This window comes from Arthrobacter sp. KUASC02 (assembly GCF_059739395.1).
This window is the reverse complement of record NZ_AP046053.1, coordinates 3,409,862-3,525,204: the sequence shown is the minus strand read 5'-3', so window position 1 is coordinate 3,525,204 and position 115,343 is coordinate 3,409,862. Positions and strand designations below refer to the sequence as shown.

General features: G+C 66.3%; 93 protein-coding genes, 2 tRNA genes and 1 pseudogene (2 of these 96 running past the window's edge). 64 read left to right on the top strand and 32 right to left on the bottom strand.

Going from position 1 to position 115,343, the window contains the following annotated elements; genetic code table 11:
* The 19 genes from AC6JAC_RS16165 to AC6JAC_RS16075 all read left to right on the top strand — a co-directional run.
* Positions 1-430, top strand: the final stretch of a protein-coding gene (locus AC6JAC_RS16165; RefSeq protein WP_028270484.1) for a BMP family lipoprotein. 680 nt of this gene lie to the left of the window's left edge; the window shows 430 of its 1,110 coding nt (coding positions 681-1,110); its start codon lies beyond the left edge, outside the window; its stop codon occupies positions 428-430.
* A 185-nt stretch (positions 431-615) separates the two neighbouring features.
* Complete coding sequence (locus tag AC6JAC_RS16160) at positions 616-2,205, top strand: ABC transporter ATP-binding protein (protein WP_497965419.1); 1,590 nt, start codon at positions 616-618, stop codon at positions 2,203-2,205.
* The gene (locus tag AC6JAC_RS16155) at positions 2,198-3,631 is read left to right on the top strand and encodes an ABC transporter permease (protein WP_497965417.1); all 1,434 of its coding nucleotides are present in this window, start codon (positions 2,198-2,200) and stop codon (positions 3,629-3,631) included. Before AC6JAC_RS16160 ends, AC6JAC_RS16155 begins: the two co-directional genes overlap by 8 nt.
* A complete protein-coding gene (locus tag AC6JAC_RS16150; protein WP_497965415.1) occupies positions 3,628-4,971 on the top strand; it encodes an ABC transporter permease in 1,344 nt (447 codons plus the stop codon). Before AC6JAC_RS16155 ends, AC6JAC_RS16150 begins: the two co-directional genes overlap by 4 nt.
* A 5-nt stretch (positions 4,972-4,976) precedes the next feature.
* Positions 4,977-5,381, top strand: coding sequence for a cytidine deaminase (locus AC6JAC_RS16145; RefSeq protein ID WP_028270480.1), 405 nt, complete (start codon positions 4,977-4,979; stop codon positions 5,379-5,381).
* The gene (locus tag AC6JAC_RS16140) at positions 5,378-6,712 is read left to right on the top strand and encodes a thymidine phosphorylase (protein ID WP_454697938.1); all 1,335 of its coding nucleotides are present in this window, start codon (positions 5,378-5,380) and stop codon (positions 6,710-6,712) included. The genes AC6JAC_RS16145 and AC6JAC_RS16140 overlap by 4 nt, the downstream gene beginning before the upstream one ends.
* Positions 6,713-6,809: 97 nt before the next feature.
* Positions 6,810-7,442 carry a DedA family protein gene (locus AC6JAC_RS16135; protein ID WP_028270478.1) on the top strand — a complete coding sequence of 211 codons (633 nt, stop codon included), beginning with the start codon at positions 6,810-6,812 and terminating at the stop codon, positions 7,440-7,442.
* A gap of 141 nt (positions 7,443-7,583) precedes the next feature.
* Positions 7,584-8,327, top strand: a complete 744-nt coding sequence (locus AC6JAC_RS16130) for a DedA family protein (RefSeq protein ID WP_454697939.1) — start codon at positions 7,584-7,586, stop codon at positions 8,325-8,327.
* Positions 8,328-8,396: 69 nt separating this feature from the next.
* Positions 8,397-9,551, top strand: a complete 1,155-nt coding sequence (locus AC6JAC_RS16125) for an adenosine deaminase (protein WP_454697940.1) — start codon at positions 8,397-8,399, stop codon at positions 9,549-9,551.
* Between the two features lie 67 nt (positions 9,552-9,618).
* Complete coding sequence (locus tag AC6JAC_RS16120; RefSeq protein WP_497966844.1) at positions 9,619-10,239, top strand: MazG nucleotide pyrophosphohydrolase domain-containing protein; 621 nt, start codon at positions 9,619-9,621, stop codon at positions 10,237-10,239.
* 122 nt (positions 10,240-10,361) lie between these two features.
* The gene (gene eno / locus AC6JAC_RS16115; RefSeq protein WP_018774732.1) at positions 10,362-11,642 is read left to right on the top strand and encodes a phosphopyruvate hydratase; all 1,281 of its coding nucleotides are present in this window, start codon (positions 10,362-10,364) and stop codon (positions 11,640-11,642) included.
* 86 nt (positions 11,643-11,728) lie between these two features.
* Positions 11,729-12,460: an FtsB family cell division protein gene (locus tag AC6JAC_RS16110; protein ID WP_454697941.1), complete on the top strand. Its 732-nt coding sequence runs from the start codon at positions 11,729-11,731 to the stop codon at positions 12,458-12,460.
* Positions 12,461-12,590: 130 nt separating this feature from the next.
* Entirely contained in the window at positions 12,591-13,274 is a 684-nt protein-coding gene (locus AC6JAC_RS16105) for a DUF501 domain-containing protein (protein ID WP_028270473.1), read from the top strand.
* Positions 13,271-14,218, top strand: a complete 948-nt coding sequence (locus AC6JAC_RS16100) for a Ppx/GppA phosphatase family protein (RefSeq protein WP_497965411.1) — start codon at positions 13,271-13,273, stop codon at positions 14,216-14,218. The genes AC6JAC_RS16105 and AC6JAC_RS16100 overlap by 4 nt, the downstream gene beginning before the upstream one ends.
* A 78-nt stretch (positions 14,219-14,296) precedes the next feature.
* A complete protein-coding gene (locus tag AC6JAC_RS16095; RefSeq protein ID WP_347893844.1) occupies positions 14,297-15,640 on the top strand; it encodes a S8 family serine peptidase in 1,344 nt (447 codons plus the stop codon).
* Between the two features lie 52 nt (positions 15,641-15,692).
* A complete protein-coding gene (locus AC6JAC_RS16090) occupies positions 15,693-17,162 on the top strand; it encodes an NAD(P)/FAD-dependent oxidoreductase (RefSeq protein WP_497965409.1) in 1,470 nt (489 codons plus the stop codon).
* Between the two features lie 66 nt (positions 17,163-17,228).
* A complete protein-coding gene (locus AC6JAC_RS16085) occupies positions 17,229-18,179 on the top strand; it encodes an N-acetyltransferase (RefSeq protein WP_497965407.1) in 951 nt (316 codons plus the stop codon).
* A gap of 20 nt (positions 18,180-18,199) precedes the next feature.
* Positions 18,200-18,273, top strand: a tRNA-Leu gene (locus tag AC6JAC_RS16080).
* A 170-nt stretch (positions 18,274-18,443) separates the two neighbouring features.
* Complete coding sequence (locus AC6JAC_RS16075; RefSeq protein ID WP_028270468.1) at positions 18,444-19,793, top strand: ABC transporter substrate-binding protein; 1,350 nt, start codon at positions 18,444-18,446, stop codon at positions 19,791-19,793.
* A gap of 160 nt (positions 19,794-19,953) precedes the next feature.
* On the opposite strand, the gene AC6JAC_RS16070 is transcribed toward AC6JAC_RS16075, so the two are convergent.
* The 4 genes from AC6JAC_RS16070 to AC6JAC_RS16055 are packed head-to-tail and all read right to left on the bottom strand — an operon-like array spanning position 19,954 to position 24,037.
* Positions 19,954-20,724 (bottom strand): ABC transporter ATP-binding protein, encoded by a 771-nt coding sequence (locus tag AC6JAC_RS16070; protein WP_028270467.1) that lies wholly within the window; start codon positions 20,722-20,724, stop codon positions 19,954-19,956.
* Entirely contained in the window at positions 20,721-21,779 is a 1,059-nt protein-coding gene (locus AC6JAC_RS16065; protein ID WP_497965404.1) for an ABC transporter ATP-binding protein, read from the bottom strand. The genes AC6JAC_RS16070 and AC6JAC_RS16065 overlap by 4 nt, the downstream gene beginning before the upstream one ends.
* Positions 21,776-22,744 (bottom strand): branched-chain amino acid ABC transporter permease, encoded by a 969-nt coding sequence (locus tag AC6JAC_RS16060; protein ID WP_028270465.1) that lies wholly within the window; start codon positions 22,742-22,744, stop codon positions 21,776-21,778. The genes AC6JAC_RS16065 and AC6JAC_RS16060 overlap by 4 nt, the downstream gene beginning before the upstream one ends.
* Before the next feature lie 9 nt (positions 22,745-22,753).
* On the bottom strand, positions 22,754-24,037 hold the full coding sequence (locus AC6JAC_RS16055) for a branched-chain amino acid ABC transporter permease (RefSeq protein ID WP_028270464.1): 1,284 nt from the start codon (positions 24,035-24,037) through the stop codon (positions 22,754-22,756).
* Positions 24,038-24,543: 506 nt separating this feature from the next.
* Here AC6JAC_RS16055 and AC6JAC_RS16050 point away from each other — a divergent pair.
* Positions 24,544-25,470, top strand: coding sequence for a Bax inhibitor-1/YccA family protein (locus AC6JAC_RS16050; RefSeq protein WP_028270463.1), 927 nt, complete (start codon positions 24,544-24,546; stop codon positions 25,468-25,470).
* 111 nt (positions 25,471-25,581) lie between these two features.
* On the opposite strand, the gene AC6JAC_RS16045 is transcribed toward AC6JAC_RS16050, so the two are convergent.
* From AC6JAC_RS16045 to galT, 3 genes are read right to left on the bottom strand one after another with little or no spacing between them, the layout of a single operon-like run.
* Complete coding sequence (locus tag AC6JAC_RS16045) at positions 25,582-26,820, bottom strand: acetyl-CoA C-acetyltransferase (RefSeq protein WP_028270462.1); 1,239 nt, start codon at positions 26,818-26,820, stop codon at positions 25,582-25,584.
* A gap of 20 nt (positions 26,821-26,840) precedes the next feature.
* Positions 26,841-28,016, bottom strand: coding sequence for a galactokinase (gene galK / locus AC6JAC_RS16040; protein WP_028270461.1), 1,176 nt, complete (start codon positions 28,014-28,016; stop codon positions 26,841-26,843).
* The gene (gene galT / locus AC6JAC_RS16035) at positions 28,013-29,203 is read right to left on the bottom strand and encodes a galactose-1-phosphate uridylyltransferase (protein ID WP_028270460.1); all 1,191 of its coding nucleotides are present in this window, start codon (positions 29,201-29,203) and stop codon (positions 28,013-28,015) included. Before galT ends, galK begins: the two co-directional genes overlap by 4 nt.
* A 184-nt stretch (positions 29,204-29,387) precedes the next feature.
* Here galT and AC6JAC_RS16030 point away from each other — a divergent pair, with 184 nt between their 5' ends.
* Genes AC6JAC_RS16030 through AC6JAC_RS16015 form a run of 4 tightly spaced genes read left to right on the top strand, consistent with a single transcriptional unit; the run spans position 29,388 to position 33,683 of the window.
* Positions 29,388-30,413 (top strand): aldose 1-epimerase family protein, encoded by a 1,026-nt coding sequence (locus AC6JAC_RS16030; RefSeq protein WP_043438151.1) that lies wholly within the window; start codon positions 29,388-29,390, stop codon positions 30,411-30,413.
* A gap of 46 nt (positions 30,414-30,459) precedes the next feature.
* A complete protein-coding gene (locus AC6JAC_RS16025; protein ID WP_028270458.1) occupies positions 30,460-31,794 on the top strand; it encodes an AI-2E family transporter in 1,335 nt (444 codons plus the stop codon).
* A gap of 3 nt (positions 31,795-31,797) precedes the next feature.
* On the top strand, positions 31,798-33,036 hold the full coding sequence (ilvA, locus tag AC6JAC_RS16020; protein WP_028270457.1) for a threonine ammonia-lyase: 1,239 nt from the start codon (positions 31,798-31,800) through the stop codon (positions 33,034-33,036).
* 5 nt (positions 33,037-33,041) lie between these two features.
* Entirely contained in the window at positions 33,042-33,683 is a 642-nt protein-coding gene (locus tag AC6JAC_RS16015; RefSeq protein WP_043438148.1) for a rhomboid family intramembrane serine protease, read from the top strand.
* Between the two features lie 94 nt (positions 33,684-33,777).
* Here the strand turns inward: AC6JAC_RS16015 and greA are convergent, their stop codons facing one another.
* Complete coding sequence (greA, locus tag AC6JAC_RS16010; RefSeq protein ID WP_011691028.1) at positions 33,778-34,272, bottom strand: transcription elongation factor GreA; 495 nt, start codon at positions 34,270-34,272, stop codon at positions 33,778-33,780.
* Positions 34,273-34,475: 203 nt separating this feature from the next.
* Entirely contained in the window at positions 34,476-34,934 is a 459-nt protein-coding gene (locus AC6JAC_RS16005) for a DUF4307 domain-containing protein (protein ID WP_028270455.1), read from the bottom strand.
* Between the two features lie 92 nt (positions 34,935-35,026).
* On the opposite strand from AC6JAC_RS16005, the gene mca reads away from it, so the two are divergent.
* From mca to AC6JAC_RS15985, 4 genes are all read left to right on the top strand, one after another.
* Positions 35,027-35,932, top strand: coding sequence for a mycothiol conjugate amidase Mca (gene mca, locus AC6JAC_RS16000; RefSeq protein WP_454697948.1), 906 nt, complete (start codon positions 35,027-35,029; stop codon positions 35,930-35,932).
* A 66-nt stretch (positions 35,933-35,998) separates the two neighbouring features.
* The gene (locus AC6JAC_RS15995) at positions 35,999-36,379 is read left to right on the top strand and encodes a hypothetical protein (RefSeq protein WP_028270453.1); all 381 of its coding nucleotides are present in this window, start codon (positions 35,999-36,001) and stop codon (positions 36,377-36,379) included.
* Positions 36,357-38,576 carry a thioredoxin domain-containing protein gene (locus tag AC6JAC_RS15990; RefSeq protein ID WP_028270452.1) on the top strand — a complete coding sequence of 740 codons (2,220 nt, stop codon included), beginning with the start codon at positions 36,357-36,359 and terminating at the stop codon, positions 38,574-38,576. Before AC6JAC_RS15995 ends, AC6JAC_RS15990 begins: the two co-directional genes overlap by 23 nt.
* Positions 38,573-39,268, top strand: a complete 696-nt coding sequence (locus tag AC6JAC_RS15985) for an HAD family hydrolase (protein WP_051628799.1) — start codon at positions 38,573-38,575, stop codon at positions 39,266-39,268. Before AC6JAC_RS15990 ends, AC6JAC_RS15985 begins: the two co-directional genes overlap by 4 nt.
* Here AC6JAC_RS15985 and trhA read toward each other — a convergent pair.
* Positions 39,265-39,936 (bottom strand): PAQR family membrane homeostasis protein TrhA, encoded by a 672-nt coding sequence (trhA, locus tag AC6JAC_RS15980; RefSeq protein WP_197024919.1) that lies wholly within the window; start codon positions 39,934-39,936, stop codon positions 39,265-39,267. The two genes, AC6JAC_RS15985 and trhA, sit on opposite strands and share 4 nt — an antisense overlap.
* A gap of 213 nt (positions 39,937-40,149) precedes the next feature.
* Between trhA and AC6JAC_RS15975 the strand changes: the two genes are divergently transcribed.
* Positions 40,150-40,911 carry an isoprenyl transferase gene (locus AC6JAC_RS15975; RefSeq protein ID WP_043438146.1) on the top strand — a complete coding sequence of 254 codons (762 nt, stop codon included), beginning with the start codon at positions 40,150-40,152 and terminating at the stop codon, positions 40,909-40,911.
* Positions 40,912-41,198: 287 nt separating this feature from the next.
* Complete coding sequence (phoH2, locus tag AC6JAC_RS15970) at positions 41,199-42,641, top strand: RNA 5'-3' helicase PhoH2 (protein ID WP_028270448.1); 1,443 nt, start codon at positions 41,199-41,201, stop codon at positions 42,639-42,641.
* A gap of 171 nt (positions 42,642-42,812) precedes the next feature.
* Here the strand turns inward: phoH2 and AC6JAC_RS15965 are convergent, their stop codons facing one another.
* Positions 42,813-43,463, bottom strand: a complete 651-nt coding sequence (locus AC6JAC_RS15965) for a GNAT family N-acetyltransferase (RefSeq protein ID WP_497965397.1) — start codon at positions 43,461-43,463, stop codon at positions 42,813-42,815.
* Between the two features lie 36 nt (positions 43,464-43,499).
* A complete protein-coding gene (locus AC6JAC_RS15960) occupies positions 43,500-44,333 on the bottom strand; it encodes a hypothetical protein (protein WP_497965395.1) in 834 nt (277 codons plus the stop codon).
* Positions 44,334-44,391: 58 nt separating this feature from the next.
* On the opposite strand from AC6JAC_RS15960, the gene AC6JAC_RS15955 reads away from it, so the two are divergent.
* Together AC6JAC_RS15955 and AC6JAC_RS15950 are read left to right on the top strand one after the other, a co-directional pair.
* The gene (locus AC6JAC_RS15955; protein WP_028270445.1) at positions 44,392-44,952 is read left to right on the top strand and encodes a prepilin peptidase; all 561 of its coding nucleotides are present in this window, start codon (positions 44,392-44,394) and stop codon (positions 44,950-44,952) included.
* A gap of 37 nt (positions 44,953-44,989) precedes the next feature.
* Positions 44,990-45,460 (top strand): NUDIX hydrolase, encoded by a 471-nt coding sequence (locus tag AC6JAC_RS15950; protein WP_028270444.1) that lies wholly within the window; start codon positions 44,990-44,992, stop codon positions 45,458-45,460.
* 37 nt (positions 45,461-45,497) lie between these two features.
* On the opposite strand, the gene AC6JAC_RS15945 is transcribed toward AC6JAC_RS15950, so the two are convergent.
* The 5 genes from AC6JAC_RS15945 to AC6JAC_RS15925 all read right to left on the bottom strand — a co-directional run bounded on the left by AC6JAC_RS15945 (position 45,498) and on the right by AC6JAC_RS15925 (position 50,775).
* Positions 45,498-47,111: an MDR family MFS transporter gene (locus AC6JAC_RS15945; RefSeq protein WP_043438142.1), complete on the bottom strand. Its 1,614-nt coding sequence runs from the start codon at positions 47,109-47,111 to the stop codon at positions 45,498-45,500.
* Complete coding sequence (locus tag AC6JAC_RS15940; protein WP_028270443.1) at positions 47,108-47,773, bottom strand: TetR/AcrR family transcriptional regulator; 666 nt, start codon at positions 47,771-47,773, stop codon at positions 47,108-47,110. Before AC6JAC_RS15940 ends, AC6JAC_RS15945 begins: the two co-directional genes overlap by 4 nt.
* Positions 47,774-47,928: 155 nt before the next feature.
* Positions 47,929-49,356 (bottom strand): class II fumarate hydratase, encoded by a 1,428-nt coding sequence (locus AC6JAC_RS15935; protein WP_028270442.1) that lies wholly within the window; start codon positions 49,354-49,356, stop codon positions 47,929-47,931.
* A gap of 87 nt (positions 49,357-49,443) precedes the next feature.
* Entirely contained in the window at positions 49,444-50,058 is a 615-nt protein-coding gene (locus AC6JAC_RS15930; RefSeq protein ID WP_028270441.1) for a carbonic anhydrase, read from the bottom strand.
* 9 nt (positions 50,059-50,067) lie between these two features.
* On the bottom strand, positions 50,068-50,775 hold the full coding sequence (locus AC6JAC_RS15925; protein WP_043438140.1) for a DUF4245 domain-containing protein: 708 nt from the start codon (positions 50,773-50,775) through the stop codon (positions 50,068-50,070).
* A 192-nt stretch (positions 50,776-50,967) separates the two neighbouring features.
* Here AC6JAC_RS15925 and glpX point away from each other — a divergent pair, with 192 nt between their 5' ends.
* Positions 50,968-51,990 (top strand): class II fructose-bisphosphatase, encoded by a 1,023-nt coding sequence (glpX, locus tag AC6JAC_RS15920; protein ID WP_028270439.1) that lies wholly within the window; start codon positions 50,968-50,970, stop codon positions 51,988-51,990.
* A gap of 64 nt (positions 51,991-52,054) precedes the next feature.
* Here glpX and AC6JAC_RS15915 read toward each other — a convergent pair whose 3' ends face one another.
* From AC6JAC_RS15915 to AC6JAC_RS15890, 6 genes are all read right to left on the bottom strand, one after another.
* On the bottom strand, positions 52,055-53,005 hold the full coding sequence (locus AC6JAC_RS15915; RefSeq protein ID WP_051628798.1) for an endonuclease domain-containing protein: 951 nt from the start codon (positions 53,003-53,005) through the stop codon (positions 52,055-52,057).
* A gap of 161 nt (positions 53,006-53,166) precedes the next feature.
* The gene (locus AC6JAC_RS15910) at positions 53,167-54,114 is read right to left on the bottom strand and encodes a lipid II:glycine glycyltransferase FemX (RefSeq protein ID WP_497965391.1); all 948 of its coding nucleotides are present in this window, start codon (positions 54,112-54,114) and stop codon (positions 53,167-53,169) included.
* 4 nt (positions 54,115-54,118) lie between these two features.
* The gene (gene manA / locus AC6JAC_RS15905) at positions 54,119-55,369 is read right to left on the bottom strand and encodes a mannose-6-phosphate isomerase, class I (protein WP_497965389.1); all 1,251 of its coding nucleotides are present in this window, start codon (positions 55,367-55,369) and stop codon (positions 54,119-54,121) included.
* Between the two features lie 54 nt (positions 55,370-55,423).
* Positions 55,424-57,067 carry an LCP family protein gene (locus tag AC6JAC_RS15900; RefSeq protein WP_497965387.1) on the bottom strand — a complete coding sequence of 548 codons (1,644 nt, stop codon included), beginning with the start codon at positions 57,065-57,067 and terminating at the stop codon, positions 55,424-55,426.
* 7 nt (positions 57,068-57,074) lie between these two features.
* Complete coding sequence (gene purE, locus AC6JAC_RS15895) at positions 57,075-57,668, bottom strand: 5-(carboxyamino)imidazole ribonucleotide mutase (protein ID WP_051628797.1); 594 nt, start codon at positions 57,666-57,668, stop codon at positions 57,075-57,077.
* Positions 57,665-58,813 (bottom strand): 5-(carboxyamino)imidazole ribonucleotide synthase, encoded by a 1,149-nt coding sequence (locus AC6JAC_RS15890; RefSeq protein WP_497966841.1) that lies wholly within the window; start codon positions 58,811-58,813, stop codon positions 57,665-57,667. Before AC6JAC_RS15890 ends, purE begins: the two co-directional genes overlap by 4 nt.
* Positions 58,814-59,043: 230 nt before the next feature.
* Between AC6JAC_RS15890 and AC6JAC_RS15885 the strand changes: the two genes are divergently transcribed.
* Positions 59,044-59,625, top strand: coding sequence for a GtrA family protein (locus tag AC6JAC_RS15885; protein ID WP_028270433.1), 582 nt, complete (start codon positions 59,044-59,046; stop codon positions 59,623-59,625).
* Between the two features lie 36 nt (positions 59,626-59,661).
* On the opposite strand, the gene AC6JAC_RS15880 is transcribed toward AC6JAC_RS15885, so the two are convergent.
* Entirely contained in the window at positions 59,662-60,363 is a 702-nt protein-coding gene (locus AC6JAC_RS15880; RefSeq protein WP_497965384.1) for a TIGR03089 family protein, read from the bottom strand.
* A gap of 418 nt (positions 60,364-60,781) precedes the next feature.
* Between AC6JAC_RS15880 and AC6JAC_RS15875 the strand changes: the two genes are divergently transcribed.
* From AC6JAC_RS15875 to AC6JAC_RS15865, 3 genes are read left to right on the top strand one after another with little or no spacing between them, the layout of a single operon-like run.
* Positions 60,782-61,327 carry a WhiB family transcriptional regulator gene (locus AC6JAC_RS15875; RefSeq protein ID WP_081818858.1) on the top strand — a complete coding sequence of 182 codons (546 nt, stop codon included), beginning with the start codon at positions 60,782-60,784 and terminating at the stop codon, positions 61,325-61,327.
* Between the two features lie 29 nt (positions 61,328-61,356).
* Complete coding sequence (locus tag AC6JAC_RS15870) at positions 61,357-64,746, top strand: glycosyltransferase family 2 protein (protein ID WP_497965382.1); 3,390 nt, start codon at positions 61,357-61,359, stop codon at positions 64,744-64,746.
* The gene (locus AC6JAC_RS15865) at positions 64,739-66,424 is read left to right on the top strand and encodes a DUF5719 family protein (protein ID WP_497965380.1); all 1,686 of its coding nucleotides are present in this window, start codon (positions 64,739-64,741) and stop codon (positions 66,422-66,424) included. Before AC6JAC_RS15870 ends, AC6JAC_RS15865 begins: the two co-directional genes overlap by 8 nt.
* Positions 66,425-66,443: 19 nt before the next feature.
* Here AC6JAC_RS15865 and AC6JAC_RS15860 read toward each other — a convergent pair whose 3' ends face one another.
* Positions 66,444-66,971 (bottom strand): metallopeptidase family protein, encoded by a 528-nt coding sequence (locus tag AC6JAC_RS15860; protein ID WP_347893509.1) that lies wholly within the window; start codon positions 66,969-66,971, stop codon positions 66,444-66,446.
* 154 nt (positions 66,972-67,125) lie between these two features.
* Between AC6JAC_RS15860 and AC6JAC_RS15855 the strand changes: the two genes are divergently transcribed.
* The 5 genes from AC6JAC_RS15855 (at position 67,126) to AC6JAC_RS15835 (ending at position 72,259) form a co-directional block, all read left to right on the top strand.
* Positions 67,126-67,515 (top strand): DUF3499 domain-containing protein, encoded by a 390-nt coding sequence (locus AC6JAC_RS15855; protein ID WP_028270428.1) that lies wholly within the window; start codon positions 67,126-67,128, stop codon positions 67,513-67,515.
* A 90-nt stretch (positions 67,516-67,605) separates the two neighbouring features.
* The gene (locus tag AC6JAC_RS15850; protein ID WP_347893511.1) at positions 67,606-67,887 is read left to right on the top strand and encodes a Trm112 family protein; all 282 of its coding nucleotides are present in this window, start codon (positions 67,606-67,608) and stop codon (positions 67,885-67,887) included.
* A gap of 133 nt (positions 67,888-68,020) precedes the next feature.
* A complete protein-coding gene (ahcY, locus tag AC6JAC_RS15845) occupies positions 68,021-69,499 on the top strand; it encodes an adenosylhomocysteinase (RefSeq protein ID WP_497965377.1) in 1,479 nt (492 codons plus the stop codon).
* A 158-nt stretch (positions 69,500-69,657) separates the two neighbouring features.
* Complete coding sequence (locus tag AC6JAC_RS15840; protein ID WP_497965375.1) at positions 69,658-70,887, top strand: L,D-transpeptidase; 1,230 nt, start codon at positions 69,658-69,660, stop codon at positions 70,885-70,887.
* A 139-nt stretch (positions 70,888-71,026) separates the two neighbouring features.
* Entirely contained in the window at positions 71,027-72,259 is a 1,233-nt protein-coding gene (locus AC6JAC_RS15835) for a L,D-transpeptidase (RefSeq protein ID WP_497965373.1), read from the top strand.
* A 10-nt stretch (positions 72,260-72,269) separates the two neighbouring features.
* Here the strand turns inward: AC6JAC_RS15835 and AC6JAC_RS15830 are convergent, their stop codons facing one another.
* Positions 72,270-73,079: an RDD family protein gene (locus AC6JAC_RS15830; protein WP_028270423.1), complete on the bottom strand. Its 810-nt coding sequence runs from the start codon at positions 73,077-73,079 to the stop codon at positions 72,270-72,272.
* Between the two features lie 71 nt (positions 73,080-73,150).
* On the opposite strand from AC6JAC_RS15830, the gene AC6JAC_RS15825 reads away from it, so the two are divergent.
* Complete coding sequence (locus AC6JAC_RS15825) at positions 73,151-74,143, top strand: stage II sporulation protein M (RefSeq protein WP_347893518.1); 993 nt, start codon at positions 73,151-73,153, stop codon at positions 74,141-74,143.
* 122 nt (positions 74,144-74,265) lie between these two features.
* A complete protein-coding gene (locus tag AC6JAC_RS15820) occupies positions 74,266-75,498 on the top strand; it encodes a TIGR01906 family membrane protein (RefSeq protein WP_497965370.1) in 1,233 nt (410 codons plus the stop codon).
* Between the two features lie 118 nt (positions 75,499-75,616).
* On the opposite strand, the gene AC6JAC_RS15815 is transcribed toward AC6JAC_RS15820, so the two are convergent.
* Both AC6JAC_RS15815 and AC6JAC_RS15810 read right to left on the bottom strand, forming a co-directional pair.
* Positions 75,617-77,446: an AMP-dependent synthetase/ligase gene (locus AC6JAC_RS15815; protein WP_497965368.1), complete on the bottom strand. Its 1,830-nt coding sequence runs from the start codon at positions 77,444-77,446 to the stop codon at positions 75,617-75,619.
* A 57-nt stretch (positions 77,447-77,503) separates the two neighbouring features.
* Entirely contained in the window at positions 77,504-79,219 is a 1,716-nt protein-coding gene (locus AC6JAC_RS15810; protein ID WP_497965366.1) for a dolichyl-phosphate-mannose--protein mannosyltransferase, read from the bottom strand.
* A gap of 54 nt (positions 79,220-79,273) precedes the next feature.
* Between AC6JAC_RS15810 and rsmI the strand changes: the two genes are divergently transcribed.
* Positions 79,274-80,215 (top strand): 16S rRNA (cytidine(1402)-2'-O)-methyltransferase, encoded by a 942-nt coding sequence (rsmI, locus tag AC6JAC_RS15805; RefSeq protein ID WP_028270418.1) that lies wholly within the window; start codon positions 79,274-79,276, stop codon positions 80,213-80,215.
* A gap of 155 nt (positions 80,216-80,370) precedes the next feature.
* The gene (locus AC6JAC_RS15800) at positions 80,371-81,870 is read left to right on the top strand and encodes an NAD-dependent succinate-semialdehyde dehydrogenase (protein ID WP_028270417.1); all 1,500 of its coding nucleotides are present in this window, start codon (positions 80,371-80,373) and stop codon (positions 81,868-81,870) included.
* 24 nt (positions 81,871-81,894) lie between these two features.
* On the opposite strand, the gene AC6JAC_RS15795 is transcribed toward AC6JAC_RS15800, so the two are convergent.
* From AC6JAC_RS15795 to AC6JAC_RS15785, 3 genes and pseudogenes are all read right to left on the bottom strand, one after another.
* Positions 81,895-84,429, bottom strand: a complete 2,535-nt coding sequence (locus AC6JAC_RS15795; RefSeq protein WP_028270416.1) for a transglutaminase TgpA family protein — start codon at positions 84,427-84,429, stop codon at positions 81,895-81,897.
* Positions 84,426-85,826, bottom strand: a complete 1,401-nt coding sequence (locus tag AC6JAC_RS15790) for a DUF58 domain-containing protein (protein ID WP_454697972.1) — start codon at positions 85,824-85,826, stop codon at positions 84,426-84,428. The genes AC6JAC_RS15795 and AC6JAC_RS15790 overlap by 4 nt, the downstream gene beginning before the upstream one ends.
* Positions 85,827-85,840: 14 nt before the next feature.
* A pseudogene (locus AC6JAC_RS15785) lies at positions 85,841-86,960 on the bottom strand (AAA family ATPase).
* A 173-nt stretch (positions 86,961-87,133) separates the two neighbouring features.
* Between AC6JAC_RS15785 and AC6JAC_RS15780 the strand changes: the two are divergent.
* The 5 genes from AC6JAC_RS15780 to AC6JAC_RS15760 all read left to right on the top strand — a co-directional run bounded on the left by AC6JAC_RS15780 (position 87,134) and on the right by AC6JAC_RS15760 (position 93,482).
* Positions 87,134-88,021: a TatD family hydrolase gene (locus AC6JAC_RS15780; RefSeq protein ID WP_028270414.1), complete on the top strand. Its 888-nt coding sequence runs from the start codon at positions 87,134-87,136 to the stop codon at positions 88,019-88,021.
* Positions 88,022-88,315: 294 nt separating this feature from the next.
* Positions 88,316-89,467 (top strand): resuscitation-promoting factor, encoded by a 1,152-nt coding sequence (locus AC6JAC_RS15775; protein ID WP_028270413.1) that lies wholly within the window; start codon positions 88,316-88,318, stop codon positions 89,465-89,467.
* A 184-nt stretch (positions 89,468-89,651) separates the two neighbouring features.
* Positions 89,652-90,539 carry a 16S rRNA (adenine(1518)-N(6)/adenine(1519)-N(6))-dimethyltransferase RsmA gene (gene rsmA, locus AC6JAC_RS15770; protein WP_028270412.1) on the top strand — a complete coding sequence of 296 codons (888 nt, stop codon included), beginning with the start codon at positions 89,652-89,654 and terminating at the stop codon, positions 90,537-90,539.
* A gap of 82 nt (positions 90,540-90,621) precedes the next feature.
* Positions 90,622-91,584 carry a 4-(cytidine 5'-diphospho)-2-C-methyl-D-erythritol kinase gene (locus tag AC6JAC_RS15765; protein WP_028270411.1) on the top strand — a complete coding sequence of 321 codons (963 nt, stop codon included), beginning with the start codon at positions 90,622-90,624 and terminating at the stop codon, positions 91,582-91,584.
* A gap of 62 nt (positions 91,585-91,646) precedes the next feature.
* Positions 91,647-93,482: an ABC-F family ATP-binding cassette domain-containing protein gene (locus tag AC6JAC_RS15760; protein WP_028270410.1), complete on the top strand. Its 1,836-nt coding sequence runs from the start codon at positions 91,647-91,649 to the stop codon at positions 93,480-93,482.
* Positions 93,483-93,588: 106 nt separating this feature from the next.
* On the opposite strand, the gene AC6JAC_RS15755 is transcribed toward AC6JAC_RS15760, so the two are convergent.
* Positions 93,589-94,191 carry a TetR/AcrR family transcriptional regulator gene (locus AC6JAC_RS15755; protein WP_028270409.1) on the bottom strand — a complete coding sequence of 201 codons (603 nt, stop codon included), beginning with the start codon at positions 94,189-94,191 and terminating at the stop codon, positions 93,589-93,591.
* A gap of 191 nt (positions 94,192-94,382) precedes the next feature.
* Here AC6JAC_RS15755 and AC6JAC_RS15750 point away from each other — a divergent pair.
* The 13 genes from AC6JAC_RS15750 to AC6JAC_RS15690 all read left to right on the top strand — a co-directional run.
* Positions 94,383-94,454: transfer RNA gene (locus tag AC6JAC_RS15750), tRNA-Gln, on the top strand.
* 93 nt (positions 94,455-94,547) lie between these two features.
* Positions 94,548-96,074 carry a bifunctional UDP-N-acetylglucosamine diphosphorylase/glucosamine-1-phosphate N-acetyltransferase GlmU gene (gene glmU, locus AC6JAC_RS15745; protein WP_028270408.1) on the top strand — a complete coding sequence of 509 codons (1,527 nt, stop codon included), beginning with the start codon at positions 94,548-94,550 and terminating at the stop codon, positions 96,072-96,074.
* Complete coding sequence (locus AC6JAC_RS15740) at positions 96,071-97,051, top strand: ribose-phosphate diphosphokinase (RefSeq protein WP_028270407.1); 981 nt, start codon at positions 96,071-96,073, stop codon at positions 97,049-97,051. Before glmU ends, AC6JAC_RS15740 begins: the two co-directional genes overlap by 4 nt.
* 275 nt (positions 97,052-97,326) lie before the next feature.
* Positions 97,327-97,917: a 50S ribosomal protein L25/general stress protein Ctc gene (locus tag AC6JAC_RS15735; RefSeq protein ID WP_028270406.1), complete on the top strand. Its 591-nt coding sequence runs from the start codon at positions 97,327-97,329 to the stop codon at positions 97,915-97,917.
* Between the two features lie 91 nt (positions 97,918-98,008).
* The gene (pth, locus tag AC6JAC_RS15730; protein WP_028270405.1) at positions 98,009-98,590 is read left to right on the top strand and encodes an aminoacyl-tRNA hydrolase; all 582 of its coding nucleotides are present in this window, start codon (positions 98,009-98,011) and stop codon (positions 98,588-98,590) included.
* Positions 98,591-98,828: 238 nt separating this feature from the next.
* On the top strand, positions 98,829-101,561 hold the full coding sequence (locus tag AC6JAC_RS15725; RefSeq protein WP_156037094.1) for a helix-turn-helix transcriptional regulator: 2,733 nt from the start codon (positions 98,829-98,831) through the stop codon (positions 101,559-101,561).
* The gene (locus tag AC6JAC_RS15720) at positions 101,539-104,319 is read left to right on the top strand and encodes a helix-turn-helix transcriptional regulator (RefSeq protein WP_497965360.1); all 2,781 of its coding nucleotides are present in this window, start codon (positions 101,539-101,541) and stop codon (positions 104,317-104,319) included. The genes AC6JAC_RS15725 and AC6JAC_RS15720 overlap by 23 nt, the downstream gene beginning before the upstream one ends.
* Before the next feature lie 279 nt (positions 104,320-104,598).
* Positions 104,599-107,328 carry a helix-turn-helix transcriptional regulator gene (locus AC6JAC_RS15715; protein ID WP_081818855.1) on the top strand — a complete coding sequence of 910 codons (2,730 nt, stop codon included), beginning with the start codon at positions 104,599-104,601 and terminating at the stop codon, positions 107,326-107,328.
* The gene (locus tag AC6JAC_RS15710) at positions 107,325-110,024 is read left to right on the top strand and encodes a helix-turn-helix transcriptional regulator (RefSeq protein ID WP_028270402.1); all 2,700 of its coding nucleotides are present in this window, start codon (positions 107,325-107,327) and stop codon (positions 110,022-110,024) included. Before AC6JAC_RS15715 ends, AC6JAC_RS15710 begins: the two co-directional genes overlap by 4 nt.
* 565 nt (positions 110,025-110,589) lie before the next feature.
* On the top strand, positions 110,590-112,023 hold the full coding sequence (locus AC6JAC_RS15705) for a nucleotide sugar dehydrogenase (RefSeq protein ID WP_028270401.1): 1,434 nt from the start codon (positions 110,590-110,592) through the stop codon (positions 112,021-112,023).
* A 53-nt stretch (positions 112,024-112,076) separates the two neighbouring features.
* Complete coding sequence (locus tag AC6JAC_RS15700; protein ID WP_043438127.1) at positions 112,077-113,084, top strand: dTDP-glucose 4,6-dehydratase; 1,008 nt, start codon at positions 112,077-112,079, stop codon at positions 113,082-113,084.
* An 80-nt stretch (positions 113,085-113,164) separates the two neighbouring features.
* Positions 113,165-115,138: an S-layer homology domain-containing protein gene (locus AC6JAC_RS15695; RefSeq protein ID WP_231511153.1), complete on the top strand. Its 1,974-nt coding sequence runs from the start codon at positions 113,165-113,167 to the stop codon at positions 115,136-115,138.
* 140 nt (positions 115,139-115,278) lie between these two features.
* On the top strand, positions 115,279-115,343 hold the start of the coding sequence (locus AC6JAC_RS15690; RefSeq protein ID WP_497965356.1) for a hypothetical protein. It continues 706 nt past the right edge of the window; only the first 65 of its 771 coding nucleotides appear in the window; its start codon is at positions 115,279-115,281; its stop codon lies beyond the right edge, outside the window.

Here is a 115,343-nt window from a genome sequence, read left to right as displayed (position 1 = left end):
CAAGGGCAAGCAGCTGACCCAAAACTTCCTGGACCAGGGCGCCGACATCGTGATGCCCGTTGCCGGCCCCGTTGGCAAGGGCGCAGGCGCAGCGCTCAAGGAAGCAAAAGCCGCAGGCAAGGACGTCAAGCTCATCTGGGTTGACTCCGACGGCTTCCTGACCGCTCCGGATTACAAGGACCTCATGCTCTCCTCCGTCATGAAGCAGATGGGCGAAGCCGTTGAGACCGTTGTCAAGGAAGACAAGGACGGCAAGTTCAGCAACACGCCGTACGTCGGCACCCTCGCCAACGACGGCGTTCAGCTGGCTCCGTTCCACGCTCTGGAGTCCCAGGTTCCCGCGGAGCTGAAGACCGAACTGGATCAGATCAAGAAGGACATCGTTGACGGCAAGCTGAAGGTCGAGTCGGCAGCGAGCCCGAAGGCCTAACTTCCTCCGCAAAGCGCCACCACCCGGTTGGTCATTGACTTCCGGGCGGTGGCGCTTTTCGTTGGGCGTGAGCTTTTCCGAGGAGCGCTGCCCGCTCCGCCAAGGGCTGCAGGCACTAGGCTGGTGCTGCAGCCACATATCCCGTCCGGGCACATCTTCCGGACGCTTCGAGATTGGTCAGAGTTTTGAAACTTGAACTCAGAGGGATCACCAAACGCTTCGGTTCCCTTATTGCCAACGATCACATCGATGTGGTTGTTGAACCCGGGCAAATTCATTGCCTGCTTGGTGAAAACGGCGCTGGCAAGTCCACGCTGATGAATGTCCTGTACGGACTCTACGAGCCCAGTGAGGGCGAAATCCTGGTGGATGGCAAGGCCGTCACCTTCCGCGGACCGGGCGACGCCATGGCTGCGGGCATCGGCATGGTGCACCAGCACTTCATGCTGGTTCCCGTGTTCACCGTCGCGGAGAACGTGGCGCTCGGCGCAGAAACCACCAAAGCCGGCGGCTTCCTCAACCTGGATGATACCCGCCGCAAAATCAAGGAAATCTCCGACAAATACGGTTTCGACGTCGACCCCGACGCCCTGATCGAGGACCTCCCCGTGGGCGTCCAGCAGCGTGTGGAAATCATCAAGGCACTGGTCCGCGACGCAAAGGTGCTCATCCTCGATGAACCCACTGCCGTGCTGACACCGCAGGACACCGACGAGCTCCTGGACATCATGCGCCAGCTGAAAAGCAACGGCACCTCGATCGTTTTCATCTCGCACAAACTTCGCGAAGTGAAGGCTGTTTCCGACACCATCACGGTCATCCGCCGCGGCAAAGTGGTGGGCACGGCGGATCCCGGCGCGTCCACCACCGAGCTGGCCTCCATGATGGTGGGCCGCGCAGTGAACCTGACCCTGGACAAGGCCCCGGCGAAGCCGCAGGAAACCACGTTCCAGGTCAAGGACCTCACCGTGATCGCGCCCACCGGCCAGCATGTGGTGGACGGCATCAGCTTCGACATCGCCCGCGGCGAAATCCTCGCCGTGGCTGGTGTGCAGGGCAACGGCCAGACAGAACTCACCGAAGCCATCCTTGGCCTGCAGGAACGCTGCCACGGATCGATCCTGCTGGACGGCGAGGAGCTCCTGGGCCATAGCGTCAAGGAAGTACTCCGGGCCGGCGTCGGCTTCGTTCCGGAAGACCGGACCGTTGACGGGCTCATCGGCACCTTCTCCATCGCGGAGAACCTGGTCCTGGACCTCTACGACCAGGCGCCCTACGCCAAGGGCATCAGCATGAGCCCGGCCAGGATCCTGGAGAACGCCAAGTCCAGGATCGACGAGTTCGACGTCAGGACACCGTCCGGGGCGCTGGCCGCGGGAACCCTTTCCGGCGGAAACCAGCAGAAAGTCGTCATGGCCCGGGAGCTGTCCCGGCCGCTGCGACTGTTCATCGCCTCCCAGCCCACCCGCGGCGTGGATGTGGGATCCATCGAGTTCCTGCACAAACGCATCGTGGCTGAACGGGACCAGGGCACTCCGGTGATGATCGTGTCCACCGAACTCGACGAAGTCATCGAACTCGCGGACCGGATCGCAGTGCTTTACAAAGGCAAGCTGGTGGGCATCGTGCCCGCAGGCACCGGCCGCGATGTCCTGGGCCTGATGATGGCGGGACTTTCCCCCGAAAGCGCCCACGCGGACACGGCCCACCCCGGCAGCGCCCACACGCCCGTACAGACTTCCACCTCCGGTGCCGAAGGAGGCGACCATGAGTGAACAGGACCAGCCCAAACACGTGGCTGACGAAAACAAAACGGAAACCCCGGCTACCCGCTCACCGGAGAACGCAGCACCGGAGAACCCAGCACCGGAAACCGCAGCGCCCGGCCCCAAGACGCCGGGCGAAGACGCAGCCGCCGCCACCGCGCTGGACACAGCCGGCGGTGCGATGCAGCCCTCGGCCGTTCCCGTCTCGGCCCAGAGCGGCATTGTTCCGGGCGGTGCGGACACGCTGGTCCGGCGGATCTTCACCGGCAGCGGCATAGTGTCGGTGCTCGCCGTCCTGCTTGCCCTGATCCTGGGCGGACTTCTCATCGCCAGCACTGACAAACAGGTGGGTGCCACCGCGAGCTACCTCTTTGCCCGGCCCTCGGACTTCTTCTCGGCTGTCTGGAACGCTGCGACCCGTTCGTATGTCGCGCTGTTCCAGGGCTCGGTGTTCAATCCCCGCGGCTCCAGTGTCGCGGTGCAGTTTGCTCCGCTGATGGAAACCCTCACCATCGCAACCCCGCTGATCACGGCCGGCCTCGGCGTCGCACTGGCATTCCGCGCAGGCCTGTTCAACATCGGTGCGCAGGGGCAGATCATCATGGCCGGCATCCTCGCCGCCTGGGTCGGCTTTGCCCTGCACCTGCCGCTGGGACTGCACCTGCTGCTGGTCCTCATTGCCGGCATCGTGGGCGGTGCCCTCTGGGGCGGACTCGTGGGCCTGCTGAAGGCCCGCACCGGCGCCCATGAGGTCATCCTGACCATCATGTTCAACTACATCGCCCTGTACTTCCTGCGCTACCTGCTGAACACCCCGGCGTTCCAGCGGCCGGGGGAGTCCAACCCCATCTCGCCGATCCTGGATCCGAGCGCCGTGTATCCGCAGATCCTTGGTACGCAGTACAGGCTCCACCTGGGCTTCCTCCTGGCCATCGCCGCCACCGTTTTTGTCTGGTGGCTGCTCAACCGCTCCACGGTCGGCTTTGAATTCCGCGCCGTCGGGGCCAACCCCAAAGCGGCACTGACCGCGGGCATCAACGTTCCCCGGGCCACGGTCCTGGTCATGGCGATCGCCGGTGCCCTCGCGGGCATGTCAGGCGTGGCGCAGGTCGCGGGAACCGAAAAGGTCCTGACCGACGGCGTTGCGGCAACCTACGGTTTCGATGCCATCACCGTTGCGCTCCTGGGGCGTTCGACGCCGTGGGGCACCTTCGCCGCCGGTCTGCTGTTCGGCGCCTTCCGCGCCGGGGCTGTGCAGATGCAGATCCAGACAGGAACCCCCATCGACATTGTGCTCGTGGTCCAGTCACTGATCGTCCTGTTCATCGCGGCGCCGCCGCTGGTGCGCGCCCTCTTCGGGCTCAATCCCCGCAAGAAGAAGGCCGCAACGGCCGGTAAGTCCAAGAAGGCAGCCACCACCGGAGGTGCAGCATGAGCACAACAGCAACATCGCCCGTTCCGGGAAAGCCGCAGCAAGGCAAACCGCAGCCGGGAACACCGGAGTCGGCCAGGGAGAAAGCCCCCGCGGTTTCGGCAAAGCCCGTGACCTGGAAGGTGCCGGTCCTGCTTGCCGTGCTCGGCGTCGTCGCCTTCATCTTCTTCGGCATCATGGGACCCAACCAGACGGCCAAGTTCGGGATCTCCTCGAGCGGCGATTTCTTCCAGCTTCCAGCCATCGAAGTGCCCGCCTTCCTGGGCGGAATCGTCCTGTCGGTCCTGATGCTGGGCCTGGCCGGCTATGCCGTGTACCTCAAGACGAGGAACGAAGCCTCTCCCGGCTGGCTGCCGATCGTCTTTATCGTGCTGTTCGTGGCAGCGTTCCTGATCTGGGTGGTGGGCGGCGCCCGCACGCCGAGCATTTCGCTTGCCGGGCTCATCGCCGGTTCCGTGACCCTGGCAGTCCCTCTGGTGTTCGGTTCCCTTTCCGGTGTTCTCTGCGAACGCGTCGGCGTTGTCAATATCGCCATTGAGGGCCAGCTGCTCGGCGGTGCATTCACCGCTGCGATGGTGGCCACCCTGACCAAGAGCCCCTTTATCGGGCTGCTGGCAGCGGCCGTGGCCGGCGCCATTGTCTCCATGGTGCTGGCAGTCTTCAGCATCAAATACCTGGTCAACCAGATCATCGTGGGCGTGGTGCTCAACGTCCTGGTCTCCGGCCTGACGGGCTTCCTGTTCAGCACGGTGATGCAGGCCAACAAGGCCCAGTTCAACTCACCGGGCCGGCTGCCCATCATCGACATCCCTGTGCTCTCGAGCATCCCTGTGATCGGCCCCATCCTCTTTAAGCAGTCCGTGGTGGGATACCTGATGTACATTGCCGTCATCGTGGTGTGGATCGGCCTCTTCAAGACCAAATGGGGCCTGCGTGTCCGTGCCGTCGGGGAACACCCCCAGGCCGCGGACACCATGGGCATCAAGGTTAACGCCACCCGCTTCTGGAACGTCACCCTCGGCGGCGCCGTTGCAGGCATCGGCGGTTCCTTCTTCACCCTGGTGGCCATCGACAGTTTCACCAAGGAGATTTCAGGCGGACGCGGCTTCATCGCCCTGGCCGCGCTGATCTTCGGCCGCTGGAACCCGATCGGTGCCTTCTTCGCCGCGCTGCTGTTCGGCTTCGCGGACAACCTGCAGAGCATCGTGACCATTATCGGCACACCCGTTCCGAGCCAGTTCATGGCCATGCTTCCGTACCTGGTGACGGTGCTTGCCGTGGCCGGCCTCGTGGGCCGCTCCAGGCCGCCGGCCGCCAGCGGCATACCGTACGTCAAGGGTTGACGCCGGTGGAACTCAACACGGTGGACTGGGCGGCGCTCGAAGCGGCCGCCGTTTCCGCCATGAAGAACGCGTACGCGCCGTATTCGAAGTTTGCGGTGGGGGCGGCCGCCCTCACCGCGGACGGCCGGATCGTCAGCGGCTGCAACGTGGAAAACGCAAGCTACGGCCTGACCCTTTGTGCCGAATGCGCCCTGGTGGGCAACCTGCACATGACCGGAGGCGGCCAGCTGCGCGCCTTCTACTGCGTGGACGCCGGCGGCAACATCCTGATGCCGTGCGGGCGCTGCCGCCAGCTGCTGTACGAATTCCGGGCGCCCGACATGGAACTCATGACCACGCAGGGAATCAAGACAATGGACCAGGTGCTACCCGATGCCTTTGGTCCCCAACACCTGGAGGAACCCCGGTGACACAGAGTACTAAGACCAACAACAGCAACACTGAAGCGTTCGACGCCGTCGACATCATCCGCATCAAGCGGGACAAGGGCGTCCTGAGCCCGGCCCAGATCGACTGGACCATCGACGCCTACACCCGGGGCGCCATTGCCGACGAGCAGATGGCTGCCTTGAACATGGCCATCCTGCTCAACGGCATGGACCGCGCGGAAATCTCGCGGTGGACCGCTGCGATGATCGCCTCCGGCGAACGGATGGACTTCTCCGCCCTGCGGCGTCCCGACGGCGGCGTGAAGCCGACGTCGGACAAGCATTCCACCGGGGGAGTGGGGGATAAGATCACGCTCCCGCTCGCACCGCTGGTAGCCGTCTTCGGCGTGGCCGTTCCGCAGCTCTCCGGCCGCGGACTCGGCCACACGGGCGGCACCCTGGACAAGCTGGAATCGATCCCGGGTTGGCGTGCGGCACTGAGCAACGACGAAATGATGGCCCAGCTGCAGGACGTCGGAGCCGTGATCTGCGCCGCCGGTGCGGGTCTGGCACCCGCGGACAAGAAGCTCTATGCCCTGCGTGACGTCACGGGAACGGTGGAAGCCATCCCGCTGATTGCGTCGTCCATCATGAGCAAGAAAATCGCCGAAGGCACCGGCTCGCTGGTCCTCGACGTCAAGGTGGGAAGCGGTGCCTTCATGAAGGACGAGGCCCGCGCCCGGGAACTGGCCGAGACCATGGTGGCCCTGGGCAAGGACGCCGGCGTCAACACGGTGGCGCTGCTGACGAACATGAACACGCCTCTGGGCCTCACCGCCGGCAACGCCATCGAGGTGGAGGAATCAGTGGAGGTGCTGGCCGGCGGCGGCCCGGAAGACGTCGTCGAACTGACGGTCCGGCTGGCCGAGGAAATGCTGGCCTGCGCCGGAGTCCACGATGCAGATCCACGCGCCGCGCTCAAGGACGGCCGGGCCATGGATGTGTGGAACCGCATGATCGAGGCGCAGGGCGGGGATCCCCGCGCCAAGCTGCCCGTTGCCAGGGAATCCGAGGTCATCTACGCTCCGGCCGACGGTGTCCTCGTGGAGCTGGATGCCCTGGCGGTGGGCGTTGCCGCCTGGCGGCTGGGTGCAGGCCGCGCCCGCAAGGAGGACCAGGTCCAGGCCGGTGCAGGCGTCAGGCTGCACGCCAAGCCCGGTGCCATGGTCCGTGCCGGAGAACCCCTGATGACGCTGCTGACCGACACACCGGAGAAATTCGGCCGCGCCAAGGAGGCCCTGGAAGGGGCTGTTGTAGTTGCGCCGGAGGGCTCCCGGCCGGCGCAGAAGCTCATCATCGACCGCATCGCCTGATCCCGTGACCCTCCCCGGCCGGCTCCCTTCGGGAGCGCCACGGCCCGCCCGCAGACCGGCCGGGGAGAAAACGGGCGGCCCCGGCCGTTAGGAAACTGTGCAGGCTATCAACGACTTCATTCTCGCGGCGGCGGGGCAGCCCTGGGTACTGTTCCTGGTGCTGGCTTGCTGCGTGATCGACGGGTTCTTCCCGCCGATCCCCAGCGAGTCCGTGGTCGTTGGCCTGGCGGCCGTGGCAGCGACCGCAGACGTCCCCAATCCGTGGCTGCTGATGCTCGTGGCCGCGCTGGGTGCGTTCGGCGGCGACAACATCGCCTACCTGATCGGCCGCAAGGTGGGTACGCGCCGGTGGCGGTGGATGCGCGGGCCGCGAATGCAGACCGCCTTCCACTGGGCCGGGAATGAACTGAGGAAACGGCCGGCGTCCCTGGTGCTCGTGGCCCGCTTTGTTCCGATCGGACGGGTTGCCGTCAACCTGACGGCCGGTGCCACCCATTTCGCGCACCTGCGTTTCGTGGGCCTGACGGTATTGTCCGCAGCCCTGTGGTCCTCGTATTCAGTATCCATCGGGCTGTTTTTCGGGCAGTGGTTCGAAGACAACCACCTGCTGGGCGCCACCATCGCCATCGTCTGCGCGATTCTGCTCGGCATCATCGTGGACATCCTGATCAGCCGCCTCCGCGGCCGGTTGCCGGAGGAACCCGCAGAGGGGACAGCGGCGGGCCCCTGATCCGCTGCGCGGGCCGCCCTGGGCGCCGCCGGGAGACACATGACGGCGGGTGAGCTTTCGCGGCTTTAGCGTAGCGGATTATGCCGCCGCCATGGGACACTAAATAGCGATTTCCGTCACTTTATAGGAGCAGGGCCCCGCGTGGAATTTATCAATGAGGCAGTGCTCCATGCCGCAGGCCAATGGTGGATTTATCCCATCCTGCTGGTGTTCTTTTTTGTGGACGGTTTTGCGATGGTCGTCCCCAGCGAAACACTCATCGTGGCACTGTCGGCGTTTTCACGCCAAAGCGGTGAACCCAACCTCTGGATCCTCGGCGCCACCGCCCTGGTGGGTGCCATCGCCGGAGACAACATGGCCTACATGCTCGGCCGTAAGATCGGGCTTGAACGCTGGCGCTGGATGCGGAAGCCCAAGGTTCAAAAGGTCTTTGCCTGGGCCCACTACGAGCTGGAGAAGCGCGGCGCCGTCCTGATCTTCACAGCCCGATACATCCCCTGGGGCCGTGTGGCGGTCAACTACGTTGCCGGCACCACCGCGTTCCCGCACCGCAGGTTCTTCGTCCTCGATGCCTTTGCCTGCGTCACGTGGGTCGGTTACTCGATCGGGATCGGCCTGCTGGCCAGCTCCTTCCCGCTGCTGCATGACAACCCGCTGCTCGGGGCCGGCATTGCCGTGGTGTTCGCCATCATCCTCGGCGTCATCATCGACCACCTGCTTCGCTGGTGGCACAAGCGTCTGGGCCGCCACGATCATGTGGCATCCGGCCAGGAATCCAGCAAGGAATCAGCGGCAGAACAGGATGCGCGTGCCGAGCGGGAGGCGGTGGTGGAGATCGCGCCGTTGGCCGTTCCCGCCGTCGTCGATGTGGAAACGCGCCGCTGAACCGGCGCCGCCGCCAAAGCTGCCGCTTTCCGGGTGGCGCCGGACGCCGTCCGACCCTAAGGTTGGTACGTGACTGAGCCTATTCTTGACGCTGCCCCTGCCATCGACTTCGACCTCAAGAGCCTCCCCAAGGTATCCCTGCACGACCACCTGGACGGCGGCCTGCGCCCGGCCACCATCATCGAACTTGCCGAAGCCGTGGGGCACACCCTGCCTTCCACCGATCCGGTGGCGCTGGGGGAGTGGTTCCGCGAATCCGCAGACTCCGGCTCCCTGGTCCGCTACCTCGAAACCTTCGACCACACCATCGCCGTGATGCAGACCAAAGAGGGCCTCTTCCGGGTGGCCAAGGAATTCGTGGAAGACCTTGCCGACGACGGCGTCGTGTACGGCGAAGTCCGCTGGGCACCGGAGCAGCACCTGCAGAAGGGCCTGACGCTGGATGAAGTGGTCGAGGCCATCCAGGAAGGGCTCGACGCCGGCGTGGACGCCGTCGCCGAAACCGGCCGGGACATCCAGGTGGGTCAGCTCATCACCGCCATGCGCCACGCCGACCGCGGCCAGGAAATTGCCGAACTGGCCGTCCGCCACCGCAACAACGGGGCCGTGGGCTTCGACATCGCCGGCGCCGAGGACGGGTTCCTGCCGTCCCGCTTCCGTGATGCATTCACATACCTCGCCCAGCACAATTTCCCCGCCACGGTCCACGCCGGCGAGGCAGCAGGCCTGGAAAGCATCCAGTCCGCCCTCGTTGACGGCCGCGCCCTGCGCCTCGGCCACGGCGTGCGCATCGCCGAGGACATCACCGTTGAGTTCGACGACGAGGACGCTGACGCAGAGAGCGATGAAGCCGACGCCAACATCGGGATGGTCACCCTCGGCGAGCTCTCCAGCTGGATCCGCGACCGCGGCATCGCCCTGGAAATCTGCCCGTCCTCCAACCTGCAGACCGGTGCCATCGCCGGGTTCGGCGAAGGCATCGAAAGCCACCCGCTGGACATGCTGTACCAGCTCGGCTTCAACGTCACCATCAACACCGACAACCGACTGATGAGCGGCGTGACCCTCACCGATGAGTTCGAACTGCTGGTGGAGACGTTCGACTACGACCTCGACGACATCCTTGAGCTGACCCTCAACGCCGCCGAGGCCGCTTTCCTGCCGCTGGAGGAAAAGGAAGCACTCGTTGAGTACATCAACGACGCCTACGCCAATCTTGCCTAAGGACGATTCCGTCCCGGTGGCCTCCCTGGTTGCCGTGATCGCCGCCCTCCGGGAGCACTGCCCCTGGATGGGGGCGCTGACCCACGAATCACTGGTGGAGTACCTCCTCGAGGAGGCCTTTGAAGTAGCCGAAACAATCGAAACCGGCGCCGACGAGGCAGAGCTCCGGGGGGAGCTGGGCGACGTCCTGCTCCAGGTGGTCCTCCACGCCCGCCTTGCCGAGGAACGCGGCACTTTCGGTTTCGACGACGTCGTCCGTGGCCTCAGCGCCAAGATGATCCGCCGGAACCCGCACGTGTTCCGGCCCGACGGCTCGCTCCAGGACACTTTCCCGGCCAGTGTGGAGGAAATTGTCCGCACGTGGGACTCCATCAAGCGGGCCGAGAAGCCGGAACGCGGTGATCCTTTCGAGGGAATTCCGCAGGGCCTTCCGGCCCTGGCCCGGGCCCAGAAGTCACTGGACCGGGCGGCGAGGGCGGGCGTCACGACGGCCCCGCCTCTCACCGCGGCAGCTGACTTTGTCAGGAACCTGGACTCCGAGGAGCAGCTCGGCGAGCTGCTGCTCGCCGTCGTGTCCGCTGCCCGGACCAGGGGTTTCGACGCCGAACGCGCCCTCCGCGGGGCAGTTCGGCGGTATCAGGACAGCCACCGCCCCCTTCACCCTTCCACGCCCCGGACGGGATCATGACGTCCGGGTGCTGGATAGGTTTCCGTAACCTGCAACACTCTCGACTACGCTAGTCCCTGACGAGGACGTCGAGTTTTTCCGCTAGTTTCCCAGTAAATCGCTTCACCATAAGGAGCATATTCATGGCGCTTATCGATGCCATTCACGCCCGCGAGATCCTCGATTCCCGTGGCAACCCGACCGTAGAAGTTGAAGTCCTGCTTTCCGATGGCCAGATCGGCCGCGCAGCAGTGCCCTCCGGCGCCTCCACCGGCGAACACGAGGCCGTGGAACTCCGCGATGGAGACAAGGGCCGCTACCTTGGCAAGGGCGTCCAGAAGGCCGTCGACGCCGTCATCGACCAGATCGCACCGGCACTGACCGGTTTCGACGCCACGGACCAGCGCAGCATCGACCAGGCCATGATTGACCTGGACGGCACCCCCAACAAGGGCAAGCTCGGCGCCAACGCCATCCTGGGTGTTTCCCTGGCCGTGGCCAACGCCGCCGCAGCATCCGCTGACCTGCCGCTGTACAAGTACCTGGGCGGCCCCAACGCGCACGTCCTGCCCGTTCCGCTGATGAACATCCTCAACGGCGGCTCGCACGCCGACTCCGACGTGGACATCCAGGAATTCATGATCGTCCCGATCGGCGCCGAAACCTTCTCCGAGGGCCTGCGCTGGGGCGTCGAGGTCTACCACAACCTCAAGTCCGTCCTGCAGGCCAAGGGCCTCTCCACCGGACTGGGCGACGAGGGCGGCTTCGCGCCGAACCTGCCGTCCAACCGTGCCGCACTGGACCTGATCCAGGAAGCCATCAAGAACGCCGGCTACACTCCGGGCAAGGACATCGCCCTGGCCCTGGACGTCGCCTCCTCCGAGTTCTTCAAGGACGGCGCCTACCAGTTCGAGGGCAAGGCACTTTCCGCCACCGAGATGAGCGCCTACTACGCCGAGCTCGTGGCCGACTACCCGCTGGTTTCCATCGAGGACCCGCTGGACGAGAACGACTGGGAAGGCTGGAAGACCCTCACCGACACCATCGGCGACAAGGTCCAGCTCGTGGGCGATGACCTCTTCGTCACCAACCCGGCCATCCTGCAGCGCGGCATCGACACCAAGACCGCGAACTCACTGCTCGTCAAGGTCAACCAGATCGGTTCCCTGACCGAGACCCTGGACGCCGTGTCACTGGCCCAGCGTGCCGGTTACACCACCATCACCTCGCACCGCTCCGGCGAAACCGAGGACACCACCATTGCTGACATCTCCGTTGCCACCAACGCGGGACAGATCAAGACCGGTGCCCCGGCCCGCTCCGAGCGCGTCGCGAAGTACAACCAGCTGCTGCGCATCGAAGAGGAACTCGACGACGCCGCACGCTACGCCGGACGCAGCGCTTTCCCGCGTTTCAAGGGCTAGCATCCAAAAAAACAGCTGACCGGTGGCTATGGTTGAAAGACCATGGCCACCGGTTTTTGTTTGTGGTCCGCTTTTGAAGGAGTGTCATGGCCACCCGCCGTCCCAAGGTTCCCCGGGCTACGCCCGCGGCGCGTCAGTCAAAGGACGCCGACGACGGCGCTGACGTCATCCGCGCCGATTTCGGCGCGACGCGGCACCTGCCCGCGGCCGGGGAAGCGAAAACGCCCGCCGCGGATACACCCGCTGGGCGGGCACCCGCTGCGCAAGGAAAGTCCACCACCGCCGGACGGCTGGGGGCGTCGGTCAAGGCCGGGGTTGCCGCCGGCAAACAGGCGGCCCGCCGGCCTGCCGGCAGCCCGGACGGCAACAAGCAGCCCGGCCAATCCTCGGGGAGTGACGCCAGGCACGGGGCGGATAACCAGGATCCGGTGCCCGCCAAGGCCTTTTCCGGCCGGATGCTGGCGCTGGCCGTCGTCATGATTGCCATCACCATCATGCTGGCCCCCACCGTCAAGATCTTCATCGACAAAAGGGCCGAGATCGCGGCGCTGGAGGCGGATATCGCCGCCCGTCAGGCGGAGCAGGAGGGGCTGAAACTCCAGGTATCCAGGTGGCAGGACCCGAACTACGTGAAACAGCAGGCCCGCGACCGCATTAACATGGTTATGCCGGGAGAGACCGGCTACTGGGTGTTTGGCAGCGATCTGCCGGCCGGGACCGCCAGTGGCCAGGGCGGCACAGGATCAGCCCAGGACCCGGCCAACCTGCCATGGGTGGACTCGCTTTGGGAGTCCATCAGGCGCTCGGCAACAGACTAGAGGCGGTGCCCTCCGCCGGCTTTCCCACGGGTCAGCCTCCAAGGGCAGGAAGGCGGCCGCGCCAGTGGACCAGCATGCAGTAGGCGACAACGCCCCGGGCGGACACCCCGCAAAAAACGAGGCCCCGACCGTGCCCGGGTACAGCCACCCCTCCGCCCGCGACCTCGACGTCCTGAGCCGCCAGTTGGGGCGTCCAGTGCGCGACGTCGTCGAAATCCCCGCCCGCTGTGTCTGCGGCAACCCCCTCGTCGCGGCGACGTCCCCCCGGCTCAGCAACGGAACCCCGTTCCCCACCACGTTCTACCTGACCCACCCGGTCATCACCTCCGCCGTGTCGCGCCTTGAGGCCGCCGGCCTGATGAACCGGATGAACGAACGCCTGGCCGAAGACTCCGGACTCGCAGCGAGCTACCGCGCCGCCCACGATGCGTATCTGGTTTCGCGGGCGGAGATCGGGGAGCGGTCCGGCATTGGCGCCGTGCCCGAGATTGACGGGATCTCTGCCGGCGGCATGCCCACCCGCGTCAAGTGCCTTCACGTCCTGGTGGGCCATTCCCTTGCTGCCGGTCCCGGTGTCAATCCGCTGGGCGATGAAGCCCTCGAAGCCATCAGTGAATGGTGGACGGCGGACCGTTGCTACTGCGACGGTGCGTGGGACACCGGCGGAGAAGCGCCCTCGCAGGACCTCAGCCGGCACGGGCCGCAGGGCCTGCCCGAGATCGTGGGCCGTCCGGCACCCGTGCGCAATACGCAGAAGCACGCTGAAGAGAATCACGCTGACGAGAAAACCGACTCCACGGAGGCCGCCCAGTGACCCGAGTTGCCGCCATCGACTGCGGAACCAATTCCATCCGGCTCCTGATCGCCGACGTGGCCGGGAACGGGAGCAGCCCGAAGCTGACGGACGTCGTCCGCGAAATGCGCGTGGTCCGGCTGGGCCAGGGCGTGGACGCAACCGGAGAACTGGCCCAGGAAGCCCTGGACCGGACCTTCGCCGCCACGACCGACTACGCCGCGCTGATCCGCGAGCATGGGGCTGGAAAGGTCCGTTTCGTTGCTACGTCGGCCACGCGCGACGCCAGCAACCGGAAGGTATTCGTGGACGGCATCCGCGAAATCCTCGGCGTGGAACCTGAAGTGATTACCGGCGACGAAGAAGCCGCCCTGTCCTTCGCCGGTGCCAGCAGCGTTCTTCCGTCCCGCGGCACCGATCCCGTGCTCGTGGTGGATCTCGGCGGGGGAAGCACCGAATTCGTTCTCGGCGACGCCAACGGCGTCATCGCCGCCAAGTCCGTTGACGTCGGCTGCGTCCGGATGACCGAACGCCATCTCCGCAACGACCCGCCGTCTCCGGAGCAGGTTACTGCCGCGGAGGCCGACGTCGACGCCGCCATCAGCGAGGCGGGACTGGCCGTTCCGCTGGACCGCACCACCGTCGTCGTCGGCGTGGCGGGGTCCGTCACCACGATCACGGCCCACGCGCTCCGGCTGCCGGAATACTCGCCTGCGGCGATCCACGGCGCGGAGCTTCCGCTGAAGACCTTTGGCGAGGCGTGCACGGATCTGCTCGGGATGACCAAAGCCGAACGGGCCGGACTTCCTTACATGCATCCGGGCCGGGTAGACGTCATCGGTGCCGGCGGACTGGTCTGGCGGCGCGTTTTGGAACGCCTCGCCAGGGTAACGGAGGGAAGGATCACTTCGGCTGTCGCCAGCGAACACGATATTCTCGACGGAATTGCCCTGAGCATCAGCTAGGACGTGGCATCAGCTCATGACTTCGCACGTACAGCCGATTGGACCCGAATGACCAGAGCAACAACCCGCTGGGGCCGGATGGCCTCCGCCGTGACGGCAATTGCCCTGGCCACAGGCGGCCTGGCGACGTCGCTGGTCGCTGCACCGGAAGCCCGTGCCGATTCATGGCGGGACAAGCAGTACTGGCTGGCCGAGTCCGGCATCACCAAGGCGTGGGAAGTGTCCAAGGGCGCCAACGTCAAAGTGGCCGTCATCGACAGCGGCGTGGATGCCAAGCACCCCGACCTCAAGGGTGCCGTCGTCGGCGGCAGCGATGCTTCCGGGGCGGGCAGCGCGGACGGGCAGAAAAGCATCGGCTCGAAGCCCGAGCACGGCACCCTGGTGGCTACGATGCTGGCCGGCCGCGGACACCAGCCGCCGAAGTCCACGGCGAGTCCCGGCGCCACTCCGGCCCCGGGCCCCGACGGAATCGTGGGCGTGGCTCCCGAAGCGCAGATCCTGTCAGTGTCCACCTGGCTTGGTTCCCAGAACCCCGGGGGGAAGACGGACCAGGAACAGATTCCGGCGGCCGTCCGCTGGGCCGTGGACAACGGCGCGCGCGTGATCAACATTTCGCTGGGCAGCACCTCACCCGAATGGCCGCAGAGCTGGGATGCAGCGTTCCTCTACGCCGAGCAAAAGGATGTGGTCATTGTGGCCGCAGCGGGCAACCGGGTGGGCGGCAACGTCCAGGTCGGAGCGCCGGCAACCATCCCGGGCGTCCTGACTGTGGCGGGCCTGAACCGGGAGGGTGCCGCCAGCATCGATTCCTCCTCCCAGGGCATCAGCATTGGCGTGGCGGCACCGGCCGAAAACCTGATCGGCGGGATGCCCGGGGACGGCTATGCGGAATGGGCCGGCACGTCCGGCGCCACACCGATTGTGTCCGGCGTGGCGGCGCTGATCCGGTCTAAATGGCCGGAGATGACGGCCAGCCAGGTCATCAACAGGATTGTCACCACGGCCAAGGATGCCGGGGCGCCGGGGAAGGATCCCATCTACGGGTACGGCGTGCTGAACGCGGAAGCTGCGCTAAAGGCGGACGTGCCCGAAACGAAGGTGAATCCGCTGGGCACCGTCGCCGACTGGATCAGGATCCACCGCCGGGGCGAGGCAGCCGCAACCGCCCCCGCCGCTGAGCCCAGCGACAGCCCCACCAGTGCGCCGCCCACACTGCCGGTGGCCACGGTGCCGGTGGCTGAGGCGCCGTCCCAGCTGGACAGTGCCGTGCCGGCCGTGGTGGTCATCGGCTTCGGGCTGCTGTTCGTGGGCATCATCGGGGGCGCCGCCTTCCAGCTGCGGCGGGCCACCAGGAACCCCGGAAATGTGCCCGAGGAGCCCGAGACCGGAGTCCTTGACAAGGTGGACTCGAACGGAACGTAACGGCAACGATTTAGTTAGTGAAGATTTTCACAAACTACTGTATTCTTGAGTCATGGCAACAACCCCACAGCTCCAGGACCGTCCCAGGGTACTCGTCGTCGGCGGCGGGTACGTCGGCCTGTACGTAGCCCTCAAACTGCAGAACAAGATCGCGAATGCCGGTGGCATCGTCACCGTCGTTGATCCGCTGCCCTATATGACTTACCAGCCCTTCCTGCCGGAAGTTGCCGGCGGAAACATTGAGGCGCGCCACGCTGTCGTCTCACACCGTCAGCACCTGAAGCAGACGGAACTTATCCAGGGCCGCGTCACCTCGATCGACCATGCCAACCGGACCGCCGTGGTTGCCCCGTCCGACGGCGGACCGAACTTTGAGGTTCCTTACTTCGACGTCGTCCTGGCCGCAGGCGCCATCACCCGCACGTTCCCCATCAAGGGCCTGGCGGATAAGGGCATCGGCCTGAAGACCATCGAGGAAGCCGTTGCGCTGCGCAACAAGGTCCTCGAGCGGATTGAAGCCGGTTCCACCATCACCGATCCCGCGGAGCGCGCACGTGCCCTCACCTTCGTGGTGGTTGGCGGCGGCTTCGCCGGCATCGAGTGCATCACCGAGATGGAAGACCTCGCCCGTGCGGCGGTCAAAAACAACCCCCGCGTCAAGCAGGAGGAAGTCCGCTTCGTCCTGGTTGAAGCCATGGGCCGCATCATGCCCGAGGTCACGGCCAAGCAGGCCGACTGGGTTGTGGAGCACCTGCGCAGCCGCGGCATCGAAGTCCTGCTGAACACCTCGCTGGACAACGCCGAGGGCTCCCTGAAGCTCATCAACCTTCCGGACAAGACCCCCGCCCAGGAATTCGAAGCGGACACCCTTGTCTGGACTGCCGGTGTGCAGGCGAACCCGATGGTCCGCTCCACCGACTTCCCGCTGGAGCCGCGCGGACGCGTCCGCGTTCTTCCGGACCTGCGCATCGCAGGCGACGAAGGCATTGTTGAGAACGCCTGGGCCGCCGGCGATGTCGCCGCCGTTCCGGACCTCACCGGCAGCGGCCTGCCCGACGGCACCTGCGTGCCCAACGCGCAGCACGCCCGTCGCCAGGCCAAGCGCCTCGCGAAGAACCTGTGGGCCTCCCGCTGGGACAAGGAACTCAAGGACTACAAGCACAAGAACCTGGGCGCCGTTGCCGGCTTCGGCGAATGGAAGGGCGTTGCCAACATCAACCTCCTGGGCCGCATCGGGCTCAAGGGTCCGCTGGCCTGGCTGGCGCACCGCGGGTACCACGGCATGGCCATGCCTACGTTCGAGCGCAAGTTCCGCGTTATTTTCAACTGGATCCTGAGCTTCTTTGTTGGCCGCGACACCACACAGCTGATCGACCTGGAGAACCCGCGCGGAGCCTTCGTCTCCGCCGCCACTCCTGCTCCCAAGCCGGCTGCGGCTCCGGCCGCACCGGCGGCTGAGAAGCCGGCCGAATCCGGCAGCACCAGCGGTCAGAAGCAGACCGTATCGGCTGACACCAAGTAGCTGCGCAACTCCGTCAGCGGCGGCCGTTCCCCCGGGGAACGGCCGCCGCTGTTGTTTAATGGCTCAATGACTGGTGAAAAGGACATCCGGACCCTGCTGGCATCCATCCATCCCGTGCTGCGCGAGGGGGAATACGTCTATGTCCTGTGGCCGTACGGCCGGCCGCTCGTGCCGGGCATCGAAGCCGCCGTCCGGGAAGCTGAAGGGCTCACGGTGGTGCTGCCCCGGGCTGAAGCGGACAGGCTGGAGCTTCGCTACGACTTCGTTGCCGCCTGGATCACGCTTCAGGTGCATTCGTCGCTTGAAGCCGTCGGACTGACAGCCGCCGTCAGTGCGGCGCTTACCGAGGCCCGCATCAGCTGCAACGTCCTCGCCGGGTTCCATCACGACCATCTCCTGGTCCCGGTGGCCGACGCCGACCGCGCCCTGGAAATACTGCATGAACTGGCCGCCCGGAGCTCCGACCAGACGGCGCCCGCTCCCGCGCTCGTCCTGCGTACCGAACAGCCGGCGGACCGGCCGGCGATCCTGGAGCTGACGGCGGCGGCTTTCTCGGTCTCGCCCGCAACCGGGCTGCCCGTGGACGGCGAACCGGTGGAAGTGGGGCTGCTGAAGCAGCTGTTCGACTGTGACGAGTACCTGCCCGATTTCAGCATCGTTGCGGAACAGGACGGCGAAGTGGTGGGCCACGTGATCAGCACCAGGGGCTGGGTGGGGGACCTGGAGCTGCTGGGACTTGGCCCCATCGGCGTGGTGCCGCGGTTGCAGCGGCACGGCATCGGTTCGGCCCTCATCCAGGAAACCGTGGCCCGCGCCAACGCCGCGGGGGAGCGGGGCATCGCCCTGCTGGGCGGCCCCGAGTACTACTCCCGTTTCGGATTTGTGCCGTCGGTCTCGCTAGGCATCGACCCTCCGACTGCCGAGTGGGGAGACTCGTTCCAGGTGCTCCCGCTCGCCGTCTGGCCAGGTGGCATCCACGGGACGTTCCGGTACGCCGCACCCTTTGAGCGGCTCTGACGGGATACCATTGACCGGGCGCCCCAGTAGCCCAATTGGCAGAGGCAGCGGACTTAAAATCCGCGTGTTGTGGGTTCGAGTCCCACCTGGGGTACTACTTTTCTCCTCCATGCCCCGTGATTTCCCATATGCAACGACTGTTATAAGGATGTGACCATAGTCACTTATGTTCGCGGGGAAATTGCACTAGCTTGAATCTAAATCAGGTACACCTGGTAATTCGCATCAAAGGCCGTTCGCACCTTTCGATCGAGGAGACTCTCTATGATTTCACTCCCCCAGGCGGCGCCGCGTGTCGCTAAGCTGACAGCGCTTAGCATCGGCGTCGCCCTTCTGGCTACGGCTTGTGGCGGCTCGTCCACCCCGAGTTCGACAGGCTCAACCACTCCCGCAGCGTCAGGTATTGCCTGCCCGGCGCCGAGCGCTACCGGCAGTGCCACTACCGGAGCAGGCGCAGGCGGGTCGGTTCCGGCCTCAACCACCACAACCGACACACCGCTCAAGATTGGATCGCTCCTGCCGACAACGGGGTCGCTGGCGTTCCTCGGCCCGCCCGAAATTGCGGGTGTCAACCTTGGCATCAAGGAAGTCAATGACGCAGGCGGCGTACTGGGCAAGCCCGTCGAGGTGATCCACCGCGACTCCGGTGACACCAAGACGGACATCGCCACGCAGTCCACCACCGCGCTGCTCGGCAGCGGCGTCAGCGCCATTATCGGCGCTGCTTCCTCGGGCGTTTCCAAAACCGTTATCAACCAGATCACGGGCGCCGGCGTCATCCAGTTCTCGCCTGCGAACACGTCTCCTGACTTCACCACCTGGGATGACAAGGGCCTCTACTGGCGCACGGCACCTTCGGATGTGCTGCAGGGCAAGGTGCTCGGCAACTACATGGCTACCTGTGGTGCCCAGACCGTCGGCATGATCGTCCTGAACGACGCCTACGGCACCGGCCTGGCAAAGAACGTCAAGTCTGCGTTCGAAGCCGCCGGCGGCAAGGTCGTTGCCGAGGAGCTCTTCAACGAAGGCGACTCGCAGTTCAGCAGCCAGGTGGACAAGGTCATTGCAGCCAAGCCTGACGCGATTGCCCTGATCACCTTCGACCAGGCCAAGAGCATCGTCCCCCTGATGACCGGTAAGGGCATCAAGGCAACCCAGATGTTCCTGGTGGACGGCAACACGTCGGACTACAGCAAGGACTTCCAGGCGGGCACCCTGAAGGGCGCCCAGGGCACCATCCCGGGCACGTTCGCCAAGGACGACTTCAAGAAGAAGCTGCTGGCCATTGACCCGGCCCTGAAGGACTACAGCTACGCTGGCGAGTCCTACGATGCCGTCAACCTGATTGCACTGGCAGCCGAGGCCGCGAAGAGCACAAAGGGCACCGACATCGCCAAGCAGCTCAAGGCTGTCTCTGAGGCCGGCGAGAAGTGCAACGACTTCGCATCCTGCGTGACGCTGCTCCGCAACGGCAAGGACATCGACTACGACGGCCAGTCCGGTCCGGTGACCTTCTCCGATGCTGGCGACCCCACGGAAGCCTACATCGGCATCTACGAGTACCAGGATGACAACACCTACAAGCCGTCCAAGGAAGAATTCGGCAAGCTGTAAAGCCGACCCACCCTGGATAGCAGGAAAGCCCCCGTCCGGCCGGACGGGGGCTTTCTGTTGCCCGGGGGCGGGGGACGCGCCGCGGGGCGCGCAGAAGGGCCGCCACCGGACGGTGACGGCCCTTGCGCGGTTCCTGGAATGGCGCCCGGAGGGGCGGGGCTTAGACCTCGTCCGCCAGGGTGCCGAGGTATAGCTGGATCACCTTGGGGTCCTTCATGAGTTCCCGTCCGGTGCCCGTGTACGCGTCCTTGCCCTGGTCCAGCACATAGGCGCGGTCGCAGATCTGCAGGCAGCGGCGGGCGTTCTGCTCCACCATGATGACTGACACACCGGCCCGGTTGATCTCGTGGACCCGCAGGAAGGTTTCATCCTGCTTGACGGGGGAGAGGCCGGCCGACGGCTCATCGAGCAGCAGGACGGCGGGTTCCATCATCAGGGCTCGTCCCATGGCCACCATCTGGCGTTCACCGCCGGAGAGCGAGCCGGCCCGTTGGGCGCGGCGCTTGCCGAGTTCGGGGAAGAGGCTGGTGACGAAGTCGAACCGTTCGGCGAAATCCTTGGGCCGCTGGAACATGCCCATCTGCATGTTCTCCTCGATGGTCAGCGTGGCAAACACGTTGTTGTTCTGCGGGACGAAGCCCACGCCCTTGGACACGAGTTTGTTGGCTTTGAGCCCGGTGATGTCCTGGCCCCGGACCACCACTGACCCCGAGTGCACTTTCACCAGGCCAAACATGGCCTTCAGGAGCGTGGACTTGCCGGCGCCGTTGGGTCCGATGATGCCGATCAGTTCACCCTTGCGGGCCTCGATGCTGCAGCCGTTGAGGATGTTCACGCCGGGGATGTAGCCCGCCACCAGGTTGGTGACCTTGACGACGGATTCATCCGCTGCGGCTGGTGTGGCGGCCGCAGCCGCACTGGTGGCGCTCATTCGGTGTCCTTCTTCCTGGTGTCGGGCGTCACCGTGTCAGCGTCCGTTTCGGGGGCAATGACGTCGACGGCGATGATGCCGGCGTTCTCGGTGCCCACGATGGACTCTTCGTCGGCCACGAGCTCGGCGGCCAGTTCCTTGATGCCTTCGGCGTCGCCCAGGTCCACGTCGTGGTGGGCGCCCAGGTAGGCATCGATCACGGCCGGGTTTTTCATGACCTCAACAGGCGGGCCTTCGGCGACGATCTTGCCCTCGGCCATCACCACAACCCAGTCGGCAATGTGGCGCACCATGTTCATGTCGTGCTCGACGAAGAGCACGGTCATGCCTTCGGCCTTGAGGTTCTTGATGTGGTCCAGGAGGGACTGGGTCAGCGCCGGGTTGACGCCGGCCATGGGCTCGTCCAGCATCACAAGCTTGGGTCTGACCATGAGCGACCGCGCCATCTCGAGCAGCTTGCGCTGGCCGCCGGACAACGATGCCGCGTAGTCGTCCTTCTTCGCGTCCAGTTTGAACTTCTCCAGCAGGACGTTGGCCTGTGCCGTGATTTCCTTTTCCCGTCCGCCCCACATGCCCTTGAACAGTGCCTTGGAGAGCCGTTCACCGGGTTGTTCCGAACCGCCCAGCCGCATGTTCTCCATGACGGTCAGCTTGCCCATCACCTTGGTCAGCTGGAACGTGCGGACCATGCCCATCCGGGCCACCTTGTAGGGGGAGACACCCGCGAGGCTGTTGCCTTCGAACTGCCACTTGCCGGAGTTCGGCGTGTCAAAGCCGGTCAGCAGGTTGAACAGGGTGGTCTTGCCGGCACCGTTGGGCCCGATCAGCGCCGTGATTTTGTGCCGGGGGATCTCCAGGTATTCAACGTCGACGGCGTTGATGCCGCCGAAGCTGCGGGTGACGTTTTCTGCGACGACGATCGGGTCCCGCTTCTTGCAGCCGGGAGCTGTCTCGCCGGCCGCGATCGGCCGGGTGTCCGTCATGTAGTCAATCTTGTCGGTGTTTCCGGTGCTTCCCGTGCCGTTTGCTGTTGGCACATTGCGTTGCTCACTCATGCGAACGCCAACTCCTTCTTGTTGCCGAAGACGCCCTGGGGCCGGAAGATCATTAGCAGCATCAGGGCCACACCCACCAGGATGTACCGCAGCTGCCCGGCCTGGACCGTGTTCAGCCATGTCACGGCGCCGGATTCAATCAGGCCGTAGAGAATGCCCTGGGTGAGCGAAAGCACCACCCAGAAGATCATGGCGCCGACCACGGGGCCGAGTACCGTTCCGAGGCCGCCCAGCAGCAGGCACGTGTACAGGAAGAACGTCAGTTCAGTGCCGTAGTTGGCCGGCTGGACTGCGCCGCGGGGAAGGGTGAAGATCATGCCGGCGAGGGCGCCGAGCACGCCGCCGATGACCAGGGCCTGCATCTTGTAGGCGTAGACGTTCTTGCCCAGCGAGCGGACGGCGTTCTCGTCTTCGCGGATGCCCTTGAGGACGCGTCCCCACGGGCTCCGCATCAGGAGCCACACCAGGGTGCAGCAGATGATCACAAGCCCCCAGCCCACAACGCGGATAAAGAAGTCCCTGTTGTTCATACCGAAATAGGAACCTTCCGGGAACGGGTTCATGGCATAGAACCCGCCTTCGAAGGCGGCGAGGCCGTTGGCCGATCCCGTGACGGACGTCAGCTGGTTGGTGGTGACGATGTACCGGACGATTTCCGCCGCCGCGATGGTCACGATGGCAAGGTAGTCGGCACGCAGGCGCAGGGTCGGAATACCCAGGAGCAGGGCGAAGATCGCCGAGCAGATCACGGCGATCAGCAGGCCGACGAAGAACGGCACGCCGAACGTCAGGGTGGAGATGGCGAAGCCGTAGGCGCCGACGGCCATGAAGCCGGCCTGCCCGAAGTTCAGCAGGCCCGAGTAGCCGAAGTGAACGGCGAGGCCGAGGGCGGCAAGCGCGTACGCCGCCGTCGTCGGGCTGAACAGTTCACCGGCAGCGCTGGAAAATATGAATCCCAAGTCCATGGCTGTCTCCTAACCCACGCGCTCGCGACGGCCAAGGATGCCCTGCGGCCGGAACAAGAGGACAACAATCATGATGAACAGTGCTCCCACATATTTGAGGTCGGCGGCTAGGCCGAACACGGTGGTCAGCTCCACGAAGATGCCGACGATGATGGATCCGATCAGTGCACCGAAAACGGTGCCGAGGCCGCCCAGGGTCACACCCGCGAAGATAAGCAGCAGGATCTGTGAGCCCATGTCGAACGTGACGCCGGGCCGGTAGTAGGCCCAGAGGATGCCGCCGAGGGAGGCGAGCATGCCGCCGGCCACCCAGACAATCCGGATCACGTTGTCCACGTCGATGCCGGACGCTGCCGCGAGGGCGGGGTTGTCGGCTACTGCACGGGTGGCCTTGCCCAGGCGGGTCTTGAGCAGGATGAAGCCGATCAGCGCGATCACGACGGCACTGATGACCAGGGACCACAGGTTGTTGGGCGAGATGGACACCGGCCCGATCTGGATTTCGGAGCTCTGGGCGTACGGCAGCTGCTGGGTGGATCCGCCGAAGTAGAACTGAATGACGTAGCGGACTGCCAGCGCGAGGCCGATGCTGACGATCATCATGGGGACCAGGCCGGTCCCGCGGCGGCGCAGCGGCTTCCACAGCCCGGCATCCTGGACGTAGCCGAACAGGCCGCCGCCCAGCAGGGCAAGGACCACAGCCAGCCAGAACGGCAGGCTCATGGCATTGAAGGCGAAGACCAGCACGGCCCCGAACGTCACCATTTCGCCATGGGCAAAGTTGGTAAGGCCGGTGGTTCCGAAGATCAGCGAGAGTCCGACCGAGGCCAGTGCCAGCAGCAGGCCGAAGCTAAGCCCTGCTACGAGCCGGTTGAGCAGGTTCTGGCCGAAGTCCTGTTGCTGGACCACGATGCCTTTTCCGAAGGCGAAGATCACTGACAGGTTGGACGTCTGGCTGAACGTGACTTTTCGTGGATTTTCCTGGCCGTCGGCGAGCTTGATGCCTTCGGGGAGGGTGGATTCGTCGAGTTCCACTTCGTAGGTGCCCTGGACCGGAACTCCGATGGTCCACGAGCCGTTGGCGCCTGATTTTGCGGTCCCGGTGAAATCGCCGCTCTTGGCGGTGATCGTCACGTCAGCGATAGGTGCACGTGCATCGTCCCGAAGGAAGCCGCTGATGCTGTTCTGGAACTGCTGGTTCGACGGGGATGGTGTCGGTGAGGGTGTGGTGGCCTGCGATGCCGGGGCAACGACGAGGAGAATTGCCACGACGGCGGCAAATACAGCCCCCATCGTCTTCAGCAATCCGCCGCGCCGTCTGTGCGACAGGCCTCTCGGTGTGCTTCTCAAAATGAAAACCTCCACATGGGGGTGGACTGGGTTGCGCCTTTACAACCACTGCGAACGGTGCGGGGGACGTAGTCGTGGCGCCAAATATGCGGTAGTTAAACCGAATACCTTGTGATGTCAGTCACCCTGCTTGGGCTTATGTTACAGCCAGCGGGCATCAATGGAGCCTCGTGCAGGGGCGCCTAAGATAGCGATCGGATAACGACCGTGAAGCCAAACCTTCGAATCAATACAGTTCTGCTAAAGAAAACTTTTGTTGATTCTGAGTATTCCTAAACAGTCACTTCGACTTCGTGCCCGTGGGATCCGTCACAGCCTGGAGTAGCGCATGTCACGGTTGCGTTTCGGCTGGCGGGACGGGGGAACTATCCCTGCCTCTTGGGCGTGGGAATTGATACCTTGAACTATAAGGATCACCACCCACCCCCTTTATTTGGAGGACACCCGCAATGGCACTTGGCGGAAACCCGATCTTCAACGGAAAGAATTTCCGTGGAGCCACCCAGGCACCGCCTGTTCCGCAGGCTCAGTACGGCCAGAACCCCTACGGCCAGGCCCCGTACGGGCAGAACCCGTACGGCCAGGCTCCGGGACGCGCCCCCGGCCAGGTCATGGATGCGCAGGGCGGCTGGATGGCCCAGCAGCAGAACATGACCCATGACCAGCTGCAGCAGATGTACAACCAGCCGGCAGCCGGTCCGGCTGAAACCGGACGGATGACGTTCGACGACGTCATCATCAAGACCGCCGCCTGCCTCGGTGTGCTGGTTGCCGGCGCGGCGGTGACGCTCTTCGTGGGCATGTCGCTGGCCTCGCTGCTGATGATCGTCGGCGCACTGGGCGGCTTTGTGCTGGCCATGGTCAACACGTTCAAGAAGCAGCCTTCGCCGGCTCTGATCCTGGCGTACGCCGGGCTGGAAGGACTCTTCCTTGGCGGCCTGACCCGCGTGCTGGACACCATGTACCCGGGCGTGGGCCTGCAGGCCGTCATCGGCACGCTGTCCGTGTTCGCGGTGACCCTGCTGCTGTTCAAGAGCGGCAAGGTCCGCGCAACGCCCAAGGCCATGAAGTTCTTTATGATCGCCCTGGTCGGGTACGCCCTGTTCTCCGTGGTGAACCTCGTGATGATGGTGACCGGCCTGACGACGGAACCGTTCGGCCTGCGCAGCGGAATCATTGGCGTCGTTATCGGCGTCCTGGCCATCGGCCTGGCTGCGTTCTCCCTGGTGATGGACTTCACCAGCATCGAAGAAGGCGTCCGCAACGGCGCACCCGAGCGGTTCTCCTGGACCGCCGCCTTCGGCCTGACCGTGACCCTGGTCTGGCTCTACGTGGAGATCATCCGCCTTCTGGCGATCCTCCGCGGCGACGACTAGGGCGCTAGCCGGGCACGCGCCGTCGTGCCTTCAGCCGTCGTGCATTGATTCGTGCAGTAACTGGAATGAGCCCCGCCACACGGCGGGGCTCATTCCAGTTAACGGTCCTGCTTAGCTGAGCCGCTCGTAAACAACCGCCATGCCCTGGCCGCCGCCGACGCACAGGGTGGCGAGACCGAGCGTTGCATCGCGCTCCCGGAGACCGTTGAGGAGCGTTGTGGTCATGCGCGCGCCGGTCATGCCGAACGGATGCCCCAGGGCGATCGCCCCGCCGTGGACGTTGAGCCGCCCGTAGTCGATGCCGAGTTCGCGGGCGCTGGCCACCACCTGCACGGCGAACGCCTCGTTGAGTTCCACAAGGTCGATGTCGCCGATGCCCAGGCCTGCCCTCGCCAACGCCCGGCGGGTTGCCTCCACCGGCCCCATGCCCATGAGTTCGGGGGAGAGCGCGCTGACGCCCGTGGACACAATCCGAGCCAGCGGCTCCAGCCCGAGTTCCCGGGCGCGGTCATGGCTCATCACCACCACCGCGGCGGCGCCGTCGTTCAGCGGGCACGCGTTCCCGGCGGTTACCGTCCCCCCGCTGCGGAAGACAGGCTGCAGCGCGGCCACTCCTTCCAGCGTGACTCCGGCGCGCGGCGAGTCGTCCCGGTCCACCACCGTGCCGTCGCGGCGCGTGTACGGCGTGATTTCGCGCGAATAGAATCCCGAGGCCATGGCCGCCTCTGCCCGGTTCTGGCTGAGGACCGCCCATTCATCCTGCTCGGCCCGGCTGATGCCGTAGGTGGTGGCCACGTTCTCGGCGGTCTGTCCCATCGCAATGTAGATGTCGGGCATCCGGCCGCCGAGCCGCGGGTCCGTCCAAGGCGTGTTGGACGCGGCCCGCGCCTCTGTCCGGCGGCGGGCTGCGTCGAAGAGCGGATTGTGCGTGCCCGCATCAGTTTCCCCGGCCCCGGTCCAGTGGGGGTACCGGGAGACAGCTTCGACGCCGGCCGCCACAAAAGCGTCCCCCTCGCCCGCCTTGATGGCGTGGAACGCCATGCGGATGGTCTGCAGGCTGGAGGCGCAGAACCTGTTGATGGTTGCACCTGGGACGTTGTCCAGTCCGGCCAGGATGGTGACCACCCTGGCCATGTTGGAACCCGCTTCGCCGCTGGGTTCGGCGCAGCCAAGATAGAGATCGTCCAGGCCGGCGCCGGTCTCTCCACGGGGGTCGAAGGACGGGATCTTGTCCAGGGCCGCCGTCACCATCGCGGCGGCAAGGTCATCCGGCCGTTCATCCTTCAACGACCCCTTGAAGGCGCGTCCGATGGGGCTGCGGGCAGTGGAAACAATGACTGCTTCTGACATGCGCCCAGCCTACGCCCGGGCTACACCAGCCGCATCGCCCCGGCCGCCGGGGTAACGGTGAAGATCTCCGGCTTCCGGTACCCGGCGCGGGAAAAGGCCTGCTCGACGGCGGTGCGCACCTGCTGCTCCGCGGCCACCGGCGTCAGGGCAATCGCCGCTCCGCCAAAACCGCCGCCCGTCATGCGTGCCCCGATCGCGCCGCTGGCGCGGGAGGTGTCGACCGCCAGGTCCAGTTCCGGGCAGGAAATCTCGAAGTCGTCCCGCATCGAACGGTGGCTGGCATCGAGGAGGGGACCGATGGCGCCCGGTCCGGCCGAACCGAGGAGTTCCACGGTCTGCAGGACCCGGTCGTTTTCAGTGACCACGTGGCGGACCCGGCGGAACGTGACCTCATCCAGGAGGCCGCTGGCTTCGTCCAAATCCTCGACGCCAACATCGCGGAGGGCCTTGACGCCGAGCACTTCAGCTCCGAGCTCGCACGAATCCCGGCGCGACGCATAGCCGCCGTCGGCGTGTGAATGGGAAACCTTGGTGTCGATCACCAGCAGGACAAGGCCGGCCGGTTCGGTCTCGAACGGGACGAGGCGGACGCTCTGGTCCCGGCAGTCGAGGAAGACGGCGTGGCCCTTGGCGCCGCGCAGTGAGGCGGACTGGTCCATGATGCCCGTGGGGGCTCCCACGAAGTCGTTCTCGGCACGCTGGGTGGCCAGCACCATTTCCTCTGCCTTCAGCCCGGCGCCGGTCAGCTCGTTGAGGGCTGAGATGACGGCGCACTCAATGGCGTGGGACGAGGAGAGCCCTGCGCCGAGGGGAACGTTGGAGTCCAGCAGCAGGTCCAGGCCGGGCACGTTGATGCCGCGCTCCTGGAGCGCCCAGATGACGCCGAGGGGGTACTTGGTCCAGCCCTTGGCCTGCGGGCCCGCCAGGGATGAGGTGTCCGCCGTCGTCATGCCCTGGTCGCCGTAGGTGGACAGCAGCCTGAGTGTCGAGTCCGGGCGGACCCGGACAGCCACCCGTGCCGTCCGGTCGATGGCGAAGGGGAGCACGAAGCCGTCGTTGTAGTCGGTGTGCTCGCCGATCAGGTTGACGCGCCCGGGTGCCTGCCAGATGCCGTCCGGGTCGGTGCCGAAGGCATCCCGGAACCGTGCTTCGAGGTCGTTGCTGCTCAGGTCGCCGTTGCTGAGTGGGGCGGTCATGCGTGTGCGCCTTCCGGGAGTGGCTTGAGGGCTGATGCGGGAACTGTGACGGTGCGCAGCCGCTCCGCCACGAGTTCCGGGGTGGTGTCGTTAATGAAAGCACCCATGGCCGCTTCGGAACCGGCCAGGTACTTGAGCTTATCCGCAGCCCTCCGCGGGGACGTCAGCTGGAGATGGAGGTAGCCTGCCGGCCGCAGCACGTCATCGAGCGGTGCCTGGTGCCAGGCCGAGATGTAGGGGGTGGGCGTCGGATACAGCGCATCGAACCGCTTGAGCAGGTCCAGGTACACGTGCGCCAGTTCGTCCTTCTCTTCGCCGCTGAGCGCCGCGAGGTCCGGCACCTGGCGGTGGGGGACCAGGTGGACCTCCAACGGCCAGCGCGCTGCGAACGGAACGTAGGCGCTGAAGTTCTCGCCTTCCAGGACCATACGGCTGCCGTCTTCGCGTTCGGACCGCAGCAGTGAGCCGGTCAGCGTCTGCCGGCCGTCGGCGTCGTCGAAGAACTTCCGGGCTGCCGCCCCCATCACGGCTGCGCGGGGCGTGACGTACGGGTATGCGTAGATCTGCCCGTGCGGGTGGTGGAGCGTCACGCCGATGTCCGCGCCGCGGTTCTCGAACGGGAAGACCTGCTTGATGCCGGGCAGCTCGTTCAATGCGCCCGTGCGGTGCGCCCAGGCCTCGACGACGGTGCGGGCCCGGACTTCGCTGAGCCCGCTGAACGACCCGGTGTGCTCGGGGGTGAAGGACACCACTTCGCAGCGGCCGAATGCCGTGCCGGTGGTTCCCCAGCCGGCGTTGCCGGGAACCGGTCCGAGCGCGGGCCCGAGAGACGGGAAACGGTTCTCGAACACCACGACGTCGTAATCGGGCGCCGGGATCTCGGAAGGGTTGCCGGACGTGGTGGGGCAGATGGGGCACTGGTCCGCCGGGGGAAGGTGGGTGCGGCCCTGGCGGTGCGCAGCCACCGCAACCCATTCTCCGGTGAGGGCGTCAAACCTGACTTCGCCCGGCTCGCTCCTTGCCGGCAGTTCGCGGAGGTCGGGGTGTTCCTCCGGCCGGCGCGTGTTCTTTCCTGCCGAAGCACTATCCAACGCGGCATCGTCAGCCGAGGCAGCATCCGCCGTGGCGTCGTCGAAGTAGAGCAGCTCCCGGCCGTCGGCAAGGTTGGTGCTGGAGATGTGTGTCATGCGTCTAATCCTTTACGAGCGGGCGGCCATCGGAGCCCCGCCGTGGGTAAGGCGTGGCAGCAGGCACTTCAATTCTCCCACAAAACGATCAAAAAGAAATAGTTTCGAACAAAAGATAACAAGGGCGGGTGGGGATGCCCCAGGGCAGGTGAGGCGGCGCGGCCGAACAGGTACGGTTGTGCGCATGACTCCGAGCGCACCTCATTCCGGCCAGGGCGGCACCGCAGCCGCCGGCACCACCTCTGCCGCCGGCACCACCTCTGCCTCCGACACCACCTCTGCCTCCGGCGCTGGCGAGGGCGCGCCGCGCCGCTACGCCTCCGGCCGGCAGTACGAGCTCCGCCGCGGCGATGCCCTGGCCGTTGTCACCGAGCTGGCCGCTGGCCTGCGGCTGTATTCCCGCGACGGCGTCCAGCTGACGGAAACGTACGGGGACGGGGACATCCCGCCGGGAGCCACCGGAATCACGCTGGCTCCCTGGGCCAACCGGGTCGAGGACGGCGTCTGGTACCTGGACGGCAAGAAGCAGCAGCTGGACATCACCGAGGTTTCGCGCAACAACGCCAGCCACGGCCTGCTCCGGAACGCCTCCTACGAACTGGTGGATGAATCCGAGTTTTCGGTGACCCTGGAGGCGCCGATCTTCCCGCAGCACGGCTACCCGTTCCTGGTGCGGCACCGCGTCCAATACGCCCTGGCCGAGGACCTTGGGCTTGTTGTCCGCCAGACCCTGCTCAACGATTCCCAGGCATCCGCACCCTTCGTCCTGGGATCCCACCCCTACCTCAGGCTGGGGGATGTCCCTGCCGGGGACCTGGTCCTGACGGTGGGCGCCGGGCGCCGGCTCGTGGCGGATGACAGGCTCATACCCCGCAGCTCGGAGCCGGTCAGCGGTGACACGGATTTGCGGGGCGGACTAACCGTGGCCGAACTGGATATCGACGTCGCCTACACAGACCTGGAGTTCGACGGCGGCGTGGCCCGCCAAACGCTGCAGGCATCCGACGGCCGCAGCGTGAGCCTCTGGCAGGACGAGAGCTGCGCCTACGTCCACGTCTTCGTCACGGACCAGTTCCCCGGGAGGGCAAAAGCCGTTGCCATCGAACCCATGACCGGCCCGGCCAATGCGTTCAACAGCGGTGACGGCCTGCGCTGGCTGCCGGCAGGGGAGCAGTTCACCATGACCTGGGGCATCAGCGCCGCGCTGTAGCCCTCAGCAGTTTCCCATCGGAGCGCTGCTGGGGAAGTATTAGGCTATGACGCCAGCTGAGGACGCCGCACCGACCAGTAGCACCGACGCCGCGACCGGTCCCGCCGCCACCGCGGCCCCGTTGCGAGTGGTCACTGACCGCGAACTGGACCAGGACATTCCCTACGGTGTGCGGATCGCCGCCTCCTGGGCCTGGCGGCTGGGGTTGATCCTGCTTGTTGTTGCGGCGCTGATCTGGCTGCTGAGCAAGATCAGCTTCCTGATCATCCCCGTGATGGTGGCCGCCTTGCTGGCCGGCCTGCTGAGTCCCATTACACGCTGGCTCAAGGCCCGGCGAGTGCCCAACGGCGGTGCGGTGGCCCTCACCGTGCTGGGCTTCATCGGCCTGATCGGCGGTTCCCTTGCGCTCGTGGGCCGGCAGCTGGTCAACGGCTTCAGCGAACTATGGAGCGAGGCTCTGACCGGAATCCAGCAGATCCAGGGCTGGCTGGCGGACGGGCCGCTTCACCTGACGGCGGCCCAGATCGACCAGTATCTGAAGGAAGCCACGGATGCGCTGCAGAACAACAGCAGCAGCATCCTGAGCGGTGCCCTCTCCTTCGGAAGCACCGCAGGCCATTTTGCCGCGGGACTCATCCTTGCGTTGTTTGTCCTGATTTTCTTCCTCCTCGAGGGTGACCGGATCTGGGCCTTCCTGGTCCGGCTGCTTCCGAGGAAAGCCCGCGCCGCCACGTTCGGTGCAGGCCGGAAGGGCTGGGCGTCCATGGTCAGCTACGCCCGCATCCAGATGTTCGTGGCTTTTGTGGACGCTGTGGGAATTGGCGTGGGCGCCGCCATCATCGGTGTTCCGCTGGCGCTTCCGCTGGGTGTCCTGGTCTTTATGGGTTCCTTCATTCCCATTGTTGGCGCCCTGGTGACCGGCGCCGTAGCCGTGCTCCTTGCCCTGGTGGCCAACGGCTGGGTCAACGCGCTGATCATGCTGGGAATCGTGTTGCTGGTCCAGCAGCTGGAAAGCCACATCCTGCAGCCGCTGGTGATGGGCAAGGCGGTGGCCCTGCACCCGGTGGCCGTGATCCTGTCCGTGGCGGCCGGTTCCTACCTTGCCGGCATCCCCGGCGCGCTCTTCTCGGTGCCCATCCTTGCCGTAGCAAACTCGGCGATTCGATATATTGCTGCCAGAACGTGGGAACATGAAGGTGTGCTGGTGGCGGATGGCCCGGGTGTAACCGGGGACTCCGGAACCAGCGAAGACAACACCTTCAAGGATGTCTACCTTCCCGGTGCGAATCCGGGCCGCGGCAAGGGCGCCGCACAGTCAACGGGAACTCCCGCCGGACATTCCGGCCCGGACGCCCCAGCCGAATTTCCCAAAGGAGACTAGTTCGTGAAAACCCTCAATAGCCTGCCCGTCACGTTGGACAATGTCCTGGAGGCGCAGAAGCTGCTTGAGGGGATTATTACGAAGACCCCGGTGGAAACGTCCCGGGCATTGGGCAGCATGGTGGGCGGCGAGGTCTTCTTCAAGTGCGAAAACCTCCAGCGTGCCGGCTCCTTCAAGGTCCGCGGCGCCTACGTCCGCATGGCCAAGCTGTCCGCCGAAGAGAAGAAACGCGGCGTGGTGGCTGCTTCGGCAGGGAACCACGCCCAGGGCGTGGCGGTCGCAGCAAAGAGCCTGGGCATCAAGGCGCGCATCTACATGCCGCTGGGCGTGGCACTTCCCAAGCTGGCAGCCACCCGCAGCCACGGCGCCGAAGTGGTCCTGCACGGGCACAACGTGGACGAAGCACTCGCCGAGGCCCAGCGCTACGCCGATGAGACCGGCGCCGTGTTTGTCCACCCCTTCGACAATGTGGACGTGGTGGCCGGACAGGGCACGGTGGGGCTGGAAATCCTGGAACAGATCCCCAACGTGGACACCATCCTGATGGGCGTGGGCGGCGGAGGGTTGCTCGCCGGCGTGGCCGTGGCCGTGAAGGCGAGGGCCCGGGAGCTGGGCCGGGACATCCGGATCATCGGCGTCCAGGCCGAAAACGCCGCTGCCTACCCGCCGTCTCTCGCCGCCGATGCCCTGGTGCCGTTGAAAAAGGTCTCCACCATGGCGGACGGCATTGCCGTGGGCCGTCCGGGACAGCTGCCGTTCAGTATCATCCGGGAGCTCGTGGACGACGTCGTGACGGTCAGCGAGGATTCCCTCGCCCGGGCGCTGATCTTCCTGCTGGAACGCGCCAAGATGGTGGTGGAGCCGGCCGGCGCCGTGGGCGTTGCCGCCCTGATGGACGGCAAGATCGAAAACCCCGGCACCACTGCCGTGATCCTCTCCGGCGGCAACATCGACCCCATGCTGATGCTCAAGGTGATCCAGCGCGGTCTTTCCGCCGCCGGCCGCTACATGACCGTCCGGATGATGCTGGACGACCGCCCGGGTTCGCTGGCCACCATCGCCCGGATCATCGCCGAGAACGACGCCAACGTCACGGGCCTGGACCACACCCGGGTCGGCGGTTCGATCTCCATGGGAGACGTCTCGATCACCGTGAACCTGGAAACCAAGGGGCATGAGCACTGCGAGCAGGTCCTGGGTGCGCTCCGTGCCGAGGGTTTCCAGCCGATCGTGGTCCACTAGGGGCCATGATGCTGGACGCACAGGGGGGACGGCCGCAGACTGCAAGGCACAGCCCTGCCGCACGTGCGCAGGGCGGGCTGCTGGTCACGGGGCTGTTCGTCGTGCTCCTGTTTGCGATCGAGTTCGTCAACGCTGCCACGTTCCATGCACTGAACAGGACGTTCGGCCTCCGCCCGCGCAGCGCCGACGGACTCCTGGACATCCTTACCTTTCCGCTGTTCCACGCCAACCTCGGCCACGTGGTCTCCAACGCGCTGCCGCTCATCATCTTCGGCTTCCTCGTCTTTATGTCCGGACTCAGGGTCTTCGTCACCGCGGTGGCGTTCAGCTGGCTCGGTTCGGGCATGATGGTGTGGCTGATTGGCGGCTGGGGGATCACGGTGGGTGCTTCAGGCCTGGTGTTTGGCCTGTTTGCCTTCCTCCTGGTCCGCGGCTTCTTCAACCGCAGCTGGTGGCAGATCGCCCTGTCAGTGCTTTTGTTCCTCAGCTACGGCGGCATCCTGTTCGGGGTCCTTCCGGGCGTGGCAGGATTCGTTTCCTGGCAGGCCCACCTGGGCGGCGCGCTGGGCGGTGTTGCCGCCGCTGTGCTGCTGAAACCCCGCCGGCTGACGCGGGGACGCCTGGTGGCGGAGAACCAAAGCACATAGAACTCAGCGTTAACGCACGACGCCGGCCATCCCCGCGGAGGGGAGGGCCGGCGTCGTGCGTTAAGGCTTTGCCGTGGTTGGGGAGCTGCGGCTCCTAGCCTGCGTACGGCTTGGCGGAGAGGATCTCCACCGTGATGTCCTTGCCGTTCGGGGCGGTGTAGCTGAGCTTGTCGCCCTCCTTGTGGCCCACAATGGCGGAGCCCAGGGGTGACTTTTCGCTGAAGACGTCGAGGTCCGAGTCGCCCGCGATCTCGCGGGAGCCGAGCAGGAACGTCTCCTCGTCGCCGGCGATCCGGGCGACGACGATCATGCCGGGCTCGACGATTCCGTCGTCCGCCGGGGACTCGCCCACGTGGGCGTCACGGAGCAAAACGGTGAGCTGGCGGATGCGGGCCTCGATCTTGCCCTGCTCCTCTTTGGCGGCGTGGTATCCGCCGTTTTCCTTGAGGTCGCCTTCCTGGCGTGCAGCTTCGATCTTCTGGACGATTTCCGCCCGGCCGGCGCCGGAGAGGTGGTCCAGCTCTGCCTTCAGGCGGTCAAAAGCTTCCTGGGTAAGCCAAGCTGCAGTTGCGCTGTTGGTGGTAGACACGGACTTCTCCTTTTTCGTGGTCAAACAAGTTTGCGGTCAAACAAGTAAAGACCCCGCCACGGTGGCCACTTGTGGGACTCAGTAACCAGCTCAGCGGGGTAAAGGTATTTGATCCATTGTAGTCAATGCGGTGGACAAACCAAAGAACGCCTGCGGCGTGGGTCACACGACCCGGCCGGGAGTGTGCCTGGGGCCGCGGGCGGCTACTTCTCCGAGCCGGGAATCCAGCAGCTGTCCACAACGCCGGAAACAGACAGCGACTCCGTGCGCACCACGGCACGGTGGACCGTCGTTCGTCCGCCGTCGGGGGTGGCTTCGGCCGGGTTCGGCCCGATGTCGACCACTTTCCAGCCGACCACGGCAAATTTTGCGTCCAGCGCCTTGACGGCGCATTTGGCACTGGTTCCGGGATCCTTGGTGACCTGGAAATCGATCTCCGCCTGGGTGGCGTCCGTCGTGCTGTAGCCGATGTCCTTGAATGACACGGTTTCCGTGTTCAGGGAAGTGGAGATCCACGCCATGAAGCCAATGCCGGCAGCAAGAGCAGCGATTCCGATGTTGCGCTTGGCCTTGCGGGACAGGGCACGCTTTTGGCCCCCGTAACGATTGGCTAGGGTGGTAGTTGCCGGCGTCGAAATGGCCGGCCGATCCTCGGAAGTCACCGTTCCAGTTTAGTGTGGATCCGAACGGGATATTTCCGCGTCCCTCAGCCATAACCCGCAAGCCCAAATTCGAAGAAAGTGAGCCGTTTCAGATGACAGCGTCCGCAAGCCAGTCCAAGCCGCTCCGCCTGCTGGCCGTCCACGCTCACCCTGACGACGAATCGAGCAAGGGCGCAGCCACCATGGCCATGTACGCAGCGGCCGGTGTTGACGTCATGGTGGCCACCTGCACCGACGGATCCCGGGGCGACATCCAGAACCCGGCCATGGAGCACGAGCCGCACCCCAAACGCGACATGGCAGGCGCCCGCCGCCTCGAAATGGACAATGCCGCCCGCGTGCTGGGAGTCCGCCAGCGCTGGCTCGGCTTTGTGGACTCAGGGCTCCCGGAAGGCGACCCGCTTCCGCCGCTTCCGCCCGGCTGCTTCGCCCTCCAGCCGCTGGACGTCGCGGCGGCCCCGCTGGTCAGGCTGGTGCGCGACTTCAAGCCGCACGTGATCCTGAGCTACGACGAAAACGGCGGCTATCCGCATCCGGACCACATCATGGCCCACCGCGTGGCTGTCGAGGCCTTCGAAGCAGCCGGCGATCCGGAACGGTACCAGGGTATCGGCGAACCGTGGTCAGCCAGCAAGCTGTACTACGACCGTGCCTTCAGCCCGGACCGGTTCCGGGCCCTCCACTTTGCGCTCGAAGAGGCGGGACTGCAGTCCCCCTATGCCGAGCGGCTGGCGGCCTGGCTCGAGGCTGATGCCGAAGGCCACACGCCACCGGCACCGACGCACCCCACCACCACCCAGGTTGACTGCGGGGACTATTTCGAAGCCCGGGACGATGCGCTCCGTGCCCACCGCACCCAGGTTGATCCGCTGGGATTCTTTTTCGCCGTATCCCCGGACATGCAGCGCCGCGCGTGGCCCTGGGAGGATTACAGCCTGATCCAGTCGCGGGTGCCGGTGGAGCTGCCGGAAAAGGATCTCTTCGCCGGACTAAGATAGAACCACGCCATGTTCTATGCCCTGTAGAAGTCAGGGCCCTCAAGACGCTCCACAGAAGGTCTAACCGTGCATCACTTGCTCCTCGCCCTCGCGACAACTCCGGCGCCCAGCCCCACGCCGTCCCTGCGCCCGGGCCTCTCCGAAGACCAGGTGACGCCGGGCATGTGGGGCTTCATCATGACCGCGTTCTTCGTCCTGGCCACCACGCTGCTGATCGTGGACATGGTGCGGCGCATCCGCCGGGTCCGCTACCGGGCCCAGGTGGAGGAGGAGCGCCTGGCTGCACTGGCCGCCGGAGAGCAGGACACGCCTGAGGCTCCTGGAACGGACGCACCGCGAAGCGACGCCGCCGGCACGGGCGATGCTGCCGGCACGCGCGGGGGGCCGCTGGACGGCGCCGATCTCCGGACGGAACACAACGGTGATGAAGGCCGCGGACAACGCTGACGGCGCGGCCGGCGACGCCCGGCCCGGTGCCGCCAATGCGCTGGCCGGCGAACCTTCCGCCTACCTGAGGCAACACGCCGGCAATCCTGTTCACTGGCGGCCCTTCGGCGATGAAGCGTTCGGCTTTGCCGCCCAACGAGACGTTCCCGTGTTCCTGTCCATCGGCTACGCCGCGTGCCACTGGTGCCACGTGATGGCCCATGAGTCCTTCGAAGACCAGGAAACAGCGGACTTCCTCAACGCCAACTTCGTGGCCATCAAGGTGGACAGGGAAGAACGCCCGGACGTGGACGCCGTCTACATGGCCGCAACCCAGGCAATCAGCGGTGAAGGCGGCTGGCCGATGTCCGTCTTCCTGACCCCGGACGGACGCGCGTTCCACGCCGGAACGTATTTCCCGCCCCGGCCCATGCCCGGCCGGCCTTCTTTCCGCCAGGTCCTCGAGGCGGTCCGCGAAGCCTGGCTGGAGCGTCGCGAGGCCGTCGAACAGAACGCCGAGACGCTGGCCCGGGGAATGGCGGAAACGCAGCTTGCCGCCGCCGTCCAACTGACCGGAGCGCCGGACCCTGTGGACGCCGGGCTGCTCTCCGAGGCGGTCCGCGTCCTGGCCCGCTCTGAAGACACGCACGACGGCGGATTCGGCACCGCCCCGAAATTCCCGCCGTCGCCCGTGCTGGAATTCCTGGTCCGGCACGCCGCGGTGGCGTCCGACACCGCCGATGCCGCGAGGGACATGGCGGGCCGGACGCTGGCAGCGATGTCCCGGTCCGCCCTGTTCGACCAGCTGGACGGCGGCTTTGCCCGCTACTCCGTGACGCGCGACTGGTCCGTGCCGCACTTCGAAAAAATGCTCTACGACAACGCCCAGCTGTTGCGTGCCTACGTTCACTGGGTCCGGCTCGGAGGCGACGCGGTGTACACGGCGGAGGAGGCCGCGGACGCCGCAGCGCGCACCGCGGACTGGATGATCGCGTCGCTGGGCCTCGCCGGTACTGGAGACGGCCCTGGAGGGGGTTCAGGGCAGGCTGAGGCGTTTGCTTCATCGCTGGATGCGGACACCGTGGTGGACGGCCAACACCTCGAAGGCGCCAGCTACCTCTGGACCCCGGCGGAACTGCTGGAGATCCTGGGACCGGACGACGGTCCCGTTGTGGCGCGGCTGATGAACGTCGCACCCGAGGGCACCGTGACGAAGGCAGCTTCGCCGCTGCATCCCGGCCGCAGGCTCGACGGCGCGGAGCACCTCGTGTGGGCCCGTGCCCGGCCGCGGCTGCTGGCTGCCCGATCGGGCCGCCCCCAGCCCGCCAGGGACGACAAAGTGGTGGCCGGCTGGAACGGCCTGGCCGTCGCCGCGCTCGCTGAAGCGGGGGCAGTCCTCGGCCGGCCCGACTTCACGGCTGCTGCAACGCGAACGGCCGCCTACCTCGAACGGATCCACTGGACGGACGGCACCCTGGTGCGGGTGTCGCACGCCGAAGAGGCCCGCGGGATCGGCGGCCTGCTCGAAGACTATGCCTTCTGCGTGGACGGATTCCTGACCCTCTACGGCGTCACGGGAGATGCCCGGTGGTACCTGCTGGCCCAGGACATCCTGTTGGCTGCCTGCCTGCGGTTCGCCGCGGACGGAACCCTGGTGGACACTGCCAGTGAATCGTCCCAGGTGTTCAACGCGCAGGGGCAGCGCGCCGGCCTGGAGCCCTTCGACAACGCCACGCCGAGCGGTGCGGCAGCGTTCGCAGGCGCCCTGCTGAGCTATGCAGCGCTGTCCGGTTCCAGTGACCACCGGATCATGGCCGGCAATATCCTGTCGCTGCTGCCCCCGCTGGCAACCCGGGCGCCCCGGGCGGCAGGCTGGCTGCTGGCCACGGCGCAGGCTGCGCTGGCCGGACCAGTGGAGGCCGCCGTCGTCGGGCCTGACGGTCCGGCTCGTGCGGAACTCCACCACGCGCTGCTGCTGTCGCCCAGTCCGGGGCTGGTGGTAGCGCTGGCGTCCGACGCCGGGATCCCGGCTGCTGTTGGTGGCGCGGGCGCTGGAGGCGCGGGTAGTAGTGGCGCGCCCGCCGTGCCGCTGCTGGAAGGCCGGACAGCGGCGCCTGACGGCTCAGCGCAGGCGTTCCTCTGCCGCGGGATGGTGTGCGAACGACCGGTGGGTTCCGTGGCCGAACTGCTGGAGCGACTGGCGACGATGACCCGATGACTTCTTCGCCGCCCCCGGAGTCCGGGGCTCCCGGGAGCCGGCGCCCCTTTGACCTGGTCATTTTCGATTGTGACGGTGTCCTGGTGGACTCCGAGTCCATCGCCATCAGGGTGGACCAGCGCGTCCTCGCGGATCTCGGCTGGGAGCTTGGCCTCGAGGAGATCGTGGAGCGCTTCGTGGGCAGGTCCGAGGCACACTTCGTGGCGGAGACGGAGCGGCACCTGGGCATCAGGCTGGACGCTGACTGGGAGCAGAAGTACCAGCACTGGTACCGGACGGCCTTCGAACGGGACCTGGCGGCCGTTGACGGCATCGAGGACGCCCTGGCACAGCTGCGGCTCCCGCACTGCGTCGCCTCCAGCGGCACGCACGCCAAGATGCAGCGGACGCTCGGACAGACGGGGCTGCTGCCGGCGTTTGAAGGACGGATCTTCAGCGCCTCGGAGGTTGAACGGGGCAAGCCGGCCCCGGATCTGTTCCTTCATGCTGCCCGGATGCTCGGTGCGGAACCGGCCGGATGCGCCGTGGTGGAGGACAGCCTCTACGGAGTCCAGGCTGCCCGGGCCGCCGGAATGCACGTCTTCGCCTTTGGCGGGGGAGTGACGCCGGCGGCCCGGCTGGCGGGCCCGGGCACCACGGTGTTCCGGCACATGAGGGAGCTTCCGGACCTCATCTCCGCGGGCAGGCCCTAGGCAGGCCTGCCGAGCACCGCGATGGCGATGGCGATGAAGTGCGCGGCAAAAGCGAACACGGTGAAAGCATGGAACAGCTCATGGAAGCCAAAGTGCTGGTAGCTGAAGTTCGGCTTCTTGAGGGCGTAGAAGACGGCTCCGGCGATGTACAGGGCGCCACCAACGCAGATCAGGACTGCCGAGGCGATACTGGCTGCGAAAAAGTCCGGCAGGTAGAACAGGGAGCCGCAGCCCAGGGCGATGTAGATGGGCACGTAGAGCCATCGCGGAGCATCGGTCCAGAGCAGCCGGAAGAGCACCCCCAGGATCGCGCCGGACCAGATGACCCACAGCAGCAGCACAGCCTTGGGCCGTTCCAGCAGCGCCCATGCCAGCGGCGTGTAACTGCCGGCGATGACCAGCATGATGTTGGTGTGGTCGAGGCGCTTCAGGACGATCTTGACTCCCGGTGACCAGTTCCCGCGGTGGTACACGGCGCTGATGCCGAAGAGCAGCACACCGGTCACTGCGTAGACGGCGGAAGCAATCTTCAGGTCGGTGGTGGGGGCCAGCAGGATTAGGACCAGCCCGGCGGCAAAGGCCAGCGGAGCAGTGACGGTATGGATCCAGCCGCGCCATTTGGGCTTGATCGTCAGGAGCTCCGCGATGCGGACTGCAGCCTCGTCCATCGGCCCCGATTTCCGGCCGCGGCCTGCTCCCGCATCCGGTTGGGGAGTTTTGCTTTCCATGGCTCAAGAATAAACTACGTTCCAGTAAGTTACTTGTGAGTAACTATTGGGTCTGCTGGATTGGAAAGCCCTCGTGCACCGCGCTGCTGTTGCGGGCGGGTAGCCTAGGAATGCACTGCCGTCGTACATCAAGGAAGTCAGGTGAGTCTCCGGATGGAGTTGCCCGGGATCCTCTATGGCTTCTACGAGCGCAAGCTCCTGCGCTCGCTGGACAAGGACCGCATCCCCAAACACATCGGCGTGATGGTGGACGGCAACCGCCGGTGGGCCAAACAGTTCAACGCGCCCACCAGCCAGGGGCACCAGGCGGGCGCGGACAAAATTCATGAGTTCCTCGGCTGGTGCCAGGAACTCGGCGTCAAAGTGGTCACGCTGTACATGCTCTCCACCGACAACATGAGCCGCTCCGGCGAGGAGCTGGACCTGCTGATGGGCATCATCGCCAACACCCTGGACCGGCTGGACGAGGACGAGGACATCTCCGTGCACGCCATGGGTGCTCCGGAGCTGCTTCCCGATTACCTGGCCGAACGGCTCAACAATCTCACGGCGCGCACGCCGGCTCATGAAAAGCTCCACGTCAACGTGGCTGTGGGCTACGGCGGACGCCGTGAGATCGTGGACGCGGTCCGGGAGCTCCTCCACGATGCCGTGGCCCGGGGCAAGGACATCGGCAAGCTGGCGGACGACCTCACGGTCGATGACATTTCGCGCTTCCTGTATACCCGCGGGCAGCCCGACCCGGACCTGGTGATCCGTACGTCGGGGGAGCAGCGGCTGTCCGGTTTCCTCATGTGGCAGAGCGCCTACAGCGAGTTCTACTTCTGCGAGGCGCTCTGGCCCGCCTTCCGCAAGGTGGACTTCCTCCGGGCCTTGCGCGACTACGCCGGCCGGCAGCGGCGCTTCGGCTCCTGAAGCCGGCTCCTGAAGCCTGGCGGCCGGCAGCCCGGTACGGCGCCCGCTCATGGCCGGTTCACGCGGAATTCACGTGATCGCAACAAGAATCGCCGCGAAATAGTTTGGGAAACAAAGCGGCGGGGAATTACGTTGAATCCATTAGCAGGCACACTGCCCGCTAATCGGGGAGGCCAGTACATGGAGCGAACTTTCGCACCGGATGTATGGGAGGCCGGAACCGGCCTCGTGGCCGCTCCGCCTCACCTATAAATTATCCGGGCGTGCGCCCCGGGGCTGGAGTCGATGTGGCTATTTCTGAACAACTGCCCGACGTCATTTCCGACCAGGGAGAGAAAGCTACCTCTCGCACCGCGCGAGCCACCTCACAGACCGGAGCAGCGAGCTATGACGCTGCGGCCGGTCTTGCTGTATCCGGCAGCAGTGCTGCGGCGGATGACACCTTGTGGAGCTTTGTCATCGACACCTCGGTGTTGCTCTCGGACCCCCGCGCCCTGCTGCGGTTCGCGGAGCACGAAGTCATTGTGCCGATCGTGGTCATCACGGAGCTTGAGGGCAAGAGGCACGACCCCGAACTGGGCTACTTCGCCCGCAAGGCCCTCCGGCTCCTCGACGACCTCCGGGTCCAGCACGGCGGACTTGACCGGCCCATCCCGCTGGGCGAAGACGGCGGCACGCTGATGGTGGAAATGAACCATATCTCCACGGAGGTGCTCCCTGCCGGATTCCGTGGCGGGGACAACGACAGCCGCATCCTCGCCGTCGCCAAGAACCTCGCCAACGAAGGCCGGAACGTCACGGTGGTGTCCAAGGACCTGCCGATGCGCGTCAAGGCATCCGCCATGGGGCTCCTCGCCGACGAGTACCGCAACGAACTCGTGAAGGACTCCGGCTGGACCGGCGTGGCGGAAGTCGAGGCCAGCGAGGAGGACGTCTCCACCCTCTATGGCCACGAGCCCGTCTTTATCCCGGCCGCGGCAGAGATGCCCGTCAACACCGGACTGGTGCTGCTCTCAAACCGGGGCTCAGCCCTGGGACGTGTGGGCGCAGACAAGCAGGTCCGGCTGGTCAAGGGGGACCGCGACGTCTTCGGACTCCACGGACGTTCCGCGGAGCAGCGGCTGGCCATCGACATGCTGATGGATCCGTCCGTAGGCATCGTGTCGATCGGCGGCCGGGCCGGTACCGGCAAGTCGGCGCTGGCTCTCTGCGCCGGCCTCGAAGCCGTCCTGGAACGCCGCGAACACCGCAAGGTGATCGTCTTCCGGCCGCTCTACGCGGTGGGCGGGCAGGAGCTCGGCTACCTGCCGGGATCCGAAGCGGAGAAAATGAACCCCTGGGCGCAGGCCGTCTTTGACACCCTCGGAGCCCTGGTCAGCCAGGAGGTCGTCGAGGAAGTCATGGACCGCGGGATGCTCGAAGTCATGCCGCTGACCCATATCCGCGGCCGCTCGCTCCACGATGCGTTCGTGATCGTCGATGAGGCGCAGTCCCTGGAAAAGAACGTCCTCCTGACGGTGATGAGCCGGATCGGCCAGAACTCGAAGATCGTCCTGACCCACGATGTCGCCCAGCGCGACAACCTCCGGGTGGGCCGTCACGACGGAGTTGCGGCCGTCGTCGAAACCCTCAAGGGGCACCCGCTCTTCGGGCACATCACCCTCACCCGCTCGGAGCGCTCGCCGATCGCGGCACTCGTCACGGAACTGCTGGAAGGGGCGGAAATCTAGGCTCCCAGTTGGTTGCGCCGTGGCCGGGTTCGCCCGGCCACGGCCCTTCGCCGTCGCTTAGACACGTCGCATAGGGACCCGCTGCGGTCGCTGGGCGACCTTCGGGTCCGATGCGCCGCGATGCGCTCCTACGCGAAGGACCGCGACCGGGCTAGTGCGTCGGTCGCCCCACTAGCCCTGAATACCCAGGAACCGGGCCGTGGGTTCGTGGCCTTCTACCTTCAGGGTCCAGTCGGGGCGTTTGAAGGTGGCCGGGGTAACCCGGACCTTCTGGACGTCCTCCACCTTGCCGCCCCAGGAGGCCCGGGTGACGCCGTTCAGTTCGTAGCCGAGGGACCGGGACACGCCGAGGGATTTTTCGTTCCAGGCGGCCGCCTCGGATTCCGCGACGTCCGCTTTCAGGTAGTCGAAGGCATAGCTGACGACCGCGGCCCGCATCTCCTTGCCAAAGCCCTTGCCCTGTGCCGATTTCGTGAGCCAGGAACCGGTGGTGACGGTCTTCAGCGCCGCGAAATCCTTGGCCTCGACGTCCTGGCAGCCAATGAACTCGCCGTCGTGCCAGATGCCGAGCAGGAGCGTCCACTCCTGTGGCGACATGTTCCCCCGGCAGCGCCAGTACCATTGCGCCATGTTGGGGCCCAGCTCCTCTGCAGGGGACTCCGCCCAAGGCCGGCTGAATGGGCTGTGGCCGGGTTCGTGGACGCCATTCAGCGCAGCCTGCACCGCGGCCGGGATGTCCTCGTCACGGATGGGCCGGAGGGCCAGTCGGGGCGTGGTCAGGGTGAGGGCGGACGGGGGCCAGAAGGTGGCGGGCTCAGTCATCAGGGAAGCTTAGCCGGGGGACCCGCGGGCAGCCAGTCACACGCCCCGCGAGATATCCCAGCTGATGTGGCGGCGGACGTCGGTGAGGTTCATGGATTCGGCGAGGAACAGGTCATCAAGCATGTACTCGTCCACGCCGAGGATCCTGAGCCAGTGGCCGGGGGCCGCCGATTCGTTCTCCAGCGAGCGGCTCAACACGCAGACACCGGTGCCGATATCGATCCGGATCAGGTTCCGTCCCGGTCCGCACAGCGGCGCCAACGGGTCCGCCGGCCGGTAGGCGGCATTGGGAGTCACGACGGCTTCCAGGGCGGGGCGGCCCTGGTGGTCCACGGCGGTGATGGGGCCGAGCTCCACGGCGTTGGTGTTCGGGAATTCGATGGGTACGGGGGCATTGCCGGCGAGTTCCACCGGGTCCAAGGCCGCGGCAAAGCGGCCGTTTCCAAAGCACGGTTCGCCGTAGGCGGCCTCCGGGCGGCGCCGGACCAGTCCGCCGTCGTCATACACGGGGGTGACCAGCTGCGGAGGCAGGAGCCACGACTTCCTGGTGGAGCTGACGTAGAAGCCGTCTTTGGAGTCGTTGATGCCCGTGGTGCTGTGCAGCACCACGCCGGCTGCGGATTCAAGGCGGAGGGCGCCGGGCCGCCGCAGCCACGCACGCACGGTGTTGTCCGGGTCCGGGTTTTCGGCGCCCGAATCTGCGGTGTGGGGGGTTGCGGGGGCCGGCGCGGGGCGGTCCACATATTCGAAACGGAGGCTCTGCCACTTCCAGGGAGAGGAACGGCACAGGTTCCGGAACTTTGCGGCCATGTCCGGCGGCCTGGACTGCTGACCGGCTTCCCCCTGGCGCCTCGCGTCCCATGTCGACATATCCACAGTTTACGCGCGGGCTCAGCGGCGGGACGCGAAAATCCAGTAGCATCCGAGGGTGATCCAACGACTGGGCGAACTTTGGGAATCCACCCCGCTGGGGTTCTGGCTGGTCCTGGCGGCCTGTGCCTACTACGGCGTGATGGCGGTGCGGCTGACCGTCATCGACGTCAGGCACCACCTGCTGCCGAACAGGATTGTCTTCCCGTCCTACGCCGTAGGCGGCGTGCTCCTGTTGGCGGCGGTTGTCGCCGTCCTCGCTGCCGGTGCGGACGCCGCGGCAGTACCCGACGGCGCCGCCCCGCTTTTCGGGCTTCCGGGCGGACGCATCCTTGCCGGAGGAGCCGTGCTGTGGCTGTTCTACTTCATCCTGCGGATGGTTTATCCGCCCGGGATGGGATTCGGAGACGTAAAACTCGCAGGCGTGCTGGGCCTGTACCTTGGCTACCTCGGCTGGGGACATGTTTTTGCCGGGACCTTCGCCGCCTTCCTCCTGGGCGGGCTCTGGAGCCTGGGCCTGCTGGCTGCCCGCCGCGGAACCCTCAAATCGGACATCCCTTTCGGCCCGTTCATGCTCGCAGGCACTGCCGCGGCCATGCTGCTGCTGCCTGCGGCCTGAGGGGCTGCGCCAGCGGTGCTGCCGCTAGGCTGAAGGTATGCCAGCACCTGAATTCGTCCTCAAGCTTCGCGAAAAAATCGGCCATGATCCGTTGTGGATTCCTGCGGTTCGCGGGGTGGTCTTCAACGACGACGGCCACGTCCTGCTGGGCCAGCGCTCTGACAACGGACGGTGGGCGCTGATCTCGGGCATGCTGGAACCGGGCGAGCACCCTGCTCCCGGACTCGTGCGGGAGATCTTCGAGGAGACGGCCGTCGTGGCCGAAACGGAGCGCATGGTCTCGGTCGGCGTCGTGGGTCCGGTCACCTTCCCCAACGGCGACGTGTGCGACTTCCTGGATATTGTGTTCCGCTGCCGCCATGTGTCCGGTGAAGCACGCGTGAACGACGACGAGTCCCTGGCCGTCGGCTGGTTTCCGTTGGAGGAACTTCCGGACATCAGGCCCGGTGACCGCGAGTGCATCCGGCGGGCGCTGCTGCCCGAGGACGCCGTCCACTACGAACCCTGAGGGGCTCCCTGCTGCGGGAGCCCCTCAGGGCGGCTTCCTAGACTGAGGCGGACTGGCGTTCGGCCTCGAGGCGTTCTGCTTCCTCGCCACCCACAGCCTCGCCCCGGGCCACCATTCCGGCGGTGTCGGAGAGCGGGATCTGCTTCAGTGTCAGCGCGAGGATCAGCGCAATCCCGAGGAACGGCAGCAGGTACCAGAACACCGGTGCCAGCGAATCAGCGTAGGCGTTCACGATGGCGTCCCGGAGCTGTTCCGGGAGCTGGCTCAGGGCCTGCGGGTCCAGCGTCTGGGTGGACTGCGCTGCCTGGTCGGCGGAGGCGCCTGCCCCGGTGAACGCCTTGGTGAGGGATTCTGCCAGCCGGGACGTGAAGATGGAGCCGAACACGGCCACGCCGAGGGACGCACCCACCTCGCGGAAGTAGTTGTTGGTGCTGGTGGCCGTGCCGATCTGCTCGGCGGGCACCGAGTTCTGCACCACCAGGACGATCACCTGCATGATGGAGCCCAGCCCGGCGCCGAAGACGAACAGCTGGACGCAGATGACCCAGATGGGCGTGTCCGCTGTGAGCGTGGTCAGCCACAGCATGGCGCCCATGGTGAGGGCGGCGCCCAGAATGGGGAACATTTTGTACTTGCCGGTCTTGGAGATCCGGATGCCGGAGTAGATGGCCATGCCCATCAGGCCCGCCATCATGGGCAGCATCAGCAGGCCGGATTCCGCGGCGGAGGTCCCGGAGGACATCTGCAGGAACGTGGGGACGAATGCGATGGCCGCGAACATGCCCAGGCCAAGGGTGAAGCCGATGGCCGTCGAGTTCACGAAGATCCGGTTCTTGAACAGGCCCAGCGGGATGATGGGATCCTCGGCGCGGCGTTCAACCATCACAAAGGCGGCAGCGGCGAGTACCAGCCCGGCGCCGAAGGCCCAGGTCAGCGGCGAATCCCAGCCCTCGTCCTTCTTGCCGCCGAAGTCCGTGAAGAAGATCAGGCAGGTGGTGGCGGCGGAGAGCAGCAGCACGCCCAGGATGTCGATCCGCTTTTCGGCTTTCTTGTTCGGCAGTGTCAGGGTGAACCAGGCAATGGTGAAGGCCGCAACGCCGATGGGGATGTTGATGTAGAAAGCCCATTCCCAGGTGAGGTGGTCCACAAAGTAGCCGCCCAGCAGCGGTCCGGCGACCGCGGAGAGGCCGAAGATGGCGCCCAGCGGGCCCATGTACTTGCCGCGGTCCTTGGCCGGCACGATGTCCGCGATGATGGCCTGCGAGAGGATCATGAGTCCGCCGCCGCCCAGGCCCTGAATGGCGCGGAAGACCACGAAGCCCCAGAAGTCGGTCGCGAAGGCGCAGCCGACGGAAGCGAGGGTGAACAGGGCAATGGCCACGAGGAACAGGTTGCGGCGGCCCAGCACGTCACCGAACTTGCCGTAGATGGGCATGACGATGGTGGTGGCCAGCAGGTAGGCGGTGGTGATCCAGGCCTGGTGTTCCACTCCGCCGAGCTTCCCCACGATGGTGGGCATGGCGGTGGAGACGATGGTCTGGTCAAGGCTGGAAAGCAGCATGCCGGCGATGAGGGCGGAAAAAATGATCCAGATGCGTTTCTGGGTCAGCAGCAGCGGCTCGGCTGCCTTGGGACTGACGGCGGTGCTCATGGGCGTCCTTCTGCGGGTACGGGTTCTTCAAAGGGAAGGGAAAAGAGCTGGCGGGCGGCTGAGACGTTCATCAGCAACAGTTCCTGGTAAGTGCGGGTGTTGCCGTCGGAGAAATAGGCCATGCTGCTCTTGCGGGCGATGTTGCCTAACAGGACGACGGCCATCTGGACCACCGGGTGGCCGGGCTCCACACCTTCGCGGATGGCCAGGACCCGGGCGAACTCCGCCTCACGTTCCTCGGTGGCACCGATGATCCTCAGCATGAGCTGGGGTTCCTTCTTGATGACCCCGATCAGCTGCCGGGTCTCCTCTTCGGAGGCGGCCATGTTTTCGGACAGCTTCAACGAAAGTGCGATGAGGTCCTGGAAGAGCGTGGGGGAGATTTCGCCGGGCGCGGAGGACTCGCCGCCGCGGATGAAGCCCTCGATGACGTCGCCGGGAATTTCGTCGTCCACGTGGCCGAGGATGGCGTCTTCCTTCGTGGGGAAGTAATTGAAGAAGGTGCGGCGGGAAATGTCCGTCTGCTCGCAGACTTCTTCGACGGTGTAGCCGTTGAGCCCGCGTTCGGCGGTCAGCTTGCGCGCGACGGCGGTGATCGCCGCACGCGTTGCCGCGCGCTTGCGTTCGCGGAGCCCGCCGTCGCTTATTGCACTATTATTCACAAAGTAAAGTTTTGCACCAATCAAGAATTAGTGCAATTTTTGCGCGAGCGGACAGTTGGATCCCACCCGGCAGGGGCTGCCTTAAACGCCAGCGGCCGCCCACCTTCGCGATGAAGGTGAGCGGCCGCCGTCGTACTTCAGGAGGCGGTGGGGACTTATGCCTTGTGGGCCGGAGCCGTCATGGTGGTGACGTCCAGCGCCTTGTCGAGATCGGCTTCGGTGACCTTGCCTTCGCCCTCGCCGACGAAGCCAAGCTTCACGGTGGCCTGGCGGACGGTGAGGCCCTCGGCTACCGCGGTCTTGGCGATCTTGGCGGCGTTCTCGTAACCGATGTACTTGTTCAGCGGGGTGACGATGGACGGCGAGGCCTCGGCCAGGAAGCGCGCGCGCTCGACGTTGGCGGTGATGCCGTCGATCATCTTGTCGGCCATGACGCGGCTGGTGTTGGCCAGCAGGCGGACGGATTCGAGCAGGTTGGCAGCCATCACGGGGATGCCGACGTTCAGTTCGAAGGCGCCGTTGGTGCCGGACCAGGCGATGGCGGTGTCGTTGCCGATGACCTGGGCGCAGACCATGATGGACGCCTCGCAGATGACCGGGTTAACCTTGCCCGGCATGATCGAGGAACCCGGCTGCAGGTCCGGGATGGCGATTTCGCCGAGGCCGGTGTTGGGGCCGGAACCCATCCAGCGGAGGTCGTTGTTGATCTTCATGAAGGAGATCGCGATGTTGCGCAGCTGGCTGGAGGCTTCGATGAGGCCGTCGCGGTTGGCCTGGGCCTCGAAGTGGTCACGGGCCTCGGTCAGGGGCAGGCCGGTGTCGGTTGCCAGCAGTTCGATGACGCGCTCCGGGAAACCGGCCGGGGTGTTGATGCCGGTGCCCACAGCGGTTCCGCCGAGGGGAACTTCGGCCACGCGGGGGAGCGAGGCGTTGATGCGTTCGATGCCGTAGCGGACCTGTGCGGCGTAGCCGCCGAACTCCTGGCCCAGGGTCACCGGGGTGGCGTCCATGAGGTGCGTGCGGCCGGACTTGACGACGTCCTTGAACTCCACGGCCTTGCGCTCCAGCGATTCGGCGAGGTAGCCGAGGGCCGGGATGAGGTCGTTGATCAGGGCCGAGGTGGCTGCAACGTGGACCGAGGTGGGGAACACGTCGTTGGAGGACTGCGAGGCGTTGACGTGGTCGTTCGGGTGGACCACCTTGTCGCTGCCGGCGGCCTTCAGGGCGCGGGTGGCAAGTTCGGCGAGGACCTCGTTGGTGTTCATGTTGGAGGACGTGCCGGAACCGGTCTGGAAGACGTCGATGGGGAAGTCGCCGTCGTACTTCCCGGCAGCAACCTCATCGGCGGCGTCCGCGATCGCCTTGGCCAGCTCGCCGTCGAGCACTCCAAGTTCTGCGTTGGCCTGGGCGGCAGCCTTCTTGACCCGTGCGAGGGCTTCGATGTGTGCGCGTTCCAGGGTTTTGCCGGAGATGGGGAAGTTTTCAACTGCACGCTGCGTCTGGGCACGGTACAGGGCGTTCACGGGGACGCGGACTTCGCCCATCGTGTCATGTTCAATGCGGAATTCTTCAGTGGAAGTCATGGGGCTAGCTTAGGGCGATTGGCGGCGTTGGCTGAAACCGTGAAGCGCTTGAGTCGGGCGGCGGGCGGCCGCCCGCGCACCGGCGACCTAGAGTTCGCCGATGCCCGAAACGAGGTCCGCCCGGCCCTCTTTGAGGCTGTAGGAGAGGCCGATCACCGCCGCGCGTCCGGTCTCAATTGCGCTGGAAATCACACGGGAGCTGTCCACGAGGCGGTGTGACGTCTGCTTGACGTGCTCCACCACCATGTCGTTGACCTCGGTTTCGTTGTTGCGCAACGAGGTCAGTACGGACGGCGTGATCCGCTCCACGAGGTCGCGGATGAATCCCACCGGCATTTTGCCTGTCTCAACGGCGTCCTTGGTGGCACTCACGGCGCCACAGCTGTCATGGCCAAGGATCACGATCAGCGGCACACCCAGCACGCCGATGCTGTATTCGAGGGAACCCAGCACGGCGTCGTCGATGACCTGGCCGGCCGTGCGGACAACGAACGCGTCGCCCAGGCCGAGGTCGAAGATGATCTCAGCGGCGAGGCGCGAATCCGAGCAGCCGAAGATCACCGCGAACGGGTGCTGGTTCTCTACCAGCGAGGAACGGCGTGATGCGTCCTGGTTGGGGTGGGAGGATTCTCCGGCGACAAAGCGTTCGTTTCCTTCGCGCAGTCGCCGCCAAGCCAGCGCGGGAGTCAAGTAAGTAGCCACGGGGCCACTTTACGGTGAAGGTGCGGCCGAGGGTGAAACTGTGGCGGCAGCGTTACTCTCCATGGACTTCACGACGGCGTCTGCCAGGACGGCGAACTCGTCGAGTTGCGCGGTGCCGGTCAGGATGACGGTGGTGCCCTTGTGGACCAGGACCATGCTTCGCTCGCCCTTGCCGGTGTCGCGGAGTTCCCAGTCCAGGCCGCCGGCGTTGCGGCTTCCGGTGACCGGGGCATTGTTCGTCTGCTGAAGCAGCCAGGTCGGATTTGCCTGGGCAGTCTGGACCAGTCCGATGAAGGATTCCTTCGGTGTGAGGTATCCGACCTCCCACGTGGGCACGCCGCTGCCGGTGCCGGACTCCCAGCGGGCGTAATTCGGGCTGAATGTGTCGCCGGTCTCGGGGGCCACGGGTGTGAATCCCGCCACACCTGCGGCGTTCTGGGCCACGGCGCTGACATTGACGTTCGGGCGGTAGCCGTCGCTCTTGGGTGACGGGTTCATGAGGACGATGGGGAGGAACGCGGCGACACTCACCACCAGGGCGATGATCATGCCGATGACTGAGGCATTGGCCCTTTTCGCCGCCGCCGCGCGGATAACGGGCTTCACGACGGGTGCATCGGGGGTGCCGTTGGTGGCCGCGGGGAAGCCCGTGCTGGCCGTTTGGTTGTCGGGGGTGGACTTGTCCTGCGTTTCGCTCACGCTTCTATAGTCGCCCATGGGAATGCCGTTCTCACATTCCTGCAATTCAGGGGTGAGGAAACGCCGGGTATCACGGGCCGGTCATCCCATGACCTTCGGATGCTCTCGCGACTATGATCAGTGACAGAGGAATCACCGTGACGGACTGTACCGGCCGCACGGGTTCAATGATCGCCACTCGAAGAAGAGGTTCACGTGTCACCAGCGCCTATGACCCAGCAGTACTCCACGATTTCGCCGTCGCTTGCCGTAGGCATTGACGAACCGGACCGCAACCTTGCCCTTGAACTTGTGCGCGTCACCGAAGCTGCGGCAATTGCCGGCGGCCACTGGGTTGGCTTCGGCGACAAGAACAAGGCTGACGGCGCAGCAGTCGACGCCATGCGCTCCTTCCTGCAGACCGTCCACTTCAACGGCGTTGTGGTTATCGGTGAAGGCGAGAAGGACGAAGCTCCCATGCTTTTCAATGGCGAGCACGTCGGTGACGGCACCGGCCCCGAGTGCGACGTCGCCGTCGACCCCATTGACGGAACCCGACTGACCGCCCTGGGCATCAACAACGCCCTCGCCGTCCTCGCCGTGGCCGAGCGCGGCTCCATGTTCGACCCCTCCGCCGTGTTCTACATGGAGAAGCTCGTCACGGGCCCGGAAGCTGCCGACATGGTCGACCTGCGCCTCCCGGTCAAGCAGAACCTGCACTTAATCGCCAAGGCGAAGGGCGTGAAGGTCAACCAGCTGAACGTCATGATCCTGGACCGGGACCGCCACCGCCCGCTTGTGGAGGAAATCCGCGAAGCCGGTGCACGGACCAAGTTCATCATGGACGGCGACGTCGCCGGCGCCATTGCCGCAGCCCGCTCCGGTACCGGCGTGGACGCGCTCATGGGCATCGGCGGAACGCCGGAAGGCATCGTCGCCGCGTGCGCGATCAAGTCCCTCGGCGGCGTCATCCAGGGCCGCCTCTGGCCCACCAGCGATGACGAGAAGCAGAAGGCCATCGACGCCGGGCACGACCTCGATCGCGTCCTGTCCACGAACGACCTCGTCTCGAGCGACAACTGCTACTTCGCGGCCACGGGCATCACCGACGGCGACCTGCTCAGGGGCGTGCGCTACTCCAAGGACAAGGTCCTGACCCAGTCGATCGTCATGCGGTCCAAGTCCGGCACCATCCGCTTCGTGGACGGCGAGCACCAGGCCAGCAAGTGGGAAGGCTACGCCCGCAAGAGCTAGCCCTTCTGCGTCGCCCGCTTCATTCAGCGCGAACGTACACTTGAGGCCCCCGCCTAGCGGGGCCTCAAGTGTACGTTCGCGCTGTTGTTTGCCGTTCGGCGCTGGGCATCGCGGCCGCCCGGACCTTGTCGAGCAGGAACGGTTTGTCGCCGTCGAGATCCTCTTTGTAGACCCTGATTTCACGCCAGCCAAGCCGTTGAGTCAGGGCCTGACGGCGGACGTCGCTGCTGATCTGGAGCGGTTCGGCGTGGTGGCCCCCGTCGTACTGAAACGCGATCCGTTGCTCCGGGTAGGCCGCATCCGGCCACACCGCCGGCTGTCCCCAAGTGTTCCTGATGACGTAGTTGAGAACAGGTTCGCCGTAGCCGGAGCGGGCCAGGACCAGCCGCATCCGGGTCTCCTGAGGGGAGTCGGCGCCCACTCGTATTTCAGTGAGAGCCAGTCTTGCGGTCTTCATCCCGCGCATTCCCGGATGGGCGCCGACCATCCGACGCAGTTCGGCCACCGTACAGAGGCCATCCTTCGGCCGGGGAAAGTCAGGGCCATGGGCACAGACCAGCGAATCGCCAGCTGCGATGAGGTCATCGACGGTTATTAGCGACGCGAGGTCAAGCCACGTCCTCGCCGGCGAGGTGACCCGGACGCCGTCGTGCATCACAACCTCCCCTGCCTTGAACGTCAGACGGTGACCCACGACGTTGCGTCGCCGCGGCTTGCTGCCGTTCCGTTCCCTGGCAATATGGATCCGCCAGTCCTCCTGCATCCAGGCCGGCAAGGCGCACTCCCAGATGCGGCCTCCGGAATGGTGGGTCAGGACTGATTTGCTGTCCAGTTCCGTATAGGCACGGAGGCTTGCAGCCGGCCCGCCAGCGCCGCCAAATGGGACACGGATGCCCCGTGAAGGTATGGCGACGTCGGGTTGCCTCTGCCGCTTTCGGGTGACACCAAGGTCCCGGGCAGCAAGGTCAGTGAAGGAACCGGTGAGTAATTCCTGGGGCAGGCGCGTGACGGGCATGCTTCAGTCTGCACCGGCCAGTAACGCACGAAGACGTTATCCACAGGCCGGATTCCGGGCGATGCGCGAACGGACAGTTGGATCCCCAAACGGTGGGCCTCAAGTGTCCGTTCGCGCTCAGGGGGTGGGCCTTAAGTGTCCGTTCGCGCTCAGGGGGTGGGTCAGCTGCGGAGGGCGCGGAGCTTCTCCCGGGCCTTTCGGGCGAGCTGGTAGGCCCCGTAGCGGAGTTTCTTCACGGGCAGGTCCCAGGTGCCGGGGTAGGCGATTTCGCGCCCGCCGAAGGACTTCTTGAACGCCGTGAACCCGGCCCACTTGTGGTTCGGCTCGTCCTCCGGTGCCACGCCCCACAGGTCCACGTACTTCAGGCCCTTCTCCTTGGCATCCGCCATGAGCGTCACCAGCAGCGGAATACCCGCGCTGAGCTTCCGGTGCGCGTCATCCAGGGCTGCGTGCGCATACGTGCGGGTGTCGGCGGAGTCGTAGGCCAGGGCCGCGGCGATGGGACCGCCATGGCGCTCGGCGATGAACAGCGTGGCCGCGCCCGCAGGCATCAGGGAACGGGCCACCTGGCTAAGGTACTCATCGCTTTGCGGCTTGAATCCGCTCCGCTTGGCCGTCATGTGCAGGAAATTCAACAGCACGCGGATCTCGTCGGGATCCTGCGACGTCCGGAAGGTCACGTCCTTCTTGTGGATGTTCCGGTAGAGGTTCCGGTTCACGGGTTTCATACCGGCCAGGACCTCCTTGAAGTCCCGGTCCAGGTCCACTATCCAGCTCAGTTCAGGCTGCTGGTTGACGGGAGCCGGCCGCAGGCCGCGGCTGCGCAGCACTGTTTCGGATGCCGCGTTGTCGACCCCGGCGCTGACCGGCTCGATCCGGACGAACGCCGCACCGCACTTGCGGGCTAGTCCCACCAGGGCGGCCAACGCGGCGTCGAACGCTTCGAGTGATTCAGCAATAGGGCCGTACGGGGCGTAAAGGACCTTGCCGGCCGGATTTTTTTCCTCCACGGCGAGGAAACTCCAGCCGGGACCCGACTGTTCGTGCACCGTGCGCCCGAGGGAACGCTGGACGTCGGCCCACTGCGGGGTCTGCAGGAAATATTCCACCGGATCAAGCCCCTACGGCAGTGGTCACGGCGAAGGCCACGGCGGTCCCCGCGGAGCCCGCTGCGGGGTGGACGTTGACCGGTGCCTCGGCGGCCGGGAGGAAGGCACTCGCGCCGCGGTCCAGATGGAGATCGCCCTTGGGGGAGTCGAGCAGCACCGAGCCGGAGACCACGATGATCACTGCCGCGCCGGACTGTGCCAGCGGGACGGGGCCGCCGTCCGGTTCCAGTTCGATCCTTTGCAGCTGGAATTCACGGAACGGGGGCCGGTAGAGTTCCTGGCCCAGCTCAGACCTCTCTGCGGCAAGCATCGGCACGCCCACGGACTCGAACTCCACGGTTGCCAGGAGTTCGGGAACGTCCACGAACTTAGGCGTCAGGCCTCCGCGGAGCACGTTGTCCGACGACGCCATGACCTCGATGCCGAGCCCGTGCAGGTAGGCGTGGACATTGCCGGCCGGCAGGTACACGGCCTCGCCGGGCGCCAGCGAGATGCGGTTCAGGAGCAGCGAGATCAGCACGCCGGGGTCGCCGGGGTAGTGGCCGTGCAGGCTGACCACGGTGGACAGTTCGGTCTGGTACGGGGACATCGGCAGCCCGGCCTTGAGTGCCGCCACGAGTTCGCGCACGGCGTGCGAGACGGCGTGGCCGCCGCCGATGAGCCGGGTGAAGGCGGCTTTCAGGGCATCGTGTTCCACGGGGCCGGCGAGGTCCTCCGCGACGTCGAGGAACACGTGCGGAACCTCCAGCGACATCGCGCGCATGGACGCCGCCAGGTGCTCGAAGAGGGCACGCGTGGACGCAGCCGGGCGGAAGCCGCACAGCGCCTCGAACGGCGTCAGGGCGAAGATCATCTCCGGCTTGTGGTTGTCATCCTTGTAGTTCCGTTCGGCCGCGGAACGGTCGACGCCGGCTGCCTCCTCGCGGGCAAAGCCCGCCCGTGCCTGCTCCAGCGTCGGGTGGACCTGCAGCGACAGCGGGCTCTCGGCGGCCAGGACCTTGAGGAGGAACGGCAGGCGCGGGCCGAACTCCGCCACGCTGGCGCTTCCCAGATGGTGGTCCGGATCGGAGCTGATCAGCGCATCCAAAGCCAGCGGACCGCCGTCGGCCGCAACTGCCACGGACGGCGAGTCCGGGTGGGCGCCCACCCACAGTTCCGCTTCCGGACCGCCGGAGGCCTGCCTGCCCAGCAGGCCGGCAATTGCCGTGGTGGAGCCCCAGGCATAGGGCCGGAGGACATTCTCGATTTCGTACAAAGCCTGGTGTCCTTTATCTCAGTACAGCAGTTACGGCGGAAGGGGCGTGGGCGCTCAGAGCGGGCGGCACTGGCCGTTCGTGGCCACAAGGTCCCGGATCGCTTGCTCGTTGCCCTCACGCTTGAACTGGTTGAGCATCTCTTCGGTGATCGGCTCGCCGTCGGGAGTGGTGGTTACCGGTGTGAAATCCGACGACGACGGCGAGGGGGCCGGCTGTGTCAGGGGCGCCGCCGGTGCGGCTGCCATCAGATGGCCCGCCGCCGTTCCGGCCTGCACGATGCTGTCCCCGCCAGCGGGATCCCCGGCCGCCCCGGCCGACTTCCCGGACTGTGCGGCCAGCAGCTGGTCCACCTTCTGGTGGATCTGGTCGAAGTCCGGCACGGTGGAGAAGGATGCGTCGAAATCAGGCGGTCCGATGGTCAGCCGGCTGACTTCCTTGCCCTTGGCCTTCATGGCCAGGTCCACAAAGCTGCCGAGCTGGCTCGCGGAAATGTTGGAGTCCACCACCTTGGTGCCCGCGTTGGCGATGTCCTCGAACTTGGCGAGCAGCGTTGCCGGGTCCAGCTGCTTCAGCATGGCCTGCTGGACACACTGCTGACGCTGGATGCGGGCGTAATCGTCCACGAATTCGCGGGAGCGTCCGTACCAGAGTGCGTGGTAGCCGTTCAGGTGCTGCTCGCCGGCCGGGATCCAGCCGAGGGGCATGCCGTGGATGCCGTTGGCCTCGTCAACCATGTCCCCGCTCAGCGGCACCCAGCCGCCGGCCTTGATCCTGATGCCGCCCATGGCATCGATGAGCTTGGCGAAGCCGTCCATATCCACCAGGACGTAGGCCTGGACGGTGATGCCGAGCGTGCCCGAGACAGCCTCGAGGGTTGCCTGGGCGCCGGGATCGGCGACGCCGGGATAGAGGTCCGCGTGCTCGTTGGTCACCTCGGTGTTGATGGCGTTGATCAGGCACTCGTTGCCGCAGTCGTAGCCGTCCGGGTAGATCTGCCGCATCGGCGAGCCTTCGCTGAACTGTGCGTTCTGCAGGTTGCGCGGCACCGAGATGATGGCGGTCTGGCCGGTCTTGGCGTCGACACTGAGGACGGAGAGGCTGTCCGGACGGCGGCCCGTGCGGTCGTCTCCGGCGTCGCCGCCCATCATCAGGAAGTTGTAGCGGCCGTCCACGGGATCAATGGCGGGTCCGGCGGAGAAGATGCTGCCGATGGCGTTCCGGCTCACATTCAGCACATAGGCCGCGTAGCCCAGGGTGCCGCTGCTGAGCACCATGGCCAGGACCAGGGCGACGCCGACGATGGGCCGCATCCCGGGAGCCAGCAGGACCGGCCGGATGAGCCTGAGCGTATTGACGAACAGCGCGGCCCAGCCTATTGCGAGGGCGATGAGGAGGGCGATGATCAGGAGCGAAGCCACCGTGTTGGTGAGGATGCCGATCAGGAGCGTGCGGTTCACCAGCAGCAGCACCAGTCCCGCGATCGCCAGTGCCCAGGCGGCGAACGTCACCCGGAGGGCGATCCTTCCCAATTTGCGGTCGCCGGCCACGATCTGGGCGCTGCCGGGGACGAGCAGGGTCAGCAGCAGGAGGACGAACGCGCGTTTGGTCCTCACCGGAGCCGGGGCATTCGCCGGATGGCGGACGGGGTCCGTCAGTGCCGGTTGCGGTGCCTTGGGACGGGAGTGGCTAGTGGTCATCTGATTCCTAACGGCTGCCCCGGAGAACGACGTTGCCGTCGGAGAACACTTCGCTGACTTTGTGCCGCAGCGCCGCGCCCTTGCGGGTGGCGACGTCGTTGAGTTCCTGGGCGAACTCCACCAGGTCCTCGCGCAGGCGGACGGCCAGGTCGTCCGTGCCCGAGGCCAGCATCCGGACGGCCAGCAGGCCGGCGTTCCGTGCGCCCGCGATCGAGACAGTGGCCACCGGAACACCGGCGGGCATCTGGACGATGGACAGCAGCGAGTCCATGCCGTCGAGCGTCTTCAGCGGGACGGGGACACCGATGACAGGCAGCGGGGTGACGGATGCCAGCATGCCGGGCAGGTGGGCCGCGCCGCCGGCTCCGGCGATGATGACGCGCAGCCCCCGTTCGTGGGCCGTCTGGCCGTAGCGGATCATTTCGGTGGGCATCCTGTGGGCCGAGACCACATCGGCTTCAAACGGGATGCCGAACTCGGCCAGGGCCTCGGCGGCGGCTTCCATGACGGGCCAGTCCGAGTCGGAGCCCATCACGAGGCCAACGATCGGCGCCGCGGCGTCGGTTTCAGCCGGGTGGATTGCTGCTGCAGGCGTGCTCATGCGGTTTCCTCGGAATTCCCTGGTGCTGTTCGGGCCGGAGCACGGCCGTCCCTGATGATGTTGGCGACGGTGGTGGCACGCTGCCGGACGGAATCGACGTCGGAAGCGGCTGCGCCCACCAGATTGACGTGGCCGATCTTCCGTCCGGGCCGGACGGCTTTGCCGTAGCAGTGGATTTTCGCGGCCGGCTCGCTGGCCATGGCCAGCGGGTAGGCCGAGAACAGTTCCTGGTTGTCTCCGCCGAGGAAGTTCTTCATCACAACAACCGGCCCCAGGGCGTCGGTGGCGCCGAGCGGGAGGTTCAGTACCGCGCGCAGGTGCTGTTCGAACTGGCTCGTGACGGATCCGTCCTGGGTCCAGTGGCCGGTGTTGTGCGGACGCATCGCGAGTTCGTTGATCAGGAAGCCGGACCCGACGCCGGGGGTCTCGAAGAGCTCCACGGCCATGACGCCGGTGACGCCCAGTTCGTTGGCGATCCGGATTGCGGCGTCTTCGGCGGCCGCCGCCACCTCGAGGGGGATGTCCTGGGCGGGGGCGATCACTTCGTCGCAGACGCCGTCCACCTGGATGGTGTGGACCACCGGCCAGGCGCGGGATTCGCCGTCCGGTGTCCTCGCGACGAGTGCGGACAGTTCGCGGCTGAATTCCACCCTGGCCTCGGCCAGCAGGGGAGACATGGCCGCGAACCAGTCGTCGGTATCGGCGGCTTCCTCAGCCGAGCCGACAATGCGGACGCCTTTGCCGTCGTAACCGCCGCGGGGCGTTTTCAGCACCACCGGCCAGCCGGTCTGCTCGCCAAAGGCAACCAGGGCATCGACGTCGGCGACAGAGGCCCATGCCGGGTTCGGCAGCTCCAGCCTGTCGATGGCGGCGCGCATCACGAGTTTGTCCTGTGCGTGCACCAGCGCGTCGGGGCCGGGCTGCACGTTGACCCCCGCCTCCTGCAGCGCGCGCAGGTGGTCGTTCGGGACGTGTTCGTGATCAAACGTCATGACGTCGAGGCCCTGGGAAAACTCCAGCAGGGCGTCGAGGTCCTTGTAATCACCTACCGGCGACGTCGGCACGGCGGAGACCGCGGACACGTCTTCGCCCTCGGCCAGGACACGTAGTTCAAAGCCCAGGGCCGTTGCGGCGGGGGCCATCATGCGGGCAAGCTGGCCGCCGCCAACTACGCCTATTACTGGAAAAGTCACAAGAACCAGCCTACAGAAGTGCAGGGGAGTTCCGGGCTTCACCACCGTTTCGGCCCGGAATTTACGTTATTTAGAGCCGGCGGGAGGCTGGGCTGCCCGGCCCGTTCAGACTGTTTCCAGCTAACGGGCTAAAATGGGTACCCGGCCCTGTGGCCCGAAATCTCAGACGGCCATGGAGGGTCATGATTTACACACTTGCAGAACGTTTGCGCGGACTCGCCTCGCTTTTTTGGCGCGAGGTGGCCAAGTTCGGCGCCGTCGGCGGTGTCGCCTTCGTGATCGACAACGGCCTGACGTACTACCTGATGCACGGCCCGATGACTGACAGCGAGGCCAAGGCACGGTTCGTGGGCGCCTCGGTGGCCACGGTCTTTTCCTGGATCGCGAACCGGTTCTGGACGTTCCGCCACCGCCGCCAGGACAACGTGATCCGCGAATTCTTCATGTTCATCCTGATCAACGGCATCGGTATCGGCATCTCCACCGGCTTCACCGCCCTGGCCAAGTATTCATTCGGCATCACGGACAAGAACATGCTGTTCCTGGCCGGCGTGGCGGGTATCCTCGTGGCCACCGTGGTGCGTTTCTTCGCCTACCGGTTCCTCGTCTTCAACAAGGAACTGGACGAAGAGCCGTCGTTCTCGCATGACCACGAGATCATCGAACTGCACCACCACCAGGACAAGCACGCGGTCCGCGTTCCCGCGAACGACGAGCTGGCCAAGGTGCAGGATCCGGACCTCCCCGGCCCGCCCCGCAGCTAGGACGGCCGGAGCTGCGACGGCCGGAGCGGCTGGGGCCTAGCCTCCCTGCACGCGCTCGTCGTTGAGGAGCTTCTCGGTCACCGAAACGTCAGGGTGGACCAGGACGACCGAACCGCCGTTCTGCCACGCGCCCAGCGACTGGACCAAGGCCTGCTCCAGTCCGTCGCCGGCCCGGACCAGCAACCGCACACCGGTATCGTGCGTGGCGGCGAAGCCTTCCAGCAGTTCTGCGTGCGGATGCGATGTGCCGGCAGCCGACACGATGGCCCGCTGTGACCCTTCCGGATCCTGATGGGCCATAAAGACGTCGCCGTGCGAACGCACTTCGGCAGCGAAATCGACGACGCCGGGCGGCAGTTCGCCGGGCCAGCGCATGGCCAGCGCCGGAAGCGGAACTGCAATGACGGCGTCGAACCCGCCCTGGGGGTCCGCCTCCGGCGAGCCGGTGGCAAGGAGCTCTGCGTCAGCGGAGTCGAGGACCACTTCCATCCCGAGCTGCCAGGCGGCAAGGGCCAGGACCATCGACTTCCAGTGCGCCGGCAGGTCCAGCCGGAGCCGCATCCCGGGCTCGGCATCGAGTTCGTCCTGTAGCAGGTTGCTGGTTTTCGCGACCCAGTTGTCGAGGACCCGGCCGGACAATTCCACCCGTTCGGCGTCCGGTCCGTACCAGGTCAGCCGGGGAGAAGTGGAATGGCCGGACCGCAGTGCAGTCATCAAGTCGATCGCGGGGATGCTCATGCGAACATCTTGCCACGGTGCCTGCCTGGGCGGGAGGCCTGGACGGGAGGGTGGTATGCGGGGCTACGGGGAAGTGGCACCCGCCGAAGTGTGTGTGATTTGCGACACGTCGTTTTTGATCACTTTGATTGCCTAAATCACGATGGACGGAGGATTTCCCGGGATTCCCGGTAAATTCCCAGAAAACTAGTCAGTATGCTGTTGAAAGTCCTGTGTTGGCGGCGAGTCGTCCGAAAATTCATGGGCGTGGCGCGGCGGCGGATTGAGCACGAAGTTGATTATTATCCCGGCAGCCGCTTGACTCCCAACGACTTACACACGTGTAATTAGTTATCGAACGCCATTGCGCAGATACGGGCCACACAACCGAGTGTCCAGGTATTCAGTCAGGGGCAGCAACATCAGGAGGGACGCCATAATGGGGCAAGTTGAGCGTATCCATGAAGATGCAGTCGTCGCGGGTCAGGCGTCGGCAAAATACCGTTCGCGCGGTGTGCCAAGTGATTGGTATGTAGATCCGGCCGATCCGGATGCCGCCGAGCGGTATAACCAGAGCACCAACGATCTGCTGCAGGACCAGGCTACGGCCTTCCTGGCAGCACATGAAGCACTCCTGGCGGGCAACCCCGACCAGGACAACGATCTCCACGATCCTCCGATGGAACTGCAGACACTGCACTCGGAAACCACCGCGCAACCGGTCTGGATCGGGCTACCCTTCGAGCAGGACTTCGACGACGAAGGCGAGCTCGGCTGGCAGACGGACGCCTTGTGCGCCCAGACCGATCCGGAGGCATTCTTTCCCGAAAAGGGAGGGTCCACCCGCGACGCCAAGAAAGTATGCGGCGCCTGCAACGTACGCTCGCAGTGCCTCGAATACGCACTGTCGAACGACGAACGCTTTGGCATTTGGGGAGGCCTCTCCGAGCGCGAGCGCCGTCGGCTGAGGAAGCGAGCGGTCTAATTCTTCAAGTAGTACATGTCACCGCCGTTGTGGTCGCCCACAACGGCGGTGACTATCTCCCCAGAACCCTGGCGGCTTTGTCGGAGCAGACCCGACCCGTTGATGCTTTCATCGGCGTCGATACCGGCTCACGGGATAATTCCCTGGCCTTGCTGGACCAGGCGTTCGGCGAGGCAAACGTCACCACCTTCCAGCAGGGACGGGCCGGGATGGGGGATGCGGTCAAGGCCGGCCTGGCCGCCCTGGCCCCCCGAAACGGAGATCCCGGGGACAGCGTTCCCCAGGACAGTGTTCCCCGGGACAGCGACCGGCCGGCGGCCGACGCCGAATGGATCTGGCTGCTGCACGATGATGCCGCGCCCGCGCCGGAAGCGCTCGCCGAACTGCTCCATGCCGTGGAGCGGGCACCGTCGGTGACGGTGGCCGGCTGCAAGCAGCTGGACTGGCATGCCAGGCGCCGGCTGATCGACGTCGGACTTTCCACCAGCCGCTGGGCTGAACGGCTGACCCTCATCGAAGCGGATGAACTCGACCAGGGGCAGTACGACGGCCGCAGCGACACCTTCGCGGTCAACTCCGCCGGCATGCTGGTACGACGGGACGTCTGGGAGGAACTGGGCGGTTTTGACGCCGCCCTGCCCGGAACCGGGGACGATGTGGATTTCTGCTGGCGCAACCGCCTTGCCGGACACCGCGTGGTGGTGGTTCCCACAGCGCGGATGTTCCATGTGTCGCACCGGCCGCATGCGCTGGGGAGCGCCAGCGCAGCCCGCAAGGCCCAGGTCTACCTCCGCCTCAAGCACACCGTGTGGTGGAAGGTGCCGCTGCACGCGGCGGGGGCACTGCTGGGGAGCCTGTTCAAGCTCGTCCTGAGCATTGCCGTCAAGGATCCCGGCCACGGATTCTCCCAGCTCATGGCGACGTTTGTGGCGCTGGGCCGTCCCGCGGCGGTGATCCGCGGGCGCCGCGACGCAGCACGGACGCGGCGGATCCGCCGCTCGGTGATCAAAGGACTCCAGACCCCGCGGCGCGAGGTCTGGGCGCATCGGCGCTCCCTCATTGAAGCGTTGGGCTCCGACGACCAGGGCCCCGACTCGGCCAGAACCGATCCGCTGGCCGAACAGCCCAGCGGTGACTCCACGGACGACTTCGCCGCGCTGACCACCTCGGACCGCGGCTGGGTGGGCAACGGCGCCCTGCTGGCCGTGATCCTGACAGCGGCCGCCTCGCTGATCGGGCTTTCGGGGTTGTTCCGCGCCGAAGCAGTCTCCGGCGGTGGCCTGATTCCCGTTTCGTCGAAGGTCTCGGACATCTGGCACCACGCCACCAGCTGGTGGATCGGGCTGGGCGCCGGACTCCCCGGCCACGGCGACCCCTTCGCCCTCTTCCTTTGGGTTCTTGGCATTGCGGGCGGCGGGGATGCCAACAGCGCCCTGGCCTGGCTGCTGCTCCTGGCCATGCCGCTCTCCGGCCTCGCCGCCTGGTTTGCAGCCGGCGGCCTGACCACGCGGCGGCGGTTCCGCCTCGTGGCTGCACTCGTGTGGGGCGGGGCGCCCGCCCTGCAGGTCGCTTTGAACCAGGGGCGCCTGGGTGCGCTGGTAGCCCACATCATGATTCCGCTACTGGTGGTGGCCCTGCTGCGTGCCACCGGCACTGCCCGTGGCCAGGGCCGCTTTGCCGTGCCCGAACCGGGGGACCGCCGCTTCCTCGAAAAGCCTCCCGCCAAGCCCGGCGTCAACGGGATGCCATCGTGGACCGCCGCAGCTGCCGCCGGCCTGGCGCTGGCTGTGGTGGCAGCCGCGGCACCGTCGCTGCTGCTTCCGTCCGCCGCCGTGGTTGTCCTTGCCGGGATCCTGCTGGGCCGGCGCGGACGCACTGTCTGGTGGGCGTTGCTTCCGAGCGCAGCGCTTTTTGTTCCCTTCGGGTTCTCCGTCCTCGACCGCCCGCGGGCACTGCTGGCCGACCCCGGCGTGCCGCTCGGTTTTGATGGCGCGCCGTTGTGGCAGCAGCTGCTGGGACAGCCGTTGTACTTTGATGCCGACGGCGGTTTGGCCGGCCTTACGGTTTTCGACGGAACTGCCGTCCCGTGGGCGCTGCTCCTTGCCCTCCTGGTCGGTTTCCCGGTCGTCGCCCTGGCGACGGCGGCACTCTTTGTCCCCGGCAAGCGCACCCGCGTTGCCCGTGCCCTGTGGGTGGCCGCCCTGATCATCCTCGCGGGCGGCTGGCTCGCCGGCCACGTCGCCACGGGCGCCAGCGCCGACACGCTGGTCACGCCCTTTACGGGACCTGCCGTGTCTGCGTCCGGATTCCTGCTGCTGGGTGCCGCCCTGATCGGCGCCGACGGTCTGCTCGGCTTCGCGGAGCGGACAGCTGCCGCACCGGCCGCCCGCCGGATCGCTCTTAAGTGCATGTCTGTCCTTGCCATGGTGTTGCTCGTCGCGGGGCCCGTGGCCGGACTGAGCGCCTGGGCAGCCCAGAACCTGCTGCAGTCCGCCTCCGCGGCCGCAGCTGCCGGTGCTGCCCCTGAGACTGCGGGAACGGCCCCTTGGGGCACCCCTCGGCAGATTGCTTCCACCTCTGCCCGCACACTGCCCGCAACGGCCATCGACCGCGGCCAGGGACCGGAGCAGACCCGGACGCTGGTGATCGACACGGCTGAGGACGGCAGCTTCAACGCCTCGATCGTGAGGGGTGCAGGCACCACCCTGGACGGACTGTCCGCCATTGCTGCCGCCCGCAACATCATGGGCGACCCGGGCAAAGAGACCGTCAGGGATGACGACGCCGTTACCGCAGCCCTGCGCAGCGTCGTGGCCACCGTGGTCGCCGGCCAGGGCGTTGACCCGCGCCCTGAACTGGAACGCCTGGGGGCAGGCTTCGTTGTCCTCCGGTCCTCGGACACCGCCGCGCAGCTGACTGCGAGCCGGATGGATGCCGTGCCCGGACTGGTCGCCGTGGGGCAGACCAACGTCGGCTGGCTCTGGCGGATCAGCCCGCTCAACCAGCCTGTCATCGACGCCGCGGATGTCGCCCACCGGGTGCGCATCGTGGACGGTGCCGGAGCAGCGATAGGGCTCCTGCCCTCCGGACTGGAATCGGTTGATGCCGCAGTTCCGGAAGGGCCGGAAGGCCGGCTGGTGGTTCTCGCCGAACGTTCCGATCCGGGGTGGTCGGCATGGCTGGACGGCAGGCGGCTGACGTCCACAACGTCCGGCTGGTCCCAGGCGTTCACCCTTCCCGCCCAGGCCGGACAGCTCACCATCCGCTACGAAAACCCGTGGGCGGGGTGGACCGCCGTCGTCCAGGCCACGGTCATTGGACTGACCGTGCTGCTAGCCATTCCCATGCCCGCCCGCCGGCCGAACACCGGCCTCTCCCGCGATGAAGGCTCCCTGCGTAAGGAACATCAGCATGCATAAGGACGGGAACGACGGCGTGCCGCAGGCAGCGACCGCGGACCACGAGGCTGACCACGCAGGGGAAGCCGCGCCCGCGGCAGCACGCCTGAAGGGACTCACCGGCCGCGGGAGAGCTGTGCGCGGAACGGTGGCGGGGCTGGCCTCGGCAGTGGTCATCGTGGCTGCGGCCGGAAGCCTGGTGGCGGCGGCGTCTATGGGCCCGCAAAGCGCCGGCAGCCGCACGCTCGAAGCACCGCTGGCAGCAGTACCTGCGGGAAGCAACGTGGGGATCTGCCCCGGCCCCGCCCGCCTGTTGGAGGGCACCCCCGTGGGCACCGACCCGCAGTTCAGCCCGGAATCGGCCACCGCCAGGACCCTGGTCAACGGCGCAGTGCTGAGTACCAACGCAGGAGTGCTGCCCGGAAGCAGGCTTGCCGAGCTCAACGGAAATCCGCTGGCCGAAATCGCCAAGGATCCCGGAAGCCCCACCGCTGCCACCGCCCCTCCTGCGCTGCTGGCAGGGGTCGTGTCCGAACGCTCGGTGGATTCCGTCAGCGTCCTGAGCGCGGATGCGGCAGGCAACCAGCAGGCCACGGCCGGTGGAGTGATGAGTTACACCGCCACCGACGGTGACCTGCAGGGCCTGGCCGCGGCCGGCTGCCAGGCGCCGTCGAACGACCTGTGGCTTGTAGGTGCGAACACTTCACTGGGGCGGACCGCAGTACTCAACCTCAGCAACGCCTCCAGCACCCCGGCGACCGTCAGCCTGGACCTGTACGGCGCCGAAGGCCAGATCCAGGCCCCCGGCAGCCGCGGACTCCTGGTTGCGCCGGGAACCACCCGCTCCATCGTCCTGGCCGGACTGGCGCCCGGCCAGGCAAAGCTCAGCATCCACGCCCGGAGCGCCGGAGGTCCGGTCACCGCCGTGGTCCAGCAGAGCGTCCTGAGAGGGCTAACTCCCGGCGGCGTAGACTTTATTGTGCCCGGCGCGGCACCGGCGACGCGGCAGGTCATGTCCGGACTGGACATCCAGGACCCGGCCTCCGCCAAGGCACTCACGGCCAAACAAGGCTTTGCTGACGCCGCGGCGGCGCTGCAGATCGCCGTCCCCGGCCCTGCAGACGCCGTGGTGGAAATCAAGCTGTACGGCCGCGATGGTCAAAAGGCCCTGCCGGGCGGCGGCGTGGTGACGGCCAAGGGCGGATCCGTGACGGAGGTTTCATTGGCGGGTGTTCCGGCCGGCCAATACACCGTTGCGGCCAGTTCCGACGTGTCGTTCGCCGCTGCGGCGCGGGTAACCCGCGGCCTCAAGTCGGACGGCGCCACGGACTTTGCCTGGTCGCCGTCATCCGCCAGGCTCGGGAGCCAGCACGTGGTGGCGGTGCCGCGAGGTGGAGAACGCTACCTGGTCTTCGGTGCACCCGAGGACCGGGCCAAGATCACCTACACACCCATCCCTGCTGACGGCAAGGTCCGCAGTGCGGCCGCCGCGGACATCGCCGGCGGCACCACCGCAGTCATCAAGGTGCCCGCGGAGGTGGCTGATTCGGCGGTGCTGGGGTACGTCGTGTCAGCGTCCGGAGATGCTGCGTACGGCACAGTGCTGCTGGAGCAGGACGGGCGCGCGGATATCGGCGCAGTGGCGGTGGCGCCGGGCGCCGCGGGACAGGAACAGGTCGCGGTGAAGCTCGGCTACTAGCACCAGCCGGTGCCGGTGCTTAGTACCGGCGCCGGTAGACGGGGTCCAGTGTTTCCGGTGCCACCCCGAGCATTTCAGCGGTGCGTTCCACCACGACGTCGTGCACCAGGTCCTGGAGTTCCTCGCGGCTGGAGCAGGCGTTCTCGATGACCCGGCGGTAGAGCGTGATCACCGGACCTTCGCCGGCGGCGGCGGGCTCATAAAGACCCATCGGCGCGGGGGAGCGGTCCGCAACCAGCTGCTCCAGGCCCTGCGGGATCTCATCAACAGCAAACCTGACACCGTCCAGGGGCTTGCCCCAGATGTCGTGGAGACGCTGGGCGGAGTCCATGACCATCTCGTCGAAGCGGTCCGAACGGGTGCGGTAGCCCGGAAGCGTAGGCAGCATCAGTTCGCCGCGCAGGCCACGCCCATGGCGGTTCCTGCGGCGCTCCCGGAAGCTCTTCCCGCGGACTGTTGACGCGGGCGCGGCGGTGTCCGCCGGCTGGCCGGCTCCCGGGTCAGCCAACCGGACCGTAAAACCCGGAACGTGGTGCGATTGCTGCATACATTGACTCTAAACCCGCCGCCTGAAATACGCGACATAACTAGAAACGCCACACGGACCATCCCGGCAACTTGCGGCAGCACGGACGACACCACAGGACACTGCGGGCAGGAATGTACGGCACAACGGCCAACGGGGAGTAGTCTGTGATGTCGTGGGTGCTATTCGTCAATGTTCAAGGTCAGCCTGCCGTAACTCTGCGGTGGCCACTTTGACGTACGTCTACGCGGACTCCACGGCCGTCCTGGGGCCACTGGCCACGTACGCCGAGCCCCATTGTTACGATTTGTGCGAACAGCATGCCGGGTCACTGACAGTGCCGCGGGGCTGGGAAGTTTTGCGCCTGGCCATGCCGGCAACGCCGCCGCAGCCGGGGCCCGATGACCTGCTGGCCCTCGCTAACGCCGTCCGCGAGGCGGCCCTGCGACCGTCCGCCGCGGACCCTGCCCCGGGCCAGCGTTCCGCCCACGCGGCGCTTGAGGCCCCGCCGGCTTCGGAAGGCGCCCGGCGGGGACACCTGCGGGTCCTCCGCGAACCGTCCTGAGCCCGGCCGCGCCGCGAAGCTTGTACGCTGGAAGCTGCAAATCCATCGGCCACCGGCGCCTGCTGCGGCGCCCATCAGGGAGCATTCACCATGCCAAAGATCAGTCCTGACCTGTTGTCCGTCCTGCGTTGTCCCGTAACCGGCTCAACACTGGTGCAGGAAGGCGAAGAACTCGTCTCGACTGCCGCCGGTGCCTCCGGGGAGAAGCTGCGCTACGCCATCGAGGACGGCATCCCGCTGCTGCTGCCGCCGGAACTCGTCGCCGCCGCGAACGCCGCGGCGTCGGACCAGCATGACGGCGGGCACGGCACCGCGGCAACAAGCCCCGCGGCATCAAACCCTGCGGCCTCAGGGCCCGCCAACGCCGTATAGCTTCACCGCCGGCCCGAATAACCGCCCGGCCGGCCCATCGCCCGTCCGCTTGGCGTCGAACTTCCCATGGTTCGCCGAACGGACACGGACTTCCGCCGTTCCAGAATTTTCCGGATACAACACAAGGACTCACATGACTTTCGATTACAAGGTTGCCGACATTTCACTGGCTGAGGCCGGCCGCCACCAGATCCGCCTCGCGGAGCACGAGATGCCCGGACTCATGTCCCTGCGCGAAGAGTTCGGCGCCAGCCAGCCGCTCAAGGGCGCCCGGATTGCCGGTTCGCTCCACATGACCGTCCAGACCGCCGTGCTGATCGAAACACTCACTGCTCTGGGCGCCGAGGTCCGCTGGGCCTCCTGCAACATCTTCTCCACCCAGGACGAAGCCGCGGCGGCCGTTGTGGTGGGCAACGGCACGGTCGAAGACCCGCAGGGCGTCCCCGTCTTTGCCTGGAAGGGCGAGACCCTCGAGGAATACTGGTGGACCGCCGAGCAGATCCTCACCTGGCCCGGCGCGGACAGCAACCCGGACCTCGGTCCGAACATGATCCTCGACGACGGCGGCGACGCCACCATGCTGGTCCACAAGGGCGTCGAATTCGAAGCCCTCGGGTCCGTTCCGGCGGCAGCCGTGGACGAGTCCGATGAGGGGCGTGTCTTCCTCGATGTCCTGCGTGCCTCGCTCGCAGCGGATGCCCGGAAATGGACCCGCATCGGCTCCCGCCTGCTGGGTGTCACGGAAGAAACCACCACGGGCGTGCACCGTCTGTACCAGCTGGCGGAGCAGGGCAAGCTGCTCTTCCCGGCCATCAACGTCAACGACTCCGTGACCAAGAGCAAGTTCGACAACAAGTACGGCATCCGGCACTCGCTGCCGGACGGCATCAACCGTGCCACCGACGTCCTCATGGGCGGCAAAATCGCCGTCGTTTGCGGTTACGGCGACGTCGGCAAGGGTGCGGCGGAGGCCTTCCGCGGCCAGGGCTCGCGCGTCATCGTCACCGAAATCGACCCGATCTGTGCACTGCAGGCAGCCATGGACGGCTACCAGGTGGCGAAGCTGGAATCGGTCCTCAGTGAAGGCCACATCTTCATCACCACCACCGGCAACAAGGACGTCATCATGGCCGAGCACATGGCCGGCATGCGTGACAAGGCCATCGTCGGCAACATCGGCCACTTCGACAACGAGATCGACATGGCCGGCCTGGCCCGGATTCCGGGTATCAAGAAGGTGGAAATCAAGCCGCAGGTCCACGAATGGGTTTTTGACCAGGGCACCCCGGACGAACGCTCCATCATCGTCCTCTCCGAAGGCCGCCTCCTGAACCTGGGCAACGCCACCGGACACCCGTCCTTCGTGATGAGCAACTCGTTCGCAAACCAGACGATCGCGCAGATCGAACTCTTCACCAAGCGTGACCAGCCCGAAGGCGAACGGGAGTATGAAAAGCAGGTCTACGTGCTGCCGAAGATCCTTGACGAGAAGGTTGCCCGGCTTCACCTGGACGCCCTGGGCGTCGAGTTGACGGAACTGTCCAAGGAGCAGGCCGCGTACCTGGACCTGGACGTTGCCGGCCCGTACAAGCCGGACCACTACCGCTACTAAGCGCGCAGCCGCCCAGGCGGCCGTAAAAGCAGCATCGCGAGGGCCCCGGAATGACTTCCGGGGCCCTTCGCCGTGGCCTTCGGGTTGCCGGATACCCCGTCAACTCCAAGGAGCGTGCCCTATGCTGTGCCCATGATGACTGCAAAGGTCCCCGCGTCGTGACGGCAAGGGAACGCTGGACCACCGGCCGGAAGGCCTTTTTGCTTGGGGCGCTGTGCCTGCTGGCCGCCGGCGGCGGCGTTTTCGCCGCCGTGGCACCAGGGGCCGCCCACGCCGCCTTCGAATCCGAAGCGGGTTCCGCGGAGCGAACGACGCCGGGACTCGCGGCGCCGGTGGTGGCGCCGGTGCAACTGGCAGCGTCGCCGGCGGACGGCGCGCAGCAGGTAAATCCGGCAGCCCCGGTATCGCTGAAAGTCACCAACGGAACCATTGAACGCGTGGCCCTCACGGGCGGCGACGGCGCAGCAGTCGAGGGCAGCCTGAGCTCGGACGGTACGGGCTGGTCAGCCGCCGGGCCCTTGCAGTTCAACAGCAGCTACACCTACAGCTTTGTGGTGGCCGACGCTGCGGGCCGCAAGACCAACAGCACCCGCACGTTCACCACGGTGTCCACCGCCAACGAGGCGGATGCCGCGGTCTACCCGCTGGACGGAATGAAGGTCGGCGTCGCGCAGCCGCTGCAGATCACCTTCAGCGAACCTGTGCTGAACAAGGACGCGGTGGAGAAAGCCATCAAGGTCTCCTCGACGTCCGGCCAGGTGGGCGACTTTCACTGGTTCAGCGACAGCATGGTCCGGTACCGGGCCGAGAATTTCTGGGCGGCCAACAGCACTGTCACCATGGACCTGCAGCTTTTCGGGGTTGATTTCGGCAACGGCCAGATCGGAAACTTTAACAAGTTGGTCACGGTCCACATCGGCGACAAGAAGGTCGCCGTGGCCGACGCTACCGCGCACACCTTTTCGGTGAGCGTTAATGACAAGCCGGCCGGCACATGGCCGGCCACCATGGGGGACACCCGGTTCCCTTCGGCCAGGGGCTACCTCGTCTTCATGGAGAAGTACCGGGTGGAGCATATGTCTGCCGCCAGCATCGGGCTCAAGCCGGGCGACCCGGCCTACTACGGCGAGCTGGACGTCAACTTCGCCACCCGCCTGACACCCAGCGGGGAATTCATCCACCAGGCCACGGACTCCGCAATGCCGTACATCGGTGTCAGCAACCTCTCGCACGGTTGCATCGGCCTGGGCCCGGACGGCGCCCAGTGGGTCTTCGAGAACATGACCACGGGCGACGTTGTCCAGGTAGTCAACACCGAGGGTGAAAACGCCAACTTCGACGACGGATTCGGCGACTGGAACATCCCCTGGGCGCAGTACGCCAATTGATCCGTTCGGCATACGGTAAAATCGTCTGGTCACCGGTGAGTGCTGAACACCTCACTATCGCGCTGACGAAGGTATCAACTGAAGATTCAAGACGGTATTTGGGCTGATCACGGGCCTGTCGGGGGACATGGAGAAGGTCATGACTAAAGTCCACAATCGGAAGACCATGAAAATCCTGGGGATTGCCGCCATCTGCGTTGCGGTCGCGGCCGGCGGGATCGGCGTGGCCACGGCTCCCAGCTGGGCCGAACCCGTATTCCAGTCGGAGTCTTCCAGCCCGGTCCGCAACGAACCGGGGCTCGCGGCTCCTGTCGTCAAGGCAGTCGAACTCGGCGTAACCCCCACGGACGGCGCCGCGGGAGTCAATCCCGCCGTCGCGCCGTCCGTCAAAGCCGTCAACGGCACCGTGAAGGACGTCGTCCTGGCGACTGCCGACGGCGGTGCGCCCGTCAAGGGCACCCTCAGCGCCGACGGTTCCACCTGGACCGCTTTGGACCCGCTGGAATTCGACGCCGCCTACGATTACGCCTTCACGATTGTGGACCAGGCGGGCCGCGAAACGAAAAAGACCCAGACTTTCACCACGGTGGCAACGGCCAACGAGGCGGACGCCGCCGTGTACCCGCAAAACGGTTCCACCGTGGGCTCGGGCCAGCCGATTGAAATTGTCTTCTCCGAGCCGGTCCTGAACAAGGAGGCCATGGAGAAGGCCGTCACCGTCATCTCATCCTCCGGCCAGGCGGTCGCCTGGCGCTGGTACTCAGACCAGCGCGTGCGCATCCGTCCCGAAGCGTTCTGGGCCTCGGGCAGCCAGGTCACGGTGGACCTCAAGCTGTTCGGCGTCGACTTCGGGAACAAGATGGTGGGCAACGTGGACACTAAGGTCAGCTTCAAGGTCGGCCCGCAGCGGGTGGCCATCGTGGACGATGTCACCAAGACCATGAACGTCTACTTTGACGGCCAGCTGGTCCGGACGGCTCCCGTCACCCTCGGCGACGCCGAATGGCTCTCGCCCACCGGCTACGCCGTGATCATGGAGCAGGAGCGGCACTCCAAGTTCAATGCCGGAAGCATCGGCCTCAAGCCCGGGGACAAGGGTTACTACCCGCCGCTGACCGTCGAATACGCCAACAGGCTGACGTCGTCCGGCGTTTACGTCCACCAGGCCCTTGAATCCGCCTGGAGCTACGTCGGAAAATCCAACGTCTCGCATGGCTGCGTGGGGCTCCTGCCTGCGGATGCAGCGTGGTTCTTCAACAACATGAAGACCGGCGACGTGGTCCAGACCCTCAACACGGGCGCTCCGCCGGTGGAGCCGCTGGAGGGCTACGGCGACTGGAACATTCCCTGGGCGCAGTACGCCAAGCGGTAGTGCCCGCGGCCTACCGGCCATCCCGGCTGTAGGGGAGCCGGTCCAGCCGTTCCCCCACACCGGTGCTCCGCGCCCGCGCCCGGGTCAGCCGGGCCAGTTCCCGCTCGCGGCGTTCCACCAGGACGGCTGCCAGATACTCCTCCGGACCCGTACCGGCCGGCGGCGGCGGGGCAACACAGGCTGAAACCTCGGTGGCGAGGGACACCGCCATGGAGGCGCGCGACGCCGGCGACATCCGTCCCGCCTGGCGGATGAACTGCGCCGAGCGGCGGGCCACCGCGTCCGGTATCCGGCCGATATCGGCCAGCGCCGCCCAGGACCTCAGGTGCGGAGGCACGAACGGGACGAACGGCGGTTCGGTAGGCACCCGGCGGCGCAGGGAATAGGTTCCCGCCACCACGTCACCGAGCCGCTTGGATTTGTCATTGAACAGCGCGACGGCGATGGCCAGTCCGCCGAACGTCAGGTAGATCTCCAGGAATCCGATCAGCCCGCGGATCAGCGCGTGGCGGAAGCGGATGGCGCCGCCGTCGTCCCGGACGATCCGGAGCCCGGCCGCCAGCTTCCCCAGCGAGAGGCCGCGGGTGAGGGTTTCCACCGCCACCGGGAGGATCACGAAACAGAACACCACACTGACCAGGACCAGGGCACGTGCGGCCGCCCCGTCGAGGTCACTGTAGGCCGAGGAGATCACCGTCATCATCACGATGAGGAGGACGACGTTCGCAACAACGTCCAGGATCAGGCCCAGCGCCCGCGCAGCGAACGACGCCGGCCGGAGCTCCAAGACAACTGCTTCACCTGTGATGATCGAGCTCAAACCGGGTCCCCGTCCCCTACACGCCGCCTACGGACGCTCACAGTCTAATCCGGGGGCGCTAGGGTAGTGCCGTGGACATCGATGCGTTCTCCGCGGTCAACGGGGACAAGTGGGCGCGGCTCTACGTGCTGGCGTACAAGCGGCGCCTGGACGGAAGCGAGGCCGATGAACTGCTGCGCCTCTACCAGACCACCTCCGCCCACCTTTCCCTGCTGCGGTCGGTTGCCCCCGAAAGTGGTCTCTCGGCCTCCCTGTCGGCCACACTGGCCCAAGCCCGCACACGCTTCACCGGGGCCCGCTCCAACTTCATGGATGACCTCGCACGGTTCTTCGTCATCGCACTTCCGGCGGCGCTGTACCGGATCCGCTGGCTTACCGTCTGGTGCGGCCTGGCGTTCTGCCTAGTCGCGGGGGCGTACGCGTTGTGGATCGCCACGTCGCCCGATGCGCTCCGGGCCCTCGGTTCGGACGCAACCGTCAAGCAGTACGTCGAGCGGGACTTCGTCGACTACTACTCCGAGAATCCCGCAGCGTCGTTCGCCGGTGCCGTCTGGACCAACAACGCCTGGATCGCTGCCCAGGCGGTGGCGCTGGGCATTACCGGTTTCTGGGTTCCGATGATCCTCTTCAGCAACGCCCAGGGGCTGGGAATCGCGGCCGGGGTCTTCGCCGCCGTCGGCAAGTCCGATGTCTTCTTCAGCTACATCCTTCCCCACGGCCTGATGGAACTCACCGCGGTGTTCATTGCCTGCGCTGCGGGCCTGAAGATCTTCTGGGCCATGGTTTCCCCCGGACCCCGGACCAGGGGCCAGGCAGTGGCCGCGGAAGGGCGCTCGCTGATCACCGTGGCGCTGGGACTTGTGGTGGTGCTGTTTGTTTCCGGCCTCGTGGAAGGCTTCGTCACCCCCAGCAGCCTTCCGGTGTGGGCCAAGATCACGATCGGCGCGGCGGTCCTGGCTGCGTACTGGACGTATGTCCTGGTGTGGGGCAGGCGTGCCTATCGTTCCGGGGCCAGCGGCGACCTCGATAGCGCTGATGCAGGCTACACGGCGTTGGCTGCGTGAATACGTGGCGGAACGGGGTGGCACCTGCCGCCACGGAGTGCCTGACGGTAGGCTCATCTGGAGATAAGTAGCGTTGCCTGGCGGTGTCCGGCAACGCGGACGCCTACGGAAGTGAAACTGCAGTGACTGAAAAGACGCCCACCCCGCCGAATCGGCAGGATCCGCATCTGGATCCGGCCGACGACACTGCCGAGCCCGCCTTCGACTGGATGAAGCCTGCCGGCACTGGGGCAGGAACGGCGGCAAAAGCACAGGGAACAACCCCGGCCGGACACACGTCCCCTGTTCCGGGCACTGACGCAGGCAAGGGCCAGCCGGCAGCGTCCGCCGGCATCCCTGCCTCCCGGGCCGGGAGCCCTGCCTCCCAGGCCGGCACCCCTGTCTCCCAGGCCGGGAGCCGCGCCGACCGCAAGGCGGCGGAGTCCGCCGTCGAACCGGCCGCAGAGCCGCAGGGGAGGGGCACGCATTTCCGCGAACCCCTGCCCACTTCGGCCCTCCAGGTGCGCCCGCCGCAGGACGAGGTGGAACGCCGGAACGCCGAACGGGAGCTGGCGAACAACACCAAGCCCGTCCTGCCGCGCGTGATGCAGGTGCTGCTGGCTGTCTTCTACCCGCTGGTCCTCCTGGTCCTGGCCGTCCGGGCCGTCGCAAGTCCCCTGTTCCTCTGGGTTGAATACAACCGCCCGGGATTCCCCGGCGACGGCTACGGCTTCAGCGCCGATGACCGCATGACCTACGGGTCCTACGCCGTGGACTACCTCAGCAACTGGTCCGGCCCGCGGTATCTCGGCGAACTGGTGAACCGCAGCGGCGATGCGCTGTTCCAGGAAGGCGAAGTCAGCCACATGGCGGACGTCAAGCTCGTCATCCTGTCAACGTTCGGCGGCGGGGCGCTGCTGATCCTGCTGGGCATCATCGCGATCATCTACCTGCGCCGGCGCAGCACCGGGGGAGTCCGCCGCGGCCTCTTCGCCGGCTCCGTCGCCACCCTGGTGATCATCCTGGGGCTGGGCACTCTGGCCGCCCTGGGCTGGCAGCAGTTCTTCACCGAGTTCCACCGGATTTTCTTCGCCAACGGGACGTGGACATTCGCCCTGGACGACACCCTGATCCGGCTCTTCCCGGGACAGTTCTGGGTTGATTCCGGGATCGTTATCGGCGCACTGGTCCTGCTCGCCTCCGTTGCCACCCTGATCCTCACCTGGCCCACGCGGAAGCGCCGCGGCCTTGCCAGGAAAACGAACGACAAAGACACAGACGCCCAGGACGCCTCAGCCACGGACAGCGACGCCGGGACGACTGACCTCCCCGACGCCGCGCAGCGGCGCACCCGGGGAAACTCCGCGACGGTGTAGCGGACTCCGCAGAGGCATGAACACGATGAAGGCGACCGGCGCAGGCCGGTCGCCTTCATCGTTGTGTGGGCACATGCCGGGGTGTTGTGTGGGCGCATGCCGGGGGACCGGCCCGGGTCTAGCGGTACAGGCCGTTGATGTGGGCTTCGAAGTCGCGGACGACGGCGGCCCGCTTGAGTTTCAGTGACGGCGTCAGGTGACCTGACTCCACCGTGAAATCGGCAGCCAGCAGGACGAAGCTGCGGATCGATTCCGCCTTCGAGACCAGCAGGTTTGCCTGGTCGATAGCGCCCTGCACGGCTTCCCGGACCCGGATATCCGACGTTGCTTCGGCCACACCCATAACCGGAATCCGCTGGGCGGCGCACCAGTTCTCCAAGCCCTCCGGATCGAGGTTGACCAGGGCGGAGACGTACGGCCGGCCGTCGCCCACCACCACGGCCTGGGCCACGAGCTGGTGCTCCCGGATCTTTTCCTCGAGCGGCCCGGGTGCCACGTTCTTCCCGCCAGCCGTGACGAGGAGGTCCTTCTTGCGGCCGGTGATGGTGAGGAAGCCGTCTTCATCCAGCGAGCCGAGATCCCCGGTGCGGAAGAACCCGTCCACGAAAGCCTCCGCGTTGGCTGCCTCGTTGGCGTGGTAACCCTTGAAGACGCCGATGCCTTTGACCAGGATCTCGCCGTCGTCTGCGACCCGCACAGTGGTGCCTGGCACGGGGATGCCGACCGTGCCCACCTTGGTCCGCGACGGGGTGTTGGCGGTGCAGGGGGCGGTGGTTTCGGTGAGGCCGTAGCCCTCCAGTACGGGAATGCCGGCACCGCGGAAGAAGTGCGCGTCGTTGGAGCTGAGCGGGCTGGCACCGGAGACCGTGTACTTGACCTGTCCGCCGAAGGCCTGCCGGAGCTTGGGGTAGAGCAGCCGGTCAAAGACGGCGTGCTTGGCGCGGAGCATGAAGCCGGGTCCGCTGCCTTTTCCCCGGACCCGGGCATCGAGCGCCCTGGAGTAGTCGATAGCCACTGCGGAAGCGGCCGCGAAGAGCCGCTCCTTGCCGGCCAGGGCAGCCTTGTGGCCGGCACCCGCATAGACCTTCTCAAAGATCCTGGGCACCACCAGCAGGAAGGTGGGCTTGTACGAGGCGAGGTCCTCCAGCAGTTGGGCGGCGCTGGAGGTGTGGCCCAGGGTCACTCCGGCGCTGAGGCACACCACCTGGACAGCGCGGGCCAGGACGTGGGCGAGAGGGAGGAACATCAGTGTCCGGGCGCCCTCCTGCCGCAGGATTTCGGGCAGGAAGTCCACGATGTTGGTGGCCACCAGGGCGAAGTTGCCGTGCGTGATCTCGCAGCCCTTGGGCTTACCCGTGGTGCCGGACGTGTACACCAGGGAGGCGACGTCGGCCAGGCCTGCCGTGCTGCGGTGCCGCTCCAGCTCGGCATCAGTGACGCCGGCGCCGGCGGCGGCGAGGCTCGCCAGGTTCGGTGCGCCGCCCTCGTCGTCCATACGCACGACCGTCACCACAGCGTCGCCGAGCAGTTCGGAATGGGCCAGGACGCCGGCTACGAGCCCGGCCTTGGCAGGGTCCTCAACGAACACCCTGCGGGCGCCGGAGTCATGCAGGATCCACTCGACCTGGCTTGCCGAGGAAGTTTCATACACCGGAACGGTCACACCGCCGGCGAACCAGATGGCGAAGTCCACCAGGGTCCATTCGTACCGGGTCCCGGACATCACAGCCACCGTGTCGCCCGGCGCCAGGCCTCCGGCGATCAACCCCTTGGCAAGCGCCACCACCTTGTCCAGGAACTGCTGGACGGGGACGTCAACCCAGCCGTTGGGACCTTTTCGGGCATACACAGCGTGCGACGGGTCCTTGGCGTGCTGCCCCAGCAGCAGGTCAGTCACGTTGCTGCCCTGATCCAGCTCCACGAGCAGTTCAGTGCTTGCTTCCCTCACAGCCAGTCTCCCTTCCGGATCCGTGATGCGGTGTCCCGGCACCCTTGCCATACTGCCCTAGATCCAGGACGGCATCCACATCCTGAAGCGCCAGTCCTGGTACGGAATGATTTCCGCGGTCCAGATGGGGTAGAAGAACGCCGAGACCAGCACCGCTCCGACCACGAAGACTGCCACGAGGTACAGGCCGGAACGCCGGCGCCACAACGGGTCCGAGCGACGTCCGAGCACCAGCCCCAGGCAATATGTCAGGGCCAGGACCAGGAACGGTTCGAAGGACACGGCGTAGAACGTGAACATGGTGCGTTCCGGGTACATGAACCAGGGGAGGTAGCCCGCGCCGACCCCGGCGAGGATGGCACCGGCCCGCCAGTCCCGGCGGCCCGCCCACCAGAACAGCAGGATCACCAGCGCAACCGTGGCGCTCCACCAGATCAGGGGGTTGCCCACGGAAAGGATGGCCGAGGTGCAGCTGGCGACGTCGCAACCGGGGCTGCCCTGTTTGGGGGACTCATAGAAGAACGACGTGGGCCGCCCCATCACCAGCCAGCTCCAGGCGCTCGCCTCATAGGGGTGGTCGGAACTGAGCCCCTGATGGAACTTGTACGCTTCCAGATGGTAGTGGGCCAGGGACCGCAGCGGACCCGGGAGCCAGCCCCACTGGGCCGAGGGGTTGGTGTCGGCCCAATGGCGGAAGTACGCATCCTTCGACTGGAACCAGCCGGCCCAGGTGGAAAGGTACACCAGGGCGGCGACAGGCACGATGCTGATGAAAGCGGGAATCCCGTCCTTGATGATGCCGCCGCTGATCCAGCCCCGGATGCCTGCGATCCGGCGCGCGCTCAGGTCCCAGAAGACCGTGAGGAGCCCGAAGGCCGCCATAAAGAACAGCGCCGACCACTTGGTGCCCACGGCAAGCCCCAGGCAGACGCCCGCAGCAACGCGCCACCAGCGGATGCCGAGCCAGGGCCCGGACACGAGCTGGACCACGGAGGGCCTGCCGTCCGGCGCGGCGCCGGCCTGGCGCCCCAGCCTGGCCGCGAGCCGCCGTCGGCCGTCGTCGCGGTCCATCAGGAGCGCGCCGAAAGCTGCAAGGACCCAGAACATCAGGAAGATGTCCAGCAAGGAGGTGCGGGACATCACCAGGTGGTGGCCGTCCACCGCGAGCAGCAGGCCCGCCACGGCCCCCAGCGTCAGCGAGTGGAAGAGTTTCTGCGCGATCAGGGTGATCAGCAGGATGGACAGGGTCCCGGTCAGCGCGGCGCCGAACCGCCAGCCCAGCGGGTTGTCCGGGCCGAACAGCCACATTCCTGCCGCGATCATCCACTTGCCCACCGGCGGATGCACAACATACTCGGGCGAGGACAGGATGACGCCGGGGTTCCCTGCCACGAAGGATTCGTTGGCCTTGTCCGGCCAGCTGCGTTCGTACCCGCTGACCAGGAATGAGTAGCCGTCCTTGACGTAATAGGTTTCGTCAAACACCAGGCTGCGCGGATTCTCCAGGCGGACGAAGCGGAGGATGCCGCCGATCGCCGCGGTGATGACGGGGATGAGCCAGAACCAGAGCCGCAGCGACGGCGGATAGTCACGCCAGCTGCGGATGCCGCCGATCAGCCGCTCCTGCAGGGCGCCTTCGGTGAACGCTTCCCGCGGGCGGCGGATCCACCGCTGCCCCTCAAGGTTGCGTCCCGATGTCCCTGGGGCCGGCCGTGCTGGCTTGGCCGGATCGGCCGGGTCGGCCTCGACAGGAGGTACGGAGGTCTGCGTCACGTGCCCATGCTACCTTTTGGCGCTGGAAGAGCCTGCCAGCAGTAGGCTGGTCGTGTGGACCAACAACTCAGTACCTCCCCCGCGAGCAGCTCCGATGATGACGGCACCTTCGATGAGGCCTGGGCTCCGGCAGCCGAACCTGCGGCCCCCGCCGCGGAAGGGCAGCCGGGCAGGATTGTGCTGGCTGCGACGCCCATCGGAAACGTCGGCGATGCGTCCCCCCGGCTCGTTGAACTCCTCACCACCGCTGACATCGTCGCCGCGGAGGACACCCGGCGCCTGCACCGGCTGGTGCAGAACCTGGGGATCGCCGTTGCCGGGCGGGTGATCAGCTACCACGAGCACAACGAAGCCGCGAAAACGGCCGAACTCCTGGACCAGGTGCGGGCCGGAAAGACCCTCGTGATGGTGACTGACGCGGGCATGCCCTCCGTCTCGGATCCGGGGTTCCGGCTGGTAGAGGGCGCGGTGGCGGCGGGCCTGACGGTCACCGCGGTGCCGGGGCCGTCGGCGGTCCTCACTGCGCTGGCCCTCTCCGGGCTCCCGACGGACCGGTTCTGTTTTGAAGGTTTCCTGCCCCGCAAGGCCGGCGAGCGGGCTTCCCGGCTGTCCGAACTCGACGCCGAACGCCGGACCATGGTCTTTTTCGAGGCGCCGCACCGGCTGGAACCGATGCTTCGGGCCCTCCGTGAGCGCTTCGGCGGCGACCGCCCGGCCGCCGTCTGCCGTGAGCTCACCAAGACCTACGAAGAGGTCATCCGCGGCACGCTGGGCCACCTGCTGCAGTGGGCGGAAACCAACGAGGTGCGCGGTGAAATAGCAGTGGTGGTGGGCGGCGCTCCGGAGCGCGAGCCGGGCCGGACGGAGGACCACGTGGCCGCCGTCAACGGGCTTATTGCGCAGGGCATCAGGCTGAAGGAAGCCGTGGCCGCCGTCGCCGAGGACGCGAAAGTCAGCAAGCGGGAGCTCTACTCAGCGGTCCTGGCCGCCCGCTAGAAGCCGGGCTCGGGCCTTGTGCAGCTGCACAGCAAGTTCCAAAGTGCGTAGTGCGCCCATGCATAGACGCTCCGGAGCGGACGGCAGTACCGTGGCTGTAAAGCAGCCGAGAGCTGAACCCATCCCACACCCCAATTGCTGACGAGGGAGTCATCGTGACTGTAACTGCACAGCCCACTGTTACTGCGGAGCGCGAGAGCGAGCTGCTGGCCTCTGTTCCCACCGGCCTGCTGATCAACGGCGAATGGCGCCCGGCGGCGTCCGGGAAGACGTTCGACGTCGAAGATCCCGCCACCGGAAAGGTCCTGCTCAGCATCGCTGACGCCGGGGCCGAGGACGGCAAGGCTGCCCTCGATGCTGCCGTTGCCGCGCAGGATTCCTGGGCCAAGGTCCCGCCCCGTGAGCGCGGCGAAATCCTGCGCCGTGCGTTCGAAATGGTCACCGCCCGCGCCGAGGACTTCGCGCTGCTGATGACCATGGAGATGGGCAAGCCGCTGGCCGAAGCCCGCGGCGAGGTCACCTACGGCGCCGAGTTCCTGCGCTGGTTCTCCGAGGAAGCCGTCCGTGCATTCGGCCGCTACTCGGTGTCCCCGGACGGCAAGTCCCGCCTTCTGGTGACGAAGAAGCCGGTGGGGCCCTGCCTGCTGATCACGCCGTGGAACTTCCCGCTGGCGATGGCCACCCGCAAGATCGCCCCGGCCGTTGCCGCCGGCTGCACCATGGTGCTCAAATCCGCCAACCTGACCCCGCTGACCTCCCAGCTGTTCGCCGCTGTGATGCAGGAGGCCGGACTGCCCGCCGGTGTCCTGAACGTCATCCCCACCTCCACGGCCGGCGCCACGACGGGCCCGTTGATCAAGGACTCCCGGCTGCGGAAGCTTTCCTTCACCGGCTCCACCGAGGTGGGCCGCCGGCTGCTCTCGGATGCGTCCGAAACCGTGCTGCGGACCTCCATGGAACTCGGCGGAAATGCCCCGTTCGTGGTCTTCGAGGACGCCGACGTGGACGCCGCCGTGGCCGGGGCGATGCTGGCGAAGCTGCGGAACATGGGCGAGGCCTGCACCGCGGCCAACCGGTTCATTGTGCACGAGTCCGTCGCGGACGAGTTCGCGGAGAAGTTCGCCGCGAAAATGGGCGAGATGACCACCGCCCGCGGCACCGAGCCGGAGTCCAAGGTGGGTCCGCTGATCGATGCCAAGAGCCGGGACAAGGTCCACGAGCTCGTCACCGACGCCGTGAACTCCGGCGCCGTGGCAGTGGCCGGCGGCGGTCCGGTGGACGGTCCGGGCTACTTCTACCAGCCCACCATCCTCAAGGGCGTCACTGAGGGCACCCGGATCCTGTCCGAGGAGATCTTCGGGCCGGTCGCGCCGATCATCACCTTCGGCAGCGAGGACGAGGCGGTCCGCCTGGCCAACAACACCGAGTACGGCCTGGTGGCCTACGTGTTTACCAGGGACCTGAACCGGGGCATCCGGATGGGCGAACGCCTCGAGACCGGCATGCTCGGCCTGAACGCCGGCGTCGTGTCCAACGCGGCCGCCCCGTTCGGCGGCGTCAAGCAGTCCGGCCTGGGCCGCGAAGGCGGCCTGGAGGGCATCGAGGAATACCTGTACACCCAGTACATCGGCATCGCCGACCCCTACGCCGGCTAGTCCGGACGCAGTCCGGCCGGCAGGCTAACCCTGCCGCAGCCTCCGCAGGCCGTCGCGCACCGTCCGCCAGGACCGCGCGGCGGCCTGCGCCGGTATGGCGGCGGCCCGTGCGACGGCACGTAACGGGGCGGTGACGATGCGCCCCCACCGGTTCATGACCGACGGCGGCAGCCATTCCGCCCGGAGCCTGCGGGCCGGCCGCGAGTGCCTCCGCAGCGATGCCTGCACCACCGCCATCCTGTCTGCCGCGGAGGGTGCGGCGGCGCCGGCGGCCCCGGCAGTTCCCGCAGCCCCGGCAGCGGCGGCGCCGTCGGGCGTCCCGGCCGGCGGCCCGTACTGCTGGCGTTCGTAGTCAGCGGTCAGCGACGCAACCGCCCGGGCGCCGGCGTCGTCCGCATTGTCCGGCCCGCCCAGGGCAGCCGACGAGCGCAACCGGCCGGAGAAGTGCCGCGGAGTTTCGCTGAGGCCGGGAGCCAGTCCGTAGTCGGTGGCCAGATCCCGTAGCTCGGCCCAGGCTGCCGCGGCCGCGTTGCCCCCCGGGGACGGTGCGCGCCTGAGCCGTTGTGACCGCAGGCCGGTGCGGACCATCCGGGGCGATGCGGCGATCAGCGCAAGGACCAGGAGGCCGGCGGCGCCGTAGAGCGGGAGCGTCAGCGGGTGCCCTGCCTCACCGGCCGAATCCAGCCCGGGGAGCGGCGCGGGTGTTTCCGGTGTGGCACCCGGTGTGGCGGCATTGGACGGGATGAGGTCGTCGTTGTTTTCATTGGTGCCGGCGCCGCCCGGCGTGAAGGCCTGCGCTGCGTAGTCCGGCACCATGCCACGGGAAGGTGTGGGTTCGAATGCCACCCAGCCGAGTCCTTGGAAATACAGTTCCGGCCAGGCGTGCGCGTCCCTGGAGTCAACTTCGTATTCTGTCAGTGCGCCCTGCCCGGGAACCGAAACCGTGCCGCCCGTGGACCGGCCCGGTGCATACCCCACGGCGATGCGGCTGGGGATCCCTTCCAGCCTGGCCATCACGGCCATGGCCGAGGCGAAATGGATGCAATAGCCGCTCTTCTGGGTCAGGAAGTCCGCCAGAACGGAGAGCCCGTTGCCGTCGTAGCCGCCCTGCACGGGGGACTGCAGGGAATAGGTGAATTCGACGGAGCGCAGGTAGTTCTGGATGGCCATTGCCTTGGCATACGCCGTGCTGCTTCCCGCGGTCACCGTGTCCGCGGTGCTGCGCACGATGTCCGGCACGTTGTTGGGCGGCCGGATGAATTCCTCCGAGATCCCGCGAACCGCCGCCGAAGACCGGGACAACAGTTCGGGCGTGAGCCTGGGGGCGCTGGACTGCACAACGTACTGCTGGTTCCGTGAGTTGGTGTCCACGCCCTTGATGCTCAGGGTGGCCGGATCCCAGCTCCACCGCCCGTCCAGGCCGTTGACCGAGTCCGGAGCGTACGGCGCCGGCAGGTAGGGGCTGGTGAAACGCCCGGTATTGATCGCAGTGACCTGCCGGACCTGCTCGTCAGCGACGATCTCATACCCGGTGTCCATCCGCCCGACGCCCACCCGGCGGGACCCGTCACGGTCGTCCGGTGACCACGAATCGCCGTCGAACCGGTCCACGGTGACGGACCGCAGGTAAGGGGGCCTGCTGGCACTGGTGGCATAGGTGATGCGCCCGTCGCCGGATGGACTCCGCAAGCTGTTGCCCAGGCTGATCATGGGGTTGAGGCCGGTGGACGAACCCCACGGGTTGAGCCTGGAACCCTGCGGAAACGTGCCTTGGTCGAAGCCCGGAATGGCGAGGGGGAGGAGGAGCGTGATCACCAGCGCCATGCCCCCCGTGAGGGCCGCACGGCGGAACTGTCCGGGATTCCGGGCGGTGTCGGCCACGGTGCGGTCAGCCGGGGCGAACCACTGGCTGCAGGCAAGGATCATGAGGTAGCCGGCGGCAGCGGCCGCAAACGCCCACGGCCCGACGCTCTGCGGTTTGACCATGGCCGGTACCACCAGGACGGCCACGAGCCCCAGCCCGCTGGTTGCCGGAAGAGCCAGGGGCACCGCAAGGGCATCGACCAAGATGACCACCAGGCCCAGGACCGCGCAGGTGACCAGTACGATGCCGGCGTTCGGGGCCACGGGGGAGCTCTCGGCCAGGACGGTTTCGCTGGCCCGGCGCAGATACCGGCCCAACTGCTCCATGGTGTCCCCGGACGGAATGAACCCAGCGATGCTGAACCTGCGGAAGAACGTGAAGGTCAGGATGAAGACGAGCGCTGCGAAGCCGCCGAGCGCCACCAAGAAGGGTTGCGCCCGCAGCGACCTCAGGGCGGCCATGGCCAGGGCAACAACAAAGACTGTGGTCAGCACCGGAAGATACCAGGCCCAGCCCCGCAGCACTCCGTTCAGGGACAGGGCGGCGCCGGCGACGGCCAGGGCGACGGCAGCGGCCATGACCCAGGGCTGCGCGCCGACCCGGCGCGGCCGTGGAGCCGGCGCCGTGGCTGGTGCCAGGACCTCGGACGTGCGGCCGGTCCCCGGACCGGAGTGCCGCTGGGGAGTCATGGTCATCGGCTGACTCCTGTGGCGCGGCGGACGTCCGCGGCGGCCGTGGCGGCAGCCGCATCGCGCTGGTCGAAAGAGGACCACGCCGCTGCCACCGATGTGCCGGGGGTGATGGCCACGGCCCGCCAGCCGCCGGACCGCAGGACCTCAACGGCGTCGCGGCACTCTCCGGGATGGTCGGTGACGATGATCGCAAAGGCGTTGGCCCCGAACCCGGCGGCGGCGGACAGCGAGCGTGCCTCGGCTGCCTGCACGTGGCCCAGGATCGCCATGATGGGGCCGCGCTGGCGGTGGGCGGAAAGCTTGTCCATGAGCCGGTCGTCGAAGGCCCGCTGACCCGATTCGGGCGCTGCATGGTGCGCTGCATGGTGGGCGCCGGAGAGCTGGATGGCCGCCAGGCTCTCGGCGATGGACTGCAGGCCCGCGGACCCGGTGTATTCCTCGGCCTCCGGTTCCGGGGCGGAGGGGGATTGCAGGAAGGCCGCTTCCCCCGCGGGGTCGAGGAACCGCAGGGCGTAGTTGCGTTCGGCCAGATGGGCGCTCACCGACATGGCGGCCGTAACCGCCCATTCGAAGGTGTCGCTGGTGACCAGTTCGTGGCCGTCCTCACCGGACGTGGCAGAAAAGGCGGCGCCCGGTCCGCGCGCAAACGCCGACCACCGCTGGTCCAGGATGATGGTGGCCTCCGGCGTGGTCACGGATTCCTCTTGCCGCACCATCAGGGCCCCGTGCCTGGCGGTCGCGGCCCAGTGGACCCGGCGCATCGGATCTCCGTGGCGGTATTCGCGGGTCATGACGTCGTCGTCGCTCGGGTTTGCCCGGATGCGCGTGGCCGTGACGCCGTCGTTGCCGCGTGCGCCGGCAAGTCCCGTCGCGGGGAGTTCGACGGCGGCGGGCGTCACCGTCAGGGTGTCGCCGTCGTCGATTGCGTGGCGGTGCAGCGAAAGTCCAAAGGGATCGGTGAACTCGGCCGTCACCGGGCCAATGACGAACTGACCCCGTTTGCCGGACCGGAGGTGGTATTCGTAGCGGCTGGTCCCGCCGGTCGCCGAGCGTGACGGGAAACGGAAGGCCGGCGACTCACCGAACCGCGACGGGAGGCGTTCCTCCATGATGACCTGGCCGGTGGCCGGGCCGGTCCGGGCCACAGCGAGGCGCACGGTGGTGGTCGAGGACGTTTCCACACTGGCTGGGCTGAATTCCCGGTACACCTTGAACCGGGGCTTGAGGAGGCGTATCCCTGCCAGTGAAACCAGCGGGAGGACGATCAGCAGGATGCCGAGCGAGAGGAGGTCGCGCCTGCCCATGACCTGTGCTGCCAGCAATGAGACCACACCGGCAGCCAGCAACCCCCAGCCGCGAGTGCTGAAGAGATGCCGCGGGAGCCTGTCGGTGAGGGCCATCGTGGCGCCGTCCGCTAGCGGCTGTGCCGAAGGTCCGCGCCGCCGCGCGGGCTGCCGGCCCGGGAGGGGGCTGCGGACATTTCCTGCGGCACAGGAAGTTTGGCCAGGATGCTGCGGATGACACTGTGCGGGGTTTCGCCCGTGCTGGCGGCCTTGCGGTCGAGGATGATCCTGTGCGCCAGCACGGCTTCGGCAACGGTGACGACGTCGTCGGGCAGCACGAAGTTCCGGCCCTCCAGCGCGGCGGTGGCCTTCGCCGCCCGCAGCAGTTGGAGCATGGACCGGGGACTGGCGCCGAGGCGGAGCATGGCGCTTTCGCGGGTGGCGCGCCCCAGCGCCACGGTGTACTCCTTGACTGCCTGCGAAACGTAGACGCGCTGGACGGCGGCGATCATGCCGGCCACATCGGCCGAAGTGACGACGGCGGTCACCCGGGTCAGCGGCGAGGTCGCCTGGTGCGTCTCCAGCATCTCGATCTCCGAGTCCTTGTCCGGATAGCCCATGGAGATCCGGGCCATAAACCGGTCGCGCTGCGCTTCCGGCAGCGGATAGGTCCCTTCCCATCTCAATGGGATTCTGGGTGGCCACCACCATAAAGGGCTCGTCCAGCTTGTAGGAGTGCCCGTCCACTGTGACCTGGTGCTCTTCCATGCACTCCAGGAGCGCAGACTGGGTCTTTGCGGAAGCGCGGTTGATCTCGTCCCCGATGACAATGTTCGCGAACACGGCGCCGGGCCTGAATTCGAACAGCCGCGAGGCCTGGTTGTAGATGGACACACCTGTGACGTCCGAGGGCAGGAGGTCCGGGGTGAACTGGATCCTGCTCACCGAGCAGTCGATGGTGCGGGCGAGTGTCTTGGCGAGCAGCGTCTTTCCCACACCGGGAACATCCTCAAGCAGCAGGTGCCCCTGGGCCAGAAGAACCGTCAGGGCAAGCTTCGCCGCTTCGGCCTTGCCGTCGATGACCGTATTAATGGCTGACAGGATGCGCTCGCTGGCGGCGTGGAAGGCTTCGGCGTCCATGGCCGGCGGCCGGGTCCCGTTCAGTGGGTTTCCCGCCACTCCCGCACCGTCGGGGAAGACCTGCCCGTCAGGGAGGGCTTCATCTACTGTCGTGCGTCTGTGGGAGTCCATCGGCAGCCTTTCAGACCTGGGGAAGCCTGGCACGGGTTGGCAGGAAGTGCCGGCGCCCGCCGTCGGGCGTTCGCCCGTATGCCACCAGACTACTAACACAACTGCCGGGGCTAACAGAGAGTTCCGGTATTTCCCGGCAGGATCCGGGAAGCCCGGGAAGCTAGGGTAGAAGGATGAACACCCCGTTGACGCCAGCCCCGTTTCGCGTGCCCGGAAGCGACGGCTCCGGCCGGCAGGGCTATCCGCCCGCTCCCGAGCCGCTGCCCGTCCCGGTCATGGACAACCACACGCACCTGGACTTCCCCAACGCCGACGTGAAGGTGGAGGTGGCCGCCGCACTGGACGTTGCGGCGTCAGTAGGCGTGCAGGGAGCCGTGCAGGTTGGCTGCGACCTGGAATCCTCCCGGTTCACGGTGCAGGCCGTTGACCTGGACCCCCGCCTTCTCGGTGCTGTGGCCATCCACCCCAACGACGCCCCGGACTACGCCGCCCGCGGCGAACTGGAGGATGCGCTGGCCGAGATCGAGGCCCTGGCAGCGCATCCCAGGATCCGTGCCATTGGTGAGACGGGCCTGGATTTCTTCCGCACCGAGGGGGAGGGGCTGAAGCACCAGCGGTACTCGTTCCGGCGCCACATCGACATTGCCAAGCGCCTCGGCCTGACGCTGCAGATCCATGACCGGGACGCCCACGACGACGTTGTCCAGGTCCTGCGCGAAGAGGGCGCCCCCGAGCGGGTGGTGTTCCATTGCTTCTCCGGAGATGAACAGCTCGCCCGCACCTGCAACAACGAAGGCTGGTACATGTCGTTCGCAGGAACGGTCACGTTCAAGAACGCGGCCAACCTCCGTGAAGCACTTGTGATTGCCGACCCTGCCCGGGTCCTGGTGGAAACCGATGCGCCCTTCCTGACCCCGCACCCCTTCCGCGGCCGGCCCAACGCCAGTTACCTGATCCCTCATACGGTCCGTGCCATGGCCGAGTTGACAAGCACTGATTTGTCCGACATTTGCGCTCGGATTGCCCGGAATTCCCTGCAGGCGTACGGATCCTGGGACTGAGGAGAGCCCCGATCAGGGAACCCTCAGGAATACCAGGTATGCACAAAATCTTGGATGCTTTATAACGCTTCGGTTACAGTGGATAACTATTAGCCGGGGTCGGGGAAGGCCTTCGGATAATTTCGCTCAGTTCCGGACCTGCCGAGAGGCTGGTCTGCGGAGTCCTGAGCATGGCGGCGCACACGTCTGCTGCAAACATCCGGACCATGTCCGGAGTTGCCCTGAGGGTGTTTGCGTCGGTGGGTGATGTGCGTTTTTCCCCGTGCCCGGATGGTCCTAGAGTTACGGGCAATCGTGGTCAAGTTCTTCACTTCGGACGGTAAATTCAGTTTCGTCAAGGTCGGCGCCCAGCTGGTTGTGCTCTCGGCACTCGTGCTGGGCCTCGTGGCCTTCGTAGGCAACAACAAGACAGTCACCCTGAACGTGGACGGCAAAGTCAGCTCCGTCCAGACCTTCGGCGGGACCGTAGGCCAAGTGGTCAAGAGTGCCAAGGTGGAGCTGCAGGCCGCGGACCGGGTATCCCCGTCTGCGGACGCCCGCGTGGAGGATGGCTCGGTCATCAACGTCAATCTCGCCAAGGCCGTGAAGATCAGCCTCGACGGGGCAGAAAAGACCATTAACACCACCTCGGCCAATGTCGAAGGACTGGTCACGGAACTCGGCGTTGCCAGCGCCTCGGAAGTCTCCGTGCCGAAGGACGCCCAGCTTGCCGTTTCCGGTTCCTTTGTGGCCATCTCCACCCCCAAGACCGTCAGCATCCTGGCGGACGGCAAGGCCACCAAGGCGACCACCACTGCGGCAACCGTGGCTGAGGTCCTCAATGACGCCGGAGTAACCGTCGGCGCAGGCGACCGGCTGTCCCAGCCCCGCAACGCCCACGTCGTCAATGACATGGCCATCAAGGTGTCCCGGGTGGATTCCACCAAGACAGCCGCCACCTCCGAGGAGGTTCCTTTCGACACGATGAGTTCCGAAAGCGCCGATCTCTTCGTGGGCGAGAAGAAGGTCACCCAGGCCGGTGTCCCCGGCAAGGTGGACAAGAACTTCAAGCTCGTGCTGGTGGACGGCCGCGAAGCCGCCCGGACCCTCGTCTCCGAGACCGTCTCCGTCCAGCCCGTGACCGAAAAGGTCTCCGTGGGGACCAAGGAAAAGCCCAAGGCTGAAGCCGCCGCGAACACCGGCGCAGCAGCCCCCGCCATGATGAACGAAGCCATGTGGGACAAGATCGCGCAGTGCGAATCCACCGGCAACTGGTCCATCAACTCCGGAAACGGCTACTACGGCGGACTGCAGTTCGACATCCAGACCTGGATTGGTTCCGGCGGCGGGGCGTACGCACCCAACGCCAGCCTCGCCACCAAGGCGCAGCAGATCGACATCGCCAACCGCGTGTACGCACAGCGCGGCCTCCAGCCCTGGGGCTGCGGCTGGGCAGCGACCAGCTAGCAGTTACTGATCGTGTATCGCGGCAGCTGACCACCGCCGCGACGCAATAAAGGGCCAGGTCCGGAACGCCGGACCTGGCCCTTTGCCGTCCCCATGGCGACCCCTCCGAATACTGCCGCCTGGGACGGCAGCGCCGGCCGGCGTCGGACACGGCCGCCGCAGGCCGGCGGGATAGGATACCTAGGTGACTGAACCGACCCCCGCCGCCTCCGGCACCGCGCCCGCACCACTCTTTGGCGCCTCCGACGTCCGCCGGCTCGCCGAGGAAATCGGGGTCCGCCCCACGAAGACCCTGGGCCAGAACTTCGTGATCGACGGCAACACCATCCGCCGGATCGTCGCTGCCGCTGACATCCACGCCGACGAGACCGTCCTCGAGGTGGGTCCCGGACTGGGCTCGCTCACCCTGGGATTGCTGGACGCCGCCAAGTCGGTCGTCGCCGTCGAAATCGATCCGGTCCTCGCCGCCAAACTGCCGGGCACTGTGCAGCAGTGGCGCCCCGACGCCGCCAAGGATTTCCATCTGGTGCTGGCCGACGCCATGAGGGTCACGGAACTGCCGGTGGAACCCACTGCCCTCGTGGCGAACCTCCCGTACAACGTCGCGGTGCCGGTGGTGCTCCACCTCCTGCAGCACTTCCCGAGCCTCCGGCACGGCCTGGTCATGGTCCAGGACGAGGTGGCGGACCGGCTCGCCGCCGGCCCCGGGTCCAAGACCTACGGTGTGCCGTCGGTGAAGGCCGCCTGGTACAGCAGCATGCGCAAGGCCGGCGTGATCGGCATGAATGTCTTCTGGCCTGCACCCAAGATCCACTCGGGGCTTGTCGCCTTCACCCGCCGTGAGCCGCCGGTGACGTCGGCCACCCGCGAACAGGTCTTCGCCGTCATCGACGCCGCGTTCGCGCAGCGCCGGAAAACCCTGCGTGCCGCCCTGGCCGGATGGGCCGGAAGCGCCGCGGAGGCCGAACGTTGCCTGCTGGCGGCAGGTGTTGATCCCACTGCCCGGGGCGAAGTAATCGACATCGCGGCGTTCGCGCGGATTGCCGAAGCCCGTCAGGCCGCGCAGGGTTGAGTCGCAGGGGCGCTGCCGCATCGGGTGTCACCATGGGTGCGCATGCTTGGAGCCTGACGCTGCCATGCCATAGCTTGGACTCATGAACGCAGTGAGAGGGCGCTTTGCCGCGAGGACGGTCCGGGTCAAGGCTCCCGGCAAAATCAACGTCTCGCTGGATGTGGGCCCGCTGCGTGAGGACGGCTACCATTCCGTGGCCAGTGTCTACCTCGCCGTTTCCCTCTACGAGGAAGTGGCTGCCACCAGCACTCCCACGGAGGGCATTACGGTCAGCATCAGTCCGGCCAGCACGCTGGATCTGGCGGACGTGGACATACCGCTCGACGAACGGAATCTCGCCTACAAGGCGGCCGCCATCATGGCAGACGTGTCCGAGCACTCCACCGGTGTCCACCTGGAAATCACCAAGCGGGTCCCCGTGGCCGGCGGCATGGGGGGAGGATCAGCAGACGCCGCAGCCACGCTGCTCGCCTGCGACGCCCTCTGGAACAGCGGGCTGTCCCGTGATGAGCTCGCCCACCTGGCCGCAGAACTCGGGGCCGACGTCCCGTTTTCCCTCCTCGGCGGCACCGCGGTGGGACTCGGCGTAGGGGATGAGTTGTCTCCCGCGCTGGCCAAAGCGCAAATGGACTGGGTCCTGGTCACGGCCGACTACGGGCTGTCCACGCCGGAGGTCTTCCGCACCCTGGACCGCCTTCGCCTCGCCGAAGGCGTCACCGTGGAAGAGCCCGACGCCGTGGATCCGAAGATCCTGCAGGCGCTGCGCAGCGGGGACGCGGACGCCTTGAGCCGCGTCCTGGTCAACGACCTCCAGCGGGCCTCCATTGAGCTGGCGCCGGGACTGCGCGATATCCTTGGACTTGGCGAATCGTGCGGAGCGATCGCCGGACTTGTTTCAGGGTCCGGCCCCACCGTGGCCCTGCTCACGCACAGCCCTGCAGCGGCTGCCAGCCTCGCGGAGGACCTCGGCCATCACGGCCTGAACGCACTGGCCGTCCATGGACCGGTGCACGGGGCCCGCATCATCTCCGATACGCTCCTTTAGTACTTCCGACCCCGTTCGACCCTTTACGTTCGACGAATTTCCACCGAAGAAAGCAGTTCCCAGTGGCTCACCTGCTCGGCGGCGAGAACCTCACGGTCTCGTATGCAACCCGCACCGTCCTCGACGGCGTTACCCTCGGCCTTGAAGAGGGTGACCGGATCGGCATGGTGGGCCGAAACGGCGACGGCAAGTCCACCCTCATGCGCCTGCTGGCGATGCGCTCCACCCCCGATTCCGGCCGCGTGACCAAGCGCAGCGAAGTCAACATCGGCTACCTCGACCAGAGCGACGTGCTCGACGGCGACCTCACGGTCGGTGCCGCCATCGTCGGCGACCAGGCGGACTACGAATGGGCCCGCAACCCGCAGATCCGCGAGGTCATGGGCGGCCTGGTGTCCGACGTCGACTGGCACGCCAACGTACATGCCCTCTCCGGCGGGCAGAAACGGCGCGTTGCGCTGGCCAAGCTGCTGATCGAAGACCACGACGTCATCATGCTCGATGAGCCCACCAACCACCTCGACGTCGAAGGGGTCGCCTGGCTCTCCCGCCACCTCAAGACCCGCTGGCGCGCCAACCAGGGCGCCTTCCTGGTGGTCACCCACGACCGCTGGTTCCTCGACGAAGTCTGCAACAAGACCTGGGAAATCCACGACGGAATCATGGACCCGTTCGAAGGCGGCTACGCGGCCTACGTCCTGGCCCGCGCCGAACGGGACCGCTCGGCTTCGGTAATGGAAGGCAAGCGCCAGCAGCTCGTCAAGAAGGAACTCGCCTGGCTGCGCCGCGGCGCCCCCGCCCGCACCGCCAAGCCGAAGTTCCGCATCGAAGCCGCCAACGCGCTGATCGCCGACGTCCCGGAGCCCCGCGACTCGATGGCGCTGAGCAAGATGGCCACGGCGCGCCTCGGCAAGGACGTGCTGGACCTTGAGCACGTTTCCCTGGACTTCCTCGGTGGCGAAGCCGGCCAGAAGCTCTTCGACAACATCACCCTCCGCCTCGCACCGGGGGAGCGGCTGGGGCTGGTGGGCGTCAACGGCGCCGGCAAGACCACCCTGCTCAAGCTCCTCAACGGCGAAATCCAGCCCACCTCCGGCAAGGTCAAGCGCGGCAAGACCGTTGTTACCGCCGTGCTGACCCAGGAGGTCAAGGAACTCGACGACGTCAAGGACCTGCGGGTCATCGAAGTGATCGAGCGCGAAAAGCGGTCCTTCAATGTTGGCGGCAAGGAATTCAGCGCCGGCCAGCTGGTGGAACAGCTCGGCTTCACCAATGAGAAGCAGTGGACCCCGGTCAAGGACCTGTCCGGTGGCGAACGCCGCCGCCTCCAGCTCCTGCGCCTGCTCGTTGGCGAACCCAACGTGCTGATGCTCGACGAGCCCACCAACGACCTGGACACCGACACGCTCGCCGCCGTCGAAGACGTCCTGGACGGCTGGCCGGGCACGCTCGTTGTGGTGAGCCACGACCGCTACCTGCTGGAGCGCGTAACCGACCACCAGATGGCGCTGTTGGGCGACGGCAAGATCCGCGCGCTGCCGCGGGGCGTGGACCAGTACCTGGAACTGCGCGAAGGCGCCCTGGCCGGCTCCACCATCACAGGCGGCGGCAACCCCGTCATCGGCGCCAGCGGCAGCTCGGCACCCGCCGCCGAGGGCCCGGCCGGCCCCTCCGAAGCACAGAAGCGCGACGCCCGCAAAGCCAAGAACCGGATCGACCGCCAGCTGGGCAAACTGACCCAGCAGGAGGAAAAGATCCACGCCCAGATGGTCAAGAGCACCGCCGACAACGACTTCGACGCCATGGCAGACCTGAACAAGAAACTCAAAACCCTGGCCGAAGAACGCGAAGCCCTGGAACTCGAATGGCTCGAAGCGCTGGAAGTGCTCGGAGAGTAATAAGGGGGCCGGCCAGCAATGCGGGTGAGGGAGTTATCCGGCAGCGTGCGTCAAAGCGACGAAGGAGCAGCACGCAGAGGATGACTGCCTCACCGGGCGGCGGGCCTTAGTCCACGTCGGACCGGAGCTCGGGTTCCTTCTGCAGCCCCGTGAGGCCGTTCCAGGCGAGGTTCACCAGGTGGGCGGCCACGGCGCGCTTGTCCGGCGTGCGGCTGTCCTGCCACCACTGCCCGGTCATGGCCACCATGCCCACCAGCATCTGGGCGTACATGGCGCCGTCGGCCGCACTGAACCCGCGGCGGGCGAACTCGTCGGACAGGATGTGTTCCACCCGCGCGGTGACGTGGGAGAGCAGCGTGGAAAAGGCGCCTTCGGGCTGCGACGGCGGTGCGTCCCGCATCAGGATCCGGAATCCGTCCGTGCGGTCCTCGATGTACGTCAACAGGGCCAGTGCTGCCCGCTCCACCTGGACCCGTGGCTTGGCTTCGTCCGTGAGGGCGTCATTGATGGCGGCCAGCAGGATCCGGAACTCGTACTCCACCACCTGGGTGTAGAGGCCTTCCTTGGACCCGAAGTGCTCATAGATCACGGGCTTCGATACGCCCGCAGCAGCCGCAATTTCTTCGATCGTGGTGCCGTCAAGACCCCGGATGGCGAAGAGTCCGCGTCCGATGTCGATCAGCTGTGAGCGGCGCTGCGCACCGGTCATGCGGGGCCGGGGGATGTAACCGGGTGCCCTGACGGGCCGGCCGGGAGGGCTTCCGGCGCCAGCGGGCGCACCGTTGATCTTGCTCACCGTCCCATCATGCCTTAGGGATGCACCGGGCCCCGAGTCGCAAGTCCGCCGACCTTCGTGGCAGAATTGGTTCTCGTGCCACGGGGCTGCGGGTCCGGGCACGGTCCGCCCTGGTGTAATGGCAGCACCCCGGCCTTTGGAGCCGTGGAGTATAGGTTCGAATCCTATGGGCGGAACTGCCGCTGCGGACGGATCCCGGATCCGGAACAGACCGGCAAAGGTGTGAAAGTGCGCGCAACTGAGATCCACCAAGCAAGGAGAGCCTGTACGTGAGCCCCGAGACAACCGGCCCCGCCGCCGTCATCGTCCTAGCTGCAGGTGCCGGTACCCGGATGAAATCCCGGACGCCCAAGATTCTCCACGAAATCGGCGGCCTTTCGCTGGTTGGCCACGCCCTGCGTGCTGCCCGCACCATCGATCCCCGCCAGCTGGCCCTTGTGGTCCGGCACGAGCGCGACCTCGTGGCCGCGCACGTCTCCCGGCTTGATCCCGCGGCGCTGATCGTGGACCAGGATGAAGTCCCCGGCACCGGCCGCGCCGTGCAGGCGGCGCTGGAAGCCCTCGACGCCGGCGGACCGCTCAGCGGCACCGTTGTGGTCACCTACGGCGACGTGCCGTTGCTCTCGGCGGAGCTGCTTGCCGAGCTGGTCCTGATCCACGAACACGAACGCAACGCCGTCACGGTCCTGACCGCGGTCCTCGACGACGCGGCAGGCTACGGCCGGATCCTGCGGGCGGCCGACGGCACCGTCACGGGAATCCGCGAGCACAAGGACGCCTCCGACGAGGAACGTGAAATCCGAGAAATCAATTCCGGGATCTACGCCTTCGACGCCGCCGTCCTCCGCGACGCACTGGCCCACGTCACCACGGACAATGCCCAGGGCGAGATGTACCTCACCGACGTTCTGGGCATTGCCCGCGCGGCCGGCGGGCGGGTGGCCGCCGTGGTCACCAACGACCGCTGGCAGGTCGAAGGCGCCAACGACCGCGTCCAGCTCTCGGCACTCGGAGCCGAACACAACCGGCGCACGGTGGAGGCCTGGATGCGCGCCGGTGTGACGGTCGTGGACCCCGCCACCACGTGGATCGACTCCACGGTGACCCTCGCCGAGGACGTCCGGATCCTGCCCAACACCCAGCTGCACGGCGCCACGACGGTGGCGAGGGACGCCGTCGTCGGCCCTGACACCACGCTGACGGACGTCACCATTGGCGAGGGCGCCAAGGTGACGCGGACGCACGGCTCCGGAGCTGCGATCGGCGCGAACGCGAGCGTCGGACCGTTCACCTACCTCCGCCCGGGAACGGTGCTGGGGGAGACCGGCAAGATCGGCGCCTTCTACGAAACCAAGAACGTCACGATCGGCCGCGGTTCCAAACTGTCGCACCTCGGCTACGCCGGCGATGCGGAAATCGGCGAGGACACCAACATCGGCTGTGGCAACATCACGGCCAACTACGACGGCGAGCACAAGCACCGCACCGTGATCGGCTCCGGCGTGCGCACGGGTTCCAACACGGTCTTCGTCGCTCCGGTCCAGGTGGGCGACGGTGCCTACAGCGGAGCCGGCGCGGTGATCCGGCAGGACGTTCCCGCCGGCGCGCTGGCCATCTCGGTGGCCAAGCAGCGGAACGCCGAAGGCTGGGTCGTCTCGCACCGGCCGGGCTCCATCTCAGCAGTACTGGCCGAAGCCGCGGGGGCAACGGCGCCGGTCAGCGAAACAGCCGCGGCACAGCCGCCCCTGGATTCCTCAAGCACCCCGGCACCTACAGAAGAGGGCAAGCAATCATGACCGAAATTACGGCACGCGGCGAGAAGAAACTGGTTCTCGCCGCAGGGCGGGCCCACCCCGAGCTTGCGCGGGAGATCGCCAAGGAGCTGGGCACTGAACTGCTGCCGGTGGATGCCTACGATTTTGCCAACGGGGAAATCTACGTACGCGCCGGAGAGAGCGTCCGCGGCACGGACGCCTTCGTCATCCAGGCGCACCCGGCCCCGCTGAACAACCACCTCATGGAACAGCTGATCATGATTGATTCGCTGAAGCGGGCATCCGCCAAGCGCATCACCGTGGTTTCGCCCTTCTACCCCTACTCCCGCCAGGACAAGAAGGGCCGCGGCCGCGAGCCGATCTCCGCCCGTCTGGTGGCTGACCTGTACAAGACGGCCGGCGCGGACCGCATCATGAGCGTTGACCTGCACACCTCGCAGATCCAGGGCTTCTTCGACGGTCCGGTTGACCACCTCATGGCCATCCCGCTGCTGGCCGACTACATCCGCACGCGCGTCGCCGCGGACAACATCACCGTTGTCTCCCCGGACACCGGCCGCGTCCGCGTGGCCGAACAGTGGGCCGAGCGCCTCGGCGGTGCCCCGCTGGCGTTCGTCCACAAGAGCCGCGACCTCACGGTTCCGAACCAGGCCGTGTCCAAGACCGTCGTGGGGCAGATCGAAGGCCGCACCTGCGTCCTGATCGACGACATGATCGACACCGGCGGAACCATCTCCGGGGCCGTCCAGGTGCTGAAGAACGCCGGCGCCAAGGATGTCATCATCGCGGCGACCCACGCCGTCTTCTCCGACCCGGCTGCCCGCAGGCTCGCCGAGTCGGGTGCCCGCGAAGTGGTGGTCACCGACACGCTGCCCATCCCGGCTGACAAGCGCTTCGCGCAGCTGACAGTGCTGTCCATCGCACCGTTGATTGCCCGCGCCATCCGTGAAGTGTTCGACGACGGCTCCGTCACCAGCCTGTTCGACGGCAACGCCTAAGCCAGGGCCCACGCCAGCAGGGTTCCCTGAGCGAGCTTGCGAGCTTAGGGAGCTGGTGGGGATCCGAGCCCGCCGGCGTTGGGCCCCGTTTTCAGTAACAGGGCCCAACGCTGGTAGGCTGGTCCACGATACCTTGGCGAGGGAGAGCAGTCTCCGTTATCGACTGGGTCTGAATCTCCCTTCTTGAAGGGCCGGCCACGGGCCGCCCGGCGTTGAAGGTCGCAAACAGACCTCCGCCCTTGCTGAACACCCGTTTAGATTTCAAGGAGATTTACATGTCTGAGCAGAAGCTCGCAGCAGAAGTACGCACCGAATTCGGCAAGGGCTTCGCCCGCCGCGCACGCATGGCCAACCTGATCCCCGCCGTCATCTACGGCCACGGCGCAGAGCCGATCCACATCACCCTCCCGGCGAAGGCCACCACCCTGGCCGTCCGCACCGCCAACGCCCTGCTGACCCTGGACATCAACGGCGAACAGCACCTGGCCCTCGTCAAGGACATCCAGCGCAACCCGATCAAGCAGATCGTCGAGCACCTCGACCTCCTGACCGTCCGCACCGGCGAAAAGGTTACCGTCGACGTTCCCGTCCACCTCACCGGTGAACTGGCTCCGGGCAACGCCTACAACCAGGAAATGACCGTTGTTTCCCTCGAGGCCGAGGCAACCCACCTGCCCACCGCCGTCGAGGTCAGCATCGAAGGCCGTTCCGCCGGCGAGCACATCCACGCTTCCGACCTCGTCCTGCCGAAGGGTTCCATCCTGCTGGCCGACCCCGAGTCCCTGGTGGTCAACATCTCCGAGGCCACCGAGGTTTCCGACGAAGAGGCTTCCGAAGGCGCCACCTCCGAGGCTTCAGCCGAGTAATTCCGGCAGCCCGTTTCTCGTGGCCGGGTCCCTGTCGGGGCCCGGCCACTGCCGTATTAAAGCCCGTTTGCAACAACCCTAGGATTGACGAATGACTGACACCTGGCTGATCGTAGGCCTTGGCAACCCCGGCAGCGAATACAGCCACAACCGTCACAACGTCGGCCAAATGGTGCTGGATGAACTCGCGAGCCGGGTGGGCGGCAGTTTCAAAGTCCACAAGGCCCGCGCCCACGTCCTGGAGGGCCGGCTCGGGATCGGAGGACCCCGCGTCATCCTGGCCAAACCCATGAGCTACATGAACGTCTCCGGCGGTCCGGTGTCCGCCCTATCGAAGTTCTACGACATCGGTCCGGAGCACGTCGTGGCGGTCCATGACGAAATCGACATTCCCTTCAATACCGTCAAGCTCAAGATCGGCGGCGGCGAAGGCGGCCACAACGGGCTCCGGGACATTTCCAAAGCGCTGGCCACCAAGGACTACCTTCGGGTCCGCGTCGGAGTGGGCCGCCCGCCGGGCCGGATGGATACCGCCGACTTTGTTCTGAAGGACTTCGCCACGGCCGAAAAGAAGGAACTGCCGTTCCTCCTGGATGACGCCGCCGACGCCGTGGAGATTGTCATCAAGGACGGCCTTGCTGCCGCGCAGCAGAAATATCACACGTCGGTTTAGTAACGTTGCCTCGAAACCGCCTCTTTAGCGGTAGCCTGCGGGTGGGGGACTGGTCACGGTTGGTGCAATGCAATTGGTTAACCAGTTGCATAAAGCGGCCTAATTGTTTAGCCATACCTGCTATGGTAATTTTCACATTCAAGGTCTTGTTGCCTCGTTTGGCGGCATCGGAAAACTGAACACCCGACGGCTCAGCCAACTCGCATCAGCTGGAGCCACGAAGGTAGCGTGATCGATCGTGCTTGCATCACCAGGCTCTGAACATGGGGGGCTCCTGGAGACTGAACGCCGGGGCATGGGAGCCTCCGAGCGTCGTAAGTGGTCGTCTTTGGTCAGGCAGGACATCCAGGCGTCCGTCGTCTCCATCCTGTCTGAGAGCGAACTCCACGGCGTCGTAGTCGTCGGCGCGCAAGGCGTCGGCAAGTCCACTTTTGCGCGCGCAGTGGAAGCCAAGCTGGTGGGCAAGATGCATATCATCCACCTCCACGGAACCACCACTGATCCTGCCATTCCGTTTGGTCAACTGGCCTTTCTCGTGGCCCGGCTGCCCGGACATGTGCTGGAATCCCCGGGCGAAATCGTCCACGGCATTTCCCGGCTCATCCGCGAAGACGCCGCCGGGCGTCCGGTCCTGGTTGTGCTCGAAGACCTGCCGGCGATCGACAGCATGAGCACCGCAGTCCTGATGCACCTCATCCTGAGCGGCGCCGCGAAGCTCATGGTCACCGTTCGCAACGTGACGGACATGCCCGAAGACCTGATCCGGCTCCTGCGCAACAATTCGCTCGAAGAAATCCGGCTCGAAGTATTCACCAGGCCGGAAGTGAGCAAACTGCTTGCCGGCGTCCTGGGGCGTCCCGTGACTGCCACCGCCGCCAGTTCGCTGTACGCGGCGAGTGGCGGAAACCCGCTGGTTCTCCAGGCGATCGTGATTGAGCAACTGCGTTCAGGCAACCTCCACCTCGCCGGGAAAGTCTGGGCGCTGCGCGGGGGGATCAACCTCGCGGAAGCCGACGCCCTGGTGGACCTGGTCAGGTCCCGGTTGGCACGGGAAACCCCCAAGGTCAGGGAAGGCCTGGAGTGGCTGGCCCTGATCCGCCGGGTTCCCTTATTCGTCCTCCTCGATGTCCTGGACCCGGCCGTGGTTGCCGACCTCGAAAAGGCCGGGTATTTGCAAGTCGGTGAGACGGGCCGCCGCTGGGTGAGCCTGAAGGACGACTACGTCGGCGAAGTCATCCGGGGCTGGATGGACCTGCCGCGGCGCAAGGAACTCCACCAGCTCGTCGCACGGGTTGTGGGTGCAACCCCTGCCGAGATGGATGTCGAAGAGCTCCTCGGGTATGTCGCCTGGACCCTTGACTGCGGTGAGCCGGTGGAGCCGGCGTTCGCACTGGCCGCTGCCGCTGCGGCGAACCGGCTGTTCGACCCGATGTTCGCCTTGGAGGCGCTAGCGCAGATCCACGTCGGAGACCCGCACTGGGCTGAGGCCGCCCAGCAACGGGCCGCCGCCTACATGACGCTGGCCGAGCATGAGTCTGCCGTGGCGGTCCTCGAGGAGGTCACACCCGAGCAACTGGCTGAACTACCCGCGACCGCCTACGCGAGCTGCGTGCAGGATTTCTGCAGCGCGCTGCTCTGGGTCCACGGAGGGTACACGCGGATCGACGGAATCCTGTCGGCGGCCCGGCAGGAGCTGGCCCGGCGGGAAAGGGCATCCATCGGCAATGAGACGCCGGCCGACTTTGCCCGTGCCCACGAGCTGATCATGCTCGCCGAATTCGAGCAGATGATCCACCAGGGTGAATACGCCGCCGTCGCCGAAGACCTGGAACGGTCCTACAAAGAAGACGGCGACCCGCTGTACGTCCTGAACTGCGCCTGCCTGCTGACCATGGCGTGGGCGGTCATAGGCAGGGAGGCGGACGCCATTGCCCTGGCAGCCGAGATTCAGCACCGGATGGAACAGTCCAACGTGGCGCCGGGAATGCTGGCCTGGCAGGCCGAAGGACTGTTTGCCGCCCTGCTGTGCAGCGGCCAATGGGAGGACTGCGTCAGGATACTCACCGACGCACTGGACCAGAAGCCCAAAATCATGCAGTACCTGGGTGGGGCGGCAGAACTTGCGCTGGGTGTGGCCTACACCTATGCCGGACGGGCCGACCTCGCCATCGACACGCTGCTCGGCGCCCAGGCGCAGCTGGAAATCAGGCGGAGCTACTACGGACCGTCACTGGCCTGCTCAGCCCTGGCGTTCGCCTACGCCCAGGCCGGGGACATCCAGGAATCGCGAAACTTCCTCGACCTCGCAGCCCAGGAGGAACAGCATGTCGCCTGGTTCACCTCGTGGATGGCCGAGTTCTGCGTGCGGATGGCCAAGCGGTGGCTCAAGGATCCGGGTGCAAAGCAGAAGCTGATCGAGTCCGCGCACGAGGACATTTCCAAGGGGCGGACAACCACTGCCTCCATCAGCCTGTTCGGTGCTACGGTGCATGGAACGGAGGAAGAACTGGTTCTGCTGACCGAGGTGTCCTCCCGGAGGCAGGGAAAGATGGCCAGCGTCAACCGTCTGGTCGGGGAGGGGAGCAGAAAGAAGGATTCCAAACTCCTGCTTGAGGCTGCGTCACTGGCCCAGGAGCTGCACCTCGACGCGGTGGAGTCCAGATGCGTGGTGCTGGCGCTGGACATCGCCAGGGAAAAGGGGGACTCCCAGTCCGCACGGGCCGCCCAGCACCGGCTGGACCGGCTCGTGGAAACGCTGCCGGTGTTGCCGCTGATGCCGCACACGGTGGGACCGGAACTGACCGAACGGGAACGGCAGGTTGCCAGAATGGCCAGCCAGGGGTTGAGCAACAAGGAAGTCGCCAACCGGCTGCAGCTTTCCATTCGTACGGTGGAAGGCCATCTCTACCAGATCTTCACGAAAATGGGGATTTCATCGAGGAGTGAGCTTGAAGGAACCGCTCAAGTCTGACGGGAAGGCTTCGGGGCGGTCGCGCGCCGGGACCCGGCGCCAGAATGCTGATGATCCCTGGATAGACCGGGGGGACATGCTGTCCGCGGTCAAAGACGCCCTCGCATCGGACGACTGCTGGGCGGTTTTCGTCGTCGGCGACGCCGGATTGGGAGCGTCTTCGTTCCTGGCGCAACTGAATAGCGCCGGGAACGGCCGGCAGGCGGTCATGACCGTCCACGGAAGCCCGTCACTTTCACCGGTTCCGTACGGTGCACTTTCCCCGTACCTGTCTGATCTCTCAGTAGAGGACGTCACCTCCAAAGTGGCCGTCCTCAGGGCGCTGTGGGCGCACCTCGAAAGCGGCCGGAAGGGTCCGGGACCGGCCCTGCTGCTGGTGGACGACGCCCACGACCTCGACACCGCCACGGCCGAGATGATTTCCGAACTTGTCCAGGCCGGCTGGGCCAAACTCGTCGCCACCTGCATTCCGCGGCCCGGCATCCCCCAGCCCTTGCTCCGGCTCTGGCACGACGGCACTGCCGAACGGTTCGACATCGCCCCCCTCACCCTGGAACAGGGCCATCAACTGTGCGAGGCCCTGCTTGAGGGCAAAGTGCTCAACAGCACCTCGCGTGAATACTGGCAGGAGGCCGGCGGGAACACGCTGCTGCTCAAGACCCTGATCCGCGAGGCCCAGCGTTCCGGCGACCTGATCCAGCGCAACGGGGTCTGGCTCAACGCAGGTTCCTCCCATGTACGGACGCTGGAACTCACCGCCGTCGTGAAGGTCCAGCTCATGCGCATCTCGGCCGACGGCCGTGAGGCGCTGAACCTGATCGCGCTGGCGGAACCGGTGGACAGGACCCTCGTGGGAGAGATCGCGGGTGAGCCCGCCGTCAAGGAACTGCTGGACCAGCGTCTGGTGGTCCAGTCGGTGGACAGCGAACCGACGCTCCGGCTGGTCAGCCCGGTCTACGGGGAAGTGCTGCGCCGGATCGTTCCCGCGGCCCGAAGCCTCCAGCTGCACCGGGAGCTCGTGTCCCGGATGGAACTCTCCGCTGACAAACCCGAGTCCCTGCTCCGGATGGTTTCCTGGTCTTTGGACTGTGGAGCGGAAGTCCCCGCCAGGCTGCTGATCCGGGCCGCCGTGCTGGCCTGCAAGCTCTTCGAAAGCGAGACGGCCCTGCGCATCGCCTGGGCTGTCCGGGATCCTGAACTGCAACAGACGGCACGGGCCGTGATGGCCCGCTCGCACTACAACCTGGGGCACTACGACGAGGCTGCCGCCCTCTTGAACGTGAATGTGGACGCCGGCAGCGGCCTCACGCACATGGTGGTCAACAGCCTCTTGAGGTCCGCCACCCGGACGGCACTCGGGCAGCCCGCCTCTGCCATCGAGGAGGACGCCCGGCGCCTTCGCCTGTGGGGCGAAGAAGAGGCCGCTGCCCACCCCGCGGAGTCGGCCTCCATCCGCAGGCTCACGGCACGGCGGGCCTCCCTGGTGGAACTCATGGCGTACTCGCTCGCGGGCGACTACAGGCGGATGGGTCCCGGGCTCGATGACCTGCTGGCAGCCGACGCTTCCGCAGGGGAACCGGACGGCGCGCTCACCAGGTCGATGGCACTGGCCCTGCAGGCCGAACGGCTCTGTGCGCTGGGGTATCCGTTGCAAGGGCGCCAGCTCGCAATGGATGCCTACGGCCAGGTCCAGCCGCCGGACAACGACATCTTCTTCCTTCCGGAGTTCACTGTGGTGCGGCTCGTCGCCTGCGACCTGGCCGCAGGGGAGTGGGCTGAGGCCCAGCAACTCCTGGATGGCTACGCCCAGACGTCTTTCGGTTCCGCCATGGTTTCCTTCAGCGGTGCCTCATATGTCGTCATGGGCTACATTGCACTCCGGCAGGGGAAGCTCGCCGAGGCTCTGGAATTGCTGGTCACCGGGATTGAAGCCCTCCGCGACAGTGATCCCCAGCAGATGTTCCGGTTCTGCGCAGCCATGGCCTACTACGTGGCGGCGGCCCAGGGCTTCAAGGCCGAGGCCGACAGGCTGCGGTCGGACTATGAAGCGTGGGGCGAGCGCGGCATACATCTTGTGACAGCATTTGCGCGGGACTTCCTTGCTGCCGGTGAGGAACTCCAGGCAGGGAACGGATCCGGCATCGCGGCCCTGCACCGCAGCGCGGAGGAAGCCGCGCAACAGGGCGCAGGGTTCTTGGAACTGAACGCCCTCGCCCTGGCCATGAGCCTGGGAGACACCACCCGGCTGGGGCGTGTGCAGGAGCTGGCCGGCTCGGTGGAAGGCGCTTGGGCGGCGGCCCTGGCTGAATACTCCGCCGCGCTCGCCGATGGCAGCGCCGAACTGTACCTGCGTGCGGGGGAGTCGCTCTTCGCGGCCTCGGCCTTCCAGCTGGCCTCGGATGCCTATGCCGCAGCCCTGACCTCATTGGACCGGAGCCGGAACCGGGAGCTGGCAGCCATGGCCCGCGCCGGCATCGCCCGATGCAACGAAGAGCTGGGCCACGCCGGCAACGAAGCCCAGCCGGACACGGTGGCCCCGATCCTGACCAAGCGCGAACGGAACATCGTGGGGCTGGCGGCCACGGGACTCAGCGACCGGATGATCGCGGACAAGCTCCAGATCTCCGTCCGAACGGTGGAAGGCCACCTTTACCGTTGTTACCTGAAGCTTGGCATCGCGGGACGTGACGAGTTGGCTGCCGCCGCGGGCCTCGGAGAGGACCCGCCGGTTAAGGCCAAACCAGCACCCGGGAAATGAGTACTTGGACCGGGAGGTCCTACTCGGACGTGGCGCTCAAAACGGTGCGGCGACGGCGACTTGTTAACTATTTTGAAGCGCCCCGGGCGCACCTCTAGCCGCGTGTCAGCGCTGGATCCGCGGGGCCGCGTACCTTGGTCCGGTGACCAGGGGTACTTGCTTTCCAAGTACAGGTATCGGTCAAGCGCAAAATCGAGTACTCACTACTGGTGCCCGCGGGCGTGACAGCTGGTTAATTTGGGGTACCAGGAATCGCTCGTAAATACAGAGGTCTCACTCATGTTGACAGCTGATAATGTGGCCAGTTCACACGCCACCAGGTCCGCCGGAATGTCACGGGGCGCCGCATGGCCATTGATCGGTCGCAAGCAGGCGGTCAGCGATATTACCCGCGCCCTGGCGGAGTCAGCAGGGGGAGTGCTGGTGACCGGAACCTCGGGCACCGGAAAGACGTTCCTGACCACCCACGCACTCAAGCAGTTCCGTGACGATTCCCTGGTTGTGACACTTCGGTGCAGTGCCGCGCTGTCCCGTTCGCCGTACGGCGCCCTCAACATGTTGCTGAGCGACCTGGAGCCGGGATACCTCAACCACCCGGTGCTGGTGTTGTCCGGTCTGATGCGGCTCCTGCGGGAACGGGCCATGGGAAAGACTGTTTACCTCTTTGTCGACAACGCCGGCGAGGCTGACGAACTGACGGCCGTGACAATCGCACAGCTCGCCCGAAACCGCGCAGTGCGCCTGGTCCTGACCTGCTCTGATCCGTTGCGGCTGTCGGCAGAGATTTCGGGACTGTGCGACGGCGGGTTCCTGACCCGGGTGAACCTCGAACCACTCTCCTTCCGGGAAGCGGTCAGCTGGCTTGAAGAAGGCCTCAGTGCCAAGGTGTCACACTCTGCCGTCCAATCGCTCTGGGCAGCCAGCGATGGCAACCCGCACTACCTCAAGATGCTTGCAATGGAGCTGGCTGACTCCGGTTCGCTGGTGGTCCGGGACGGGGTGTGGGTCCTGACGGCCGATCACCGGGTCCATGGACGGGCCATCACCGACCTGATCGCCACCCGGCTGGGGCGGATGGGCGAGGCTGACCGGCGGATCCTGGAAATCCTCTCGCTGGCCGAGACCCTGCCGCTGGACACACTGCTGACGCTCGTGGCTGCCGACGACGTGGACGCCCTTGAGGAGCGCGGGGTCCTGGCGGTCGAGGACTCCCTGCCCCGCCGGGTCAGGATCCAGAGCCAGCTGGTGGCAGATGTGGTCCGCGAGAACGTTCCGCCCGGCCGGAGCAACGAGCTCCGCGAAATGGTCCTCCAGGCCGCCGCCCCCTCGCTCCGCACACCCGCCACGGAACTGCCGTTCGCAGTCTGGGCCCTCGACTGCGGCGCCCCGTTGTCGACCGAAGAATCCCTGTCCGCCGCCCGGCTCGCCAACAGGAGGCTGGATGCCGCACTCGCGCTGCGGTTCGTCCGCTCCATCCCGGGACACGATGCGCTGGCTGAAGCGGTGACCGAAGAGGTTGCGGCGCTGATGACCCTCGGCGAAGTGGAGGAGGCCCTGGCCGTTGTTCGGCGGCATCAAAAGTTGTCGCAGGCAGAGCCTGCGCTCGCCGAATCGATCGGCATACTGCTGGCGGAGAGCTCGGTGTTCCTCGCCACACCGGACGCCTGGCTCGAGGCCCCGGCGTCCCTGGCCAAGGCCCGGAAAGTCCTTTATGACGACACGTCCGGTCCTGCAGAGAGAATGCCGGCACCGGAGCTCAGGCGCATCAGGGAACAGCTCACGCTGGCCGAGGCTGAAGCCGCCGGCTACGCAGGAAGTTACCGGGACATGGCGGCAGACCTCACCGATTCCTTGAACAATGTCGAGTTCCACAGCCCGGAATTCAGGCTCCAGGCCGGCAGCTGGCTGTGTGAAGCGTGGGCCGTGACGGGACGCCAGTCGGATGCCGCCGAGCTCGCCGAACAGCTGAAGTTGCAGTGCCTGCGGCCTGAGATTCCTGTGGCCATCGCGCAGTCGGTGATCTCAAGGCTCCGCTTTGCGTACCTGGTGGCCGGCAGGTGGGATGAGGCGACCGAGACTCTGCCAACGGAGGACTGGCTCCCGTCATCCGTTATCTACCGGCGGTTCAGTGCCACTGAAATACCGGAAGCGATCTGCGCCTGCATGCAGGGCCGTGGACGCGACGGACTCGATCTGCTCGTTCCCGGCATCAGCCAGCTGCGCATCCAGGACAGCGACGGCATCCTGCCGCTGGCCTGTGCCGCGGCGGCCTACGCTTCCGCGCTGCAGGGCGAACGGGAAGCAGCACTTGCCTATCTTGCGGAGACGGAATCCGCTTCCAGGCGGAAAACCTGGAAGGTATCCCGGGCAGAAGGCTATTTCACGGCCCTTGCGCGGGCGGAACTGGACGGCTCGCGGACGGGAATTGAGCAGTTGCTCCGGATGGCGGAGGATGACCGTGCCGCCGGCAATGTCGGTCATGAGCTGCTGTGCCTGAGCTCGGCCGTCAGGCTGGGGGAATCCGATGCGGCTCCGAGGCTGCTGGACAGTGCAGGCGAAAGCCAGGGACCCTTCGCGGAACTGTGTGCACATTACGCCCGGGGAGTCATGACCCGTGAAGCCGACAATCTCATGGCAGCCGCAAACCTCGCTGCCAGGATGCACAATGACAGGTTCGCCCTGGACATCGCCGAGTCAATCCTGAACCTGGATCAGGCGCACCTCGAAAGGAGCCTGGTCCGGCAGGCCAAGCACCTGGCGGAAACGTGCCGCCGGCGGTTGCGGACGCCACAGGACGGCACCCACGACAGGCTCACCCTGACCGCCCGCGAACTCCAAATAGCGCAGCTGGCCGCCGCCGGGGCGAGTAATAAGAGCATCGCGGCCCAACTGCACGTATCAGTACGGACAGTGGAGGGACACCTCTACCAGATTTACGGCAAGCTAAAAATCGAAGAGCGTTTGGAGCTTCCGGTAGCCCTTGGCAGTACAGGAGATGACCAGTCATGACTGAAACCACCATCACGGCAGAGCGGCTGATTGGGCGATTCGGCATGGTTGCGTCGGTAGTCGACTGCCTCCTCGACGCCAACGGCCCCGGGGCGCTTATCCTGGGGGACGCCGGCATCGGCAAGACCGCCCTGATCAACGAAGTCGTCTTTGAGCTTGGCAGCCGGATCCGGCCCTTCTACGTGTACGCGGGTCCTTCGCTTTCCGAGGTTCCGTACGCGGCCCTTGCACCCTTGCTGACGGCTTTGACTCCCGGCCAGACAGACCAGCCGCGCGCAGTGCTGAAGGCGTTGGTAACGGAACTCAATCCGGAGAGCCTGCGGGACCAGTCGCAGGCCGTGCTGGTGGTCGAGGACGCCCAGCATCTGGACGACAGCAGTGCAGCGGTCATTGCACAGCTGGCCGCTGCAGAGGCCGCCAGGGTGGTTTTGCTCTGCCGCCCGCATCCTTCGGCGCCGCCGGAAGTGCTGTCGATGTGGTCGGAAGGGCTGGTGGACCGTTTCGAACTGCAGCCGCTAACCAAGGAAGAAGTGGACGAGTTGTGCACGCGCGTGCTTGGCTCGCCCCTCGTCCCCAGCGCCAGCGCCGTCTTGTTCAGGTCATCCGGCGGAAACCCGATGTTCCTGCTGGAACTGATAGCCCATGCCAAGTCCCGCGGCCACCTGCTCCAGCGAAATGACACCTGGGTGCTCCTCGGCGAGCCCGGAGCGGCCACCGTCCGGCTGATGGACCTGGTCCGGAACCAGATCATGCAGCTGAACCCCGAACAGCGCCAGGCCCTGGAATCGGTGGCGCTGGCCGAGGCGATCCCGCTCAGCGTCCTGCAGCGTGCCAGCGACAGCCACGCCGTCGATGAACTTAAGGAACTCCAGTTCATCGTGATCTCGGCCGACGCCGCCCGGCACGTCCGCCTCGCGCAGCCGCTGATCGGCGAAGTGATCAGGCAGCTGGTGCCCACCGCCCGCAGCGTGACCATCCGACGGCGGATTGTCGACCTTCTGGACTCCCGCCCCGAGACCCTGGACGGCAGGCTCCGGCACGTCACCTGGGCGCTGGAGTCCGGGGCAACCGTCCCGGACGCCGACATCCTCGAGGCCGCCCAGCTGGCGAACAGGCTCTTCATTCCCGACTACGTGGAACGGGTCGTGGGGGCGATCCGGGAGCCGTCCCTCAAACTCGCGGCACAAGTGGAGCTGGCCCGCGCCAAACTCTACGGGCGCGATCCCGTCGGAGCCGGCCTGTGCCTTGAGGGCGTGGTGGAACAAGCCACCGACCTGCGCACCGTCCGGCAGGCGTCCATGCTGGCGGCCCAGCTTGCAGCGGGCAAGCGCAACGGGCCGGAGGCCGTGCTGCGGGCAGCCGATGCGTGGGCGGAAGCCGTCTCCAGGCTGGAAGACGCCACCCCGGGGTTCGACACGACGGAGCTGGCCACCGCCCGTCTGGGTAGCAGGCTCCTTGCCCTGGAGGGCTACCAGGCAGCAGGACGCCATGTGGAAGCGGAGCCGGAACTCCAGGAAATCTGGGAATCCACGGACGACGACGAGTCCCGGCTTCTGGCCGGAACGCTGCTGGCAGAGTCGCTGGCACTGACAGGACGCTCCGTATCTGCGCTGCAGATTGTGATGGACGTCGAGGACATCCTCGCCGCCAGCGGGGACCGGCGGCTTGAGTACGCCGAGTTCGTGATGAGACGCTACCTGCTGGCGCTGCTCCATGCCGGTGAACTCGACGTCCTCGACGACTACCTGCAAAACCATATCGCCCAGGCGTCGAACTCCTTGATCTACTTTGGCGGCATGCTGCACCTCGCGGCGGGCACGGCCGACCTCCGGCGGGGCACCATCGGGGCCGCACTGCCGAAGCTGAGCCAGGCCGCCGAGGTGCTTCGCCTTTCCGACGCCGGCGGCGATTTGCCCGATGCGCTCGCGGCCACCGCATACGCCGCTTCCATCCTGAACCGGACGGACACGGCCACTGCGAACGCGAACGCCTACGACGCGCTGCTCTCAGACCATCGCCATGCCTCACTGCTGGGGCAGGCCTACACCGTGGCGGCGCGGGCCGAACGGGTCGGCGTCCAGGCAGCAGTGTCAAAGCTGATCGCCCTTGCCGATGCGGCAGCGACCTCCGGATTCCTCAGTTACGAAGTGGAAATCCTCTCCCTGGTGCTCCGGCTCGGGGACCTGTCCATTGTGCCGCGGCTGGCTGCGGCGGCGGAGGGCTGTGAAGGGCGGAGCGCGGAGTTCCTGGCCGCGTACTGCCGTGCCCTGGCGGCCAAGGACGTCAACCGCCTCGTGGAAATGAGCGATGCGGCAGCGCGGGACGGCCTGGACCTGGCGGCCGCGGAATGCGCCGGCCACGCCCTGCGGATCCTTGAGACCCGAGGCGACAAACCCAGGCAGTTCGAGGCCCAGAAACTCGTCAAACAGCGGAATGCGGCACTCAACAAAGCCGGTGCTTCGGCGGCCGAAATCCCGCCGGACCTGCACAAGCTGACCCGGCGCGAGCAGGAAATCGCGGCCTTGGTCCAGGCGGGAGCAAGCAACCGGGAAATCGCGCTCCAGCTGGGGCTGTCATTGCGGACGGTGGAAGGCCATCTCTACCGAATGTTCGCGAAACTCGGCATCAGCCACCGTGAGGATCTGGCTTCCGTGGCCTACGGTGCCCGCCATGCGGGCCTGCCCGGACCGGCCTAAGGCCCGTATTCCCAGGGCCACTCCCAGGACCCTGCCTAGGGTCACTCCTAGGACCCTGCCTTGGGCCGTGCCATCCCGGACTGAATAGCGCCTTCCAACGGTAGTCAGGCCACCGGCTACCCGTCGGAAGATTGCCCGCGCCCCGAAACCGGGGCGGCCGCCGCGTTCGCACCGCCCTCAAACGAGTATTCATGCGAGTGGTGGGGGCGGACCGGGCGGGTACCACCCCATTCCCCTCAGTGATGCACCCGCAAAGACGGGTAGAGCCCACTCGCGCCCCGGCAGGGGGTTGGTTAATACGCTGTAGCTTGTTGGGCCGCAGGTATCTATTGGGGAAAGTAGTGGGTCTCTAAATGCATCAATCAGCTGACAACTGGCCTTCGGAATTTCATGTGGCAATCCACCTGGAAAACTCCTCCAGGGCGACCAGCATCCCGCCGAAAGCGGGCACCCTATTCGAGCCGGCGACGAACCGGGCAGCGTCCTCTGAGACCGGGATCTGCCACCCGATGTCGCCGGCTTTCACACAAACGGGACAAATCGAATACCGGGAGGTCGGTTTAGCATGACACCGAACACCAAACTAAAGGCTCGTAAGGCCCAGCTGACCCGGGCCGAACTTCCACCGTTGCTTGAGGATTCCCGGGAGTGGCCGGAGAACGGGACAGGGGTGCCCGAACTGGCGCCCGAGGCCCTGGAATCTGCCGCAGCGGCGGACGATGCCGCCGCTCAGGATCACACGTTCACGTTCGACGTCGCGATAGTCGGACTCGGGTACGTTGGCCTGCCGACAGCGCTGGCCATCAACGCCTCCGGCCGGCGCGTCCTGGGACTTGACGTGTCGGAGAACAGGCTGGCTGTCATCCGGTCCCGGCAGGCAGACCTGCTGGACTCCGACAAGGTCCGGCTGGGCAACGCGCTGGAGGATCCTTCGTTCATGATCAGCACGGACCTGTCCCTGCTGGCACGGGCGGCGGCAGTGGTGGTTTGTGTTCCCACCCCGGTGGATCCGTACCTGGTGCCGGACCTCGGCATCCTGCGGGCGGCGTGCGCCTCCGTGGTGGAGTTCGCAGTACCGGGCCAGCTTCTGATGTTGACGTCCACCACCTACGTTGGCTCCACCCGGGATCTCCTGGCAGTGCCGCTGGCCGCCAAGGGCCTGATCCCCGGCACGGACGTGTTCGTAGCCTTCTCGCCGGAGCGGATCAACCCGGGAGTGGACGCTTTCTCGCATGAAGACGTCCCCCGGGTGGTAGGCGGAGTAACGCCCGCTTGCGGTGAGGCCGCCGCGGAACTGCTCCAGGCCAGCACCAAGCTGGTGCATGTGGTGCCGTCCGCAGATGTTGCCGAGATGACCAAACTTGTCGAAAACACGTTCCGCGCGGTGAACATCGCGCTGGCCAATGAGTTCGCGGATATTTGCCACGAGCTGGGCATGGAGGTCATGGACGTGATTGACGCGGCCTCGACGAAGCCATACGGCTTTATGCCGTTCACCCCCGGCCCGGGCGTCGGCGGCCACTGCATTCCCTGCGATCCGCACTACCTGCTGTGGCAGCTCAGGAAGGCAAGGGTCACGGCGCCGGTCATCGAGCACGCCATGGCGGGCATCGCCGGAAGGCCCCATCAGGTGGTGGAGAAGGCCCGCCGCATCCTCTCGGACCGTAACCACGGAATCAGCGGAGCCCGTGTGCTGGTTCTTGGCGTGGCATACAAACCGGACGTCGAGGACCTCCGCGAATCGCCGGCTTTGGAAATCATCGCCGCAATGGTCGCCCACGGCGCTGTAGTTGCTTACCACGATCCGTGGTGCCCCACGGCTCCCGACGGCCAGGGAAGTGCCCTCGAATCGCTGGAGGATCCCTCGGGCTGGGACGCAGACCTGGTCATCCTTCACACGAGGCACTCGGCCATGGACATCGAGTGGCTGCGCGACGCGCCGGCCGTCCTCGACACCACCTACCGGCTTCCGGCCGGAACCAATGTCACGAGGTTGTGAATTCAGGTTGTGATTCCAGCGGCCCCGCTGGGCTTCAAAAGAAAGTAGGAGACGTGAAAACAGCAATCACCGGCGGAGCCGGCTTCATCGGGAGCCATCTCGTGGAGCATCTCCTCGCGGCCGGAGACACAGTCACCGTACTGGATGACCTCTCGACCGGTCGCCTGGAGAACCTCCGGACGGTGATTGGCCACCGGAACTTCCACTTCGTGGAGGGCACTATCCTGGACCGCGCGGCGGTGGACAAAGTAGTGGCCGGTGCCGACCGGGTGTTCCACCTGGCGGCAGCAGTCGGCGTCAACCTCATCGTGGAGCATCCCCTGGAGAGCCTGCGCACCAACATCCACGGCACGGAAGTGGTCTTGGACGCCGTCCTGGAGTCCGGTGCCACGCTGCTCCTGGCGTCCACGAGTGAGATTTATGGAAAGAACACCTCGGACAGCCTGTCCGAGGAGTCGGACCGGATCCTTGGCTCAGCGCTCAAGTCCCGGTGGACCTACGCGGCGGCAAAGGGAATCGACGAGGCATTCGCGCACGCTTACTGGCGGCAGTTCGGCCTTCCGGTTGCCATCGTCCGGCTGTTCAACACAGTGGGTCCGCGGCAGACCGGCCGATACGGGATGGTGGTTCCGCGCCTGGTCAAACAGGCGTTGGCCGGCGAGCCGTTGACGGTTTACGGAGACGGACACCAGACGCGATGCTTCTCCTACGTCGGCGACATCGTCCCGGCCATCACCAAAATCTCGGAGGAAGAGTCCGCCTACGGCAACGCGTACAACCTTGGCGGCAGCTACGAGATCTCGATTTTGACCCTCGCACAGCGAATTGTGGAGCTGCTCGGCAGCGAAAGCCCCATCACCCTGGTGCCCTACGAACAGGCCTACGCGGAGGGGTATGAGGATATGCGCCGCCGAGTACCAAACAACAGCAAAGCGAAAGATCTGGTGGGCTTCGACCCCAAGACCACGCTGGACCAGATCATCCAGAACGTGGCGGCCGATCACCGCCCGGTGAAAGCACCCGACCCGCTCGGGTGGAAAGTCACGATGGCGGCCAACTAGCCGTCCGTGAGGTGCCGCGCCGGACGGGGGGCGGCAACCGTCAAAAGTTATGTGCACCTTCGACGAAAGAGTTGAGTTCCATGACGCTTCTGCATCGCTCTACTGCGGCCTCAGAGCCCCGGCACAGGGCCGAAAGGCCTCCCGGCCGGCGAAAGGCCCGCTGGCTGGCCGCCTCCACAACGGTGGCCCTCGCCGCCTCGCTGCTCGGGTTGACTGCCCCGGCCGCCAACGCTGTCGGCGAAACCGTCGTCACGCTGACGTTCGACGACGCCAACGCCGACCAGGTCGCCGCCGCGGACAAGCTGGTTTCCTCTGGCATGCGGGGAACATTCTTCCTGCCCTCCGGCTACATGAACCAAACGAACTACATGACGACGGCCCAGGCCCAGGCGTTGCAGGCCGCCGGACACGAGATCGGCGGGCACAGTGTCACTCACGCCGACCTTGCGGCGGTGGGGACCGACGAACTGGGCAGGCAGGTCTGCAACGACCGCGCGACGCTGATGGGTTACGGGCTGGACGTCCAGAACTTCGCCTATCCGTTTGCCTCGTCCAGCCCCACGGCCGCGGCCGCTGTCGCGGCCTGTGGCTACAACAGTGCACGCGGGCTGGGTGATATCCGGAGCAAGGTGGTGGGTTCGGAGACCTTCCCGTTCGCCGAATCCCTGACGCCGGGCGACCTCTACTACACGGGTGCCCCGGACCAGCTGGATGAAACGTGGACCCTCGCGGACATCCAGACGCTCGTCACCCAGGCGCAGGCCAACGGTGGCGGCTGGGTGCAGCTGACCTTCCACCACATCGGTACCGGCATCCTCATTGGATCGCCCGTCAAGGATCCGCTGACTGTCAGCACAGACACTTTCAACCAGTTCATCGACTGGCTTGCGGGGCAGCGGGACACCAACGTCACCAACCCGGTCCTGGTCAAGACCGTGAAGGAAGTCATTGGCGGTACCACAAAGCCGGCTCCGGCAGTTGTTCCGGCGCCGACCCCCCAAACGGCCGGCAACCTCATCAAGAACCCGAGCCTTGAAACTGCGGGACTCAACGGTTCGCTGCTCCCGCGCTGCTGGCAGGGAGGCGGCTACGGCACCAACACCAGGGCCTTCACCGCGGTGACGCCCGGCCACGCCGGCACAGCCACGGCTGCCCAGCAACTGGTGATTTCGGGCTACACCGACGGAGACGGCAAGCTGCTGCCTCAGCTGGACACCGGCGAATGCGCTCCGAGCGCGACCCCCGGGCACACGTACCTCGCCAAAGCCTGGTACAAATCAACCGGTGGAAATACGCAGTTCGATCTGCACTACAGAACGGCCGCCGGCTCGTGGACCTACTGGACATCGGGCCCGCAGTATCTGCCCACAAACAATGTCTGGACGCAGGTGTCGTTCACAACTCCGGCGGTTCCTGCCGGTGCAACGGCCATCAGCGTCGGCTTGAACATGCTCAACAACGGAACCTTGGTCACGGACGACTATGAACTGTACGACACGGTAGGCATCAAGACGTTCAGCGATGTTGCCGCCACCAACCAGTTCTACAACGAAATCAGCTGGCTCTCCAACAACCTGATCACCCAGGGTTACGCTGACGGCACGTTCCGGCCGGGAGCATCGATCAACCGGGACGCGATGGCAGCCTTCCTGTACAGGTTGGCGGGCAGCCCTGCAGTGCCGGCCAACGCACCGACATTCACTGACGTGACCCCCAGCAACCAGTTCTACAACGAAATCCGTTGGCTGGCGGCCCAGGGCATCACCACGGGCTACACGGACGGAACCTACCGGCCACTGGCTCCTGTGAACCGTGACGCGATGGCGGCGTTCCTCTACCGCTACAACGGCAAGCCCGCCGTACCAACTACCGCCCCGACGTTCCCTGACGTCACCACCGGCAACCAGTTCTACAACGAGATCCGCTGGCTGGCAGCGACGGCGATCACCACGGGGTACCCGGATGGTACGTTCCGGCCGGTCCAGCCGATCGGCAGGGACGCCATGGCAGCGTTTGTCTACCGCTACAACCTGAACTTCCCGAAGGGAATGTAGCCAGGTCCCGCACCGGTTGGACACTACGGGCGGCCGCGCAGCCGGGGAATCCCCCCGGACGTGCGGCCGCCCTCGCCGCTGTACGTGTACCGCAGGACTCTCTTACCGCAGGCTGAAGTTCATTGATTCGGGGGACCAGAGTGAAGGATCCAGGCTCCAAACGCCGCCGGTTCCGTTTCCGCTGCCTTGCTGCCGCCGTTCTGCT

Bases quoted from the DNA above. Each gene is read 5' to 3' on its own strand.
- AC6JAC_RS15735 (WP_028270406.1), top strand. From the start codon at position 97,327: ATGTCTGAGCAGAAGCTCGCAGCAGAAGTACGCACCGAATTCGGCAAG.
- AC6JAC_RS15935 (WP_028270442.1), bottom strand. From the start codon at position 49,356: ATGACTTCCACTGAAGAATTCCGCATTGAACATGACACGATGGGCGAA.
- AC6JAC_RS16065 (WP_497965404.1), bottom strand. From the start codon at position 21,779: ATGAGTGAGCAACGCAATGTGCCAACAGCAAACGGCACGGGAAGCACC.
- AC6JAC_RS15780 (WP_028270414.1), top strand. From the start codon at position 87,134: ATGAACACCCCGTTGACGCCAGCCCCGTTTCGCGTGCCCGGAAGCGAC.
- AC6JAC_RS15880 (WP_497965384.1), bottom strand. From the start codon at position 60,363: ATGAGCATCCCCGCGATCGACTTGATGACTGCACTGCGGTCCGGCCAT.
- AC6JAC_RS15835 (WP_497965373.1), top strand. From the start codon at position 71,027: ATGACTAAAGTCCACAATCGGAAGACCATGAAAATCCTGGGGATTGCC.
- AC6JAC_RS15925 (WP_043438140.1), bottom strand. From the start codon at position 50,775: ATGGGCGACTATAGAAGCGTGAGCGAAACGCAGGACAAGTCCACCCCC.
- AC6JAC_RS16155 (WP_497965417.1), top strand. From the start codon at position 2,198: ATGAGTGAACAGGACCAGCCCAAACACGTGGCTGACGAAAACAAAACG.
- AC6JAC_RS15705 (WP_028270401.1), top strand. From the start codon at position 110,590: ATGACACCGAACACCAAACTAAAGGCTCGTAAGGCCCAGCTGACCCGG.
- AC6JAC_RS16055 (WP_028270464.1), bottom strand. From the start codon at position 24,037: ATGGGGGCTGTATTTGCCGCCGTCGTGGCAATTCTCCTCGTCGTTGCC.
- AC6JAC_RS16050 (WP_028270463.1), top strand. From the start codon at position 24,544: ATGGCACTTGGCGGAAACCCGATCTTCAACGGAAAGAATTTCCGTGGA.
- AC6JAC_RS15945 (WP_043438142.1), bottom strand. From the start codon at position 47,111: ATGAGCACCGCCGTCAGTCCCAAGGCAGCCGAGCCGCTGCTGCTGACC.
- mca (WP_454697948.1), top strand. From the start codon at position 35,027: ATGACAGCGTCCGCAAGCCAGTCCAAGCCGCTCCGCCTGCTGGCCGTC.
- AC6JAC_RS15890 (WP_497966841.1), bottom strand. From the start codon at position 58,813: ATGATGGCCCCCGCCGCAACGGCCCTGGGCTTTGAACTACGTGTCCTG.
- AC6JAC_RS15850 (WP_347893511.1), top strand. From the start codon at position 67,606: ATGCCAAAGATCAGTCCTGACCTGTTGTCCGTCCTGCGTTGTCCCGTA.
- AC6JAC_RS15990 (WP_028270452.1), top strand. From the start codon at position 36,357: ATGAAGGCCGCGGACAACGCTGACGGCGCGGCCGGCGACGCCCGGCCC.
- trhA (WP_197024919.1), bottom strand. From the start codon at position 39,936: ATGGACGAGGCTGCAGTCCGCATCGCGGAGCTCCTGACGATCAAGCCC.
- AC6JAC_RS15900 (WP_497965387.1), bottom strand. From the start codon at position 57,067: ATGACCACTAGCCACTCCCGTCCCAAGGCACCGCAACCGGCACTGACG.
- AC6JAC_RS15960 (WP_497965395.1), bottom strand. From the start codon at position 44,333: ATGTCGACATGGGACGCGAGGCGCCAGGGGGAAGCCGGTCAGCAGTCC.
- purE (WP_051628797.1), bottom strand. From the start codon at position 57,668: ATGAGCACGCCTGCAGCAGCAATCCACCCGGCTGAAACCGACGCCGCG.
- AC6JAC_RS15740 (WP_028270407.1), top strand. From the start codon at position 96,071: ATGACCGAAATTACGGCACGCGGCGAGAAGAAACTGGTTCTCGCCGCA.
- AC6JAC_RS15860 (WP_347893509.1), bottom strand. From the start codon at position 66,971: ATGCAGCAATCGCACCACGTTCCGGGTTTTACGGTCCGGTTGGCTGAC.
- AC6JAC_RS16110 (WP_454697941.1), top strand. From the start codon at position 11,729: ATGGCCACCCGCCGTCCCAAGGTTCCCCGGGCTACGCCCGCGGCGCGT.
- AC6JAC_RS15875 (WP_081818858.1), top strand. From the start codon at position 60,782: ATGGGGCAAGTTGAGCGTATCCATGAAGATGCAGTCGTCGCGGGTCAG.
- AC6JAC_RS15715 (WP_081818855.1), top strand. From the start codon at position 104,599: ATGTTGACAGCTGATAATGTGGCCAGTTCACACGCCACCAGGTCCGCC.
- AC6JAC_RS15790 (WP_454697972.1), bottom strand. From the start codon at position 85,826: ATGGCCCTCACCGACAGGCTCCCGCGGCATCTCTTCAGCACTCGCGGC.
- eno (WP_018774732.1), top strand. From the start codon at position 10,362: ATGGCGCTTATCGATGCCATTCACGCCCGCGAGATCCTCGATTCCCGT.
- AC6JAC_RS16015 (WP_043438148.1), top strand. From the start codon at position 33,042: ATGATGCTGGACGCACAGGGGGGACGGCCGCAGACTGCAAGGCACAGC.
- glpX (WP_028270439.1), top strand. From the start codon at position 50,968: ATGACCCAGCAGTACTCCACGATTTCGCCGTCGCTTGCCGTAGGCATT.
- AC6JAC_RS16095 (WP_347893844.1), top strand. From the start codon at position 14,297: ATGGCCTCCGCCGTGACGGCAATTGCCCTGGCCACAGGCGGCCTGGCG.
- AC6JAC_RS16030 (WP_043438151.1), top strand. From the start codon at position 29,388: ATGACTCCGAGCGCACCTCATTCCGGCCAGGGCGGCACCGCAGCCGCC.
- AC6JAC_RS16045 (WP_028270462.1), bottom strand. From the start codon at position 26,820: ATGTCAGAAGCAGTCATTGTTTCCACTGCCCGCAGCCCCATCGGACGC.
- AC6JAC_RS16090 (WP_497965409.1), top strand. From the start codon at position 15,693: ATGGCAACAACCCCACAGCTCCAGGACCGTCCCAGGGTACTCGTCGTC.
- AC6JAC_RS16085 (WP_497965407.1), top strand. From the start codon at position 17,229: ATGACTGGTGAAAAGGACATCCGGACCCTGCTGGCATCCATCCATCCC.
- AC6JAC_RS15765 (WP_028270411.1), top strand. From the start codon at position 90,622: ATGAACGCAGTGAGAGGGCGCTTTGCCGCGAGGACGGTCCGGGTCAAG.
- AC6JAC_RS15985 (WP_051628799.1), top strand. From the start codon at position 38,573: ATGACTTCTTCGCCGCCCCCGGAGTCCGGGGCTCCCGGGAGCCGGCGC.
- AC6JAC_RS15885 (WP_028270433.1), top strand. From the start codon at position 59,044: ATGATTTACACACTTGCAGAACGTTTGCGCGGACTCGCCTCGCTTTTT.
- galT (WP_028270460.1), bottom strand. From the start codon at position 29,203: ATGACACACATCTCCAGCACCAACCTTGCCGACGGCCGGGAGCTGCTC.
- AC6JAC_RS15710 (WP_028270402.1), top strand. From the start codon at position 107,325: ATGACTGAAACCACCATCACGGCAGAGCGGCTGATTGGGCGATTCGGC.
- AC6JAC_RS15865 (WP_497965380.1), top strand. From the start codon at position 64,739: ATGCATAAGGACGGGAACGACGGCGTGCCGCAGGCAGCGACCGCGGAC.
- galK (WP_028270461.1), bottom strand. From the start codon at position 28,016: ATGACCGCCCCACTCAGCAACGGCGACCTGAGCAGCAACGACCTCGAA.
- AC6JAC_RS16075 (WP_028270468.1), top strand. From the start codon at position 18,444: ATGATTTCACTCCCCCAGGCGGCGCCGCGTGTCGCTAAGCTGACAGCG.
- AC6JAC_RS15965 (WP_497965397.1), bottom strand. From the start codon at position 43,463: ATGACTGAGCCCGCCACCTTCTGGCCCCCGTCCGCCCTCACCCTGACC.
- pth (WP_028270405.1), top strand. From the start codon at position 98,009: ATGACTGACACCTGGCTGATCGTAGGCCTTGGCAACCCCGGCAGCGAA.
- AC6JAC_RS16025 (WP_028270458.1), top strand. From the start codon at position 30,460: ATGACGCCAGCTGAGGACGCCGCACCGACCAGTAGCACCGACGCCGCG.
- AC6JAC_RS15795 (WP_028270416.1), bottom strand. From the start codon at position 84,429: ATGACCATGACTCCCCAGCGGCACTCCGGTCCGGGGACCGGCCGCACG.
- AC6JAC_RS16150 (WP_497965415.1), top strand. From the start codon at position 3,628: ATGAGCACAACAGCAACATCGCCCGTTCCGGGAAAGCCGCAGCAAGGC.
- AC6JAC_RS16120 (WP_497966844.1), top strand. From the start codon at position 9,619: ATGGGGGCGCTGACCCACGAATCACTGGTGGAGTACCTCCTCGAGGAG.
- AC6JAC_RS16060 (WP_028270465.1), bottom strand. From the start codon at position 22,744: ATGGACTTGGGATTCATATTTTCCAGCGCTGCCGGTGAACTGTTCAGC.
- ahcY (WP_497965377.1), top strand. From the start codon at position 68,021: ATGACTTTCGATTACAAGGTTGCCGACATTTCACTGGCTGAGGCCGGC.
- AC6JAC_RS15695 (WP_231511153.1), top strand. From the start codon at position 113,165: ATGACGCTTCTGCATCGCTCTACTGCGGCCTCAGAGCCCCGGCACAGG.
- AC6JAC_RS15755 (WP_028270409.1), bottom strand. From the start codon at position 94,191: ATGACCGGTGCGCAGCGCCGCTCACAGCTGATCGACATCGGACGCGGA.
- AC6JAC_RS15915 (WP_051628798.1), bottom strand. From the start codon at position 53,005: ATGCCCGTCACGCGCCTGCCCCAGGAATTACTCACCGGTTCCTTCACT.
- AC6JAC_RS16070 (WP_028270467.1), bottom strand. From the start codon at position 20,724: ATGAGCGCCACCAGTGCGGCTGCGGCCGCCACACCAGCCGCAGCGGAT.
- AC6JAC_RS15975 (WP_043438146.1), top strand. From the start codon at position 40,150: ATGGAGTTGCCCGGGATCCTCTATGGCTTCTACGAGCGCAAGCTCCTG.
- AC6JAC_RS15950 (WP_028270444.1), top strand. From the start codon at position 44,990: ATGCCAGCACCTGAATTCGTCCTCAAGCTTCGCGAAAAAATCGGCCAT.